Annotated in this window: 80 protein-coding genes and 5 pseudogenes; 14 read left to right on the top strand and 71 right to left on the bottom strand. The window is 41.9% G+C overall.

Annotation, left to right across the window (positions count from 1 at the left end; translation table 11 throughout):
• The first annotated feature begins 261 nt into the window (after window positions 1-261).
• Together uraA and yaaA are read left to right on the top strand one after the other, a co-directional pair.
• On the top strand, window positions 262-1524 hold the full coding sequence (gene uraA, locus RUMTOR_RS09385; RefSeq protein WP_009320650.1) for a uracil permease: 1263 nt from the start codon (window positions 262-264) through the stop codon (window positions 1522-1524).
• 44 nt (window positions 1525-1568) lie between these two features.
• Window positions 1569-2309 carry a peroxide stress protein YaaA gene (yaaA, locus tag RUMTOR_RS09380; RefSeq protein ID WP_004847448.1) on the top strand — a complete coding sequence of 247 codons (741 nt, stop codon included), beginning with the start codon at window positions 1569-1571 and terminating at the stop codon, window positions 2307-2309.
• Between the two features lie 156 nt (window positions 2310-2465).
• Here the strand turns inward: yaaA and RUMTOR_RS09375 are convergent, their stop codons facing one another.
• From RUMTOR_RS09375 to RUMTOR_RS09360, 4 genes are all read right to left on the bottom strand, one after another.
• Window positions 2466-4355, bottom strand: coding sequence for a site-specific DNA-methyltransferase (locus RUMTOR_RS09375; protein WP_004847446.1), 1890 nt, complete (start codon window positions 4353-4355; stop codon window positions 2466-2468).
• A gap of 38 nt (window positions 4356-4393) precedes the next feature.
• Window positions 4394-5470: a hypothetical protein gene (locus RUMTOR_RS09370; RefSeq protein ID WP_004847444.1), complete on the bottom strand. Its 1077-nt coding sequence runs from the start codon at window positions 5468-5470 to the stop codon at window positions 4394-4396.
• A 151-nt stretch (window positions 5471-5621) separates the two neighbouring features.
• Window positions 5622-6479 carry a hypothetical protein gene (locus tag RUMTOR_RS09365; protein WP_009242419.1) on the bottom strand — a complete coding sequence of 286 codons (858 nt, stop codon included), beginning with the start codon at window positions 6477-6479 and terminating at the stop codon, window positions 5622-5624.
• 154 nt (window positions 6480-6633) lie between these two features.
• On the bottom strand, window positions 6634-7854 hold the full coding sequence (locus RUMTOR_RS09360; protein ID WP_004847439.1) for a DUF3825 domain-containing protein: 1221 nt from the start codon (window positions 7852-7854) through the stop codon (window positions 6634-6636).
• 240 nt (window positions 7855-8094) lie between these two features.
• Here RUMTOR_RS09360 and RUMTOR_RS12770 point away from each other — a divergent pair, with 240 nt between their 5' ends.
• Window positions 8095-10875, top strand: a complete 2781-nt coding sequence (locus RUMTOR_RS12770; protein ID WP_004847437.1) for a tetratricopeptide repeat protein — start codon at window positions 8095-8097, stop codon at window positions 10873-10875.
• An 866-nt stretch (window positions 10876-11741) separates the two neighbouring features.
• Here RUMTOR_RS12770 and RUMTOR_RS13930 read toward each other — a convergent pair.
• The 5 genes and pseudogenes from RUMTOR_RS13930 to RUMTOR_RS09335 all read right to left on the bottom strand — a co-directional run.
• A pseudogene (locus tag RUMTOR_RS13930) lies at window positions 11742-11807 on the bottom strand (zinc-ribbon domain-containing protein); the annotation flags it as partial.
• 29 nt (window positions 11808-11836) lie between these two features.
• Window positions 11837-12364 (bottom strand): zinc ribbon domain-containing protein, encoded by a 528-nt coding sequence (locus RUMTOR_RS09350; protein WP_004847434.1) that lies wholly within the window; start codon window positions 12362-12364, stop codon window positions 11837-11839.
• Between the two features lie 37 nt (window positions 12365-12401).
• The gene (locus RUMTOR_RS09345) at window positions 12402-12713 is read right to left on the bottom strand and encodes a DUF2085 domain-containing protein (protein ID WP_330360055.1); all 312 of its coding nucleotides are present in this window, start codon (window positions 12711-12713) and stop codon (window positions 12402-12404) included.
• 37 nt (window positions 12714-12750) lie between these two features.
• A complete protein-coding gene (locus RUMTOR_RS09340; RefSeq protein ID WP_004847431.1) occupies window positions 12751-13578 on the bottom strand; it encodes a zinc-ribbon domain-containing protein in 828 nt (275 codons plus the stop codon).
• A 12-nt stretch (window positions 13579-13590) separates the two neighbouring features.
• Window positions 13591-14265: a zinc ribbon domain-containing protein gene (locus tag RUMTOR_RS09335; protein ID WP_004847429.1), complete on the bottom strand. Its 675-nt coding sequence runs from the start codon at window positions 14263-14265 to the stop codon at window positions 13591-13593.
• 106 nt (window positions 14266-14371) lie between these two features.
• On the opposite strand from RUMTOR_RS09335, the gene RUMTOR_RS09330 reads away from it, so the two are divergent.
• Window positions 14372-14692, top strand: coding sequence for a helix-turn-helix domain-containing protein (locus RUMTOR_RS09330; RefSeq protein ID WP_004847428.1), 321 nt, complete (start codon window positions 14372-14374; stop codon window positions 14690-14692).
• Here the strand turns inward: RUMTOR_RS09330 and RUMTOR_RS09325 are convergent.
• On the bottom strand, window positions 14676-14978 hold the full coding sequence (locus tag RUMTOR_RS09325) for a hypothetical protein (RefSeq protein WP_227070165.1): 303 nt from the start codon (window positions 14976-14978) through the stop codon (window positions 14676-14678). The two genes, RUMTOR_RS09330 and RUMTOR_RS09325, sit on opposite strands and share 17 nt — an antisense overlap.
• 154 nt (window positions 14979-15132) lie before the next feature.
• Here RUMTOR_RS09325 and RUMTOR_RS09320 point away from each other — a divergent pair, with 154 nt between their 5' ends.
• Entirely contained in the window at window positions 15133-16653 is a 1521-nt protein-coding gene (locus tag RUMTOR_RS09320; protein ID WP_004847425.1) for a hypothetical protein, read from the top strand.
• A gap of 78 nt (window positions 16654-16731) precedes the next feature.
• On the opposite strand, the gene RUMTOR_RS09315 is transcribed toward RUMTOR_RS09320, so the two are convergent.
• The 12 genes from RUMTOR_RS09315 to cls all read right to left on the bottom strand — a co-directional run bounded on the left by RUMTOR_RS09315 (window position 16732) and on the right by cls (window position 33445).
• A complete protein-coding gene (locus RUMTOR_RS09315) occupies window positions 16732-17082 on the bottom strand; it encodes a HEPN domain-containing protein (RefSeq protein WP_004847421.1) in 351 nt (116 codons plus the stop codon).
• Between the two features lie 34 nt (window positions 17083-17116).
• Entirely contained in the window at window positions 17117-17458 is a 342-nt protein-coding gene (locus RUMTOR_RS09310; protein WP_009242425.1) for a nucleotidyltransferase domain-containing protein, read from the bottom strand.
• Window positions 17459-17650: 192 nt separating this feature from the next.
• Window positions 17651-18277, bottom strand: a complete 627-nt coding sequence (locus RUMTOR_RS13790; protein WP_004847416.1) for a hypothetical protein — start codon at window positions 18275-18277, stop codon at window positions 17651-17653.
• 58 nt (window positions 18278-18335) lie between these two features.
• The gene (locus RUMTOR_RS13785) at window positions 18336-18461 is read right to left on the bottom strand and encodes a hypothetical protein (protein ID WP_004847414.1); all 126 of its coding nucleotides are present in this window, start codon (window positions 18459-18461) and stop codon (window positions 18336-18338) included.
• Between the two features lie 173 nt (window positions 18462-18634).
• The gene (lysS, locus tag RUMTOR_RS09300; protein ID WP_044998184.1) at window positions 18635-20563 is read right to left on the bottom strand and encodes a lysine--tRNA ligase; all 1929 of its coding nucleotides are present in this window, start codon (window positions 20561-20563) and stop codon (window positions 18635-18637) included.
• Window positions 20564-20724: 161 nt separating this feature from the next.
• The gene (gene greA / locus RUMTOR_RS09295; RefSeq protein ID WP_004847410.1) at window positions 20725-21210 is read right to left on the bottom strand and encodes a transcription elongation factor GreA; all 486 of its coding nucleotides are present in this window, start codon (window positions 21208-21210) and stop codon (window positions 20725-20727) included.
• 371 nt (window positions 21211-21581) lie between these two features.
• On the bottom strand, window positions 21582-27647 hold the full coding sequence (locus RUMTOR_RS09290; RefSeq protein WP_004847408.1) for a discoidin domain-containing protein: 6066 nt from the start codon (window positions 27645-27647) through the stop codon (window positions 21582-21584).
• Window positions 27648-27896: 249 nt separating this feature from the next.
• On the bottom strand, window positions 27897-28856 hold the full coding sequence (gene dusB / locus RUMTOR_RS09285) for a tRNA dihydrouridine synthase DusB (protein WP_004847407.1): 960 nt from the start codon (window positions 28854-28856) through the stop codon (window positions 27897-27899).
• Window positions 28853-29629 (bottom strand): type III pantothenate kinase, encoded by a 777-nt coding sequence (locus RUMTOR_RS09280; protein ID WP_004847405.1) that lies wholly within the window; start codon window positions 29627-29629, stop codon window positions 28853-28855. Before RUMTOR_RS09280 ends, dusB begins: the two co-directional genes overlap by 4 nt.
• Before the next feature lie 91 nt (window positions 29630-29720).
• The gene (locus RUMTOR_RS09275; protein WP_004847403.1) at window positions 29721-30596 is read right to left on the bottom strand and encodes an aldose 1-epimerase family protein; all 876 of its coding nucleotides are present in this window, start codon (window positions 30594-30596) and stop codon (window positions 29721-29723) included.
• 209 nt (window positions 30597-30805) lie between these two features.
• Window positions 30806-31828, bottom strand: coding sequence for a trigger factor (gene tig, locus RUMTOR_RS09270; protein WP_004847399.1), 1023 nt, complete (start codon window positions 31826-31828; stop codon window positions 30806-30808).
• 141 nt (window positions 31829-31969) lie between these two features.
• The gene (gene cls, locus RUMTOR_RS09265; protein ID WP_004847397.1) at window positions 31970-33445 is read right to left on the bottom strand and encodes a cardiolipin synthase; all 1476 of its coding nucleotides are present in this window, start codon (window positions 33443-33445) and stop codon (window positions 31970-31972) included.
• A gap of 169 nt (window positions 33446-33614) precedes the next feature.
• Between cls and RUMTOR_RS09260 the strand changes: the two genes are divergently transcribed.
• Window positions 33615-34046: a hypothetical protein gene (locus RUMTOR_RS09260; protein ID WP_004847395.1), complete on the top strand. Its 432-nt coding sequence runs from the start codon at window positions 33615-33617 to the stop codon at window positions 34044-34046.
• Window positions 34047-34121: 75 nt separating this feature from the next.
• On the opposite strand, the gene RUMTOR_RS09255 is transcribed toward RUMTOR_RS09260, so the two are convergent.
• The 7 genes from RUMTOR_RS09255 to RUMTOR_RS09225 all read right to left on the bottom strand — a co-directional run bounded on the left by RUMTOR_RS09255 (window position 34122) and on the right by RUMTOR_RS09225 (window position 42978).
• Complete coding sequence (locus RUMTOR_RS09255) at window positions 34122-34607, bottom strand: YwiB family protein (protein ID WP_004847393.1); 486 nt, start codon at window positions 34605-34607, stop codon at window positions 34122-34124.
• A gap of 4 nt (window positions 34608-34611) precedes the next feature.
• A complete protein-coding gene (gene murI, locus RUMTOR_RS09250; RefSeq protein WP_009242435.1) occupies window positions 34612-35439 on the bottom strand; it encodes a glutamate racemase in 828 nt (275 codons plus the stop codon).
• Between the two features lie 74 nt (window positions 35440-35513).
• The gene (gene pfkA / locus RUMTOR_RS09245; protein ID WP_004847387.1) at window positions 35514-36524 is read right to left on the bottom strand and encodes a 6-phosphofructokinase; all 1011 of its coding nucleotides are present in this window, start codon (window positions 36522-36524) and stop codon (window positions 35514-35516) included.
• A 90-nt stretch (window positions 36525-36614) separates the two neighbouring features.
• Window positions 36615-40088 (bottom strand): DNA polymerase III subunit alpha, encoded by a 3474-nt coding sequence (locus RUMTOR_RS09240; RefSeq protein ID WP_004847385.1) that lies wholly within the window; start codon window positions 40086-40088, stop codon window positions 36615-36617.
• A gap of 31 nt (window positions 40089-40119) precedes the next feature.
• The gene (locus tag RUMTOR_RS09235) at window positions 40120-40959 is read right to left on the bottom strand and encodes a CvfB family protein (protein ID WP_004847381.1); all 840 of its coding nucleotides are present in this window, start codon (window positions 40957-40959) and stop codon (window positions 40120-40122) included.
• A 39-nt stretch (window positions 40960-40998) separates the two neighbouring features.
• Window positions 40999-42267 carry an endonuclease Q family protein gene (locus tag RUMTOR_RS09230; RefSeq protein ID WP_004847378.1) on the bottom strand — a complete coding sequence of 423 codons (1269 nt, stop codon included), beginning with the start codon at window positions 42265-42267 and terminating at the stop codon, window positions 40999-41001.
• A 165-nt stretch (window positions 42268-42432) separates the two neighbouring features.
• Window positions 42433-42978, bottom strand: a complete 546-nt coding sequence (locus tag RUMTOR_RS09225; RefSeq protein WP_009242437.1) for a GNAT family N-acetyltransferase — start codon at window positions 42976-42978, stop codon at window positions 42433-42435.
• A gap of 315 nt (window positions 42979-43293) precedes the next feature.
• Between RUMTOR_RS09225 and RUMTOR_RS09220 the strand changes: the two genes are divergently transcribed.
• Window positions 43294-44061 carry a GNAT family N-acetyltransferase gene (locus RUMTOR_RS09220; RefSeq protein WP_004847374.1) on the top strand — a complete coding sequence of 256 codons (768 nt, stop codon included), beginning with the start codon at window positions 43294-43296 and terminating at the stop codon, window positions 44059-44061.
• Between the two features lie 198 nt (window positions 44062-44259).
• Here RUMTOR_RS09220 and guaA (RUMTOR_RS09215) read toward each other — a convergent pair whose 3' ends face one another.
• The 4 genes and pseudogenes from guaA (RUMTOR_RS09215) to RUMTOR_RS09200 form a co-directional block, all read right to left on the bottom strand.
• On the bottom strand, window positions 44260-45552 hold the full coding sequence (gene guaA / locus RUMTOR_RS09215) for a glutamine-hydrolyzing GMP synthase (protein WP_004847372.1): 1293 nt from the start codon (window positions 45550-45552) through the stop codon (window positions 44260-44262).
• Window positions 45553-45645: 93 nt separating this feature from the next.
• Window positions 45646-46593, bottom strand: coding sequence for a P1 family peptidase (locus tag RUMTOR_RS09210; RefSeq protein WP_004847370.1), 948 nt, complete (start codon window positions 46591-46593; stop codon window positions 45646-45648).
• 37 nt (window positions 46594-46630) lie between these two features.
• Window positions 46631-46951, bottom strand: a pseudogene (locus tag RUMTOR_RS12940) (putative heavy metal-binding protein).
• 668 nt (window positions 46952-47619) lie between these two features.
• Window positions 47620-48267 (bottom strand): Crp/Fnr family transcriptional regulator, encoded by a 648-nt coding sequence (locus RUMTOR_RS09200; protein ID WP_004847365.1) that lies wholly within the window; start codon window positions 48265-48267, stop codon window positions 47620-47622.
• A 91-nt stretch (window positions 48268-48358) separates the two neighbouring features.
• On the opposite strand from RUMTOR_RS09200, the gene RUMTOR_RS09195 reads away from it, so the two are divergent.
• The 4 genes from RUMTOR_RS09195 (at window position 48359) to hcp (ending at window position 51360) form a co-directional block, all read left to right on the top strand.
• Complete coding sequence (locus RUMTOR_RS09195) at window positions 48359-49069, top strand: ATP-binding protein (protein WP_004847363.1); 711 nt, start codon at window positions 48359-48361, stop codon at window positions 49067-49069.
• 13 nt (window positions 49070-49082) lie between these two features.
• A complete protein-coding gene (locus RUMTOR_RS09190) occupies window positions 49083-49415 on the top strand; it encodes a cupin domain-containing protein (protein WP_009242442.1) in 333 nt (110 codons plus the stop codon).
• A 33-nt stretch (window positions 49416-49448) separates the two neighbouring features.
• Complete coding sequence (locus tag RUMTOR_RS09185) at window positions 49449-49640, top strand: ferredoxin (RefSeq protein WP_004847359.1); 192 nt, start codon at window positions 49449-49451, stop codon at window positions 49638-49640.
• A gap of 79 nt (window positions 49641-49719) precedes the next feature.
• Window positions 49720-51360 (top strand): hydroxylamine reductase, encoded by a 1641-nt coding sequence (gene hcp / locus RUMTOR_RS09180; RefSeq protein ID WP_004847357.1) that lies wholly within the window; start codon window positions 49720-49722, stop codon window positions 51358-51360.
• 245 nt (window positions 51361-51605) lie between these two features.
• On the opposite strand, the pseudogene RUMTOR_RS09175 reads toward hcp, so the two are convergent.
• The 7 genes and pseudogenes from RUMTOR_RS09175 to RUMTOR_RS09145 form a co-directional block, all read right to left on the bottom strand.
• A pseudogene (locus tag RUMTOR_RS09175) lies at window positions 51606-51990 on the bottom strand (TnpV protein).
• 17 nt (window positions 51991-52007) lie between these two features.
• On the bottom strand, window positions 52008-53438 hold the full coding sequence (locus RUMTOR_RS09170; RefSeq protein ID WP_004847354.1) for a MobA/MobL family protein: 1431 nt from the start codon (window positions 53436-53438) through the stop codon (window positions 52008-52010).
• 277 nt (window positions 53439-53715) lie between these two features.
• Entirely contained in the window at window positions 53716-53991 is a 276-nt protein-coding gene (locus RUMTOR_RS09165; RefSeq protein ID WP_004847351.1) for a hypothetical protein, read from the bottom strand.
• A 97-nt stretch (window positions 53992-54088) separates the two neighbouring features.
• A complete protein-coding gene (locus RUMTOR_RS09160) occupies window positions 54089-55231 on the bottom strand; it encodes a helicase RepA family protein (protein WP_004847349.1) in 1143 nt (380 codons plus the stop codon).
• Window positions 55221-55556, bottom strand: coding sequence for a plasmid mobilization protein (locus RUMTOR_RS09155; protein WP_004847346.1), 336 nt, complete (start codon window positions 55554-55556; stop codon window positions 55221-55223). The genes RUMTOR_RS09160 and RUMTOR_RS09155 overlap by 11 nt, the downstream gene beginning before the upstream one ends.
• Entirely contained in the window at window positions 55546-56637 is a 1092-nt protein-coding gene (locus RUMTOR_RS09150) for a site-specific integrase (RefSeq protein WP_004847345.1), read from the bottom strand. Before RUMTOR_RS09150 ends, RUMTOR_RS09155 begins: the two co-directional genes overlap by 11 nt.
• Complete coding sequence (locus tag RUMTOR_RS09145; RefSeq protein WP_004847343.1) at window positions 56637-56825, bottom strand: hypothetical protein; 189 nt, start codon at window positions 56823-56825, stop codon at window positions 56637-56639. Before RUMTOR_RS09145 ends, RUMTOR_RS09150 begins: the two co-directional genes overlap by 1 nt.
• Before the next feature lie 180 nt (window positions 56826-57005).
• Here RUMTOR_RS09145 and RUMTOR_RS09140 point away from each other — a divergent pair, with 180 nt between their 5' ends.
• Entirely contained in the window at window positions 57006-57539 is a 534-nt protein-coding gene (locus RUMTOR_RS09140; RefSeq protein WP_035125020.1) for a helix-turn-helix domain-containing protein, read from the top strand.
• Window positions 57540-57764: 225 nt separating this feature from the next.
• On the opposite strand, the gene guaA (RUMTOR_RS09135) is transcribed toward RUMTOR_RS09140, so the two are convergent.
• The 12 genes and pseudogenes from guaA (RUMTOR_RS09135) to RUMTOR_RS09090 all read right to left on the bottom strand — a co-directional run bounded on the left by guaA (RUMTOR_RS09135) (window position 57765) and on the right by RUMTOR_RS09090 (window position 68765).
• Window positions 57765-59312, bottom strand: coding sequence for a glutamine-hydrolyzing GMP synthase (guaA, locus tag RUMTOR_RS09135; RefSeq protein WP_009320664.1), 1548 nt, complete (start codon window positions 59310-59312; stop codon window positions 57765-57767).
• Window positions 59313-59576: 264 nt separating this feature from the next.
• On the bottom strand, window positions 59577-59804 hold the full coding sequence (locus RUMTOR_RS09130) for an HPr family phosphocarrier protein (RefSeq protein WP_004847338.1): 228 nt from the start codon (window positions 59802-59804) through the stop codon (window positions 59577-59579).
• 184 nt (window positions 59805-59988) lie between these two features.
• Window positions 59989-61539 (bottom strand): response regulator transcription factor, encoded by a 1551-nt coding sequence (locus RUMTOR_RS09125; protein WP_004847336.1) that lies wholly within the window; start codon window positions 61537-61539, stop codon window positions 59989-59991.
• 115 nt (window positions 61540-61654) lie between these two features.
• A pseudogene (locus RUMTOR_RS12745) lies at window positions 61655-61813 on the bottom strand (sporulation transcriptional regulator SpoIIID); the annotation flags it as partial.
• Window positions 61800-63383 (bottom strand): recombinase family protein, encoded by a 1584-nt coding sequence (locus RUMTOR_RS09120; RefSeq protein WP_004847334.1) that lies wholly within the window; start codon window positions 63381-63383, stop codon window positions 61800-61802. The gene RUMTOR_RS09120 and the pseudogene RUMTOR_RS12745, both read right to left, overlap by 14 nt.
• 129 nt (window positions 63384-63512) lie before the next feature.
• Complete coding sequence (locus tag RUMTOR_RS09115; protein WP_004847332.1) at window positions 63513-64595, bottom strand: RES family NAD+ phosphorylase; 1083 nt, start codon at window positions 64593-64595, stop codon at window positions 63513-63515.
• A gap of 2 nt (window positions 64596-64597) precedes the next feature.
• On the bottom strand, window positions 64598-65530 hold the full coding sequence (locus tag RUMTOR_RS09110) for a sce7725 family protein (protein WP_004847330.1): 933 nt from the start codon (window positions 65528-65530) through the stop codon (window positions 64598-64600).
• Between the two features lie 87 nt (window positions 65531-65617).
• Window positions 65618-66391, bottom strand: a complete 774-nt coding sequence (locus RUMTOR_RS09105) for a sce7726 family protein (RefSeq protein WP_242647703.1) — start codon at window positions 66389-66391, stop codon at window positions 65618-65620.
• A 111-nt stretch (window positions 66392-66502) separates the two neighbouring features.
• Window positions 66503-66679 (bottom strand): hypothetical protein, encoded by a 177-nt coding sequence (locus RUMTOR_RS13175; RefSeq protein WP_167528108.1) that lies wholly within the window; start codon window positions 66677-66679, stop codon window positions 66503-66505.
• Window positions 66680-66757: 78 nt separating this feature from the next.
• Window positions 66758-67045: a hypothetical protein gene (locus RUMTOR_RS13035; RefSeq protein ID WP_004847323.1), complete on the bottom strand. Its 288-nt coding sequence runs from the start codon at window positions 67043-67045 to the stop codon at window positions 66758-66760.
• Between the two features lie 98 nt (window positions 67046-67143).
• Entirely contained in the window at window positions 67144-68193 is a 1050-nt protein-coding gene (locus tag RUMTOR_RS09095; RefSeq protein ID WP_004847321.1) for an ABC transporter permease, read from the bottom strand.
• The gene (locus tag RUMTOR_RS09090) at window positions 68190-68765 is read right to left on the bottom strand and encodes a GNAT family N-acetyltransferase (protein WP_044998186.1); all 576 of its coding nucleotides are present in this window, start codon (window positions 68763-68765) and stop codon (window positions 68190-68192) included. Before RUMTOR_RS09090 ends, RUMTOR_RS09095 begins: the two co-directional genes overlap by 4 nt.
• Before the next feature lie 91 nt (window positions 68766-68856).
• On the opposite strand from RUMTOR_RS09090, the gene RUMTOR_RS09085 reads away from it, so the two are divergent.
• A complete protein-coding gene (locus RUMTOR_RS09085; RefSeq protein WP_009242467.1) occupies window positions 68857-69666 on the top strand; it encodes a MerR family transcriptional regulator in 810 nt (269 codons plus the stop codon).
• Here the strand turns inward: RUMTOR_RS09085 and RUMTOR_RS09080 are convergent.
• The 7 genes from RUMTOR_RS09080 to RUMTOR_RS09050 form a co-directional block, all read right to left on the bottom strand.
• On the bottom strand, window positions 69653-70696 hold the full coding sequence (locus tag RUMTOR_RS09080; RefSeq protein WP_004847312.1) for an alcohol dehydrogenase: 1044 nt from the start codon (window positions 70694-70696) through the stop codon (window positions 69653-69655). The two genes, RUMTOR_RS09085 and RUMTOR_RS09080, sit on opposite strands and share 14 nt — an antisense overlap.
• Before the next feature lie 42 nt (window positions 70697-70738).
• Entirely contained in the window at window positions 70739-71017 is a 279-nt protein-coding gene (locus RUMTOR_RS09075; protein WP_004847310.1) for a DUF4190 domain-containing protein, read from the bottom strand.
• Window positions 71018-71183: 166 nt separating this feature from the next.
• The gene (gene gnpA, locus RUMTOR_RS09070) at window positions 71184-73340 is read right to left on the bottom strand and encodes a 1,3-beta-galactosyl-N-acetylhexosamine phosphorylase (protein WP_004847306.1); all 2157 of its coding nucleotides are present in this window, start codon (window positions 73338-73340) and stop codon (window positions 71184-71186) included.
• Between the two features lie 71 nt (window positions 73341-73411).
• Window positions 73412-73591 carry a DUF6903 family protein gene (locus RUMTOR_RS09065; RefSeq protein ID WP_004847303.1) on the bottom strand — a complete coding sequence of 60 codons (180 nt, stop codon included), beginning with the start codon at window positions 73589-73591 and terminating at the stop codon, window positions 73412-73414.
• Between the two features lie 12 nt (window positions 73592-73603).
• Window positions 73604-74497, bottom strand: a complete 894-nt coding sequence (locus RUMTOR_RS09060) for a carbohydrate ABC transporter permease (protein WP_004847301.1) — start codon at window positions 74495-74497, stop codon at window positions 73604-73606.
• Between the two features lie 15 nt (window positions 74498-74512).
• Window positions 74513-75403, bottom strand: a complete 891-nt coding sequence (locus RUMTOR_RS09055) for a carbohydrate ABC transporter permease (protein ID WP_004847299.1) — start codon at window positions 75401-75403, stop codon at window positions 74513-74515.
• Window positions 75404-75519: 116 nt separating this feature from the next.
• A complete protein-coding gene (locus tag RUMTOR_RS09050; RefSeq protein ID WP_004847297.1) occupies window positions 75520-76941 on the bottom strand; it encodes a carbohydrate ABC transporter substrate-binding protein in 1422 nt (473 codons plus the stop codon).
• Between the two features lie 255 nt (window positions 76942-77196).
• Here RUMTOR_RS09050 and RUMTOR_RS09045 point away from each other — a divergent pair, with 255 nt between their 5' ends.
• Window positions 77197-78036 (top strand): AraC family transcriptional regulator, encoded by an 840-nt coding sequence (locus RUMTOR_RS09045; RefSeq protein ID WP_009242471.1) that lies wholly within the window; start codon window positions 77197-77199, stop codon window positions 78034-78036.
• Window positions 78037-78046: 10 nt separating this feature from the next.
• On the opposite strand, the gene RUMTOR_RS09040 is transcribed toward RUMTOR_RS09045, so the two are convergent.
• The 12 genes and pseudogenes from RUMTOR_RS09040 to RUMTOR_RS08985 all read right to left on the bottom strand — a co-directional run.
• Entirely contained in the window at window positions 78047-79399 is a 1353-nt protein-coding gene (locus RUMTOR_RS09040) for an MATE family efflux transporter (protein ID WP_004847291.1), read from the bottom strand.
• A 7-nt stretch (window positions 79400-79406) separates the two neighbouring features.
• Window positions 79407-80126, bottom strand: a complete 720-nt coding sequence (locus tag RUMTOR_RS09035) for an ABC transporter ATP-binding protein (RefSeq protein ID WP_330360054.1) — start codon at window positions 80124-80126, stop codon at window positions 79407-79409.
• Between the two features lie 83 nt (window positions 80127-80209).
• On the bottom strand, window positions 80210-81145 hold the full coding sequence (locus tag RUMTOR_RS09030) for a glycine betaine ABC transporter substrate-binding protein (RefSeq protein WP_004847286.1): 936 nt from the start codon (window positions 81143-81145) through the stop codon (window positions 80210-80212).
• Window positions 81146-81223: 78 nt separating this feature from the next.
• Window positions 81224-81895: an ABC transporter permease gene (locus tag RUMTOR_RS09025; RefSeq protein ID WP_044998179.1), complete on the bottom strand. Its 672-nt coding sequence runs from the start codon at window positions 81893-81895 to the stop codon at window positions 81224-81226.
• 3 nt (window positions 81896-81898) lie between these two features.
• A complete protein-coding gene (locus tag RUMTOR_RS09020; protein ID WP_004847283.1) occupies window positions 81899-82222 on the bottom strand; it encodes a DUF6145 family protein in 324 nt (107 codons plus the stop codon).
• A gap of 116 nt (window positions 82223-82338) precedes the next feature.
• Window positions 82339-83337 (bottom strand): biotin--[acetyl-CoA-carboxylase] ligase, encoded by a 999-nt coding sequence (locus RUMTOR_RS09015; protein ID WP_004847281.1) that lies wholly within the window; start codon window positions 83335-83337, stop codon window positions 82339-82341.
• Between the two features lie 182 nt (window positions 83338-83519).
• Window positions 83520-84506: an ornithine carbamoyltransferase gene (argF, locus tag RUMTOR_RS09010; RefSeq protein WP_009242474.1), complete on the bottom strand. Its 987-nt coding sequence runs from the start codon at window positions 84504-84506 to the stop codon at window positions 83520-83522.
• Between the two features lie 106 nt (window positions 84507-84612).
• On the bottom strand, window positions 84613-85398 hold the full coding sequence (locus RUMTOR_RS09005) for a TrmH family RNA methyltransferase (RefSeq protein ID WP_004847277.1): 786 nt from the start codon (window positions 85396-85398) through the stop codon (window positions 84613-84615).
• Between the two features lie 17 nt (window positions 85399-85415).
• Window positions 85416-86108 (bottom strand): annotated as a pseudogene (locus RUMTOR_RS13925) (potassium channel family protein); the annotation flags it as partial.
• A 111-nt stretch (window positions 86109-86219) separates the two neighbouring features.
• Window positions 86220-87668: a TrkH family potassium uptake protein gene (locus RUMTOR_RS08995; protein WP_004847273.1), complete on the bottom strand. Its 1449-nt coding sequence runs from the start codon at window positions 87666-87668 to the stop codon at window positions 86220-86222.
• 135 nt (window positions 87669-87803) lie between these two features.
• Complete coding sequence (locus RUMTOR_RS08990; protein ID WP_004847271.1) at window positions 87804-88496, bottom strand: response regulator transcription factor; 693 nt, start codon at window positions 88494-88496, stop codon at window positions 87804-87806.
• On the bottom strand, window positions 88489-89085 hold a 597-nt coding region (locus RUMTOR_RS08985), incomplete at its 5' end, for a sensor histidine kinase (protein WP_004847269.1). The genes RUMTOR_RS08990 and RUMTOR_RS08985, both read right to left, overlap by 8 nt.

Here is an 89085-nt window from a genome sequence, read left to right as displayed (position 1 = left end):
ATTTCTCATTTGATCAAGCAATTTCATCTAAATTAATCTTATATGCTTTTGTATGATTAAAAAGGAAAAAGTCCAAAGTTGCCCAAACCCCATCTACTGCTTACAATCTCATGATGTGCCTTTTGGCACTTCCGACGATTTATACTGTAAGCAGCTCTTTGAGGCTAAATTTATAATGACAGCCTTCCCTTTACTATGCTAAAATGTAAAAGATTATGAGAAAAACATATGAGAAATATGAAAATGAGGAGGATTTAAACTTTGGAAAACAAAAAAATTATCCAAGTAGAAGAAAAAGTACCTTTCAAGCTGCTCGTACCGCTAAGCATACAACATATGTTTGCAATGTTCGGTGCGTCCGTACTTGTTCCGTTCGTATTCGGACTGAATCCGGCCGTTGTTTTATTTATGAACGGAATCGGAACATTATTGTTCATCCTGATTACAAAAGGAAAAGCGCCTGCATACCTCGGCTCCAGTTTTGCATTTCTTGCACCGGCGGGAATTGTAATTGAAAAATGGGGTTACAGCTATGCACTCGGCGGATTTGTGGCAGTCGGATTCTTAGGATGTGTCCTTGCTTTGATCATCCGCAAATTCGGTTCCAAATGGATCGACGTTGTACTTCCCCCTGCCGCTATGGGACCGGTTGTCGCACTGATCGGACTTGAACTTGCCGGAACAGCCGCTTCCAATGCAGGTCTTACGGCATCTTCCATCGATCCGAAAAATGTGATCGTATTTCTTGTCACACTTTTAACCGCTGTCCTTGGATCTGTATTGTTCCGCAAATTTTTTGCCGTGATTCCGATCCTGATCGCTATCATTGCCGGATATATCGCGGCTCTTTTATGTGGAATCGTTGATTTCAGTAAAGTTGCTTCAGCATCATTTTTTGCGCTTCCGAACTTCTCCACGCCAAAATTCAAATGGGAAGCAATCGTGATCATTCTGCCTGTTATCCTTGTTATCGCCTCTGAACATATCGGACATCAGATCGTAACAAGCAAAATCGTCGGACGCGACCTTCTGAAAGATCCGGGTCTGCACCGTTCCCTCTTTGCAGATAATTTTTCCACGATGATCTCAGGATTTATCGGCTCCGTACCGACAACAACATACGGCGAAAACATCGGAGTTATGGCTATGACAAAAGTTTACAGCGTATACGTTATCGCAGGCGCCGCGGTACTGTCGATCATCTGTTCTTTCATTGGGAAAATGACGACTTTGATCAGCACTATCCCCGGCCCTGTTATCGGCGGAATTTCATTCCTTCTGTACGGAATGATCGGCACGTCAGGTATCCGCATCCTTGTCGATTCTCAAGTTGACTACGCAAGATCAAGAAATATGGCAATGACCTCTATTATTTTCGTAACCGGACTATCCGGTATCAAAGTACAGTTTGGAAGTATTCAGCTTACAGGTATGGTACTGGCATGTGTTGTCGGAATGATCATGGGATTGATGTTCTTCCTCTTCGATAAGCTAAAACTTACGAATGACAGAGAAAACTGCTAAAACACACTGAAAAAACAAAAAGAAAGAACAGAGGAATAATTACCATGCTGAAAATTGTCATTTCACCGGCAAAAAAGATGAATATCACAGATGAATTCCCCTGTAACGCCACTGTCCCGGTCTTTTCTGACCGGGCAGATGTGCTTCACGGGATTTTAAAAAATAAAAATATACAGGAACTGAAAACACTTTGGAAATGCAGTGATAAACTTGCCGAACAGAGTTATCAAAGACTTCATGCCTTTTCTCCCGATCAGGCGGTAACACCGGCGCTTCTTGCCTATGAAGGAATTCAATATCAACACATTGCGCCTTCCGTTTTTACAGATGCCCAGTGGCATTATGTAAATGTTCACCTTCGCATTTTATCCGGATTTTACGGAATCTTAAAACCGACAGACAAAGTTATTCCCTATCGTTTGGAAATGCAGGCAAAGTTAGAAACTGCTAAAAAGAACGACCTTTATGAATACTGGAGCGATACGCTGTACCAAAGTCTTCTCGCAGAAGGGATGACCGAACTTGTCAATCTCGCTTCCGCAGAATACAGTAAAGCAATCCTTCCCTACAAAAATATCCGCTGCATTACATGTATTTTCGGCGAAGAGGTAAACGGAAAAATAAAAGTCAAGGGCACTCAGGCTAAGATTGCCCGCGGCGAAATGGTACGCTGGATGGCAGATCAGAAAATCGAAAGCGTTTCGGACATCCGTGAATTCAAAGAACTGGGATATCGTTTTTCTCCCTCTCATTCCACGGAGGACACTTACACTTTTTCTCTTTGATCTAACTGCAGCTTTGTTTTGTATATGCGGACATATCACTCCCATTTGGGCCGCAAACGATAACTTGGGCTGCTGACTATAACTTTGACTACAGACTATAGTTTTTCCGCAGACTATGACTTTAGTTGCCGACTATAACTTTGCTCCAGGACTCTTTCATATTACTTTTATCTGTGTCTCCGGTGAGATCGTACGAAAAAGCTCGCTCATATTGATCTTCGCAGCACTGTCCGAAAAACTTGCGTCACAAAATACTGCCCGGCGCGGATGCTGTCCGGCAATCTTTCTGATCACAGTCTCGGATATATTTTCATTAAAGCAGGCGGCTAACTCTTTTCCGTCATAATAATGCACTGTATAACCACCGATTTTCTCCGAAGAGTACGGCTTTGACAATAAAAGTCCCCATTCCGTCAGACAGGCGAACAAAAGATCTAAGTCTGTACGATCAGGCTTAATATTTGTCTCAAGTCCGCAAAGCATTTCCTGCGTATACTCTTCAGGCATGTAATAAACATCCTCCATATTACTTTCATCAAGCCGCAGCACACGAAATCCAAAATCTCTGTTTTCGCATCCGTTTTCCCGTTTTATTTTTTCTGCTGCCCGGCGGATCCGTTCTTTTCCGATCTCACAGATTGTCTTATATCCTGCCTTATACGCTTCACTTTTTTTATCACATTCCTGCGGTATCTGAACTAAAATATAGTGCAGATCTATGTTTTTATCCGCCTCAGTCTGCATCACCGCATGAGCCGTTGTCGCCGATCCTGAAAAGAAATCCATTACGATATCGCCGTCTTTTGCCGCCATATTGATAAAATATTGTATGACGTTGACCGGCTTTACATTCTCAAACACTCTTTTTCCGTCAAACAGTTCCTGTACGCACTGCGTACCTGCATTGTATATGCTCACTGCCTCTTTCGGAATCAGAGTGGACGGAGCGCCCATCGCGTCTCCCAAATATTTTTTAATATAGATGTTCCAATGTGCCTGATCTCCGTTTTGATCGACAAGCGGACCTGTCTTCGTTCTTTTAAATGTCACAAGACCTTCTTCCTTTGCCTGCTCAAACCTTTCCCGCACGAACCGGTAAATATATCCGTCTTTCGGACGCACTCTCTCCCCGTCCGGACAGATGATCTCGTATTTTTGGTTTGCATTTGTCGATTTATTTTTAAACACAAAATCTTTATCTCTGTATAATCCCCGCTCGTCTTTTTCCCGATACATCTTGATCGCTTCCCCTGACAACGGCGCAAAAAACATATCCAGACAAGTTTTATTTTTTGCATAACACAATATATATTCATGTGTCTTACTCGCAAATTTCGGCCGGATACCGCCTGCCGTAGAGCAATTCCATATAAAGCAGTTGACAAAATTTCGTTCGCCGAAAACCTCGTCACATATTTTTTTTAAATTTGCCTGCTCGTTATCGTCTATACTGATAAAAATTACTCCGTCATCACAGAGAAGGTTTCTGGCGGCAAGAAGCCGTGCATAAATCATGCTGCACCAATCCGAATGATACCTTCCGCTGTAATCCAAATTCTGATACATCCGGTTTTTATCATCTTGAGAAGCTCCGCCTGCATTCACATATTCTCTCGCTCTGATCCGAAAATCATCCGCATAAATAAAATCATTTCCCGTATTATAAGGCGGATCGATATAGATTACTTTTACCGAATCCAAATAACTTTCCTGAAGAAGTTTCAGCACATCCAGATTATCGCCTTCTATATAGAGATTGCCTGTCGAATCCCACTCAACAGAGTCTTGCACTACGGGACGCAGCGTTTTTCTGATCGGTTTATAAACTTCTTTTACGGCTTCCCGCTTTCCGACCCATGAAAATTCGCATGTTTCGCTTTCCTTTTGATTGATTCCCAAAAGAAGCTGCAACGTATTGATATCGACTTTTCGGATTGTCTTCCCATCGTTATCTTTTTGTTCTTTTACGCATGACGGGAAAATATCCGCAAGCCTGCGGATATTTTCCTGAAAACCGTCAACAGATTCAAATCTCATCTTTTCCATCTATGTCTTTCCTCAACTATTTCCTGCTCTGCCATACTTCATCCGTCTTTTGAAAAACATTCTCTGCATCGGTTTATAAATCTTCCGTTTTGAATCGCCGCTTCTTCACTGTCAAAAATGAGCAGCTCCTCTTTCGGCACTCTTCTTATAAACTTGCAGTCATCTGTTTTATGATAAAAATTTGTCGGCGTATATGGGTTTGCATACACTCTTTGCTTCGGCTTTCCAAACGCCTGCGCCAAACAGTCAATACCTTTTGTCTCTCCTAAGTTCTTTGCAAAATACAAGGCAAGTTCTGATTTATTTTTCTGTCTCATACGCTTAAATTGAACCGTATCATCGAGCAATTCCTCTTTCTGCATCCATCCGATCACAAATCCTTTTTTTGCCGGACGATCCAGGTAAACTCTCACAAAGATATCACAGCACTGATTTTCGCACTCCCATGCGATCACTCTGCGCCGCAGGTTTTCGCCCTTACATCCGTCAAATTCCGAAAACCTTTCCTGAACTTCCCTGCAGTAATCATCCAGACAATATCCAGGATCACTTTCCCGCCGTTTCAACTTCGGATAACAGAATACATCATCTTTACGCCGGATCGTCTCCAACAGTTTTTGCACTGACTTCACATTATCATAATCCCCTGTGAAATCACTTTCTACTTTCAAATCGTTTCTTATATTCGTAGATTTTACTTCTACGATCTTCACGCCTAATGTCCTGCATAACCGCCTTGTAACATTGCTCAGTTTCACAAATTTATTAGGTGTTCTTGCAATATCCTGCCTGATTGCTTCTTCTATAAAAGCAATGTTGACCGTTCCGGTTTTCCAGAGCAGAAAATCAAACGGGGCATGTTTTTTAAAATCATCATTTCTGATCTCATCGTAAGTTTTCAAAGACAACTCCTGAGAATAATACTGACGAATAAATCGTTCGGTGATCTCCTCCGCGATCTTCCCCTGTTCTATATTACATTCCCGCTCTTTCTTCGGTCTGTCCGGCTGCCAAGTTTCCGCCGTATAGTTCATGATCTGTCCTACCACCCGGGCATCTAAATGCACCTGTCCATAATCCGCACATACAATATGATTTTGTAAAGTCAATCTCATCTTCTGCTTTGCACCTCCATGTGCACGACTTCAACTTTTGTATCGAGATTTCTTTTCCTTAAATACACAAATCGCTTCCGTACAAGATCTTTCTATATAGTGTACCTCATTATATCACAAACGGCAATGTGCATTTCAACCGAACTGTTACTTATAAGAAAAGACTTCCGAAAAAGTCACCGATGCCGTCTACAATACCTGACACAATATCGCCGACTCCGTCGCACACATCGCTGATAACATCCGATGCCACACTTCCCGCAAACATTCCCGCGCCGATCCCGATAACAACTTTTGCAGCTAACGGAATCGGTGCGGCCGCAAGAGCCGCCATCGTCGCCTCTGATGCGGCTGTTCCCGCCGCCCCGGAAACAGATCCTTTCAAAGCGCCGGACGCAACATTTCCTGTCGTCGTTGACAGATCGTCTCCGTTCACGATTGATTCCACCGCAGCCATTCCTCCTCCGAAAGCTCCTCCGAGTTTTGCCGACGATTTTGCCGCATTGGCAATCCCGGTTGATGACTGGACTCCGTTAAACTTATTGCTTACACGGGTTGTATCTTTCGTTGAGATTCCGCTGTCTTTCATTACTTTAGTCACACCTTGAGAAGGCGCCTTTGCATTAAATGCCGCCGCACTTTCAGACGTTCCTACTAACTGCGTTGTTCGATATTGACCGTTTTGCACCCGTTTGATCGTATCCATCGTTCCTTTTGCACTCGGAGTATCCTTGCACTGAATCCTCTCTATAATGCGATTTCCCTTCTTCGTAACCAAATCTACCTGACGGGCAGTTGACGAATTCGTAAGCGTTGTTGTCGTGTCCGGCTTCAGCAGATTAGAGAGATTCTTCTTATCAGAATACATCACCTCAAAAGCATTTCCTTTTCCGCCGGTCGGCGAATATGCCCCTGCCCTTCCTGACATTCTCACTGCTACAGAATAGTCATACCCTTCTACCACACTGTTTGCTAAATTTCCTGCTGTTTTTTCTTTGTTTTCATTCATTTTTTCTTCCTCCTCTGTTGTTTCTTTCCACATGCTTCATCTGATTCTTGTTTCATTTTGTCCCTTTACCAAAGCCGCCTCCTGCCTTGACATACTCCTTCTCACTGATCCAAACGTCATTCTAAAATTCATACACTTTCGGCATCCCTCCTTTTCACCAGAGTTTGCTGTATAAAGATAAAGCAGTAATGCGGTCTTTCAATTCATCGTCATAAGACAAAATTGTTTTTATCTCATAGAAGTCTCCCGATCTTCTTACTACCATGACAAGTTCCGGATCTTCACTTAACGGAGCATCTATATGCAGAGGCATGAACCATGAAATAGTTCCGCTTTTCCCTGAATAAGAAGCTTTTGCAAACGATCTGTCGCGGCGCTGCATTTTAATCCCCCGCTCAAGAGCATTCATGATCTGACCTGCGATCTTGCTGTCGCTCTGACTGCGTATGCTTTCCGGAAAACGTTCCCGCCTTTCCTGTATGATGTGGATCAGACAGTTTTGATTAATGTCGAAATCTTCCTTCTTCGGATTAAACACTTCTTCTTTTTCATCGAAAAAACTGATTGGCTCAATCTGCATCATTGACTGTTCTTTTGTAAATCCATAATTCAAATAATCCTGTTTACTCTCGATTACACGCTCCGCGATATACGTCTTGTACTTTTCATAATATCGATATAGAACTAAAAAATCATTTCCGAATAAATCCATCATTCCGGTATTTACGATTGCCGATTTCGTTTTATTCGCGACAAAATATTCTGTCCTTCCGGCATCGACAAGCTGCGTTATCCTTGCTCCTATGATTTTGATATATCTGTCAAGCCCTTTCATTGACTTCCAGTTCGGAAACAATAATCTGCCATAGATCGCTTCTGTAACATTAGAAAGTACTTCTTCATTTTTTATAAAAATCGTTTTTTCGCAATATCCCTCACTTCTGTCTTTTACTTCCGTCTCAACCTTACAAATACGCTCCGCATGTTCTTCCCTGTATCGATGACAAAATTTCAATAAATTTGATCGAAGTTTTTTTTCAGAATACAGAGTTTTCCTGCACATCCCATTTACTAAATAAGACGGCGTTCCGACATAATATCCTGAGAAATAATCAGATCGTTTTAAGAGCGAGATCATCAGCGGCTCATTTCCGTTCACCTTGATTCCTGTATCAATCCATGCCAGAATAACGTCTTTTTCATTTTCCGGTTTTTCCGATAAATCTTTATCAAAAAAATATATATTTGACTCTTCTGACGAAATATTCTCTATAATCTGATCTATTTCAATATCCAGTCCCGTCACTCTGTATATTTCGTCCGTCACTTTTTCTCCATCTGTTACAATAAACTTTTCCTTAATCATGTGATCCATAAGTTATCCTCCTCATTTTATGATATAATGTAACTATTCAGCCATAAGAAGCACGAGTGCGGTTTTACGGATGGTTCAAGCTGAACTGTTACACCTCTCTTGTTTGTAAGCTTATCGTATCACCCTTTCCCGTTATCATGAATAACTGCAAGTTGACATCTTTTTGACAAGATTATTCTTTGTCAAATGACAAAAAATTGACAACACAATGACAATTATCATTATTGATCGGAGGTAAATATGTTAAATTACGCTGTCATCATTCAATATTTAACTCAACAACTGAATATTCCCAACGTAAGGATCGCAGAATGGCTTAACCTTGATCCTTCTATTATCAGCAATATCAAAAACAATAAACGAAAAATGCAAAAAGACATTTCCTATGATGTTTTTTACAGAGACGTCTTTTGCCAAGCCGAAATCGGAACTGATTTTCAAAGTGTTCACAGCCTTTACACATACCTTCAGGACAAGGACTGCTCGAATGAAGTAATAGACATGGCATACTCACACTATAAAGAACACAGATCAGTTGAAAACGCTGAAACTTTTCTGCTCACTTTACTAAAAGAAGTCAAATATGAAAAAGATGCTGTGTCATCGAAATCTGCGTCAAAATCCACTCACCGTTCCCCTTCCGATGCCATTGCTTTTGAGCCGTTTCATAACCCGATACAAAACAATACTTTCTTCGGACGACAGGATATGTTTGAGAAAATACGCTCTGTTTTATGCAGTTTGGGAACTTGTATCATCTACGGTATCGGCGGTTTAGGGAAGTCCTACTGTTCGCTTAAATATGCCGTTGAATATGAAGATTCCTATACACAAATCCAGCAGATCATTTTTACAGGCGATATAAAAAACACAATTTTAAAAATAAAATTTACAGGATTGGATGAATCTCACTTTTCAGAAGACGAAAAATTTGAGAAACGACTTTCCATTCTCGCTTCTTACGGTGAAGATACTCTGCTTATCATCGATAATATGGATACTCACCCGGCTGATCGGGAAAATTATGTGCGGTTAAAAGAATTACCGATACATATTCTCTTCACTTCAAGAGAGACCGATCTCGATTCAGAAAAGTTTCTCTTGCCGATCCATCCGCTTTCCAAGCAAGAACAGCTTCAATTATTTATGCACTACGGACGGTTTACGATCCCCGAAGATGAATACGGCGACTATTTTAAAATATTCAATATGGTAGAAGGTCATACTCTTCTTTTAGAACTGATCGCAAAAACAATGACTGCCGAAACATTAACGCCTGAAGAAATGACAGATATTTTGTACAGTCCTGAATATGACGATATAAGCAAAGTGGTCATTGAAAAAGACAATACTTATCAGCAGGAAAAAATGAACAACTTTATATCTAAACTTTTTGACACAAGCAATCTTACCGATGTCCAAAAAGAAATATTGATGAACCTCTCTCTTACGTCGATAAGCGGCATAAGACAGCGCTTATTCAAACAATTTTTAGATTATAATAATTCAGATATCAACGCTTTGATCCGTCAAAGCTGGATCATACAAAACAGACCCAACGGTCCGGCCTCATCACAGATTCATCTGCATCCGGTCATTAAAGCTGCTGTAATAAATAATACGGAACCTTCCTTAGAAAAATGTTCAGTTTTTATCAACAAAATAATTGAATTTCTGAAAGCGGCTTCCGCAGATGTGATCGAAGACAGTATGTCGAATGATTTATGCGACGTTCTTGCAAACGCAGGTCTCATGTTCAAATATACTTCCGAACATCTCGGCTTAATGTACGACATCGCCTTAATCTTATGGCGCAGCCTTATGTATCATGAATCTTATTCATACTTAACAAAAGGGTTGGAACTATTAAACAAAGAATCATCTGACGATATCGAATTACAACTGTCTTACTACGAAACCGCAGGAAAAGTTGCCGTCAGACTTGCCGATTACGAAAAAGCAATTACTCACTATCAGTCGGCAATCACGACAATCGAAAATTCAGGACAAGATTTTTCCGAAAGGCTTGCCACGATATATGACAAACTAGGGGTAGTTATGCGAAAAGCGTCAAAATATGAACAGGCTTTGGATTATTTTACGAAAGCTCAAAATATTATTGATATCAACCATATAAAAAATCCGGAATTAACATCCGACATTTATAATGATATGGGCGTGATCTATATTAACCTTGATATCTTCGATAAAGCTTTGGCGAATTATCAAAAAGCCCGCGAGATCCGGGAGTCGGTTGAAAATCCCGATCTCGAACAGATCGCCTATTCTTATCACAATATCGGAACAGTATATCAGCGGCAGAAAAAGTACGCAGATGCAATCACATGGCATAAAAAAGCGTTAGAGATCCGTCAGGAAATATACCCTGATAACGAACCGATCATTGCCGCGTCATTAACGATGATCGGCAATGACTATACACAGGCGGCAAAAAACGATTCTTCTTATCACTTTAACGATGCCTTTGAATATTTCGCAAAAGGCTTGGAAATCCGAAAGCTCACGTTGGGAGAAACACATCCTGACACGGCATGGTCTTACCAAAGCATCGGATTATGGCATTTTTATCAAGGAGAATACGAAGAAGCGATTGAAAACTATTTGAAATGTCTCAGCATTCGGAAAACGATCCTTCAGCCTTCGCACGCCTACACTGCCGAAATCTCATACTTGTTAGGAGAAGCATATTTAAAGATCAACCAAATCCACTCTGCAAAAGAACACCTTCTGCTCTTCTTATATGTAATTGTCAACGTTTTATACGTCCTTTACTTCGATTTTAAAATACCGTCAAATCCACTTCCAGTCACTTTTACCTCTCCGTTTTCAAAAGTAGCAATTCCGTATATTTCTTTGGAAACGCTGTCTATAATCGAAAGCCCGCCGTCTCCCTGCGTATATAATCTTCCGTCTATAACCAGCCCGTTATTATACTCTACCCGGACTGCCGCGATATCAGATCCTGTCGGAACATACTTTGTACTTGCCTCTGCCATTTGATCGTACACGATCATCGTAGTAGTATCATTTTCATAAGTACCTTCAATCTCCAGATCCGGCGTATATGTACCGCTGATCCTGCGATAGTTTCCCCAGCCTTTGCCTGCACCTGAAGTTACGCTTAACAATCCGTTCTCATTTTTATAGAACGTATAATATTGCCCTTCTAAATAATCTCCGAATGCACCACATTCTGATTCTTTCTCAAAAATCTGCCCGCTCGACGTATAGATAACATAAGACCATTCATATCCGATTGATGCAATCACAAGCCTGTCTCCCGAATCATCGTCTTTATATGTACCTGCCCATCCCATTGTGACCGGGTCTGTCAATACAGCTTCCCTTTTACTGTTATCTTTTTCTTCCTTTTTTTCTTCTTGCCCGGAATCTTTTTTCATTTCCCCATCAGTTTCTTTTTTAGGTTTTACATTTTCCTTTTTCGCCGGCTTCGATTCTTTTTCAGCTGCATTCTCTTTAACCTCTTTATATGTCGAATCTTTTGCAGTTTCTTTCGCATCGGAACTTCCAAACATTTTCACTGCTGCAATAATTCCGATTATTATGACTGCTGCCATCGCGATAATTCCAATTACTACCGCTGTTTTTTTCTTTTTCGGCGCAGGATGAGACACACCCTTGTTTTTAACATCTGCACTTGAATTACCTGTTGTCTCTTTTTGTGTCAACCGCTGGTCTGACTGTGCCGACTGCTTTGGTTGTTCACTCTTCTGTTCCGGCTGTGCCGACTGCTTTGGCTGTTCATTTTTCTGTTCCGGCTGTGCCGACTGTTCTGGCTGTTCGCTCTTCTGTTCCGGCTGTGCCGACTGCTCTGGCTGTTCGCCATTCTGTTCAGGCTGTACAGACGCTCCGCAATACGGACAGAACTTATTCTCATCTTTTATTTCTTTTCCACAATTTTCACAAAACATTTTTTTACATCCTTTATCTTATTTTACCTTTAATATAACGATGCAGTTCCCTTATAACCGTCATATTCCAAAATCAACGTCGCTCCTTCTACATCACACTCTGCAAAACTCAAACCATAAAATTCAAGAACATTTCCTTCAAAATCTTCTATCGCAAAATCCCAGTCAAGATCCTCCTCTGTGATCACAAACTCTATATCTACCCTTTCACCATCATACACTATACCATACTCAAGCAAATCTTCTTCCCAGTTATCCACATCAGGTTCTGAAGCATAAAGAGCATAAATATCAAAACCGGTATTATTAATTACATGCACATTATATCTTAATATTTCATCCTTTGAACTGCATTTAAAAATACCGATCGCCACAATAATAACTAAAACAGCGATCGCGATAACCGCTCCTTTTTTCTTTTTTCCTGCGCCTTTGACGCTAAAATCCGGCGGTATATCATGACTCGGTTCTTCCTTATTTATTTCATTTTCCGCTCCGCAATACGGACAAAACTTATCCCCATCTTTTATTTCTTTTCCACACTTTTCGCAAAACATGGCAAATTCCTCCTACATTCTCTTTTAATGTTTTCAATCACATAAAATATCTTAAATATTTCATAATGATATTTCCGAACGCATATCCGCACAGAAGACCGGTTATTAATCTCCGTATATTATTTGATTCGTAATGAAATTTATATTGTACGAACCAATCTGCAAACATGATCAGAGAAAACACGACCGCAATTATATTGGAAATCTCGCCGACCTTGAATAAGAAGATTCCCAAAACTTCTCCTATAAACACCCCCGTACATCTTGCGCATACCGGAAATTGTTTTCCGCGAAAGGAAAAGCTTCGTTCCGGTAATTGATGACATCCCGTCGCTCTTCCTATCACCATAAGTTTCTTATATATTTTTCTTTTATCCATCATCATCTTACTCTGCAAAATGTACTAAGATCGGACAGACAAAAATCAGTGTACCGGCTAAAGAAAGCATTGAAAATTTTATACAACTCCAAATTTCCTGTTTCTTTTCTACTTCTAAAATATCCCAAATACTATACCCTAACTGTTTGTCTATATCCTCGCATAACTGATAGCAAAAATATAACGGCAAGGAAACTCCCACTATGACAGCGATCAAAACAACGATGACCGTTCTTAAAAATCCATGCACTAATTCATCCAGTATCGGGTAAAGCAAAAGAGAACCTAGCGCGCCATAGCAAAGACAATTTACTGTCATTTTATCCATCAACGAACTTAACGTTTCAACAGCGTCATGCTGCGCTAAATGTTGTCTTCCGCAATTTTTACATCCCCACCAGGTGATAGATCTGCTCTTTACTTTAGAGCCCGTGAAGAGCGCTCCGCACAATAATCCAAACGGACCGAGCAAACACATTCCACAGCACCCGCGCCCCATACTGTATCCTTTTGTTTTAATCTCTGTCTCGTTCTTAACAATCGGAAACGTATCCTCGCTGTTACAATACGGGCATATAGAATCTTTCGGTATATTCGGCGGCATCTGAATGATTTTGTCAATCGCATCGATAATATGAAGCCCCGCTTCTTTCATATATTCAATCAGCGCTTTAAAAAATTCGACAAGAGATTCCCAAAGCGATCCATCCGCGTTACTTTCCTGATATGAATTCTCATTTTTCCCTGATTGTTCCTCACTTACAGAAGCGCCGCAATTCGGACAATATTGAATATCTGAATTTAATTCTTTTCCACAATTTCTGCAATATTTCATCTCGCACGCTCCTTATTCTTTTCCGATCAATAACCGAAACTGTTCCACATCTTCAGTCATTCCATTTACAGGAATTTCAAAATTCAGTCCATTTTTCATTTTTAAATTTAAAACCTTTCCATAACCTGTATAAAGAAAGACTGCTATCAATAAAAGCCATGCTACATCTGTTATATTCATCAGAAACATTACCCCAAATAGCGCTGCATACAATGTATCCCAAAAATCCATTTTTGTTTTTAATTCCATTGAACCGATTTCTGATAATTTTATCTCCAAATGGTTTTCTTTTTCTTTCCTTAAAAATCTATGTATCTTTTGACTTATCTCCAAACGCTCTTCATTATTACTTACTTCTGTTCGGATAATTTTGTATCGTAATCTTCCGATCATTTTTACTTTTTCAAAATAAAATGTTCCTTTACTTTGTTCCGCTTTATCCTTTTCTTCATCTTTTAATGTACTTACATCCTCTTTTTGTTCCAATGTACTGCTCCCACATTTAGGGCAAAATTTTGACTCTTCTCTAAGTACATTCCCACAATTCACACACCTTTTCTCCGTTTTCGTCTCATGAACATTATGTTTACCGCTGTGATCTTCCTGCTGCTCCAATATATTGCTTCCACATTTTGAGCAAAATTTCGCCCCCTCCCTAACTTCATTTCCACAATTTTCGCACTTCATTCCTTTTTGCACTTCCTTTATAACTAATATTTTTATAGCTGTAGATAATTATACTATAACTAAGTAAATATTACAATTAAATCAATATTTTTTTGGAGGTTACTGCATGGACACTTTAAACTTTGAACAAATAGGCGAAAAATTAAAGAAAATCCGCCTTTCCAAAAACTTAACACAAGAATATATCGCTAATGCTGCTGATGTGAATACAAGTCATATCAGTAATATCGAAAATAACCGTGTCAAAGTTTCTCTTTCTGTTTTAGTGCAGATATGTAATGCGTTAGATACTACTGTTGACTATATTCTTTCCGATGAATATAACGACTCATCCTCTGCCATCGAACAGGAAATTCTCCATGAGTTACACTCCTGCAATAATGAAACAAAAGAGCAGATTTTGAAAATTGTCAAAGCTTTACAGTAATTTCTCTCATTAACATTACGGCATATCGAAAACCTTGTATGAATCCTTTTTCTTTTGCAGCCTCCGTTAATGCAAATAACTCATCGCGAACCTCTTCATACGTCTTTTTCTCCAAATTCACTCTATTTTCTTTCAACAGCCTCTCCGTCTCTTCGTCAATCTCTTTCCCAATTTCCTTCAAATAATCGGTTTCAGACAGTAAGAAGCGATAAATCTCTCTTATCTTTTCAGTCTTATCTGCCGAGCTGTTCTTTTTTGATTCTTCCGGCTTTTGAAACATACTCATTCTCCTATTTCTATTTCTTTCACTTTGCATTACAATATAAACAGATTATTTTATTGCCTGACACTATAATTAAACCATCTTTATCAAACAGCATGAAGCCGCAAAAAATTTCCGATTTTTTTTGCAGCCTTTTATACCGAAGGAGGATTCAAAAATGAAAGCAGCAAACAAAAACACAATTCCCATCACTTCAGAATCCGATATTTTATGCGCTTTCAGAAATCTGACTTCTTCTTATGACGAACGCACTTTACACAAATGGATTAATTTTTTCAAAAAATGTATGTATTACGCCTCTTCCGATTATTCTAATCCTATGTTTCTTTCTTTAACTTACAATGCAGTTAAAAAGAGCGAGCAATATCCTTATGAATTTTTATATATTCATAAGTTGATGTATCAGTTTCTCTGCCTGAGAACCCCCTGCTTTTTGCAGTTTCCTCCATATACCGATCTTGCATCCGAATACGATCGCACAGCGATCAAATGGAATGTTCCCGCTCCCATTACGCCTTTTTTAATCTGCTATATCAAAGCTGCCAGTAAATTCAAAAAAAATGCCCCTGTCACTTCGTTTTTCCATGAACTTGACGAGACATTTACAGAGACAGAAAAATTTCAAAACGATCTTACCCAAACAGAATATCGGATTTTAACTGATGAAATTCTTTGCCGTAAATATTTTTGTACTACGGAAGAAATTTATAATACTTTCTCAAAAAACGATTTCCAAAAAGAGGCGCTCCGGCATTGTATTTTTCATTTAACCGAAACATTAACCGCAATTTTGCAAAACAGCCGCCTCAAAAATTATTCCGCTGCTCCGGTTGTTTCAAACGCATATATTCTGTTAAATACTTTCAGGGAAAAATTATATGAACAGACCTGTTCAGAAAATAAAAAACTAGATTTAACGACCTTATATCCACACAAAAAGCCGTGGACTATTATAGGTGAAAACGAACTGATGCAGAGCATAAAACATTCTCTGTCTTCCTTTTCTGCAAAAATATTTTCTCTTGCAGAAGAAACTTTAGATGACCATTCCATTCACCATATCTCGGCGAAAGACTACGAAACCTTTTCCAACGGATGCACTAAGATCATAAACGACATAGAACAGCAGATTGAGAAAGAAAAAGAAAAAATCACAACATTCTATCTCAATATAACAAACGCCCCCGCTGTCAGTCACGCTCTCTCTAACGGACAATTAGAACTTGATCAAGAAAACTTGAATTACAGATGTTGTCTGCTTACAGATGCCCTTACAACATTTGCCAATTCTTTTTCACAAACGATCCTGACTTTCAAAAACAACGTCAGGAAGGCTTCTCACGCCTTCCCTGAGCAATATACATCTTTAAAAACCGACAGAGACTACTTTTCGGAATTCAAGCACTCTGTCAAAACAATCGAAAAGAGGCTCTACGGGGAAATCTTTATGACAGCTTTTGAACATTCCAAGCCGTTTCTGTTTTATAACGACAGAGGATTCATAAATACTCTCACATATCCCGCTGTCCTCTTTCCGGCAGAATGTTTAAGAATAACTCATGAATTGATAGGAAAATATTTTTTATCTGAAGATTATATCCTTCAGTATTTTCATGATAAAGGGATTCGTTTTCCGATATCACTTGCTGAATTTTTATCGAGAGTTGATATTAAGTAACACACAAAAACCTTTGCACTCCTTCATAAGTTTCTTTGAAATTGATGTAAATTTAGTGTAGTGCTAATGTAGGAATCTCTATTCCATTTTCAAGAACTCTTCAATCACTTTTACAAATTCTTCAGCTCTATCATACTGTTCCTTTGCATCTTGCAGAGACACAAGAAAAAAATCCGCATAATCGGTATTGTTTCGAATTTGAAATGCCTGACTGATATATTTTGAATATTTCTTGTCAAACTTTCCTGTCTTCACATATTCTTTCTGAAAATATGCAATAACTCCGGCATGCTTTGAAAAGTCTTGTCCTTCTACCGCCAGCAATGCACGCACCGCTGTAAACATTGCATAATAGGAACGACCTATAGAATCTTTATAACTTCCAGCCTCTAATAGTATTTTCGAGGAATGCAGTCGCTCTTTTGCCATTTCCAAGCGATATACTTTTAATTCTTCTCTATTATCAGGCAACGATTTCTACCCCCTCACTTTCGATATTTCTATAATAAGGTAAATCATTTTTATACTTCTCATATTCAGCAAAAGGAATAACCGTTGGAGACACTATCGTACCATACTCTAATTCCAAGTCTGAAGAAATATCCCACACACTTTTCAAGCCTTGTTGAAGTTTTTCTCTATCTCCCTGTACAATAGCGACTATATCTATATCTGAATCCTTTTGATAATCGCCTCTAGCATAAGAACCATACAAAATAATTTTCACAACATTTGCTCCATATACCGCTTGATACGCCTGAGTCATCGCCTGCAATATTAAGTTCAATTCATTTCGTGTACACATTTCTTTCATACTCCTCTGATTATAACATATAACAGATTGTTTCGATTTTATTATAACGTAATTCCTCTAAAAACAAAAGGTACTCTCTATACATCTTTTATAACCCATCTTTTATAACTGTATGTAATCAAATTTTATCTTATTGACAAAAATTGAGGTATCGCAATTTGCTAACACCTCGCAGTCTATTTATCAAAACAAATTTCCATCCTTAATGTTAAATTTTGTTCTAAAGAACGTTCTGTTTTGACAATATCTTAGAATTATTTCCCTAACATAACTTCTCGTACAATAGCTATCTTCGATTAATGTAGTGCCATCATCACCCTTTATCTGTTTTTTGAATATTTTCTTCTGTTCCCACTCGCTCTTGATTCCCTCAACTAAATCTTCACTCATTTCAAGATGCGAGAGAATTACTGAATTTAGTTCTTTGTCTCTAATTTCTTTAATTTGAGAGAATGTGCTTAACTGTTGCAATTCTTTTTTTACTGCACTTGTGTAATTGTCTGAACTGATACATTTGCTATTTGAGCCAGTCCTTCTTATGTATAACCTCAGCAAGTTTCTCAAGAATACCTCCAAATACTCGGTTGTTTCGTGGATACCCTTTTGCAGGTTCGTATAATTTGCCGGGACAAGTGCATTTCTAAAATACCAAGCATTTTTCGCAAAAATATCATTTGTGGCAGAAAATCCGAGCGTTCTCAAATACTTGATTAAAAATACTGCCGTCGCTCTTGTATTTTCCTCACCAAAGATATGGATTTGCCATAATCTTGAAACAAAGACTGCAAGATGATGAATGATTTCCTCCATCGAAAACCCTTTGTAAATAAAGTTTTTTCCTGCAAAAAATCATATTCAAGAGTTGCTCTTAGTTCCGGGCGCTTCCGTAGAGAACAGTTGCTCCGTCAAGTACCCACTCTTTTTCGTAATTTTCAAAATATAATCCTGTTTTTCTTCCACTCATAATAATAATCATGGTTCGATAATCTTTCATCTACTGTCATCTGCCTTTACATAACACAAACAGGCTCATAGAAAATACATTCCATGAGCCTATCTCTTTATATCTCTTTATATCTCTTTATATCTCTTTATAACGTTTTAAATCTGTTTTCATTATGGTACAAAATTGATATAAAAATCATTTTTTATTTTATTTCACATTAATTAGTACAATTTTGCGCCTGCCGGAATATGCTCATCAACCATCAGAAGATGAAGTTTTTCTTTCCCTTCTTCATTATGAACCGCTGAAATCAACATACCACAGGAGTCAATTCCCATCATCTTTCTCGGCGGCAGATTTGTAATAGCGATACATGTCTTGCCAACCAATTCTTCCGGCTCATAATATTCATGGATTCCGCTCAGGATCGTACGATCCTCTCCTGTTCCGTCATCCAATGTGAACTGCAGAAGTTTCTTAGATTTCGGCACTGCCGTACACTCTTTTACTTTTACCGCTCTGAAATCTGATTTAGAAAATGTCTCAAAATCTACATCGTCTTTAAATAACGGCTCGATCTCAACTTTGGAAAAATCAATTTTTTCTGCCGATTTTTCCTCTGTTTTTACCTGTACTGAATTGTTTGCTTCATTCTTAGCTCCGCCCTGTGTTTTCATTGTCGGGAAAAGCAGTACGTCTCTGATCGCGGCGCTGTTTGTTAAAAGCATACACATTCTGTCGATACCGAATCCGATACCTCCTGTCGGCGGCATACCGATCTCAAGTGCATTCAGGAAATCTTCATCTGTTGTATTTGCCTCTTCGTCACCTTGTGCCAAAAGTTCTTCCTGAGCTTTGAAACGTTCTCTCTGATCGATCGGGTCATTCAGCTCTGAATATGCATTCGCCATTTCCCAGCCGTTCATAAAGAACTCGAAACGCTCTGTATATTCCGGATTCTCCGGTTTCTTTTTCGTAAGCGGTGAAATCTCGATCGGATGATCCATTACGAACGTCGGCTGAATCAAATGTTCTTCTGCAAACTCTTCAAAGAACAATGACAAGATATCACCTTTCTTATGATGCTCTTCATATTCTACATGATGCTCGTCTGCAAGCTTGCGAGCCTCTTCCAAAGTCTTAACTTCATTCCAGTCAACGCCTGCATATTTCTTCACGGCATCTACCATTGTAATACGTTCAAACGGTTTTCCGAGATCCATCTCAACGCCATTGTAAACGATCTTCGTTGTGCCGAGAACTTCCTGTGCCACATGGCGGTAAAGATTTTCTGTAAGATCCATCATTCCGTTATAATCTGTATATGCCTGATAAAGCTCCATCAATGTAAATTCCGGATTATGTCTCGTATCAAGTCCTTCGTTTCTGAATACACGACCGATCTCGTACACTCTTTCAAGACCTCCGACGATCAGACGTTTCAGATAAAGTTCAAGAGAAATTCTCAGTTTCAAGTCTTCATTTAAAGCATTGAAATGTGTCTCAAACGGTCTTGCCGCAGCTCCCCCGGCATTTGCAACAAGCATCGGAGTCTCCACTTCCATAAATCCTTCGCCGTCCAAATATCTGCGGATCGCACTGATGATCTTAGAACGTTTGATAAATGTATCTTTCGCTTCCGGATTCATGATAAGATCCACATATCTCTGACGATAACGCATATCTGTATTCGTCAGTCCATGGAACTTCTCCGGAAGAATCTGAAGACTCTTGGAAAGAAGTGTTACATGAGATGCATGAATGGAAATCTCTCCTGTTTTTGTCTTGAATACCTCTCCTTCGATTCCGATCACATCACCGACATCAAGTTTCTTAAATTCTTTATAATTTTCCTCACCGATGCTGTCTCTTGCTACATAAGACTGAATATTTCCTTTTAAATCCTGAACATTACAAAAAGATGCTTTTCCCATTACTCGCTTTGACATCATACGTCCTGCGATGGAAACCTGCTTTCCTTCAAGCTCCTCGTAATTTTCTTTTACTTCTACACTGTGATGTGTCTGATCATATTTTGTAATCACGAACGGATCTTTTCCGCTTCCCTGCAGCTCTGCAAGTTTCTCACGGCGTACCTTTCTCAACTGATTCAGATCCTGTTCCTGTACATTCTTCTGCTCCTGTGCCACTTTCTTATCTCCTTTCCCGGATAACTTTTCTCTGTTTTGCTTTATCTCTTATTATTCCGTTACGCTTTTTTTCTCTTTATCTGCCTTTTTCGCCTCTTTAAAACATTCCCATACATGCGAATTCAGACCTCTTAAAAAGAGGTCTGTTTATAATCATCTGTTTACATTGAACGGCTGATTTCAAGCACTTTGTACTTGATTTCTCCCGCCTGTGTTTCTACGCTTACCGTATCTCCCACTTTTTTTCCGATCAATGCCTGACCAACCGGAGACTCGTTTGAAATCTTTCCTACCAAGCTGTTTGCCTCTGTTGATCCCACAATTTTAAATTCCATCTCTTCATCGAATGTTATGTCAAATACCTTTACCGTACATCCGACATTGATCTTATCAAAGTCAACTTCATCTTCAACAACCACTTCTGCGTTTTTCAGGATGCCTTCAAGTTCTTCGATACGCGCTTCGATATCTCTTTGTTCATCTTTTGCCGCATCATACTCTGCATTCTCGGAAAGATCTCCCTGCTCTCTTGCCTCTTTGATCTTAGCTGCAACTTCTTTCCGTTTGACAACTTTAAGAGTTTCAAGTTCATCTTCAAGTGCCTTTAATCCGGCATAAGTAAGTAATCTTTTCTTTGCCTCCGCCATTGATAACGCTCCTTTTCTGTCATTCTTTTTCACTGTTTTTTGTCTATTCCCGACAGGAAAACTTGTCCCTGCACGCTGTCTCTTTTAGTTTATTTCACAATTTCAATATTATAACCATCAACCCCATTAATGTCAAGGTTTTTGGCGTAAACAAGACAGCTTTTACATGATATTGCGCAGAAAATATAGCGCTTATTAACAATACAGCGTTATGCCGGAATTACCGTAAGTTCCCAAAGACACATTCCGGGATTACAGGCGGCTTTCCAAGGTCTTGATCCTTCTGTCTTTCGTTCATTGCCGCTCCAATGCAAACAGGGCCGCCACTAAGTGGCAGCCCTGCATTTTTCCGTACTATTTACGGATAAGGCTTATTTTCTTTTGTTTCTTTTGAAGATTGTCAGAGCCGCTCCGCCTGCAACCGCACCTGCAAGAACTACAAGTCCGATCAGCAGCGTTACGTTAAAGTTATCTCCTGTCTGAACCGCTCCGCCTTTGTCCGGTTTCTCTGTATTCGGTTTCTTATCCTCTGACGGATCTGCTTTCACCGATACAGCTACGTCTGCCGACTGTCCGCCGTATGTTACTGTTACTTTCTTCGTATCCGCTGTCAGTTTTGTATTAAGACTCGGATTAAAGGAGAAATCTTTTGCCGTCTCCGGTCCGTATGCAACAACTTTTGTTGTTCCGTCTGACATCGTTACTGTAAGACTCATTCCCGTCGGATCGAATGTCTCTCCTGCTTTGTATTCTGTCTTAGCCGGATTTGCTTTAATTTCAACTTTTTCTACCGTTGGTTTTTCCGGCTCTACCGGTGTGTCAGCTTTCACTTCAATACCGATGTCTACCGTCTTGCCGGCATATGTTACATCAACTTTGTTCATACCTTCTGTAAGTGCTGTATCAAGTGTCGGGTTAAATACAAAATCTTTTGCTGTTTCGTTTCCGTATGCAACTTCTTTTGTTGTCTTGTCTGACATCGTTACTGTAAGAACAAGTCCGCTCGGATCGAATGTCTCTCCTGCTTTGTAAGTTGTCTTAGCTGGCACTTTCTTAACGGCAATTTTGTCTACCGTCGGTTTTTCCGGCTCTACCGGTGTGTCAGCTTTCACTTCAATACCGATTTCTGCCGTCTTGCCTGCATATGTTACTGTTACTTTCTCATCACTTGTTTTCAGTGCTGTGTCAAGGCTTGGGATGAATGTGAAGTCTGCTTTTGTTGCATCGCCGTAAGCTACTTCTTTATCTTCGCCTTTGTCATATTTCACTGTAAGCACAAGTCCTGTCGGATCGAATTTATCGCCTTCTTTATACTCTGTCTTAGCCGGATTTGCTTTAATCTCAACTTTTTCTACCGTCGGGTTCTCCGGTACTACCGGTGTCTTTTTGTTTACTTTAATTTTGATATCTGCCGTCTTCTCAGCATATGTTACAGTCACTTTTTCATCGCTTGTTTTCAGTGCTGTATCAAGCGTCGGGTTAAATGTAAACTGATCCGCATTTGCTGTTCCGTATGCAACTTCATCACCATAAGAACCGTCACTGTATTTTATTTTTACAGAAAGTCCTGCCGGATTGAACATTTCGCCTTCTTCATACTCTGTTTTTGCCGGTGCGCTTACAACTTCAAGAGCTTCCGGTATAACTGGTTCTGATTCAGATACTGTGATGTTAACATCTAATTTCAAACCTGCATATCCAACTTCTACTTTTGTATAATCTTTTGTCAAAGCTGTACTAAGTGTCGGATTAAATGTAAATTCTCCTGCGTTATCCTGTCCATAAGCGACCTCTTTTTCTGTTCCATCAGAATATTTCACGCCAATAACAAGTCCTGCCGGATCAAATTTCTCGCCGACTGCATACGCCGTCTTTGTAGGCTGTGCTTTCAATGAAAGTTCTGTTGCTGTCGGTGGCACTACTTCTTCTTTTGTTACTTTCACTCTGATTTCAGCAGCACTCATCCACTTGTTTCCGCCTTGGTCATCATGTGTCTCTACACCACTGAAGCGGATATATTTTGCCTGAACCGGAGTTTCGAATTTTGCCATCTTCCATGTGTTGTCAACTGCCCACACTTTTGTTCCTTCTGTAACGGCTACCTCTTTCCATTCGTCTCCCTCTGCGGCTTTCACTTCAATCTTATATGTTTTAACGATACCGTTTTGTCCGCCATTCTGTCTCGGAAGATATCTTAAACCGATTACATTCTGAACATCCTCAAGTTCCATCTCGATCCATCTTTCTGCCGGATTTGTATTATTCCACTGGGTATGCCACAATGTATTCGTATCGCCGTCAAACGCTTTCTCCTTTTCATTTCCGGATTGTGCGCTTCCAACCGTTGAAGTAATCTTTGCTTTATCGTAATCTTTTGAATCATCTGTTGCGTCAGCGTCCAAATTTACAACGAACGTATTTGTTGTCTTATGGTCTTCTGACTCGATAATAATGCGTACTGCATTTTCGTATGTCGGAAGAACTGTAACTGCCGCATTGTCTGCTCCAACCGCTTCTACGGTTTTTGCTTCAACTTCTTTCGTTCCCCAACTTCCTGCACCTGCTGCAAGTACTTCTGCCGGAGCAGATGTTTCGTTGATCTTCAGACTCTCAAGTTTTGCTGTTGTGTTTGTTGTAAAGTCAGCCTGATTTGCAAGATACAGTTCTGCTTCTACAATTCCCGTACATGTAAATCCGCCGCCTTTTCCGCTTGCATCCGGATTATTTACAACATGGATTTTTACAAATACAGCCTTTGTCGGAACAAAATCATATGTATATTCCACGACGCCAATCGCAGGGAGTTCCTCTGGATGTGACTCTGTTGCTGTTACTTCTGTCCAAGTTCCCTCTTCTCCTGTTTCGGAAACATATATTTTTGTCGTATTATCTGCTGGATAAGATGCTGCATGGCTGTCAGATCTGAAGAAAATCTTAATCTGATTAAATATCTGCTGTGTCGCATACTGGAATGTAATATCAGCATCATTGTCTTTGGCATCTTTGCTGTTTTTATAGTTACTCCACATTGTAGAGTTTGTATTACCGCCCTGATTTCCGTCTACTGTTCTGTTTCCATCACGGATTGCTTCCAGATCATCAGACTGCATCTCCTGTGGGATATCCTGCGACAATGTCATCGCTTCTTTTGCAACGTTATTACCTACTGTATATTCTGCTTCCTGAACGCGAACTGTAGCTGTAACCGGCATAGATTCACCAAACACATCTGCCGTTCCTGTTACGTTCACGATTCCTTCTGCATCATATCCTTTTTCAGGAGCTTCCCATTTTACCGGGAATGCGGCTGTAAGAACAGTTCCGTCTTCCATTACTGCCGGTCTTGATGTCGGAAGACTCGGCGCTACTCCGACTGATGTTGTTGTCGAGTAATTCAAAAGCGCTGCTACTGTATCAATCATATTGACATTAACTGACACCGTCTCTGCTTTTTCAACACCTTCCACAGAAACAGTTCCCGTTAAGCTGAACGTACCTGCCTGACCGATCTGCTCTGCTGTCGCTTTCTCCCATGTCACTGTGCCTGTCGTTTTTGTCTTGTCTGTCAGTACAACTTCTACCTGTCCCGGAAGCTGCGGCTGATTGCCGACTTTAACATAATAACTCTTCGACATTTTTACGCTGCTGATCGCCTTTTTGCTCTCTGAACTGTCAGAAGACGGTGTTGTTGTAATCGTTACCGTCTGATCTTCCATTCCTTCTGCTTTCACTTTCACAGTGATTGTTCCGGCAGATTTTGTAGACTGAACGATTCCTACAAGCTGACCGCTGAATGCTTTTCTGTTATCGTCTCTGTAAGACTGATGATCTACAGGTCTTCCGTTATCCACGCCTGCAAGCACACCATCACCGCTGACTTCAAACGTCACCTTATTATCCGCATTCGGTACAAGATTTCCTTTATCATCAGTAACACTTACTGTCAAATAAGAAAGATCTTCTCCATTTGCTGTAATTTTTGTTCGATCAACATCAACTTTTAATTTTTTAGCTTCACCTGCTGTAGTTACTGATGTTCGTCCCTGAAGATTCTCTGTAATTTCTTTACCGTCTTTATCCCACGCTTTTGCGGTAATTGTTCCGGCTTCATATGGAACCATCCATGTCATGTACAGATTCTCATGTTCTGTATTGCTCTTTCCAGTTCCTTCATACATCTGATATGTGTATCCTGCCGTCGTCTTCTTTTCTGTAAATTCTTTTGCACCGAGCGATCTCTGTTCACCGCCGCTTGCCGGAGTAAAGAACAGTTCTACTTTTTTTGCATCGCTGTATACAACTACCGGAACATCATTTCCACTCTTCTTATATACAACTTCTTCATTCCAAGCCGGAAGAATATGAAGTGTATTCACGCTGTCATTCCACTGACTCTGATAGAAGTAATAGCTGTCTTTCGGAAGTCCGGCAGTATCAACGATTCCAAAATAGGAGCTCTTCGGTGCAGGCCATCTCGACGCATTACCCGGTTTGCCTTGTCCTGTTCCATTCCACGGCGTCGGTTCTCCGATATAGTCAAATCCTGTCCATACATATTCTCCCGCAATAAAATCACGCTTGATTACTTCATACCATGCGCTGCTTGCCGTAGCGCCCCAACCAACTGCCGATGTATCATAGGATGTCAGATCATAATCGCCATAATCTGTTTGACTACCCATTCCTTTATAAATGCCTCGGCTATTAACTGCCGATGCAGTCTCAGAGCCATACATACACCATTCAGGATAAGCTTCATGAATCATATCGTAATGAGTCTTTCCTGCATGATTTTTCCACTCCTGAGAGTAGTTCATACCATGTATTCCACCGGCTTTCTGTAATTCCTGACCAAGGGTAATAGCACCTGTCTCATTACTTTTCAGCTTATTATCTCCGGTTGTAACAGGGCGTGTAGTGTCTGCCGCCTTTGCCCATTTCACAAGGTTGTCCTGAGCAGTCTTATAATCATCACTGTATCCGCCTGTTCCTTCCCACATCTCGTTGCCAAGCGACCACATAATAATCGCCGGATCGTTCTGACCACGCTCGATCATTGCTGTAAGATCAAACTGCGCCCATGTCATGTTCTCTGCAGCGCCCATGATCTCGTTGCCGTCTTCAATCTTTTTATTAAACCACTTAGAATAATCGTTCGAGTTACTGTTTTTCGGAGCTACCCATCCGTCAAACGCCTCGTCGATCACTAAGATTCCGTGTTTATTACATGCATCGATCAATTCGTCTGACGCCGGATTATGTGTCACACGGATAGAGTTACATCCCATCATTTTCAATATCTCTACCTGACGCTCTGTAGAGCGGTCATTTGCAACCGAACCAAGCGCGCCCTGATCATGATGCATACATACTCCCTGAAGTTTCATCTTCTGACCATTCAAAGAGAATCCTGTATTATTATTGAAATCAAAATAACGGAATCCATAATCTGTCTCGTATGTATCAACTGTAGTACCGTCCATAAGGACTTCTGTTTTCACAGTATAGAGATTTGGAGTTGTCGTACTCCAAAGCTTTACGCCTGATACAGTAAAATCTGCCTGTACATCTTTTGATTTACCTTTGTCCACAGTCGCAACTTCCGTCTCAAATGTCCCAACCGCCTGCTCTGCCGTTCCGTTTTTCGGATAGATCGTATGTTTTACTTTTACAGATGCATTGTTCTCGGATTCATTTACAACAGTTGTTTTTACTTTTACCGCAACATTGTTTCCATCTGCATGATCTTTCAGATCCGGTGTCTCAATCTTTGTTCCGTTCTTATCTACATGAACTGTATCGGTTACAACAAAGTCTACGTCTCTGTAAATACCGCTTCCTGAGTAAAAACGGCTTGACGGTGTCTGGTGATCTACTTTAACGGCAATCACGTTTTCTTTTCCGAACTTCACATTATCTGTAATATCGAAAGAGAATGGTGTGTATCCGTTCGGATGTGTACCAAGCTTTTTACCGTTTACATAAATAGTTGCATTCATGTAAACGCCGCCGAAGTCGATACTGATTCTCTTACCTTTCAGGCTCTCGTCTACAGTAAAGTTTTTTCTGTACCATCCTGTACCGCCCGGAAGATATCCGCTTTCCGCCTCCATCTTCTGTGAATATTTCTGGTCGATACTGTAATCATGCGGCAGGTTCACCTGATCCCATGAGGAGTCGTCAAATGCCGGAGTCTGCGCTCCGCTTGCGTCTCCTAAATAGAACTTCCAGTTATCGTTGAAGTTCTGCGTTCTGACCGTTCCGCTGTATTTGTTAAGGAACACCTGCTCCGGCGCTGTGTTTGTCTGCGTCGAAGTTCCCCCTTCCAGTTGAACGATCTCACCCTGTGCGTAGGCTGTTGCCGGCAACACCATGCTTCCTGCCAAAGCTGTAGCAAGAACTGCCGAACCTGCTTTCTTCCACTTGAGATTTTTCATAAACTTTTTCGCCCCTATAGTTCCGGAGCACTCCTTCGTTCTGAATTTTCACGCATATTCCATGAAACGAAATAAAGAAAAACGACCTTTTTCTCCATGTTACTATGCGTAATATATAAATTATACAAAACTTTGTTTATTTTGTATAGATTACCGTAACATTTTTGTAAGGTCGTTTTTGCTTTTTGGCATTTTTACTATTTTTATCTTGCCGCTTCACATATTAAAGGATATTTTTTGTGCAGATTTTCATAGTTCTTCCAATAACATCATCAGTTCATCTAATGTCTCTGTCTCATTTACTCTGCGCCGGAGATCTGCCGCTCCTGTCAGTCCTTTCGTGTACCAGGCTACATGTTTGCGCATCTCCCGCATTCCCGCAAATTCTCCGCGATACTGAATCTGAAGCTTTGAATGCCTGAGGATCATATTCCGTATTGCCTCTTTATCAGGTCTGGGCGGAGTTACTCCGTTTTTTTCCTTGCCGATCATTTCCGAAAAGATCCACGGGTTTCCCTGTGCGCCTCTTGCGATCATAATTCCGTCGCATCCTGTCGTTTGAACAAGTTCTTCTGCTTTTTCCGGTGTAGTGACATCGCCGTTTCCGATTACAGGAATGGAAACCGCCTCTTTCACCTGCCTGATAATGTCCCAGTCCGCCTCTCCGCTATAATACTGCTCTCTCGTCCTTCCGTGAACCGCAACCGCCGACGCTCCCGCTTCTTCCGCCGCTCTTGCGACTTCGACTGCATTTACATGCGCATCGTCGAACCCTTTTCGGATTTTTACCGTAACGGGCTTCTCTATTGCTTTAACGATCGCGTTTACAATCTCATAAACAAGAGAGGGGTTTTTCATCAAAGCAGACCCCTCCCCGTTTTTTACAACTTTCGGTACCGGACACCCCATATTGATATCGAGAATCGCAAAAGGACGTTCTTCAATTCTTTTCGCCATCTCGCTCATAATCTTCGGATCAGAACCAAACAACTGCAAAGATACCGGCTGCTCTTCTGGATGTATTTCCATGAGTTTCTCTGTATTTTTATTTTGATACAAAATTGCTTTTGCACTAACCATTTCCATCCCTAAAAGACCCGCTCCCTGTTCCTTGCACAGCAAACGAAAAGGCAGGTCTGTCACCCCTGCCATAGGTCCTAATAGGTATCGGTTTTCCAATTCTACATTTCCTATTTTCAGCTTCTTCATCTTTTTTTCTGCACTTTCTCATGAATCATTCGCAAGCCGTTCAGTGTAAGCTGTGGATCATACAGATCTATGCATTCTGTTTCATCGGCGATAATTTTACCCAGCCCGCCTGTGGCAATCACATAGGCATTTTTATATCCCGACTCTTCTTTCATTTTTTTTACTATATATTCCGTCTGTCCGATCGCTCCGTATACAAGTCCTGCCTGCATTCCGCTAATCGTCTCCGATGCAAGCACGGATTCCGGTCTTCGGATCTGAATCGCCGGAAGCATCGCCGCTCCGTCCCACAGAGAACGTCCTGCCGTTTCAATGCCCGGGGCGATCACACATGCTTCAAGCGTACATTCAGGACCTATCAAATCATACGTCGTAGCCGTTCCGAAATCAACCACGATCGCAGGTCCTCCTGCAATAGCATACCCCGCTGCCGCATTGACGATTCTGTCCGGTCCTGTCCGCGTCGGATTTTCAGTCACAACACGAACTCCTGTATCTGTCTGAGAAGATACGATCATCGGTTCCGTTCCTAAATATTTGATAATACCGCTTGTAAAAGAGTGCATAATGTCGGGGACAACCGACGCAACGATCACCGAATCGATCTGCTTTGAGTCGATTCCTCTGTGCTCCAGTATTCCGCATATGGTGAATCCGTATTCGTCTGATGTCCTCGCCCGTTTTGTCGTCATACGGAACATACCGAGCAGGAACTCTTCCTCGAACACACCCATTGTAATATTTGTATTTCCTATATCAATCGTAAGAAGCATTGTCTTCTTCCTCCCGCTGTACCGAATCTTTTCATCGGTATTTTCCAAAAATATATTCAATATATATTTTCGATTTTATCTGATCGGCCGATCAACATTCTGCCGTCAATATTTCATAACTTTGTTCAAAGCTCTCTCCCGGCTTCACTTTATTGATATATGGTTTTTCCGAAAGTTCTTTGTCAAAGCCGACATCGTCGCACCGTCCCATCCACGGTTCAAGACAGACGAAAGGAGCGTCTTTCACAGACCAAATGCCGAAATTCGGAAATCCTTTACATTTCATGCCTACATATGGTTCTCCACCTTTGTGACAGAGCCATACTTCGTCAAACTGACCGCCGTCAAAAATCAGTGCGTCGTGTTCAAACATTTCCTCATTCAAAGCGCAGAATCCATCTTCCAGCTCCAGCTTGTACACTGTGCCGGGATCGGCTACACATTCGGAGAGATCTACCAGAATATATTCAAGTGCCTTTTTATCCGGAAATCTCAACTTATAATCCGTCTTTTTCTCATCCGCTTTTTGAAAACGGAAAGCCGGATGCCCACCGATCGTAAAATACATATCGTCGTCTCCGGTATTGTGCACTTCCCATTTCACGATCAGGCTGTTTTCTTTGAGAATATATGTAACGATCAGTTCAAAATCAAAGGGATATACTTCTTTTGTTTCTTCCCCTGATGAGAACAAAAACGCTGCCTTATCGGGCTTTGTACAGATGCATTTAAAATCGTTATCCCTTGCGAATCCGTGTCCTGACGTCGGATAAGATATTCCGTTAATCTTTACTTTATTTTTATAGGTTTTTCCTACGTTCGGGAAAAGGATCGGGGAATGTCTTTTCCAATACGTGGGATTTCCCTCCCACAGAAGTTCCGTCTCTTTCTTTTTATCATATATACGGGTAACCTCAGCCCCATGCTCTGAAATCTCAATACAGAGCCGTTCGTTTTCCATTTTCATTGCCTCTGTCTCCTTTTCCCTGAATACTTTCTTTTGCTTTTACACTGCCCGATCCACATCCGGTTCAGGCAGCGCATGTCCTGCCTTCACATATCTCATTTACCGGCATCCGGCACAGATCTTATTTACTGCTGTCTTCCTTGTTATTTGAATTACTGTCGGCATCACTGTCTGAATTTTCTACCTGAACACAATTATCCACAAGGTAATCAAGCACAGCGTCTCTTAAAATCGCAGCTTTCAGCACATCTTCTCCAACCTGTTCTACATAAGCATCCACATCGGCTCCCGCCTGCTCTGCATATTCTTTGAATTTTTCTTTTGTATTCTTTTTCTGACGGCTCAAGTTTCTGCTTTTCCGCGATCAGTTTAATTGCCTCGTCAAACGCCGCTGTCTGCTGTGCGCTTTCTTTTACTTTTGAATTAAACTCATCTTCTGTCATCTGCAGATATGTCGTGATGAACTCAGACAATTCAATTCCGTATAATCCTGCCATCTGTGTATAGTAATCTGTCATCTGCTTTTTCTGTTCTTCCACAGCGTCTTTCGGATATTTTTTCACATCGATCTCTTCGAGAAGCGCTTCCTGGATCTCTGATTTTAATGTTGTCTCATTTGCTGTCTCCGCGCTGCTTTCAATCTGTTTACGGACTTCTTTGCGGTATTCGTCCGCTGTTTTTGCCGTCTTGCTGTTGCTTGCCACCCACTCGTCTGTCAATTCCGGAATGTTTTGTTTGTAAATTTCATTCAATACGATGTGGAAACGTGCAACTTTTCCTGCCACATCTGTTCCCGGATAAGAATCCGAAAACTTCACTTCTATATCGAATTCTTCTCCTGTACTGTGTCCGATGATCTGATCTTCAAATCCGGCATAACCGCCCTCTGCTCCGATAAAGCTTCCGCTTCCGAGCTCCAGATCGGATCCCGTCGCTGTTCCCCCTTCAAATGCCACATCATCGATATATCCTGTATAGTCAATGTTTACCCAATCGCCTTTTTCCGCCGCACGATCTTTGATCGGCTCTTTTTCTGCCGCCGCATTTAAGTTTGCCTGAACAGACTGCTCAACCTGCTCATCTGTCACTTCAACCTTTTCTACCTGTGCAACTTCAAGACCTTTATACTGCTTTACCGTTACATAGTCGTTTGACAATGTTTTACTTCCGCATCCTACAACGGAAAGAGCCACCATTGCCGCAAGCATCATTGATACAATTCTTTTTTTCATAATAATCTCCTTTTTTGTCCGCGTTTTATACGCGTCTTTTATTTATATTTATTTTTACTGCATGCATATTTGCCGTACGTTTTTTTGATTTTCACGTACGAGTTCCATCTATATACGCCTGATCTTTCCTTTATCATCCTTTTACAAAAGCGGGGAAAGCAAGCGCGAAAACTGTTCTTTCGCTTTTATGACAAGTCCTCTTTCATCATATACTTTCCTTGTCACCTGCGTACACAGCGTCATATCGTTTTCAAACGCACGTTCCAATCTTTGTACTGTACGCTCGCTGTAAATCACTGCGTTCACCTCAAAATTCAACCCAAAACTCCGAAAGTCCATATTTGCCGTTCCGACACATGCGACCATGCCGTCGATACTCAATGTCTTAGCGTGAAGAAATCCGTTGTTGTACACATAGCATTTTGCTCCGGCGGCAACCATCTCTCCGATATAAGAGTAAGTCGCCCAGTAAACAAACGGATGATCCGGCTTGCACGGTATCATGATCCGCACATCAACGCCTGATTTTGCGGCGATTTTCAAAGCGTCCAAGATCGAATCGTCCGGTATAAAGTACGGCGTCTGGATATAGACATGATCCTGTGCCCTATGAATAAGTCGTAAGTAATTGTCGTGGATCATCTTCGTTTTCGAGTCCGGTCCGCTTGATATGATCTGCACCGGATCTCTTCCGTTTCTCGTATATTGCGGAATTTCAAACAATGAATCTTCTAAAAACAAGTTTTCTTTCGCCGCATAATTCCAATCGAGAACAAACCGGACTGCCAGCGACGTTACCGCCGCGCCTTCGATACACAGATGGGTATCCCGCCAATAACCGAATTTCTTATCCCGTCCGAGATACTCTCTTCCGACGTTAAATCCTCCTACAAAACCGACTCTTCCGTCAATAACAACGATTTTTCTGTGATTCCGGTAATTCACACGAAGCTGCAGCTGCCCAAGCAGCGCCGGGAAGAATTCCGCAACTTGAATTCCTTCTTTTTCGAGGCGCTCCCAGTCACGGTTTTTCATCGTTCTGCATCCCATACTGTCAAAAAGGACACGAACTTCCACGCCTTCTCTCGCTTTTTGAATAAGTACCTTCTCTACTTCCTGCCACAATTCATCGTTGCGGATAATGTAATACTGCATGTGGATATATCTCTTCGCCTGCTTCATCTCTTCTATAAGCGCACGGAACTTCTCTTTTCCGTCCGTATAAACGCGAATATCGTTATTATCTGTCAGAACCGCTTCCCCGGCTTCCAGATTATAAAGAATCAGATCTTTAAACCTTGACATCTCCGGATTCGCCATGCGAAGCCGTTTATAATAAATCGTCTCCTCCTGCCGCCGGACTGCATATTTTAGTTCACCTTCGATCTCTTTTGCTTTAAACATCCTGCTCTTGTGGAAATCCTGTCCGATGATCAAATACATAACAAATCCGAGGATCGGTATAAAATAAAGCAAAAGCAGCCATGTCCAAACAGTCTGCGGGGATCTGCGCTGAAAAAAGACGATGACCAGCGCAAGGAAAATATTGATCAGAACAATATTATCCATAATAAAATTATAGACACTCACCGCTGCGTTCCAAATCATTTCTGCCATAAATAATATAACTCCTTTTTATGTACTTTCATGTACTATAACAGTATACTCGTTCACCTACTCAAAAGTAAACCCCTTTTTACTTGCACTACACAAAAAACAATGTTACAATGATATTTGCGTAAATGCGGAAAATAACATTATACAGTAGGATTTAGGAGGAGTTGTCATGAGTACATTCACCATTGTGATGATCGTCATTCTCGTGATATTGATCGGGGTGCTCGTCGGTCTTTACATTTTCGGAAAGAAGGCCGAGAAAAAACAGGCGGAACAGCAGGAGCAGATGGCAGCGGCGGCACAAGTTGTCAGCATGCTCATCATCGATAAAAAGAAACTAAGATTAAAAGAAGCGGGACTTCCGCAGATGGTCGTAGACAATACGCCGAAGTATCTTCGCCGTACAAAAGTTCCGGTCGTAAAAGCAAAGATCGGCGCAAAGATCATGACTCTTATGTGCGAGAACAAAGTGTTTGAAGTTCTTCCGGTGAAAAAAGAAGTCAAAGCGGTTGTAAGCGGACTCTACATAACAGAGATCAAAAGCGTACGCGGCGGTTCTATCGAACAGCCTGAAAAGAAAAAAGGATTTTTCAAAAAATAATTAAAAAGCAAAAAAACAGACGTCACGAAGGAATATTCCTTTTCTGCTGCGTCTGTTTTTTGTTATTTTTCTTTCCTACCGGATATCCAGCTGCATGGAGACCCCTTTACTGTTTCGCGGCACAATGCTCATATTAATGCGACAGTCTGCCATAGGTTCGTGATTTACATCTAATTCATAAGCGACTTTAACGCCGATCTGATCTTCGTCTACGCTGATCTCCATATTTTTTGTATTTACGCCTACCAGCATCTGACCATAAGGTGTCTTATAATATGTCAGATTTTTTTTATTTTTTTCAAATACCATATGAGAGGAAGTAACTCCGCTTTTCATAATTTCAAGACAGTCCGTTCCCGTGATCTTGATCTTATTTTTAATCGTGCCTGCCATTCCTTCAAGAACTTCATCATAGAGAATATAATGTTTTCCATTCCGGCAGTAATAATTTGCCGGAGTCACAACTTCAATCCCATCTTCTCCGACTTCATATCCCCTTGCAGGATCGTCCATAATATCGATATGTTTCCCCGAAATGCTGACTAATACATCTTTTGTCATCAATCTAATACTCCTCAATATTCACTACATTCGTTGTCGGCACGTCAAACGGCATTACTGTATTTGCGAATCTGCGGAATTTTTCCGCCGCATCACTTACATAAAAGGAGTATACACTGTGCTGTGCATCTGTCCCGTCATTTGCCATTTCTTTTTCATACAAAAGCTTTTTCAGATCCATAGCCGTTTCATATGCCGGATTCACAATCTTGATCTCCTCTCCGAGATAATCGCGGATCTTAGATCTAAGAAGAGGGTAGTGGGTGCACCCCAAAATCATAGCGTCAATCTGTGTGTGCCGCATTGACTCCAAATAATATTCGATCACTTCTTCTGTAACAACATGTTCCTTAAACCCTTCTTCCACCAGCGGAACAAACAGCGGACATGCCTTTTCGATCACTTCAATATCCGGAGCCATGCTTTGGATGACTTTCGTGTACATTCCGCTCTGTACAGTCGCATCCGTTCCTATAACTCCGACTTTCTGATTCCGGGTTGTCTCTACAGCCGCTCTTGCGCCCGGGATCACAACACCCATGATAGGGATATCAAATTCATCTCTCACGGCATCCAGCGCCAAAGCGCTCGCCGTATTACAGGCAATAACGATCGCTTTTACCTGCTTTGTTTTCAAAAAGCGTATAATCTGCTCTGAAAAACGGATGATTGTATTCTGCGACTTACTTCCGTACGGAACTCTTGCCGTGTCTCCAAAGTATACGATATTTTCATTCGGAAGCTGCCGGGAAATCTCCCTCGCAACCGTAAGTCCGCCCACTCCGGAATCAAAAACTCCGACAGGCGCGGTCTTTTTGCAGTCCATTTGCATGATTCCCTCCATCGTGCAAACAGCCGGTATAAATTTATACCGGCATGTTTTTAGAAATATATGTCTGTTTTTTCTTACAGTGCAAGTGTTTTTGCCACTTCGTACTGATACTCGGATACTGTTTTTTTCATAGCCAGAGCTTCTTCGATATCATAGTCTACATACTCGCCGTTCTTATATCCTACTACACGGTTTGTTTTTCCCTGACAAAGAAGATCAACTGCCATAGATCCCATGATCGAAGCATATACTCTGTCTTTACATGTCGGGCTTCCTCCACGCTGCATATGTCCGAGAATAGTCGCTCTCGTCTCAATACCCGTCGCCGCCTCGATTCTCTTTGCCATGTTGATCGAATCGCCGATACCTTCCGCATTGATGATAATGTAATTTTTCTTACCGCGTTTTTTATTTTTCAAAATATCATCAATGATCTCCTGCTCGTCAAAGTCATGCTCTTCCGGCATAAGGATACGTTCTGCTCCATTGGCAATACCGCACCACAAAGCAAGATATCCCGCGTCACGCCCCATAACTTCGATGATGCTGCATCTTTCATGAGACGTCGAAGTATCACGTACTTTATCGATCGCTTCCATCGCCGTATTTACAGCAGTATCAAATCCGATCGTGTAATCTGTGCAGGCAATATCAAGATCGATCGTTCCCGGAATGCCGATCGTATTTACGCCGAGGTTCGCAAGTTTCTGAGCTCCGGCAAAAGAACCGTCTCCTCCGATAACTACAAGTCCGTCGATACCGTATTTTTTACAGATTGCAGCCGCTTTCTGCTGTCCTTCTTCCGTACGCATAGATTTACAACGCGCCGTCTGAAGGAACGTACCTCCGCGCTGGATCTTCTCAGACACATCGCGCGCTGAAAGATCAATGATCTCCTCCTTCAAAAGTCCGTGAAATCCTCTTCTGATACCACGCACTTTCAGTCCTCTTGAAAGCGCCGTTCTTACGACTGCACGAATAGCCGCGTTCATACCCGGCGCATCACCGCCGCTTGTAAGAACTCCGATTGTACGGATCTGATCTTCAATCTCCTCTAAGTACTTTTCTTTTTGATTCTCTGCCATGATTTTTCCACCTTTCTGCAAAGTGTCGCTATTAATAATATTTATTCATTGTAATTTTTTTAACAATAGTCGAAAATTATTCTACATTATTTAGAAGTGGTTTTCAATAGCTTTTTCAACCACTTTTACCCGACTTTCACCGAAATGGTTCATTAACCTGCTTAAAACCTGCTCATTGATCTGAATATTCCGGTTTTTCGGCAGTCGTTTCACTGCCCGTTCTTTTGCGCAATATATAATAACCTCGTCTTCGCCTTCCGAATCTGCCAGGTATCCGTAAACGATCTGTTCTTCATCAAGAAACGTCTCTTTATCCGGAAATTGAATCCACAATTCTCGTTTTGTCCTCTCAAAGGGGATCACTTTCTCACAGATCAGCTTACTTGCCTTCTCGTCTTCTTCCGAAACCCTTCCGCTGATAAACACTTTCTCGTTTATTTCAAGCCATTGACGATTTTTCTCGTAATCTCTCGGAAAAATAACAACTTCCACAGTGCCGAGCAAATCTTCCAGCGTAAGGAACGCCATCACCTGATTCGTCTTTGTGTACTTGACCGTCTTGTCAACGATCATCCCTCCGACAACCGACTTTTCTCCGTCATGCACCTTCGTTCTATTCAGCTCCTCGTCAAACTGAAAATCTGCCGTTGTAGCCGAAATCATCCGCCGCCATCTCTCCTCGTGCTCCTCAAGCGGATGACCGCTTATATAAACGCCGAGCACCTCTTTTTCAAACGCAAGCTTATTTTCTTTTGAATACTCGCCTACATCAGGCATTCTGATCTGAAAATCCGCCTTTTCTTCTTCTCCCACAAGATCAAACAAACTCATTTGACCGGACATGGAATATTTTTTCTCCTGATTCACATGATCCATGATCTGAATATAAATACTCATGAATTGTTTTCGGGTTCCGCCTAAAGTATCCAACGCCCCTGCTTTGATCAGATTTTCAATAGTTCTCTTGTTCAGTCCTTCTTTCGATGAAACACGGGTAATAAAATCTTCAAGATTTTTATATGGACCAAATGTCCTGCGTTCTTCGAGCATCGCCCTAACAACCGGTCTCCCGACACTTTTGATCGCAGACAGCCCGTATCTTATATTCCCTTCGTCAACCGAAAAATCCGCTTCTCCGTTATTAATGTCAGGAGGAAGGATCTGAATGCCCATCTGCCGGCTTGCATAAATATATTCAGCTACTTTCGACGGATTGTCTATCACCGATGTCATAAGAGCCGCCATATATTCAACAGGATAATAATATTTCAGCCACGCAGTCTGATATGCCACAACCGCATATGCGGCCGCATGCGACTTATTAAACGCATAGTTTGCAAAGTCAAGCATCTCATCATAAATCTTATTCGCAACCTGCTCGTCAATTCCGTTTTTTACACATCCCGGAATACCGGAAGCCTCGTCACCGTACAGGAAAATCTGCCGTTCCCGTTTCATCTCTTCGCCTTTTTTCTTTGACATGGCGCGCCTCAAAAGATCGCTTCTTCCGAGGGAATATCCCGCAAGGTCGCGAACGATCTGCATGACCTGTTCCTGATAAACGATACAGCCGTATGTCGAATTCAGGATCGGCTCTAACTGCGGGCAGTCATATGAAATTGAAGAGGCGTCGTTTTTCCCTTTGATGTACTGCGGAATAAAATCCATCGGACCGGGGCGATATAGAGAGATTCCGGCGATCATATCTTCCAGACTGTTCGGTTTCAGCTCTTTCATAAAGCTTTTCATTCCCGCGCTTTCCAACTGGAAGATGCCGTCTGTTTTTCCGGTCCCGATATATTCAAGCACTTTTTTATCATCATAATCCAGCGTGTCCATATTTACCGAAGGATCTTTTTTTCTCGCCATAAGAACCGCATTTTGTATAACCGTCAACGTACGAAGTCCCAGAAAATCCATTTTCAAAAGTCCGAGCTGTTCCAGTGTCGTCATCGTAAACTGGGTCGTCACCGAGCCGTCCGCCGCTCTCGACAACGGCACATATTCGTCAACAGACTTCTGACTGATCACGACTCCGGCCGCATGCATAGAACTATGTCTCGGAAGTCCTTCCAGTCTTTTCGCCATCTCGATAAGATATTTTACTTCCTCATCATCTTCACACATCTTGCGCAGTTCAGGATTTACCTTCAACGCTTTTTCAATCGTCATCTTCGGCTCCTGCGGTATCATCTTCGCAATCGAATCGACAAAAGCATACGGCATATCCATCACACGCCCCACATCTCGAATCACACCTCTTGCCGCCAGCGTTCCGAATGTCACGATCTGAACCACTCTGTCTTTTCCGTATTTTCCCACAACATAATCGATCACTTCCTGTCTGCGTTCATAACAAAAGTCAACGTCGATATCGGGCATAGAAACACGTTCGGGATTTAAAAAACGCTCGAACAAAAGCTGATATCTGATCGGGTCGATCGTCGTAATTCCCAGGCAGTAGGAAACAATACTTCCCGCTGCAGACCCCCGGCCCGGTCCGACTGCGATCCCATGATCTTTCGCATATTTTATAAAATCCCACACGATCAGGAAATAGTCTACATACCCCATATTTTTGATCGTGCCCAATTCATAATCAAGCCGTTCCCGAAGTTCATCCGCCCGTTCTGCATAGCGTTTCTCAAGTCCTTCGTAACACAGTTTCCGTAAGTATTCCCACGATGTATATCCGTCCGGGACGTCATATTTGGGAAGCTTTGTTACCCCGAACTCAATCTCCACTAAACAGCGGTCCGCAATCTTCTGCGTATTTTCAAGCGCCTGAAGCGCATACGGAAAAAGACTTTTCATCTCTTCTTCAGACTTGATGTAATACTGTCCGCCTTCATATCTCATCCTGTTCTCATCCGCCAGCCTTTTCCCTGTCTGGATACACAAAAGGATATCATGCGCTTTTTCGTCTTTCGCATAAGTATAATGCACATCATTCGTCGCCACAAGTTCGATCCCAGTTTCCCGGGACATTTTCAAAAGCTGTTGATTTACAAGACCCTGATCAGGCAGACCGTGATCCTGCAGTTCTAAATAAAAATGATCTTTTCCAAAGATATCTCTGTACTCCAACGCAGCTTTCTTCGCTTCGTCATATAAGCCTTTCATCAGATATCTCGACACCTCGCCTGCCAGGCAGGCGCTCAGCGCGATAATGCCGCTGTGATATTTTCTGAGAAGTTCTTTATCTACACGGGGTTTGTAATAGTATCCCTCGACAAAGCCTTTTGATACGATTTTCATAAGATTGGCATAACCTTCGTTATTTTCCGCAAGAAGTACAAGGTGATAATACCTGTCTTCTCCTCCGGTCACTTCTCTGTCAAAACGGGAATTCGGCGCGACATAAACTTCACACCCCAAGATCGGATTAATTCCCTGACTTTTCGCCTCTCTGTAAAAATCAATCACTCCGTACATTACTCCGTGATCGGTGATCGCCGCACTGTTCATCCCAAGCTCTTTCACTCTTGCAACATATTCTTTTATCTTGTTAGAACCATCCAGAAGACTGTATTCTGTATGGACATGCAAATGTGCAAAACTCATCTTTCACCTCGTAAGCCGACCCGCAAAAGGTCTATCTGTTCTTGTTTACCGCAAAAATCTTTCCCACCTCGTTGTCGATCTGTATCTTTCCTTGTTTCAGAAGTCTTCCGACCGCACGTTTAAACGCCGCTTTACTCATCCCCATCTCCGACTTAATCCTCTCCGGATCCGCCTTATCTGTAAACGGAAGCATGCCGCCATTCTTTTCAATACGTCCAAACACCTTATCCGCATCCGCATCCATCTGTTCCGGTATCTTCCCGCGTATGCTCAGATCAAGCTTTCCGTCCGGCTTCACAGCCGTCACCCTCGCTTCAATGCGCTGACCGATATACATCTTCCCGTAAACTTCCCGCTTCGGGATCATCGCCGAATACTGATCGTCCACAGCGACAAACACGCCGAAATCCCGACTTAATTCATACACTGTTCCGCTGACCATATCGTCTTTTTTGTACGGTGAATCAGTACGAAGAAGCTGATACACTTTCATCGTCGCACACAGTCTGCCGCTCTTATCTATATAAAGACTAACGAGACATCGATCGCCTTTTTCTACTCTTTCCGTCTGTTCTTTGAACGGAAGCAGAAGTTCTTTTTCCAATCCCCAATCCAAAAATGCTCCGATCCTTCCAACATCCGTCACTTCAAGCACAGCCGTCTTTCCGATCGTAAGCTTCGGTTCATTCGTAGTTGCTATCATACGATCTGATGAATCTTTATATAAAAACACCTCTATCGGATCTCCGACTTCTATCCCTTGCGGCACCTGCTTTTTAGGCAGAAGCACCCTCTCTTCGTCGTTGCCCAGATATACGCCGAAATCAACGATCTTCACAACAGTCAGAACTTGTTTTTCTCCCAGTTTCATACATTTTCTCCTTTATTGTTCTGAAACAAAACTTTCTATTTATTGTATCACACCCGGATCGATTGTTCCATACTCTCCGTCAAATCCGGAGTTCCATTTTATCTTCCCTTTCCGAAGTTTGTCAACCAGACATCCCGTCTGTTCCCCTGCCGTCCGGCTGATCTGTTCTACAGGTATCTTTCGCAGCACTTCAAATTCAGGACCAAGCTGCACAAGAAGCCGCATATACTCTCGTTCTGTACGTTTCCCTTTCACAGCAAATCCATTTGCCATGGCAATCACTTCCTTAAGCGGGATCAGACTCTCAAACGGTTCTTTCCCCGCCGCAGACTTCGCCTCCTCTTCCGATCTGTCTGCCATCTCCTCGATTCTGTGAGCCACTCCTACCGTCACCGCGCGCCCGCATACAGGACATACTCCTCCATGTGCTTTCGTCTCCGCAGGAGTAAAACAAACTCCGCATTTTCGATGTCCATCCAAATGATACTTTCCTTCCTGAGGGAAAAATTCAATCGTTCCGCACAAACCGTTTCCCGTCCGAATCGCCTCTGCAATGCCTCTGTAAGAAAGTTCCACATCAAAAAGAGTCGCTTCCCGACCTAAATTTCCCGGAGAATGAGCGTCCGAATTAGAAATAAGCCGATAATCATCCAATACAGATACTCTTCGGTTCATCAACGGATCTGACGAAAGTCCCGTCTCCATAGCATATACATAGGAAGTCATATCGCCGAAACACTCATCGGGCGTTTCAAATCCCGAAAACTCTCCGAATACCGAAAAATGCGGCGTCCATATATGAGCCGGAATATAAATCGAATTCCCACACTCGTCAAGCGCCAGTTCAAGAAGGTCCCGACAGTCAAGCCGAAGTGTCGGCCGACCGTCCGAACAGATATTTCCAATCTGTGAAAGACGATCCGCGATCCGCTCTGCCGCCTCAAAATCCGGAAGGAGAAGTAGACTGTGCACCTTCCGGGAACGTCCTTCTTTTTTATACACCGAACTGATTTCCCCACTTATAATAAAACGCGGAATCATCTCTTTTTGTCCACGCCCGTATGCGTCGATTTTTTTCCCGTCCGCTTCATCATAAAGTCTGTATTCTTCTTTCAATATATATAATCCATCTTCCGCAGGAGCCAGCTTTTCTTTTAACTCCGCCCGCCATGCCGGATGTGTAAAATCACCTGTCCCAACAATATGAATTCCTTTTCTCCTTGCCCATAAATCAAGATATTCCAGCGTACATGTCTTGCTCGTCGCATAAGAATAGCGGGAATGGATATGAAAATCTGCAATATACATTTTATCTCCCCGATCTGATTTTGCGGTATTTTCCGCATTTTAGGTAAATAGTTCAGCCATACAGCGTCCGTCTATGAGTAAAACAGTGGCATCAGCCATGATAAGCACACAGTGCGGTTTTACGAATAGCGCGGGCTGAACTGTTACCATTTTAATTCATTTATTTTATAATCCCTTCCGCATTTGATGCCATTGTTCTCCGCCCCAAGATGAATCCGATATCCCTTCATCTTCAAAGCCCATCTTTTTGTACATCTCGACTTTTGCGTCAAGACATGTCAGGATCAACGCACATCTCCCCTGCTGCCTTTGTATCCCGGAATACCGCCGCATCAGTTCTGATGCCACTCCGATTCCCCGGTACTTCGGCAAAACTGCAAGACCGAGTATCATCACGTTATCACCTGTCGGATCATGCAAGTCTGCATTCCTGAAAAATTCATCTTTCAAACAATCCCCGTCCGTTGCCAGACCATTCAAAAAACCTGCCACTTCACCGCTTTTTCTGTCAACCGCCACAAAAAACAATTCCCGAATCTTAAGAGCCCGCTGCTTCATCATCTCTTCGGTACACGCCTCGTTAGGAGGGAAACATACTCTTTCGACAGACGCAGCCTGCACAGCTTCCTCAGAGAATATAGTTCGGAACTCGAATCTTTCTTCAAGCTTTATTTTTTCATTTATTATAATACTTTGCTCAAAATCTCTCATGTCATACACTCCTGCACTCTCTGCCGTCATATAACACAGCAGCAGATCTTCTTTTTAAATTGTAGTATACTGTCTGAGGAAATTCAAGGAAAAGAACTCTCTTCCTCCGTTCCTGTTTGCTTATTTACACCAAACATATTAAACTATACTCAAACCTGCCACTACATAATTACCGGAAGCACTAAACGACACATTTCAGTATTGTGAAAAGCCACCGTTCCAGCAAACAGCTCCTAATACCACTGTTCCACCTGACAGTCTGCCCACACCTTATAATGATCCGCTCCTTATAATAATGAGAAACAAGAGGAAACAATGATATACGAAATAAAAGACACAAACAAAATTTCACCTTTATTTGGACACTGGGAAGAAACCCTTATCTGGTCATGCCTGCAGGGAATCATGGGGAAAATATATGCAAACGACCTCACCGCCCCTACTGCGGCTATGGCCGTGATCGGGGATTTCACCTTTTTCGCAGGCGAACCATGCCCGGAACTGATCGCTTATAGACCGCCCCACTGTACTCAAAACTTTATGATCGCCGTTCCTCAAAATAAACTTTGGGAAAACATGCTCACTCAATTTTACGGTAAAAAAGCAAAAATAATTTCTCGCTACGCAACAAAAAAGGAACCTCCTATTTTCAATAAACATCATTTAGAAAAAATCGTCGCTTCCCTGCCAAAACAATATACACTTTCCATGATCGACTCGCACTTTTACAAATTATGCAAATCAGAAGCATGGAGCAAAGATCTCGTATCACAATTTTCAACTTACGAAAAATACCGCCGTCTCGGAATAGGCGTTGTAATATCCAAAGACGGGCTGATCATATCCGGTGCTTCATCCTACTCCAGATATCAAAACGGCATCGAAATCGAAATTGACACACGAAAAGAATACCGGAGAAACGGCTTTGCCTGCATATGCGCCGCAAAACTGATCTTAGAATGCTTAAAGCGGAACTTATATCCCAGTTGGGATGCACATAACAAAGCATCCGCCGCACTGGCAGAAAAATTAGGGTATCATTACAGTCACGCTTATACGGCGTTGGAAATATGGGATTATTAAGATTATTGTAGATTCGGTTTCTAATCCTGCCGGCGACGTGGAGAAAAGAGCAATGGATAATATCTAAAATTCCTGTTTGAACATCGTTCAAATGAACGTATGTCGGATGAAGAATTTCAAAATTATTGTCATTTGATTGTCACTAGACATAGAGAGCCAAGAAAGCCCGCAAAATAGGCATTTCTTGGCTCTAATATATTATTCGAATTCAATCGTCGCCGGGGGCTTCGGGCTCATATCATAGCACACGCGGTTTACGTTCTCGACCTCTGCCAGGATTCTGTTAGTGATTCTGTCGAGAATCTCCCAGTCTACGTGCTCGATGCTGGCTGTCATCGCGTCGATGGTATTGATTGCACGGATGATTACCATGTACTCAAAGCATCTTGCATGATTCTTCATTCCCACAGACTTGAAATCGGGTACTACCGTAAAATACTGCCATACTTTCTTGTCCAGTCCTGCCTTTGCGAACTCCTCGCGCAGGATAGCATCTGACTCACGGACAGCTTCCAGGCGATCTCTTGTGATAGCGCCGAGGCAGCGAACACCAAGTCCCGGACCCGGGAACGGCTGACGGTAAACCATTTCAGCAGGCAGGCCAAGCTCAATACCGCAGGCACGAACTTCGTCCTTGAAGAGCTGCTTTAACGGCTCTACCAATTCAAACTGCAAATCTTCCGGAAGTCCTCCCACATTGTGGTGAGATTTTACCATCTTTGCAGTCTTGGTTCCGCTCTCGATAATGTCCGGATAAATCGTTCCCTGTCCAAGGAAATCGATTCCTTCCAGTTTTCTCGCTTCTTCCTCGAAAACACGGATAAATTCTCCGCCGATAATCTTTCTCTTCTCTTCCGGATCAGATACATTTTCCAGCTTTCCAAGGAAACGCTCTGTAGCGTCTACATAAATCAGATTTGCATGAAGCTGGTTGCGGAATACCTCTACAACGCTTTCAGATTCATTTTTCCGCATCAGACCATGATTTACATGTACGCAGACGAGCTGCTGTCCTATCGCCTTAATCAGCATCGCTGCAACTACGGAAGAATCTACGCCGCCTGACAGCGCCAAAAGAACCTTTCTGTCTCCTACCTGTCTGCGGATCAGCTCTACCTGATCTTCAATAAAGTTCTTCATGTTCCAGTTTGCTTCTGCCTTACATTCATCAAATACGAACTTTTTCAACGTCTCCTGATCCGGCAGGCTGTCAAAACGAACGTCGCATCTGGATGCAGGATAGTCTACGGAAATTACCGGATAGCCCCATGTATAAAGCTCTGGTCTTACTTCCACTTCTTTTCCATCTACCACACGGTTTTCTCCGCCATTTAAAATAATTCCTTTTACATTGTCAAGAGCCTTTATTTCTTCCTCTGTAATATCATGAGGATGAATCTCGCTGTATACGCCAAGTTCACGAATCTCCCGGGCGAGTACCGTATTCTCTGTACTTCCCAGATCCAAAATAACAATCATATCCTGCTTCATTTGTCTCTCCTTTTAACTGGTCAGATTATTTCCAACATTTTTATTTTACTGATTTTCCTTTAGTTTCGCAAGCAATATTTCAAATATTCTCTATCATCCACTGCGGACGCTGTCACAGCTCTTTTTTATCGCCTGCTGCATCGCCCTTGCCGCCAGTGTTCCGGCTACATTTACATCGCTTTCTACCTCTCCCACACTGCAGGCATAGATGCTGTCTCCGTCAGCCATAGTTCCAACCGGATTGATGCATCTCGCATACGCATTTCTTGCCATAGAAGCAATTTTATTCAGCTTTGCCTTATCAAAACGTGCATTGCACACGATGCAGCCGATCGTCGTATTTGTATGAAATAAATCCTGAGGCGTCGTCATCATTTCTACAAACGCCTCTTCCAAATCCACAAATTTCGTTCTTTCCGCATCCATAAGGCCTGCTATCTTTTGTCCGTTCTCCGGATCAAAAACATCTCCGAATGCATTAACGACTACGACAGCCGCTATTTTCAGCTCCCCTGCCTGAAGCGCATAGATACCCAGACCGGACTTTGTCGCCCGTTCCATTCCAAACAGCTTTCCTACGCTGGCTCCCGTTCCTGCTCCGACATTTCCCATCGATACATCGCAGCCTTCCATCGCCTTTCTACAGGCCTCATATCCCATATCCGCATCCGGACGGATATCGCTTCTTCCGTATCCCAAGTCAAAAATGCAGGACTGACATACAAGAGGTATTTTGGAAAATCCCGTGTCGTATCCAATCCCCTGCTCCTCCAGACAGCGCATCACACCGTCCGAAGCCGCCAGACCATATGCGCTTCCTCCTGACAACACGACAGCGTTCAGCGGATTATCTGCCGTCATGCTGTCTGTAAGCGGCGTTTCTCTCGACGCCGGACCTCCCCCGCTGATGTCGCAGCCTGCCTGTGCGCCCCGTTTAAAGTACAATACGCTTGCGCCTGTCTTTGCTTCATTATCCTGCGCATGTCCTATGGATACGCCATCTATCTCTGTAATTGCGATTTCCCTTATAAATCTGTCCATCAAATTTCCCTCTCACCCTTTCTGTTCACACCCGAAGCTATTCGGCAACCACTGCCGTTCCGCTTGCCGTTACCATAAGCATTCCGTTACCTGCACCGAGCACCTCATAATCGATATCAACGCCTACAACCGCATTGGCCCCCAAATCTGCCGCACGCTGTTCCATCTCCTTCAGGGCGTTCTGTCTCGCCTAAACAAGCTCTTCCTCATAGCTTCCTGATCTTCCGCCGAAAAAGTTGCTGAAAGAAGCCGCAACATCGCGCACGAAATTTACGCCAGATATGACTTCTCCAAATACAATTCCCTTATATTCCGTAATTCTTCTTCCTTCTACAGACACTGTCGTTGTCACTATCATTCCCATTCCTCCGTTTCTTCCTTTTATAGGGTACTGTGAAAGTAGAAGCTTTCTGTTGATTGTTGCAAAATGCGTTACAAATTTATTATTTATATCATAGCAAAAATCATTTTAAGATACAATCGTTTCCTGGCAGGAAATCCTGCCTGGTTACTAAAATTAAATTCCCCCAAATTTTTACGAAATAGAGGGGTGTCTATCTTTCAATTTCTTGTGTGATACTTTACCGCACATGAACATTGGCAGAGGGAATGAAACAAAAAGACATTGCATTTCAGTTAGGTATCTCTGAAGCCTATGTTACTCAACTCAAAAAAGTTATAGCATTTTTTCTTACTAGAATTAGAGCCATTTTAGGGCCAAAAACCATAAAACAACCCCGGAAATGCCCATTTTATCAGCATTTCCGGGGTTCTGTCCGTTATTCAAACTCGACAATTACTAATCAATTTTGTTTAGAGATTATTCTCTGTCGTGTTTACAGTTCTTTTGATTATTTGATTTATCCATATTATCCTGCCTATACAGGCTAATGTTATCATTTTGTTATCGGTGTTGATAACACTTGCTCTGTAACTGTGGATAATAGCACTATATTCTATTTCAGATCATAAGCGATTTTGCTTAAAAAATCAATCCCTATTCAAATTCATACCATTCCTTAAATCTCAGTCTTTGAGCAAAATACGATTTTTTTTGTATTCAATCATGCCATCTTTCTGCATTTTAGAAAGCTCGTTGCACATAGTACTGCGGTCAACATTCAAGTAATCTGCTAACTGCTGACGGTTATATGGAATCAGAAAAGAATTACTTCCGGCATGTTTTGCGCATTCTGAAAAATAAGACATCAATCGTCCTCGTATGGATTTGGAACTGGTGTGCAAAATCCTTTGTGAAAGTTGCAGACTTTTATGAGCACAGACAGTCAGTAGATTTCGTGCAAGGTTTGTATGAAAAGGGCAGGCGTTTGTGCAGGTAGTCAGAACACGTCCCACATTCATAAACAACACAGAGGTATCTTCCACGGCAGACACTGTAACCAGCATCGGCTGTCCCGGAATACAGGCATATACCTCAGCAAATACAGAACCAGGCGCAACACTTCCTAAAATGCCGGTATTCCCCCAAATATCGTTACAAGATATCATTGCCATGCCTGACAGCACAATGCCGATATTCTCTATAATACTCCCTTCTGAAAGAATTACTTCTCCTTTTTTATAATTGCGTTTTACACTATTCAAACAGCTTAAAAGCGAGGAGATGTCATCTTCTTCTAACCCACGGAATAGCTGCATATCGGATAATTTCATATTTTTTGCCCTTTCGTTGTTATAACAACAGATTTTTATTTTTAATTATAATATACTATGCCCAGAAAGACAAGAGAAAGGATGGTATAAAATGATTCGAAGAATTATCCAAATAGATGAAGAAAAATGTAACGGATGTGGTGCGTGTGCCGAAGCTTGTCACGAGGGTGCAATCGGCATGGTAAACGGCAAAGCAACGCTTCTGCGAGATGATTATTGTGATGGTTTGGGAGATTGTCTGCCAACCTGCCCGACAGGTGCAATTTCCTTTGTGGAGAGAGAAGCTGCCGCCTATGATGAAAAAGCTGTGCAGGAAAATATGAGGAAAAAAGCGAAAAGCAATCATGCCGCTGTTCCCCATACAGGCTGCCCCGGCAGTCGAATGCAGCGTATTCAACATTCACAAGAAACAACTCCTTCTGCCCGGGTACAGACAGAATCACAGTTGGGACAATGGCCATGCCAAATCAAACTGGTACCGACTAATGCACTATATTTTGACGGCGCAAAATTGTTAATTGCAGCGGATTGCAGTGCATACGCCTATGCCAGAATGCACGAGGATTTCATGCGTGGGAAAATTACGATTATCGGCTGTCCAAAGCTTGACAGCATAGACTACAGCGAAAAGCTGACGCAGATCATTCAAAACAACAACATTCAAAGTGTGACGGTTGTACGCATGGAAGTTCCCTGCTGCGGCGGACTGGAATTAGCTGCCAAAAAAGCGTTGCAGGCAAGCGGAAAATTCATTCCTTGGCAGATTGTTACGATTTCGTTGGATGGTAAAATTTGGGAATAAAAGGAGAGATACTATGAGTAAAAAAATGAAAAACATTGCTCAATCAGAAGTACTGACGCTGAGAGAACAAATTTCTTATCAGGAGGGGCAGGTTGTCAGCAAAACTTTGACACAAAACCAGGCAGTAAGTATTACCCTGTTCTCATTCGCAAAGGGCGAAGAGATCAGCACCCATGAATCGGGTGGGGACGCCTTCGTCACCTGCTTGGATGGTATCGGAAAAATCACGATTGATGGCGTTGAATATCTGCTGCACGAAGGAGAATCTATTGTCATGCCAGCAGGCCATCCCCATGCGGTATATGGGCAGGAAGCGTTCAAGATGCTTTTAGTAGTTGTATTTTAATCAAACGCAAAATTGACAAAGGAAGGTGATTTTATGAAAGCAACAAAAGTAGATAAGGATCTCTGCATTGGCTGTGGGCTTTGCTGTGGGATCTGCGACGAAGTTTTCCGTATGAACGAGCAGGGAAAGGCGGAAGCGTATCAACCAGCAAACGCTGAAAATCAAGGTGCTGTACAGGAGGCCATCGACTCGTGTCCTGTGTCTGCAATCGCCTGGGAAGATTAATTCAAACGCGTCTATATGCTTTTTTGATTGAGAAGAAACCACATTATTTCAAATTTTAATAGTTTTTAGGAGGTATATTATGGAACAAAAAATGTTTTGCTATCAGTGTCAGGAAACCGCCGGGTGCAAGGGCTGCACCATGTCCGGCGTATGCGGAAAGAAACCTGATGTAGCGGCCATGCAGGATCTGTTGGTCTATGTCACAAAAGGAATTTCGGCTATTACGACTGCATTGCGTCAGGAAGGTAAGCAGGTATCTGCCAAAATCAATCACTTGATTACTCTGAATCTGTTCACTACCATTACCAACGCAAATTTTGATAAAGAGAGCATTGAATCAAGAATCCGTGCTACACTGACCGAAAAGGAAGTTCTGCTAAAGCAAGTTACCAATCTGACTGTTCTGCCTGAAGCCGCAAAATGGAACGGATCTGAAAACTGGGAAGAAAAAGCCAGAACTGTCGGTGTTCTTTCTACCGAAAACGAGGATATTCGCTCTCTGCGCGAGTTAATCACCTACGGTTTGAAGGGACTTTCCGCTTACTCGAAGCACGCAAATGTGCTGTTGAAGGACAACGATGAAGTTGACGCATTTCTTCAGAAAGCACTGGCTGCCACGCTGAATGACAACCTTAGTGTAGAAGATCTGATTGCTCTAACAATGGAAACAGGAAAATACGGAGTATCCGGTATGGCAATGCTGGATAAGGCTAACACAGACAGCTATGGAAACCCCGAAATTACAAAGGTAAATATCGGTGTCAGAAAGAACCCCGGCATTCTGGTATCCGGCCACGACCTGCGCGATTTGGAAATGCTGTTAGAACAGACACAGGGAACTGGAGTGGATGTGTATACGCATTCCGAGATGTTGCCAGCTCATTATTATCCCGCTTTCAAAAAATATCCTAACTTTGTTGGTAATTATGGGAATGCTTGGTGGAAACAAAAAGAAGAATTTGAATCCTTTAACGGTCCTATTCTAATGACAACCAACTGCATTGTTCCTCCTAAGGATAGTTACAAAAACAGACTTTACACTACCGGCGCTGCGGGATATCCGGGATGTACACATATTCCGGGAGAAATTGGCGAACAAAAAAATTTTTCTGCGATTATTGAGCATGCAAAAAAATGTGTCGCTCCGAGTGAAATCGAAACCGGTGAAATCATCGGCGGATTTGCCCATGCGCAGGTTCTGGCTTTGGCAGATAAAGTTGTAGAAGCTGTAAAAAGCGGTGCAATCAAAAAGTTTGTGGTTATGGCGGGCTGTGATGGTCGAGCAAAGAGCCGCGACTACTATACAGAATTTGCTAAGGCTCTGCCGAAGGACGCTGTCATCCTTACTGCCGGTTGTGCAAAATATAAATATAACAAGTTGTCTTTAGGCGATATCAATGGCATCCCGCGTATTCTGGATGCAGGTCAATGCAATGATTCCTATTCCCTTGCTGTAATCGCCTTGAAACTCAAAGAGGTCTTTGGGCTTGACGATATTAACGATCTGCCAATTATCTATAATATCGCATGGTACGAGCAAAAAGCTGTTATCGTTCTTCTGGCTCTTTTATATCTTGGTGTGAAGAATATCCACCTTGGCCCTACACTTCCGGCATTTCTCAGCCCGAATGTTGCAAAGGTCTTGGTCGAGAACTTCGGCATTGCAGGAATTGGCACCGTGGAAGAGGATATGGAGAAGTTTTTCGGTATTAACGCATAAATAATACTCCGTCAAAAAAATAGATCCAACAGGCATAAAGAAACCTCGGAAACCCTTGTAAAATGGGCATCCGAGGTTTTCTGTCTGTTATTCGAATCTGACAACGCCTAATCAATTTTGTTTATATATTATTCGTTATCGTGTTTATAGTTCTTTTGATTATTTGATTTATCCATATTATCCTGCCTATACGAGCTAATATTATCATTTTGTTTTCAGACTTGCTTTCCACCATACACCTTTTCTTATTGATAAATCATCTCATTATCCACAATCTCCCTCGCACACGTTTGTATATTACTCATTCTCCCTATCCATTTTAAGGTATCATCTGCCTTTAACTATTCTGTAATCCCCTGCCCCCTGCGCCTGTTTCATCTGCTCTACAATCCTTTCAAAGCGTTCTTGTGCCTGTTCTTCTATATCTGCAAGATAACTATTCAGCCTGCCACTTGTAAGCAGAGTAATATAAGCCGCTCTCTTATGTTCTTTCAAATAGCGTTTATGCCTTTGTCCCCATACACCGATAAATCTCTGTTCTTCTTCCTCCGGCAAGGTAAGACAGGGGATAAGATAATCCCCGTGTCTGATATAAATGCCGCCCATTTCTTCAAATATTGTTTTCTTCATAATCGTTTCCACCTTTCTTATCGTTCTCTATCCATAGATTTTTTCTTAACTGACCGTTTCGGTTGCTGCCTGCCTTCCTGCTGATAGCGGTGCAATTTTTCCAGTACACTCGCTTTTTGGGGCTGTTCTAACGGATTCTCTTTCTTCGGTTTCGTCTGATTTTTCCACGCTCTCAGTTCTTCATTGTATTCCATAATCAGTTCTTCTGCCTTGTTATAAACCTTCTGAAAGGATTGCACATTGGGATAACCTTCCCGTTTTACGATCCGCCCCATACTCCTGTGCAAACGCTTTTCCAAATCCTCTAACAGCTCAATTTTCCCTTCCAGAGATTTTCGTTCTTTGCCTTTAAATAGTCCTCGTAACTCTGACAGTTGCTTTTTCAAAGAAGAAATATCCTGTTGTGTGCGTTTTATCTCCCTTGACTGTCCCTGTAATTCATACATGAGCTTCTGCATATCCTTCCATTCCTGCAAGTCAATCTTTGGCACAGTTCTTGGCGGCAGCTTAAATTTGAAAATCACCTCCTGTAAAAAGTCTTTTGCTCCTCGGATAATCTGACGGAACATATCCGGCAGCCAACCGTGTGTCCTGATAGATTGCAGCGTTTCGTCTGTGATTTTTTCCTGCTTAATCTTCAAAATATCTTCTTCAGGAACACCCTCAACCAATGCCACATCAACTGTCCGATTCCATTCCTGCCTTGCCGCATTGTCTGCCTTTATCTCCTCCGCTTTCGGATTGTTCTTTCCGATTTTCTTCATTGCCAGATAAACACCGCCCTGTTGGAATACAGAAAGTTTTTCTGATTCTTCTTTTACATAACAGTTAATCGTATCGGTAAACAGTTCTTTAACTTCTTTGGTAAAGGCTTTGTTCTTAAACCATTCCTCTTTTTTTGTGAAGATATGACTTTCATATACTTCCCCTTTAGGGATAATACTGCACCCAGCTCGGATATTTCCCTGCACGTCTAAAATCTCTTTTTTCGTGCGTCTATGCTTTCCCTGCTCATCATAAAACATATTTCGGGTGGCAATCTTCACTTCGGGCTGCTCCAACATTTTCCGTTCACTGAATACCAGATGAATATGATAATTCGTCTTTGTCTTGTTGTGATGAAGGGCTGCGCTGCACTCCACGCCATATCTTTTATGGAAAGTTTCCGTAAAAAGTCTTACCACATCATCTGCCCTATACTGAACAAAACTTTCGGGAAGTGCAATAATAAACTCACGCCCTTCGATACATTTCCCTGCCGTTCCTCTCGCCTTAAAATCCAACTGATTTTCTCTTGCAAGATTTTTCCAAAACTCAGGTGTTGCCCCTTCCGTCTGATAGGTAGCATAGAGATGTTCCTGCCTTTTGGGATTGGAAATATAATCAATACGCCCTGCCACATCGGACAGCTTACTTTGTCTGATAAATGAATGTCTGCCTATAAGCATCCTCCTTTCTCGGCTTGCGCCGGCTTTACTGTGAGTAGGTGCATAGGCACCTGTTTACGAACTTATCCGCCTATCGGCGGCTTGCCCCCTGCAAGGGCGAAATACGCCGAGCATAAACGAAGTTTGTGCGATGGGTGTATTTCGCTCTCAAACGCCGAGGGCTTGTTTTTGTTTAACAAAATCCGATTACTTCTCGGACTCATGCTTAGATTTATGGGCGTATCCGCCCTTTTTCTCTGCCCGTATCCGGGCTGCTTTTTCTATGACTGACAGCAGATTATCTACGGTACTTTCTTCCCATCCGGCAAGCCAGATCAGAGTTTTTTCCTCTGCTTTTGTCAGTTCCACGTCTGTCCAGATATTCTTTTCTTGCCCGTTCCCGTTCTTCCTTTGTCGGTGCAGTTTTTGATTTTCCAAACAGGTCACGCATGACCATCTTGTCCAATTTTTTCTCCAACTCCTTCTTAATTTCTTTCTCGCAACTCTCATCTTCAATCAAATGAAAGCGGAGCAGCTGCATAAATAATTCCTGTGATATTTGCACATTTCTCATCGTATCCCATCCTCTCTGTGACGGTATGTGACAGTTGTGACGGTTATTTTAATACTGCCCCCGTTGTCAAAAATACCGTCACAACTGTCACCAACTGTCACGCTGTTTCCGTATCGTCTTTCCAAAACCGTATTTTTCTTCCATCATGGGTACGGTTGTTCTTATAATAAATGCCATGTTCTGCATACAATCTCCCTGAAAGAATGTTCAGTTTTCTTGTAATAACGTGGGGCTGAATTTCTACCTTTATCAGAGAAACCAGTTCCGTTGCTGAACCTTCCCAAGAAGAAATGTCCTTCATAACAAGTTCGGCAATCTCATCCAGTAAAGGTTCAGGCGGCTCTTTCCACAATTCGGTTTCTGCCCTTTGCAGCTCCCACAACAAAGTTTCCGTATTACGGACAAGGTATAGTTTTTGGTCTTGCTGATCCCTGCCTGATACTTCCAAAGTTGCTGCATTGCCTGTCCGTTTTTCTTTCTGAAGGAGAAACGCTCCGTCTGCCGCACCAAGCAGTCCACTTGTCCCCGAAATCATATCAAACTTATCATCCGCCGTCTGTTTCCTTGTGTGGTGTACAAGCAGGATACAAAGACCGTGGGCGTCTGCAAAACTTTTCAATCTTGCCATAATCTGATAATCGTTTGCATAACTATAATTATCTCCGCCAACTTCACGCACTTTCTGAAGGGTATCAATGATAATCAATTTCGTGTCCGTATGCTCTGCCACAAACCTTGCAAGCTGTTCATCCAATCCTTTTCCCAGCTGACCAGCCGAAACAGAGAAGAAAAGGTTGTCTGCACTCTCTGTTCCAAACATCCGGTACAAACGTTCCTGCAAGCGACGGTAATCATCTTCAAGGGCAAGATACAATACCGTTCCTTTTCGGGTGGTATAATTCCAAAGTGGTGTGCCTGTGCTGACATGGTAGGCAAGCTGTGCCATCAGAAAACTCTTTCCCAATTTAGGAGAACCTGCAAAAATATAAGTGCCGGGGTAGAGCAGACCGTCAATTAACGGCGGCTTGCTCTGATACTGGGTGTCAAACAGTTCATTCATGGAAACTGCTTTGAGATAAGAGGGGTCTAAACTCAACTGCATTTCTCTTTGCATTTCCTCAAAACTCTTGATATTTTCTTCATACTCGTATATACTATTTTCAGCGATTTTTTGAATCGGCTGCTCCGTATCTGCGCCAACAGATACATTCGGGGCAGTCATTTCTTTTTTATTTTCCATTCTCATCCTCTCCTTTCAGACCGCCAAGAATAATGGAAATCAGTTCAATTACATTCATCAGTTCCTCATCCACGCTGTTTCCCGCTTCAATCCTTTTTAACTCTGTAAGGACAGAATCAAGTTCTAGTTTGAGTGCCTTATACACTCTCGGATTGCCCTGTACCACCACATCCTGATTCAAACAGCGGCGGTAACAGTATTCCTGTTTTGGCAATCCCGATAAGGCAACCGCCTTGTTAATAAGTTCATTTTCTTCGGGAGATACCCGAAACCCTACCGTAATGTTTCTCCAACGATTTTTGTTATCCCTGTTCTTAGCTGACATTTTCAACCTCTCCTTTCCCTAAATCATCTAATCTATCTGCCATTTCCGTCTGTTTTGACGGGAACAGATGAGCGTACTGGTAAGTGATGTCAATGCTTTCATGCCCCACACGGTCTGCAATCGCCACCGCTGAAAAGCCCATATCAATGAGCAAACTTATATGACTGTGACGGAGATCGTGAATGCGGATACGCTTTACCCCTGCGGCATTTGCCCCTCTGTCCATCTCGTGATGGAGATAACTTTTTGTGACTGTAAAGATACGGTCTTTCTTCTTTAATCCGTAAAGCATACTCAGATATTCCTGCATTTCCTCACAAAGAAACTTCGGCATTTTGATCATGCGGTTGCTTTTCTTTGTTTTCGGTGTGGTAATCACATCTTCTCCGTGTAGCCGCTGATAAGATTTATTGATTCTGACGGTTTCTTTCTCAAAATCGAAATCGGCTGCGGTCAGTGCAAGAAGTTCTCCTTCTCGGATACCGCACCAATAGAGCATTTCAAAAGCGTAAAAGGAAACTGGTTTGTCCATCATTTCAAAAGAGAATTTCTTGTATTCTTCTTTTGTCCAAAACAGCATTTCCTTGTGTTCCTCACTTCCCATATTTCCTACTTTTGCGGCAGGATTGGAACGCAGCTCATAGTAACGTACCGCATGATTAAATATGGCTGACAGTTGATTGTGCAGCGTTTTTAGATAGGTCTGTGAGTATGGCTTTTTCTTCTCATCCCGATAGGCAAGCAGTTCATTCTGCCATGTGATAATCTCTTTTGTGGAAATCTCGCTAATCCTTAACTTTCCGAAATACGGAAGTATCTTCGTGCGGATGATATGCTCCTTTGTCAGCCATGTGTTCTCCTTCAGACGTGTTTTCACATCCCGGATATACAATTCGGTAAAGGCTTCAAAACTCATATCAAGGTCAGAAGCATTCTGTAACTGGAACATCCGCTCCCATTCCTGTGCTTCTTTCTTGGTAGCAAAACCACGTTTACATTTCTGCCTACGCTCGCCTTTCCAGTTCACATACCTTGCCATCACATACCATGTTCCATTGTCCTCATTCTTAAATACCGGCATTATTTTTCCTCCTTTCCTGCTCCGTAGAGCCTTTCATAGAAATACTGGCGGTTCACACGCCCCGCAATCGTAATAAAGCCCTTTTCTTTCAATTCCTCATTCAACTGTCGAATTAACTTATAGGCATAAGGCTTTGATACGCTTAGTTCCTGTGCCACTTCTCCGGCACGAATAAATTTGTTATCCATAGATTGCCCTCCTTCTTTTCTAAACTTATTTGCTTAATTTCGAATTCATTATACTAAGCATATTTGCTTGTGTCAAGCGGTTTTTTGAAAAATATTAAACTTTTTTGTTTTGTATTATCTTGACTTCTCCTAAACATATCTGCTATACTGATTACACTACATATACAAGGAGCGATGATGATGGCTATTGGAGAAAGAATACATTTTTTCCGCATTCTGCGTGGAATGACACAAAAATATCTTGGTACGATTGTCGGTTTTCCTGAACGAAGTGCTGATGTACGTTTAGCTCAATATGAAACAGGAACAAGAAAACCGAAGGCGGAACTTACTGCTGCATTGGCACAGGCACTTGATGTTTCCCCTCATGCCCTCGATGTACCTGACATTGACAGCTATATCGGACTGATGCACACTTTGTTTACCCTTGAAGATCTGTATGGTCTGACTGTCAGCGAAGCAGACGGAGAAATCTGTCTGAAAGTCAACAAGGAAAAAGGAAAAAACGCCCACGAACTACTAAAAATGCTCTATGCTTGGAAAGAGCAGGCGGACAAGTTATCTTCCGAAGAAATCAGCAGGGAAGAATACGATAACTGGCGTTACCACTATCCGAAGTTCGATACCACACAGAGATGGGCAAAAGTACCCTCACAGGAACTTAGTGACGCTTTGGTTGAAATGTTCAAAGACCAACTCAAACCAGATAAATAAAGACGACAAAAAACCCTTAGCCATGAGTTTCATACCCACAGCTAAGGGCTTAGTTTATAATATGGATTTATTTGTTGCACAACCACCTGTCAATCATTCTTTAACCGCAAAACCATTGGATTACAAGAATAATGGCTCTTATGCAACTGTTATCAATTTGTTATCAAAAGACTTCTTGAAGTGCCGCAACCCCGCATAAATACTGGGTTTCTTTGATACTCCAACTTATTCGAACTCAATCGTTCCCGGCGGCTTACTTGTCAGATCATACATAACTCTATTCACGCCTCTAACTTCATTGATAATTCTGCTCATTACCTTATTAAGCACTTCATACGGAATCTCTGCTGCTTCCGCAGTCATAAAATCAACTGTATTCACCGCTCTGAGTGCAATAGCATAATCATAAGTTCTCTCATCGCCCATAACACCGACGCTTCTCATGTTTGTAAGCCCCGCGAAATACTGGCCGATACTTCTATCTAATCCTGCATTTGCGATTTCCTCACGGTAGATGGCATCCGCATCCTGCACGATTTTCACTTTTTCAGCGTTCACTTCTCCGATGATGCGGATACCAAGTCCCGGACCGGGGAATGGCTGACGGAACACAAGATATTCCGGAATTCCTAATTCTAATCCGGCTTTTCTCACTTCATCTTTGAAAAGATCTCGCAACGGTTCTATAATTTCTTTAAAATCAACATAATCCGGCAAGCCGCCTACATTATGATGCGACTTAATAACCGCAGACTCGCCTCCAAGACCGCTTTCTACTACATCCGGATAGATTGTTCCTTGCACAAGAAAATCAACTGCACCTATCTTCTTTGCTTCTTCTTCAAATACACGTATAAATTCTTCACCGATAATTTTACGTTTTTCTTCCGGCTCTTCCACACCTTTTAATTTTGCATAAAATCTTTCCTGAGCATTGACACGAATAAAATTGAGGTCATACGGTCCTTCCGGTCCGAAAACGGCTTCAACTTCATCGCCTTCATCTTTTCTCAGCAAACCATGATCGACAAATACGCAAGTAAGCTGCTTTCCGATTGCTTTTGACAACATAACTGCAGCAACAGAAGAATCTACGCCTCCCGAAAGAGCGCACAGCACTTTTCCGTCTCCGACTTTTGCGCGGATTGCTTCAATCGTGCTTTCTACAAACGCATCCATCTTCCAATCTCCGGTACAGCCGCACACATTTTTCACGAAATTATTGATCATCTTCGTTCCTTCTACCGTATGAAGCACTTCCGGATGAAACTGAATTGCATAAAGCTTCTCTTCTGCATTTTCTGCGGCAGCTACAGGACAGTCTGCCGTGTGTGCGGATATTTCAAATCCCGGAGCAATTCGGGAAATGTAATCGAAATGACTCATCCAGCAAATTGTAGATGGTGAAACATTATCAAAAATCTTTGAAGAAGTTTTATCAATCAAAACCTCTGTTTTTCCATATTCTCTCACATCTGCTTTCTTCACTTCCCCGCCAAGAACATGCATCATAAGCTGTGCACCGTAGCACAAGCCAAGTACCGGAATGCCCAGTTTAAATAATTCCTCTGTATAGGTAGGTGAATCCGGCAGATAGCAGCTATTCGGTCCTCCTGTCAGGATGATTCCCTTCGGATTCATTGCTTTGATCTTTTCAATATCTGTTTTGTAAGAATAGATCTCGCAGTATACATTACATTCTCTTACGCGCCTGGCAACAAGCTGGTTATACTGTCCGCCGAAATCAAGCACGATCACAAGTTCATTCTTCAAGATTGTCCTCCTGTTTAACACGGCATGATAACCGCTTTTTATGTACTCATTATAGTTGGGCGTTTCCGTTTTTACAAGTGCAACAAAAATTCCCAACGTATTTTATTATACGTCAGGAATTTATTATTCTCAACTATTTTGTAGTTTCCATCGTTTCGGTTTTAATTCGGTTTTAATTCAAGTTCTATTCATGTTTTATTTGCAAGATTGTAATTTCAAGATTCGGACAACCTTTCATACACATCTCTTTAAACATAAAATTTCTTATGCTGCATATTTTGCAATTTCTCTGCAAAGTTCTTCACAGTCATCTGTGTACATCTGCAAAGCAATTTCATTATTAATACCAAGATGCATAATTCCAAGTAATGACTTTGCATCTACGACTACATGTCCTTTTTTCATATCCATGTCAAATTCATACTTGGAGACCGTGTTTACAAAATCAAGAATCTCATCAGGATGCTTGAATGTAATCTTCATTTCACTCATTTTTCACCTCTCCTTTGAATATTTATGCGAAATTTAATTGTTTTTATATTTTTAGAATATTTTCTTTCTATTTTTCCCTAAAAACAATCATCTGTAATTTCCAGACCTCATATTATCATATTTTTCCAAAGTTAAAAGGGTGAATTTCTTTATAAAAGAGTACTTTTTTAATGCATTTATCGTATCAGCAATGCGCCGATTTACGGAATTCACTTGGCAGTACGCCCACTTCATCTTTGAATACTCTGCTCATGTATTTTGCATCTGAATATCCTGCCAATTCCGCAATCTGATTCAATTTCAGTTTCGTGTTGGTAAGCAGTTCTTTGATTCGTTCTATTTGTAATGTACGAACCATTTCTTTAAAGCCTACCCCGATTTCTTTTTTAAACTGACTGCTCAAATATTCTTCTGATACAAATAATTTATCTGCCATTTCTTCCAAGGTAATCCCCTGATCGTATTCCTTTTTTACCATCTGCAGCGCTTTTTGAATCAGCGGACTTAAATCGGCATTTTCGTTTTCTTCCTCTGCCTGAAAATTCAGTGTCCTGAAAAATAATTCTACCGCGGCGCGAATTTCTCCCCAACTCATCGCCTTCGCAATATCCTGCATGCTTTTTTGCACCTGCAGTTCCGAATGAATTTCTCTTTTCAGCTTATATGCGTTCAAAACAGCCATGTTAAAACGAATCAAAACTTCTTTTATCTGACTCGGACTATGCGGGTCGCGTTTACACAGATCATACAACGTATAATAACACTTTATGATTTCTTTTCGATTGGAAATAACTGCCGACCGGCGCAGCCTGTTCTCCAGTTCTGCCGGATATTTAAGAGGAACGATTTCCATAGATTCTACATCCTCGCGTCTGATCAGATCTCCTCTGTCAAAGAAAAGATTCCACTCCCGTATCATCCGTAGATTTTTAAGTGATACATTCAACATTTCTAAATGCTGCACATCCTCCCACAAACAGACCAGTTCCCCTCGGATCATTCCGCTTAATCGTGACACTACCTCATTTTTGAAAAAAGGATACCGTATTGTTTTTTTCTCCGGTCCATATATGATCACAGTAAAAAGATGCCATTCATCAATAGGAAGCACACAAACCGAAAATTCTTGATTCTGTCCAAGTTTTTCTAATATTTTTTGCGTCATCTCCCTCTGCTCCATATAGCCGTTTCCAAGCCATACCACAAACAGGTTTCCGCGATCGGCAAGCGTAAATCCATACTTTTCGTGTGTAATTCCGTCAACAATCTCATCTCTGTGGATCTGTCCGTTTAAACATGCCATAAAAATATTTTCTACGGAAAGAGCTGTTTCTATCACAAGTTCTCCCGCCAACTTGTCCTCAATCATCTGCAGCGCTTTTGCAATTTGCACTTTTTTCACCGGTTTCAGCAAATATTCGTCCACTCCAAAACTAATTGCCTGTCTTGTCCTGTCAAAATCATTATCTTTTGTAATTACAAGCACTCTGCTGTGAATTTGCTCAGACCGTATCTTTTTCAAAAGTGGCAAACCGTTTTTCCCCGGCAGTTCAAGATCCATGATAATAAGATCCGGGCGTTCTTTCACGATTATCTCACACCCTTTCCGTCCGTCTGCCGCTTCCCCGACAATTTTGCACCCTGATTTTATTTTATGTGTCTCAACCACTGTGTTTATAGCTTGTTTAATGACTTCTCTGGATGTCTCTTCGCTGTCAACTATTACGATCCTCATTCGTCACCTCCGCCTAAATATAAACCTTCGCGTTTATCTCTTACTGCTAATTCGTACCTTACTGTATCTTTCTAGTATATTCGGCTCTGACTCGATTTGTAAAGAACTTTCACTTCTATTCAGATAACATTTTGTGCAAATATTTTTCCCGCGTAGCCATCCCTCCCCGAATATGACGTTCTGACTTATTCGTATCCAATACCTTTCGCGCCTCTTTTGCTAAAGCCGGGTTGATCTGTATGAGTCGTTCGGTTACATCTTTATGTGCGGTTGTTACAATTTGGAACTGTTATATTATTACTGTCGTTGCATTCAGAAGCATCTGGTATCAGGATAGTCTCATCCAGCCCCAAATCCCCCAGCAGACGCAGATAAATGTCTACATTTCCACCTTTATCCACTTCTATCTTCTGAATCAGTTTTTTCAACTGCACATTTGTCATCTGGCGTACATCTGTGATATCTTCAATTGTTTTAAATGTGTTATTTAAAATTGCTTCCAGTTGCTCACCCTTCGTCAAATGATATGATACCATCTTCAATTCGTTTTCCAATCGTTCAATCTCTTTACGCATCCCACCAATTTTCTCATTCAATTCCTCACGAGAAATTAAATCATCCGTATACATATCCATATACTTCTCACGAGATTTTTTTAGTTTATTAAGCTGACTGGTCAGTTCTTTTTCATATTCTAGATTTTCATCTTTTGCTTTGTAGACACGCTGAAATTCATTTACCACGTGATTGATTACTTTTTTCTTCTGTTTCAATACATTTGCAAAATACTCCTGAAGAACTTCAATTAGTTCTTCTTCATCAACTGTTGTTTTGTTTGGGCAACTGTCGGCACCTTGTCCATTACGCCCTGAGCATACCCAGCGTACATAGGTATTCTTATAAGTGCGTACTGTTCTTCGGAAAGACCAACCACACTCTTTACATTTAATTAATGTAGAGAATAAATGTTTATTGCTTTGACGTTCATGAGTTATATTAAATGTGTCATGTCTGCTGTGCAAAATTTCCTGTGCCAGTTCAAAAGTTTCATCCTCGATGATTCGAATTTCAGGACGTTCCACTACAAACCATTCTGTTTCGTCTTTGTCTTTTCTCTGTCCCGTCAGGAAATCACTCACTTCCTGCTTTCCATTGATAATCTTTCCTGTATAAATCTCATTTGTTAAAATACGGCAGATTGCATTCTGACTCCACTTGCAGTTACGTTTTGTTTTAAAACCTTTTTCATTCAACATATTTGCAATCTTTAACGCACCATACCCCTCTTCGGTGTACCATTTGTAAATCTGTTTTACAACTTCTGCTTCACCCTGATTGATTTCAAGATTAAAATAATCTCCAATCGTTTTGTCGTAACCATACACGATATTCGGAACTCGTCCTTTTTCAGCGTTCATCTTCTTACCGAACTTCACACGCTTAGAAGTATTGGCACTTTCTTCTTGGGCAAGAGCCCCAAAAATAGTAAGGACAAATTCGCTGTTACCCATACTTGTCATGTTAGCTGTAAGGAACTGCGTTTCGATGCCAAGTGCCTTTAATTTGCGGATATTCTGCAGTAAATCTACAGTATTTCTGGCAAAACGGGAAATATCTTTTACCACAAGCATATCAAACATGCCTTTTTCCGCATCTGCCATCATACGAAGAAATTCCTTACGATTTTTAATTTTAGTTCCAGAAATACCCTCGTCTGCATATAATCTTACTAAGGTATCACCAGTTTGTTTTGTATATTCAGAGAAAAACTCTTTTTGAGCTTCAAGACTGTTAAGCTGATCGGCTGTGTCGGTAGAAACACGACAATATGCTGCAATGTTCATATATATCAACCTTTCTGTTATATAGATATCGTTCCGTTACAACTTTATTATATCACGTAACATCTAATTGTAAACATAGAAAATCGAGGTACTTGTATGATTCCTTATCAAAACAAGTCCTCGATTTTTCTATAATGAACTCCAATCATAATGTATACTGCCAATTTGTGCAACCTTTACTCCAACACATTCAAATTTCTTTTCATTGAAAATAGCATAATTAGTACCACCTTTAACCAGCGTACTTTTATATTTTATCCCATCATATCCTAAATGTTTGATGTAATCGCAAATATACTGTGTCGGAACATAATCCAACGCACGATCAAATCTTCTCATCGGCTTTGCGACTTCATTTCCAATTTTTCTTATAATCTCAATATTAATTGCAAACCACGTCATATCAAAATCCGGAACAGAGAATGGTCCTATTCTATCAAACAAACTCAAATCCACAATCTTCAAATCCTTTACTTGATGGAATTCGCCAACTGACACATGGTCATTATCTCTTGCCCTTACTTCGTGAAAAGTCGTTTCTTCATCTCCAGCTAAGTATAAGCATTGAACACCTTCTGAATTGGTTCGACCAGCTGTTGTTAAGTTTATAGGCGGTACACCCATTTTCTTGTTTGTGTATCCTGTAAGATAATTATCTTCATCGCAAATTCTTGAACGGAATAATTTCAAAGTACCTTTCGGAATATCTACAACCATATTTTCCAACAAATTTCTCAATTGTTTAAAATTGACCTGCTGAGAATGAAATCTATTAACATGTTTAATATTGTAACAAAAGTCATCCCAACTGTATGTTTTCAATATACATTGTCGCTCCATTTCATCCGCTGAAAAAAATTCTCTTATAGTTACTTTTTCATCAAATAACTCTGGTTCATCCTGATACCTTTCACTACAAATAGCTTTGATTATTCGTTGAAGACTATCCTCATCAACAGAAAAAACATTCCATCTTGCCAAAAAATTCTTTATGTAATCTGCTCTAATGTCAGATTCATCTACTCGCAAATGTTTTGCGACAGTAAATGCATCCATTATTTCTTCTAAATATTCTTCCAAGTAATGGTCTTCTTCCGTGTCATATATGATACAATTTGTTTTCTGTTGGATTTCGCAATCTCCATAACGGGCTTCGCTTGCAATCATTGAACTGAGTTGCTCATCCATAAAGCATTCTAATCCAATTTGCATTATTACTTTCCTCCCAAGAAATTACTAATCAATTCAATATGGTGCATGATTGAATATTTCTTCACAGTTCCCAAGCCTGGATATTTTCCAGAGTTATAACAATCATAAAATCCTTGCAAGCCTAATGTATTCTGTATGTTATTTTCATCACACCAATATACAAGCTTTTCTAAAGCTTCACCAAATTTTCCACCTGGGTCTTCGATTCCTTCATTAGAATCAGAGACAAAGTGGTGTATTCTTAATTCTTGCTTTTTATCAAAATAAACGATATGAATAGCTACTGCAACCGGTGCAAATCCAGACTCGTTAAATTCTTCTCCCACCACAGAATAATCCGCAAATCCTGTATAATTTTCATTTTGATAATACAAATGACTATCTGAAAAAAATTCATCCAAATTATCTAAATAATCAATGTTCCTTGACTGTTTATTAAAATTGTCTTCAAAAAGAACTTTAGAATCAGGAATAACTCTTCTAAAAGCACGATCGTCAGGAATCAATGTATACCGTGGCAATGAGTCTTCATATGCTTTCAAAAAACCATCTAAACAATCTCGATTTAAATTAATTATTAATTTTTCACTTTTAGCCTCATCATTTCTGAGTTCATCTGCGATTTTAGAATTCATAATATATGATTTAATGATTTTATCATTATTGGTTAACAACTCATATAATTCATTGGCAATTTTAGAATCTCCATTTCGCATTTCCTTTAATTTTATCCAAAAATCACCAACTGCCGGATTAAATACGACAGCAATTTCTCTATTTTTGTTGGCATAACTTTCTAATGTCTTCAATAATGTTGAAGATGGTTTTACAGGTTCTATGATTGGTATTACATTTTCTCCAATTCTTTCACCTTCTAATAATTCTCGCAAAGCAATCAATTCAAATTGCCTACCGCGCAAATATGGAAAGTACATTCTATACACCTCCGTATGATTCACTTAAAAAACTCATAATCTTTTTATAGTCTTCAGATTTAAGATCCATAAAATAAGCCAAAAACTTTAATTCATAAGGTATTTTTTATAATCCTCTTTAACAATTTTTGCTCTTTTCTTTAATAACTTCAAAACTGATAAGTATGCTTCTTCTAATGGTATTTCTAAGAACATTTTTTTACACTCTGAATAATATTCAAAAGCTGATACCACAGGTAAATAACCGTATTTTTTCAAAACTATCTCTTCATATTCTTGCTTTCTTAAAATTTTGAACAAAATACTGGTATCCAACGAATCCCTATATATCTCCGGTTTCTGTATCGTTTTTATAGTTCCTCGTTTCTGTAAAACATATATCCCTACTGGCTTTCCTATTACTTCTATCTTCTTTTGTAACACTGGTACATTTTCTATACAAGTAACAACTGCTACATGGTCAAAAGCTTTATAATAATCACTAATTTGGCTTTCCAGTCTATCAAAATTGTCTAATTCTGTTTTAATTTCATATACAACCGCTTTACCATTAATCAAAACGAAATCCGCTTTTGATTTTGCAATTGGAATTTCTGTCAATGCTGTTGTCGTATTTATGCTATGTACACCTAACAATAATTTGTTCAACAATGTATTTTTATAATAATATTCATTTCTATATTCATCTTTTAAAACATTATAAACTTCACTTACCAATTCTAAATTAGTTTTTCCAACTCCATTGTCAACATAGCGTCTAATTACTTGCCCGTATACCTTATCGTATCCATCTTCATAACAATGGCGAAAAGTATTTCGTGAGAAAAACTTATTTAAAATATTCAGCTTATTCTTTTCCATACTTCTCACCTCCATCTTAGTTATTAAAATATTATATCAAATTAAGTTCTCTATAGCCATTCTTTTCTTACAAAAATTAAAAAATCAAAATTAGGACACCCAACGTATCTTCTACGCCGAGTGCCCCACATCACATTCCTCCTCATCAGAAAGCTGCCCTGCAGCTTCCCGAATCGCCTTCTCAACTTTATCCGCATTAGCTTCAATCATGACCTTAAGTAGAATATCGGCGGTTACTTCCGCCGTATTTGGATTATGAAACCGATAATTTAACTTACGTTTTTTCACAGCGGAGCATCCACCTCCTTCTTCTCTTTTTGCCTTTGTCCAATCCTATGAAAATCTTCTTTGAAATAGTCCTATAAATTAAAATCCTCCCTCAACTTCAAGTAGGAGCCGGTCAAAGGGAAATCCCTTGTAAACGACCTCTGTAAACAAGCTCCTATTAATTTCATTTGTTACAATATTTTCAGTTTTCTTATCTAATACAAAATCACTTCTATTTATCTGTTTATGGTTTACAAACCTTGAAAAGTATTGATAAAAAAGCCTTGATTCTGCAAACAAAACGTCAACTACTGTAAACCTGCCAGACCGTTTTAGCCAAATGGAAGTTCCATCTGCTTTGCTTCTTCCTCGCTGATTGTCTGCCATTCAGTTTCATCTTTTGAGTTTTTATCGTCTCGTTTACAACGGTTGTTTACACAGACCCACGAACGCTGTGTGCCATAATCCTTAAACCTGGCAGTCGGTCATGGCTCCCATCCCTGGATCAACGTATTCATGATCTCACAGATACGATCTGTATCACTTTTCTTCGGCTTCACATAAGGATTATCCAACGCTTCCTTAAAGATCATCAAAGAGCATACTTTCTGATCCTCATGATCATTCAACCATGCATAACTTGTAGGAAACATCATAATGACAAGAGACAGCATCATCACAGATGTAAGTACCATACTGATATACTGGCTGTTTGCCACTAAAGAACCTACTTCCATAGCGCCTGTACTTACATAATATGCGCCCATGCCCAATACAGCCGCCGTCGTCACTCCGAAGATCACACTGATAGCGGGTATCAGAAGGCTTGTGATCCGCCCTGCTGCCATTGCCGTCATCGCATAATCTTCATTTGCCTCTTCAAAACGTGCATTTTCTGTCTTCTGCTTATTAAACGCGCGGATCACGCGTACTCCTTCCAACGATTCCAAAAACAATCTGTTGATCTGATCGAGCTTTTTTCTCAGACGGATCGAATACTTCGATGCCAGTACCATGATGATCGTCAATACAGTCAGAAGAACCGGTATCGCGACAAGAAGAACCGAACTGACTTCTCCTCCCGTAGCTGCGGAAAACACTAGTCCTGCCGCAGCCATCATAGGCGCAAGCAATCCGACTCTAAGCAGCAATGTCAAAAAGTTCTGTACATTCGTAATATCCGAAGTGCTTCTTGTGACAAGACTCGCTGTTCCGAACCGATCCATCTCTGCCGCCGAGAACTCCTGCACTTTAGAAAAGACCTGAGTTCTAAGCTGTGCCGCAAAATCTGTAGAAATATAAGATGCAATCTTAACAGAGAGAAAACTGATCACGCAGGAAAACAATGTTACTCCCGCCATGATCACGGCATACATCCAGACAATACGGTTTTCTCCTTCCGCCACGCCATGGCTGATCATCTGTGCCAAAAACGACGGTAAAAGCATCTGCCCTACTGCCGACAGCAATACAAGCAAAAACAACTGAACGATCTGACCCGGCCTTAACTTTACTTTTGAAAATATTGTTTTCATCCCTGGTCAGCCTCCTCTCTTTTCTTATGCGGCGTTTTCTCTGCCACTTTGATCTTGGACAATCTGAACATCACCGTTCCAAGCGCATATTTCTGCAGATCTATATACGCTTCTTCCGAAACCTTTTCTCCGAAATTCATAATCTCCATTTCCCCGCTTGCTCCCGTTATAAAAATATCAGACGACGTAAATCTGTTTTTCAAATAAAATTTTCTGCGGGCAATCCTCTGTTCTTTGTTCTCTGCCTTATCATCAAGGCGCTCGATCAGAAGAACAATTTTTTTATCTTTGTACTGCCTGCACACATTCTGCATAATATAACTTCCGGTTCCTCTGCTGCGAACTTTAGATGACACTGCCAGATAATCTGCCATTACCATATCTTTATATGGAATAAGGACGATAAATCCCAACACCTGTTCACCTTCGGTTGCTGCCATAACAACCGCTTTTTTCGTTTTTACGGAATGCCGCAGTGCAAAATATGGTTTTCTCTCCCGCTTCGGAAATGCTTCCATATAAATTGTTTTTATCTCTTTCCACTGTTTCTCCTCGGCACATATAAACTCCATCCCGATCTCCTTTCTGCGCTTTATCATTGATTTTCTTCTTTTCATCATGTATCATATAATGTACAGTAACTGTACAGTCAAGGAGTTTTTTATGAATCGAAAAAATTATTTATATTCTTCCGGGGAATTTGCAAAACTGACCGGAGTCAACAAACGCACGCTGCACTATTACAATGAAATCGGGCTGTTCCGCCCCGAAATTATCGGAGAGAACGGATACCACTACTATACATGCTTTCAATTTACAGAGTTAGAACTGATCCTTACATTGCGCAAGATCGGTCTGTCCATAGACGAGATCAAAGATTACTCATCCCGCCCTTCCGACGAATCTTTTACAGAGATGATGACAAAAAAGAAAAAGCTGATCGACGAGTCCATCGAACAGCTTTTATCTGCACAGGCTTTTTTAGAACAAAAAGCAGAGAGATTAAAAATAGGAATGTATTCGCAGCACGGAACGATCGAACGCTGTACGCTGCCCGAGAGAAAGATCATCTTCTCATCCCCTATTTCGGGAGAATACGACGAAGACGATTTTTCCATCGCCGCGGAGTTCTCTCTCCGCCTGAAAAAATTATTTCATCTTTATGACAATTTCGGAAGCTGTATTTCCATAGAAGATATCCAAAAAAACAGTTTTAACAGCTATCACTCCTTCTTTGCATACTGCCCGCAAACTTCTGACGTATATGATGAAATCCTGCCTGCCGGAACATATCTGCGCGCTTTTTGCATCGGTGACTGGGGAAAACTTCCCGAAATCTACCGCTCGATCCTTTATTATGCCCGCAAACACAATCTGACGCTTACAGGGTATGCATACGAAGAAGGACTAAATGAAATGTCTATCAAAGACCGAAGTGATTACATTACGATGATCACAATTAAATGTGACTGACTGCGATCTTGATCACATTATCTTTTCTATTTTCAAAAATATCATATGCCTGTTCTATTTCTTCCAGCGGAAATGTATGTGTGATAAGCGGCGTTGTGTCGATACATCCCTGCTCGATCAGTTTCAATATCTCATCGCAGTCACATCCGTCTACGCCTCCTGTTTTGAAAATAAGATTTTTCCCGTACATTTGCGGAAGCGGAAGCGTCTGGTTTTCTTCATAGAGCGCCACGACTGTGACAATCGCATTCGGGCGCGCGACCTTCCATGCAAGTTCAAATGTATCCGAGCTTCCCGCCACTTCCAAAACTCGATCCGCCCCGTTATGCCTGCTGTTTTCTTTCACGAATCGTTCTGCATCCGTCTCTTTCGGATTCACGACAAGTACGTCCGGATAATGTTCCTTTACAAATGCGATCCTCTCCGGATCTACTTCACATAAAATAATCTTTGCGGGATTCTTAAGCATCACGCACAAAAGCGTACAAATTCCCGTAGGTCCTCCTCCGATAATGACGACCGTATCCTCTTCTCCGATCTCTGAAATCCGCGCCGCCCAAAACCCGGTTGCGAGGACGTCTCCTACAAAAAGAGCGGCTTCATCCGTCACCGAATCCGGAATCTTATTTAACCCCTGCTCGGCATAAGGAACACGGACATATTCCGCCTGCCCGCCGTCGATCCGGCATCCGAGCGCCCAGCCGCCGTTTTGATCCGTACAATTATTCACAAACCCATTTTTACAGAAAAAACATTCCCCGCAAAATGTTTCGACGTTTACAGTGACACGATCTTCGGGTTTTACCTTTGTCACACGCCTTCCTGTCTCTTCCACGATCCCGACCATCTCATGACCGACCGTTATCCCCGGAACTGCTCTCGGAACGGCGCCGTGTTTGATATGGAGATCGCTGGAACAAATACTTGCCAAAGTCACACGTACGATCGCGTCGTCCTCACTTTGCAGCGTTGGTTTTTCTTTCTCTTTCAAAACAAACTTTCCGTTTTCTTCATATGTGTATGCTAACATTTCTCCTGTCTGCTCCTCTTTCCTATGCTATTCTTATCATGCTTATGCTAACGTCATAAATGTAAGGACGATTGCCAGAATCCAGTTTACAACGGCTATACATATTCCCGCGATACTTAAGACTTTTCCTGCCTTTGCCATGGCTGTTCCTGACAGATCATTTCTTTTCCGCACTCTTACAAGCGATACAGTCCCCAGAACGATCCCGACGATCGGAATCCAAAGTGCGAAAATAACGCTCACAATACCGAGCACAAGCAACGAGATGCCTGTGTCGTTTCCCGTTTTATCCGATGCCGGATTTTTCTCACGTTTCGCCATTGCTTTCCTCCAATATCATATTACGGCTCATATATACATATGAACCGTAATATTTTTTCATTCATTCTATTTTCTTTTTCACAAACTTTTCTGCCGTCGTCTGTTCCCCAACAAAACGACCGCAAATGAATCGGCAGAACACTGCCTGCACGATACGATCCAGACATTACGCGATCTCATACCAGATGATCTGGTTCGGCTCAAGAGCAAGCTCAAAGCTGCTTCCGTCTCCGCGGTAGATCGTTGTCTGCTGCGGCTCATCCGTATTATTTACAACACAGTATTTGTTGTTCTTCGGATAAGCATGTACATCTACATTATAATTTGTACTGAACCATCTGTTCAGTTCATCTTCGCTGTGTGTGCTCCAAAGCACTGCACGGTAAAGTACACGGCTGTTCTCGAAGCTGTACGGAAGTCCGCTGATATAAACAGCGCGTCCTTTTCCGAATTCGTTTACTGCCATCTGTACTTCTTTTTCTTTCTGCACAAGGATCGTTGCACTCGGAAGAGCATAAATATTCTTCTTGCCTTCTCCGAAATCTACTTCTTCAGAATCTTCCAAAATGAAGTGTTCATGCTCATCCCAGTTGTATTTGTCGTATCCGAGTGTGAAGCCCGTTTCTTCCTCTACACCGAATACGTTAGCAAGCTGGAAGAAATGTCCCTGATACTGATGACCGGAAGGTTCGCCGACACCGATAATTCCTCCGCCGTTGTAAACGAATCCGCGGATCGCTTCGATGATCTTCGGGTTTTCCCACCATTCTCCTCCTGTATGCGCCGTATCTGCATCCCCGACATTGATGATCACATCGATATCGTCAAGGATCGCCGGATTATCCAGAATATCCTGGAAGTTGATAAATACAACGTCAAACGGCGCTCCTGACAGCGACTCGATGATTCCTGCATATGAATAGTTCTGTTTCTGATACAGTGCATGATGTACCATATGGCATCCCCATGCTCTCATCTTGCCCCAGCAGTTAAGCACTGCGACTTTCTTCACGCAGTACGGTGTCGTTCCTTTTACATTTGCATAAAGCGTACGGAACTCGTTGCATACCTGCTCTACATAATCAAGGAATTCCGGGAACTGAAGCGCAAGTTTAAGATAACCGCCGTATCCGATACGATCGATCGGTTTTCTAAGGATTGCTCTTCTTGCTGTCACCCAGTTATATTTTGCTTCTTTGACCGGATCTCCGTTCTCGTTGAACACATCCGGGAAGAAGTACGGCAACAGACGTCCTTCTGTATATTTCACTCCTTCGATATCACTGATCAGACGAAGCGTCGAACCGTTTCCTACGCTTCCTACAACAGCGTCAATACCAAGTGTTTTAAACTCTTCCATAAACGGCTCTGTTCCGATCCAGTGATCTCCGAGGAACATCATTGCTTTTTTACCACATTCGTGCGTGATCTCTGTCATCTCTTTTACGATCTTGGCAACTTCTCTTCTCTGGAACGCCTGAAAATCCTGAAATTCTTTGCTCGGAACACGATACTGATTATTGTAATATCCCTGATCGATAATATATTCCGCGCGGAACGGATATCCCACTTCTTCTTCAAACTGTTTTAAGATATACGGACTTACCGACGCCGAATATCCGTACCAGTCTACATATTTCTCACGGGCAAGCTCGTCAAATACAAGTGTAAACTGATGGAAAAATGTTGTAAAACGAAGTACGTTTACATACGGATGATCCTCAATAAATTTTCTCAGACGTTTCAATGTATACTCATGTGTCTTCGGCTGACGGACATCAAAGGTGATCTGATGCTCTACATCTTTCCAGTCATTTGTTACGGCATTGTACATATGCACCGGATCCCACATGATATAGGCGAGGAAGCTCACAGTATACTCATGGAACGGAACTGCCTTGATCGTAACCTTTCCTTCCTCTTCATTATAATCCCACTCGTCTGTCGGAACGACTTTTCCTGTCGTGCGGTCTACAACCTCCCACCAACGCTTAATGTCATCCCGTGTATTCGGACTGAGCATGTCAGGATAAAGACCTTTCATGATCTCAATCGACAGACTCTCGGAATCAGCCGTATAAAACGGCGTCATAAGATACATCTGCTGTATCTCTTCCGGATTTGCCTTCGCCCACTCATTGTCTTTTCTTGTCGTATAATATGTAGAATAAATTTCCGCGTCTGCGTCTTTGAGCGCCTCCGGAAAATCTGTACCGTCACAGTCTCTGATCGCATCTGCTCCCCAGCGCTTCATCAGTTCCAAAGTCTCGGGAACAACGTCGAGATCTGTAGGGATGGTCACAAGTCCTTTTGAATTTTCCATGAATTATACCCTCTTTGTTCTTTCCTGTTTTCTTTTTCTGCTTTTCTTTTTCTATTTTCTGTTATATTTTGCTATTTATATTTATGATTATAAAAAGCAAGAAGTCCGATCAGACCCGCAAGTCCTGCAAGCATTGTCAGAAGCCCCTGCGGTCCGATATTTTTCTGACCGATAATGATAAGGGCTACAGACGCGATAAAAATAACAGCAACAATGATTCCTACTAAAACCTGTTTTGTTCTTTCATCCATGATATCAACCTCCTAACCCTTCAATCCGCCGAGTGTCATACCCTGTGTCAGTTTCTTCTGTACACAGATATACAAAATCAACGTCGGCAGCATAACAATAACAAGACCTGCATACATCTGACCGTATTGAACTGCAGATTTCTGCGCCGCCATCAAGTTCATAAGTCCTACCGGCAGAGTTTTCAGTTCCGGTTTTGTCAGAAGTGTCATTGAAATAATGTATTCATTCCAGAATGACAGGAAACTGAACAAGATTACCGTAACAATACTCGGTTTTGCCATCGGGAAAATAATCTTTACCATCGTTGTAAAGTAACTTGCTCCGTCTACATAAGCGGCTTCTTCAAAATCTTTTGCCAAAGATCTGAAATATCCGGACAAAAGATAGATCGTAAACGGAAGCGCCGTAGACGCATACACAAGAGCCAGCACAAACAGGTTGTTCAAAAAGAACGTACCTCCTGTGAGCTGACGAAGCGTTTTATCCCAGTTATTGAGCATAAGGAAGATCGGTACAACAATGTAACTTACGTTAATGAACAGGCCTGCCATAAAAAGTACGTTCCAGAATTTTGACGTTTTAAACTTGAATCTGGACAATACATATGCCGCCGGAAGAGAGATCACGATCAGCAAAAGCAATGCAAGCGCTGTTACGATCACTGAGTTGAGCATGTAAGTTCCCATGCTCGCCTTCTCCCACGCATCGATAAAGTTCTGGAAATAAATCTTCTCCGGAAGTACCCACGGACTTCCGTAAAACTCTGAATTCTGCTTAACAGATGCAACAAATACCCAGCCGACCGGAATGATAATTGTGATCGCAAGGAGAATTAATAAGATATATACTACCACTTTTGAAAGTGTCAATGGTTTTTTTGACTCTTTTACTTTTGTTTTTCCCATCTTGATCTCCTTCCCTTAAAATTCGATTTCCTGACGTTTTGTTGCCACATTCAGAATTCCCGCAAGTGCAAACGAGAAGAGGAATACCATAACACCGATCGCCATACCATATCCATAGGAAGAGTTCGTGTACGCTTCCTGATACATATAACTTAAGAATACATTTGACGCTCCGTCCGGTCCGCCGTTTGTCATTGCTTTTACAAGCAGGAAACTCATATTGATCGTACTGATAACGAAGAATGTAAGTGTTGTTCTGATGTTTGTCCAGATCAGCGGAATTGTGATCGTAAAGAACTGTCTGATCTTTCCCGCGCCTTCCAAAGCCGCCGACTCATAAAGGCTTTCCGGCACGTTTGCCATACTTGCCATATACATAACCATATAGTAACCGATTGCCTGCCATACAAGTGCAATCACAATACTGTAAATAACTATCTTCTGATCTCCAAGCCAAAGCGTCGGGTTTTCCGCTCCTTTGAACAGATTCAAAAAAGAGTTCAAAAGTCCAAGGTTCGGATCATAGATTGCCGAGAAAATAGCACTGATAACTACTACCGACAAAATGTTCGGAATGTAGAAAATAACACTGAAAAATGTTTTTCCTTTAATTTTTTCCCGTGACAAAATATAAGCAAATACAAGCGCAAATGTAAATGTTACAAGTGTAACAAGAACGATCAGCAAAATCGAGTTCTGGAACGCCTGATAAAATTTGTCACTCTTGAAAAGTATTTTAAAGTTGTCCAATCCTACAAATGTCTTATTATCTGTATATCCACCCCATTTAAACATAGACATACGGAAAATATCGATCGTAGGCAGGATCATAAATACGATAAACAATATCGCTGCCGGGGCAAGACAGCAAAATACAAACAGCCCTTTTCCTTTTCTTGCTTTCATTAATTCATCTCCTGTCAGGATAAAACGGGCGGTGAAAACAGATTCACCGCCCGCCTACACCTGTGATATTCTTCCGGTCATCAGAACCGGTAAATTTCCGGTGATTTATTTTTTATTTATTTCAGCGCTTCATGGAATTTAGCACTGTCAGCTTTGATCTGATCGATCCAATCCTGCTCTGTCTTGTCTCCAGTTACAAGAGAGTTAACCGGATCAAAGAATGTAGAACGTGTTGTAAGACCTTCGATCGGCTCTGTTGCTGCGAATGCATCCATAACTGCAACTGCGCCTGTGTCGTAGATTGAGTAATACAGTTTTGTATTATCATCTGTGATCATATCAGACATTCCTTCGATCGGCTGAACTGCTCCGCCTTTATCGAAGAAGATCTTAGCTGCTTCATCAGAGTACAGGTAAGCGATAAATTCTTTTCCGAGATCCTGCTCTTTTGCTTCTGCCGGCATCCAGATCTGCTCGAAGAATGTGTAAGAAGCTCTCTCTCCGCCTTCTTTAACAGCCGGAAGAGCTGTGAATCCCCACTCGAATCCGTCTGCTTTCGGAGCATCTTCCATCTCGCCGATTACCCAGTTTCCGTTCGGCATGAACAGCGCTTTGTTGTCAAGTACAAGCTGTTGGTTCTTACGGAAATCGTTGTCGTTTGCATTAGCCGGTGTTGTTTTTTCTGTATATGTAGCAAGTTTTGCAACAATGTCAAATGCCTGTTTAGCGCCTTCTGTATCCCAGATACCATCTTCATATGTCAGCGCTTTAGAGAAATCGTCTCCCATTGTCTCATGCATCAAAGCATAGAAGAATGCGTCAAAGTAACCTGTTGTCGGATATGTAAACAATGCGATTCCTTCTTCTTTCGCTTTGTCGCCAAGTGCCCACATCTCATCCCATGTAGTCGGAACATCCCAGCCTTTTTCCTCAAACAGTCCTGCATTGTAGAACAGTCCGCATGGGCCGTAGAACATCGGCATCAGATATGTTTTTCCGTCTCCGTACGGATTTGTAATTGTATTCTCAACGAATCCCGGAAGGATCTTGTCTCCTACAGTTACTTCTTCGCCCGGTACTGTCATATCAAGAACATCTGTCAGATCAACAAGGTTGTTGTCTTTTACGAATGTCTCTGTGATTCCCGATTCAGCTCCTACAGCTCTTAAGATCACGTCCGGATACTCGCCGGATTTCATCTGCGGGTTGATTACATCTTCGAGCTTTTTGTCGATTGTAAGTTCAACCTTAACGCCTTCGTGAGATTTCTCGAATGCTGAGCAAACTTCTTTCCACATGTCTGCGCCGTAAGCTGTTTCTACCGCTGCAACCTTCAGTGTTTTTTCGTCTCCACCTTTGTCAGCGTCTTTGTCGTCTCCGCCTGATGAACCACAAGCTGCAAGGCTGAATGCCATAGAAGCAACAAGTAACAGACTGATCAGTTTTTTCTTTTTCATAATCGTTGGTCCTCCTTTATTTAACGATTTGTTTCTCTTGGTCTTAGAATAAACGAAATCCGATAATTTTTCAATACCCATTCTTGTCCTTTTTTTTATAAATATTGCTTTTTTGTATTTCCCCCGACTTTTTTTGCGTTTTTCCGACAAAAACTTTTTTATATTTATTTTTTTTGTGCATTATATATAATTTCTTTTTTCGCCGCTTCTACAATACATCCATTTTCCCTTGATTTTTTTTTAAGAATTCACTATAATAAACACATTAATTTTTTACTTTTTTAGTTAAAAACAAAATTTCTAAACTATTCCAGATAAACAACGGAGGCTGTATTTATGGGAAATATACGACATTCATTCAACACTTCTAATCAGGAAACAACATTTTCGCAAATGCCGTACCGCCTGCTCTACTCCAGTTATTCAAAGTACGAACAAGACTGGGAAAGCTACCCGCACACCCATTATTTTTCCGAGCTTTTTTACGTACTGAACGGATGCGGAAGCTTCATTGTAGAAGAAGAATCATTTCCGATCCGAAAACAGAATCTGATCATCATCAACCCGAGCATCCGCCACACGGAAGTTTCAGACAAAAATTCTCCCTTGGAATACATTGTCCTCGGCGTGGAGGGACTAAACTTTCTTATTTATAACGACAAAGAATATTTAAATATACAGTGCGAAGATTTCTCCGAAAATCTCGACTTCTACTTTCATACGATCCTCCGGGAGATGGACGAACAAAAAGAAAGCTACGAGACGATCTGTCAAAATCTTCTCGAAGCTCTCATCATTCAACTTTCACGACATACCGGATCGCCCGTAGAAATGCTTCCTTCCTCAAAAAAGATTACCCGCGAATGCAGTTACGCAAAGCGCTTCATCGATTCTAACTTCAGAGAAAACATCACTCTTGACACACTTGCGGAGCTGACCCATCTGAATAAATATTATTTTGCCCATACATTTACCGAAATTTACGGGATCGCGCCTATGAACTATCTTGCTCAGAAACGGATCTTCACAAGTCAGGAACTTCTTACTTCAACGGATCTGAACCAGGCAGCGATTGCAAAACAGTGCGGCTTCTCTTCTTCAAGCTATTTTTCCCAATGTTTCCGAAAAATATGCGGCATGACTCCTACCGCTTACAGAAAACAGTTTATACGTTGACAGACGACAATTACATAATTTCATTCATCCTGTTAGTACGCTCGCCGCGTCTTAACAGGATGATTCCTGCCGCATCCGCCATCGCCCAGCCGATCGGTATCGCCGTCCAGATCGCTCCAACGCCGAACAACGGCGCACATGCATAGGCAAGGACAACCCGTGTTCCAAGTGAGAGGATCGTAAGAAGAAGAGAAACTTTCGGTCTTTCCACTGCCCGGAAATATCCGTAGAGCAAAAACAGGATTCCGATCCCGCAATAACACGCTCCCTCTGTTTTCAAATACCCTGTTCCGATCTGAATGATCTGTGTTTTCTGCGGATCAATAAAAATCCCCATCAAAAACTCTGCTCCGAAAAAGACTGCCGCAGATGCCGCCGCGCAAAACATTATGACAGTCACGGCAGCGCTTTTTGTTCCTTTTCTGATCCGTTCTTTTTTATCCGCCCCATAATTCTGCGAGATAAATATCGAATATGCATTCCCGAATTCCTGTGCCGGCATATATGCCAATGTATCAATCTTTACCCCTGCAGCGAACGCCGCCATAACCGATGTTCCGAAACTGTTCACAAGTCCCTGAACCATAAGTATCCCGAAATTCATCACAGACTGCTGGATTCCCGTCGATGCAGAATAAGAAAAGATCTCTTTCAAAAGATCTGCCCTTATACCGATCCCCTCTTCTTTCATTTTCTTCATGTTAAGTTCCGGTTCTTTCACAAGAGCGTATAATGCGATTCCAAGTCCTGCCGCTGCCTGAGCAAGAACCGTTGCCTCAGCCGCCCCTTTCACTCCGCGCCCGAGTTTTGCGACAAAGAAAAAATCCAGTCCGATATTAAGCGCAGTTCCGACGCCGAGAAAAATCAGAGGAATCACCGAATTTCCCGATGAACGGAGCAGAAACGCAAAATAATTATAGAGAAAAACAAAGATCAATCCGGCGAGGATCAGCCCCATATAAGAGCGCATCAGTCCGTAAATATCCGCCGGAATCTGCATCAGCGTGAGAATCGGATCAAGGCACACATATGAAACAATCGTCAAAATCACTGTCACTGAAAAAATAAGCACAAACGATGAAACAATATATTCTTTTAGTTTTCTTAACGCTCTTCGGCCATAACAGATTGAAAAAAGCGCTCCGCTCCCCATACACATGCCGATCAGGATCGAATTTAAAAACGTCATAAGCGTATATGCGCTTCCGACAGCCGCCAGCGCTTCCGCGCCGACAAACCTCCCGACAATCCATGTATCTGCCAGATTGTAACATTGCTGCATGATGTTTCCAAGGATCATCGGCACGGCAAACAGCAGCATTACAGCCGTCACATTTCCTTTTGTCAGATTACGTTTTTTCATAGTTTTTTCATCCGATCAGTTCTTTCACAAATTCATCCGCCGGATTTTTCTTTACATTTTCCGGCGTATCGCACTGCGCGATCTTTCCCTGCTCCATCACAAGAACCCGGTCTCCCAATTTCATCGCTTCCCTGATATCATGCGTAATAAACACGACTGTCATTCCTAATTTTTTCTGTAATGCCAGAAGTTCATTTTGCATAGCCCGCTTTGTAATTTCATCCAGCGCCCCGAATGGCTCGTCCATCAGAAGAAGTTTCGGGCGGGACGCAAGCGCCCTTGCGATCCCGACTCTTTGCTGCTGACCTCCGGAGAGTTCTTCGGGATAACGGTCAAGCATCTCACGCTCCAAACCGACCAGACCGATCAATTCTTCCGCCAGTTTCCGGTTTTGCCGTTTATCCTTCTGTCCGCTTATAACAGGAACGTAAATAATGTTTTTTTCAACAGTCATATGAGGAAAAAGCCCTTTATTTTGTATCACGTAGCCGATCTTTCTTCGAAGCCGGATCAAATCTGCCTCTCCTACGTCTTCCCCTGCCGCATATACTTTTCCCGAATCCGGCTTTTGCAATCCGTTTATCATCCGAAGCATCGTCGTCTTTCCACATCCCGATCTGCCGATCACCGTCAAAAATTCGCCTTCTTCCACAACAATGCTCACATCATCCAATGCTTTATATCTGCCAAAGCTTTTCGTCACATGTTCCAGACGTATCATTTCCATACGCATTCATTCCCCTGTACTTTTTTGTTTCTTCTCGAAAGTTTCTTCAAACGGTTCTGTTCTCACGGTTTTCGGAAAATATTTTACAGTAACCCGGACGTTTTTAAAAATTCTTCCGCCACTTCCGCTTCGTCACGTCCTTCTTCCTCAACCTGATAATTCAGTTCCGCCATTTTTTGATCTGTAAGAATTCCGTCCATCAGCTCTAACGTCTCTTTGAGCTTCGGATATTTTTCAAGCGCATCTTTGCGGACAACCGTTGAACAAAAATAATTTACCTGATAAGACTTATCGTCTTTTAACGCTCTCACATCATCCTGACTGATCTGAGCGTCTGTCGTATACCCGTTCGTCACATCAATATCACCGTTTCTAAGCGCCTGATATTTCAAACCGATATCAATATCTTTGATCTCTTTAAACTGAAATCCATACGCCGCAGACATCCCCGGAAGACCGTCCGCTCTCTCGATATAATCCGGGTTTCCTCCGAAAACAAGCTGATCCGAAACCGCCGCCAGATCCGAGCATGTCTCAAGATTGTATTTCTTTGCCGTATCTTCTCTTACGACAACGGCATACGTATTGTTCTGACCATACAGCCCTACCCACGTCATATCGAATTTTTCTTCGTATTCTTCCTGAAGTTTTGCAAGCATCTTATCATCGCTTACTTCACCTGCCTTATGTCCGAGCACAAGAATCCATCCGCTGGATGTATATTCCGGATAGAGATCAAACTCTCCCTTTTCCATTGCCGGCTGGATATTGCTCGTTCCTCCGCCGATACCTTTTGTAAGTTCTACTTCATAACCTGCCTTCTCCTCGATAAGCTTTTTCAACATTTCTCCGAGGATAAACTGCTCTGTCATCGGCTTTGTGGCGATCTTAACCGGTTCTTGAGCTTCGTTTCCCGCACTTCCTTCTTTCTTATCTTTGCTTCCGTTTCCCGCGCATCCGGCCATCGAAAGTATAAGCGCGCCGGTCAGAAAAAGCGCCGTGATCTTCTTTAATCTCATCTTTTGCCTCCTTATTCATAGTGTCCTTTTATGATTTTCTGTTTATATTTTTCTATTTATATTTTCTATTTATGTTTTTTATTTATGTTTTCCTGTTTTATCTGTTTTTATGCCTGTTTTCTTTTTCACTTTCCGTTCCAGCAATCCGAGCAAAAGATCGCTTACGATCGCCAGAAGCGCGATCAGAAAACTACCGCAAAACGTCATTGCCGAATCATAGATCGTAATACCTCTGTAAATCGCTACTCCAAGACCTCCCGCTCCTATAAACGACGCGATCGCCGACACAGAGATTGTCATAACGACCATATTTCTTACGCCTGCTATGATGACTCCCGCTGCCAGTGGAAGTTTGATTTTTGTCATGATCTGGAAGCGCGTGCTCCCCATTCCTTCCGCCGCCGCGACTACTTCTTCCCCGACGCCGGTAATTCCCGCATACGTATTTCGCACCATCGGCATGATGCCGTAAATCGTAAGAGCGGTTATCGCCGTCTTATCTCCGATCCCCAAAACCGGGATCAGCATTCCCAGAAGTGAGATCGCCGGAATCGTATAACCGATATTTGCGATCGTCAGAACGGGACCTGCCGCTTTTTTATGTTCCGAAATAAAAATCCCTAAAAGAAGTCCTATGATCCCCGCGCTCACAGCCGCCGTTAAAGCCAGCCCCACATGTGCCGCAAACAAATCCAGAAACCATTCTTTTCTCTCAGCATACAGTTGGATGACCTTTTGTAAAAATTCCACACCCTACTCCTCTCCGAGATAAAACACCCTGTAAAATGTTTCAAGCGATTCAAACAATTCTCTTTTCGTCTGCTGAAGCTGTTTGATCTTCAGCACACTTCCTATCTCATCAAAAGCAAAATCATTTTCTTCGTGCTCTACTTTTAACTCGAGATTTCCTTCTTCATCATATACGACAAGGAGAATGCCTCCCACATCTTCCGTATACAATACGCACATGATCTGCAGTTCCTGACGCACTGCTTCCGGCAGCGACTCAAACTGAGGATTCAAATAAAATTTCTGTTCATATGCGCTTGCCGCACAAAGCACAACCTCTTCTTCCATACATTACCTCTCTTTTTCCTGTTTTTTCCGAACTTAAAATCTGCATTTAGTTCGTCTATACTCATCCATATCTCTCAGCTTATCCTATGCATGCATTTCTTATCCCGCACATGCATTTATACATAACCGTACACACCTCTGACCGAGACTTCTCCGGCATAGACATGTTCCGAAGTTCCGTCTTCCCTTCTCACGATCAACTCTCCGTTTTTATCGATCCCCAGTGCCTTTGCCTTATATGTTCCGCTTGGATCAAGTACAAGAACGTCCCGATCCCGGTTGACAAGCATCGACATATACGTTTCCATCAGTCCGGATAAATCTTCCGTCTCAAGAAACAGGCGGTAATCTTCCTCAAAACATTTCATGATCGACGCAATGACAGACGCTCGTTTCACCATATGTCCGCATTCAAGATACAGCGATGTTGCATGATCTTTTAATTCTTCCGGGAACTTTTTTGTGTTTGCATTAATTCCGATCCCGACGGTCACATAATTGATATAATCGATCTGCGTACTCATCTCCGTGAGAATACCTGCCAGTTTTTTCCCGTTGACAACGAGATCGTTCGGCCACTTAATCTGAATATCCGGACAGGAAGCTCCCTCATTTTCAAAATATTTTTTTATTCCTTTCGCCGTACTGCACGCCGTCACGATCGTCAGCATAGACGCTTTATCCGGCGTGATCTTCGGTCTTAAAAGAACCGACATAAAGATCCCCGCTCCGGCAGGTGATTCCCACGAACGTCCTCTGCGCCCTCTTCCCGCCGTCTGCTCTTCCGCCACAGCCAGCGTTCCGGCTAAAGCGCCTTCATCTCCCATCTGCTTGATGCGCAGATTCGTTGAATCCGTCACTTTATAACATACGACATTTCTTCCCGCCCATTCCGTATGCATACAGCTTTCCACTTCTTCTTTTGTCAAAATGTCGGGACTTTCCACCATGCGATACCCTTTGTTTCGCACAGCTTCCACCTCGTAGCCGTCTTCCTGAAGCCGGCGGATCACCTTCCAGACCGCAGTGCGCGACACATTGAACTTCTCACAGATTTCCTGCCCCGAAATGTACCCGTCTGCTTCCCGCAGCATTTTCAAAATCTCTGCTTTCATAATTTTATCTGCTTTTCGCCTTCTCTGATTTTACTTTCTTGGCTTTTTGCCTTCTCAAGTTTTCGTCTTTTTATTCTCTCGACTTTTTATCTTTTTTACGTTCTCAGCTTTTCGTTGTCTTTATCTTTCTTGCTTTTTGCCTTTGTATCTTCTCTGTTTTTATCTTCTTTTCTACTTATTTTTTACTTCAATGTAGCATCCATAACCGCTTTAATCGTATGCATCCGGTTTTCCGCCTCATCGAACACTTTCGACTGTTCAGACTCAAATACCTCGTCCGTCACTTCCATATCTGTGATTCCGAAACGCTCGCCGATCTCTCTTCCGACTTTCGTTCCAAGATCATGAAACGCCGGAAGGCAGTGAAGAAAGATTGCTTCCGGTTTTGCATTTTCCATCACTTCTTTTGTTACTTTGTACGGAGTCAGCTCTCTGATCCGTTTCTCCCACACTTCGTCAGGTTCTCCCATAGATACCCATACGTCTGTATAGATGACGTCAGCGCCTTTTGTTCCTTCTTTCACATCGCTTGTCAATGTAATTTCAGAACCTGATTCTTTTGCATATACGCGGCACTCCTCTACAAGCTCCTCATTCGGGAAATAGTCTTCTGTCGTACACGCCACAAAATCAAGTCCGAGTTTTGCACAGGCGATCATGAGCGAATTGCCCATATTATAACGGGCATCTCCCATATATACAAGTTTCAGACCTTTCAGTTTCCCGAAATGTTCACGGATCGTCAGCATATCTGCCAGCATCTGTGTCGGATGATACTCGTTTGTCAATCCGTTCCATACAGGTACTCCCGCATACTGAGCCAGCTCTTCGACAATCTCCTGTCCGAATCCTCTGTACTCGATTCCTTCATACATTCTTCCAAGTACTCTTGCCGTATCTTTGATGCTCTCTTTCTTCCCGAACTGAGATCCCATCGTTCCGATATAAGTCGTCCCCATTCCGAGATCATGTGCCGCTATCTCAAAAGAACTGCGTGTACGCGTACTGTCTTTTTCAAAGATCAGCGCCACATTTTTCCCTCTGTGATGATCGACAAGTATCCCTTTTTTCTTCTTTTCTTTTAATTCTGCGGCAAGGTCCAAAAGATAAATGATCTCTTCCGGTGTAAAATCTTTCAGTGTCAAAAAATGTCTTCCTTTTAAATCCATTGTCTTATCCTCTCTTTTCATTTATTTTTTATCTGTATTTATTTACTTTCAATTATTCACATTTGTTTTCATTTACTTTGATCATCATTTACAGACTCGCGCCGCCTTATTTTCTCTTGTTCCGCCTTTGTCTGCCCGCTTCAAACATAAGTACTGCCGAAGCCACCGCTGCATTCAGCGACTCTGCGCCGCCTTCCATCGGGATCAGTATTTTCCGATCCGCACATGCCGCAGTTTCTTCTGTCAGACCGTTTCCTTCATTTCCGATAAGAAATGCGCATGCCGTCTTGTAATCTTCCATATCATAGGAGTTTTCCCCTTTAAGATGCGCCGCATAAACCGTGATTCCTTCCCGTTTCAGTTCGTCGATCGTTCCTTTCAGATCATCCGTATAAATAAACGGAATCCGAAAAATCGCTCCCATCGTAGAACGGATCACTTTCGGATTATACAGATCTACACAGTCTTTGCTCAAAACAATGCCTGTAGCCCCCGCCGCCTCTGCAGTCCTGAAAATCGTTCCGAGATTGCCCGGATCCTGAATATTTTCAAGAACGAGCACATGCGGAGTCTCCCCTAAAATATCTTCCGCCGTATACTCCATCCGGCGTACGACGGCAAGGATTCCCTGCGGAGTCTTCGTGTCCGACACATGCGCAAATACCGTATCCGACATCACTTCCGCCTCTTGAATAAACCGATCGTTTTTTTCTTTGACGCATTTCGCCTGAAAACTTTCCGACACATACAGTTTTACAATGCGCTCCCGTGGGATCTCTTCCGCCATGCGCGGTCCTTCTACGATAAATACGCCCTCTTTCTCCCGCTCACGGCTTTTTTTCTGCAAACGAAGCAATTCTTTTACTTGTATATTCGATGTACTTGTAATCATTTTCTCACCTGCATTTTCTATCTGTTTTTCATGTCAAATTTCTCAAGAATATCGTTAGAACCGATCACGATCAATATTTCTTTTTCCCGAAGCGGCTCCTGCGGATTGATCGCGACTTCGATCTTTCCGTTCTTGATAATACCGACGACATTGATTCCCAGACGCTCTCTGACTCCGAGATCGACAAGACTCTTTCCTACCCAGTTTTGCGGCACGACGATCTCTACCATACTGTAATCATTTGAAAGAGAGATCCAGTCCACAAATTCTTTCGACACGAGGCTTTTTGCCACGCGGCTTCCCATCTCGATCTCAGGATACACGATACGATCCGCTCCGACTCTTTGCAGGATCGCGCCCTGAAGTTTGTCTTTCGCCTTTGCAACGACGAGAGGAATTCCCATTTCTTTGCAAAGCATCGTCGCCATAATACTTGCCTCTAAACTTTCCGAAATGGCAACTACCACTCCGTCAAGATTACGTCCTCCGAGAGCCTGCAGCGCGTCAGGCTCTGACACGTCCGCTTTGACCGCGTAAGAAACTTTGTCGGATATTTCCTGTACTTTCTCGTAAGACTCGTCTACGACGAGCACATCGCATCCCATATTTTCCAATGTAAGCGCAACGCTTGACCCGAAACTTCCAAGTCCCAACACCGCAAATTGTTTATCCATAATATGTTCCCTCCTTTTAAATGCTTCTGTCTTTACATTTCCGGTTTTGTATTTCTACTTTTTTATTTCTCTGTCCATATTCTCATCTTCATGCTCTGCATTGCATTTTCTTTCCCAATTATCCAAGCATTACGTTGTCTCTCCCACTTAGCCGAGCATCACATTTTCTTCCGGAAGTTCTCTGAACTTAGAAATCTTATCGCTTCTTCCCGATAATGCAAGCGCCATAGTAAGCGGTCCTATCCTTCCGACATACATAAGGATCATAAGGATCACATGACTTCCCCTGCTCAGGATCGGAGTAAGGTCTGCCGTCAGTCCGACCGTTCCCATTGCGGACGCCGCTTCATAAGTAAGATCAAGGAAATCAATTCCGGGTTCAAAGATTGTCAGTGCGGTAATTCCCGACATCAGGAAGATCAAAGTGATCATTGTGATCGTAATTCCCGATCTGACGATATTATTATCAATCTTTCTTGCAAAACACTCTGTATCTCTTTTGTTTTTCAGTACACAGAGAACCGTCAGCAAAAGCATCGCGATCGTCGTTGTCTTAACGCCGCCTGCCGTACCCGCCGGAGATCCTCCGATGAACATAAGCATACAGCCCAAAAGCTTCGAACTTTCTCTTAAGTCTCCTTGCGGAACTGTCGCAAATCCCGCCGTTCTTGTCGTCACCGACTGAAATAAAGATGCCGTCATCTTCTCAAGAAGATTCATATCTCCCATTGTTTCGGGGTTGTTAAACTCCAGCAGGAAAAATCCGACGGCGCCGCACAGGATTAGAAGTCCCGTCATCGTAAGAACGATCTTACTTTGCAGACAAAGTCTTGTAAACAGCCATTTTAAAGGTCTTTTCTTGATTTCCGTCATCTTTTTTATATTGATCGCAATGTCATGCCATACCGGAAAACCAAGTCCGCCCATAACGATCAGAAACATTGTCGTAAAATTAATAAGCCACGACCCTGAATACTGTATAAAGCTCGTACTTCCAAGTATATCGATACCCGCGTTGCAAAATGCCGAAACAGAATGAAAGATTGCGTAACCGACGCCTTTTATAAACCCAAACTCAGGAATAAACCGGAGCGAAAAAAGTACCGCGCCGATCCCCTCTACCAAAAACGTTCCTTTTAAAATACGGATCACGAACTTTACAAGACCTGAAAGCGTATCCAGTCCATATGCCTGTTGGATCGTGATTCTTCCTTTCATATTGATCTTTTTTCCCAATAAAAGGAAAAACGCAGACATGCAGGCGATCACTCCAAGTCCGCCGACCTGTATCAAAAGCAGTAAAATAATTTTCCCTAGCAATGTAAACTGTTCCGCCGGAACAATCGTCACAAGGCCGGTAACGCATACGCTGCTGACAGACGTAAAAAGCGCGTCTATAAACTCGATCGGCTTCTGATTACAGATCGGAAGGCTCAAAAGTATTCCGCCCCCGAGTATCACCCCGAAAAATCCGATAACAACCGTCTGCACCGTATTGAACTTCAGTCTCCTCGGACTCTTTTTTTTCTTTTCCATTTCTAAAAACCACCCTATGATCTTAATCTGTTTTCCCCATACACGGCATATATATTCCATATTATGCCGCTTCCCTTTTGACTTCTATATGATACACGCATTTATTCTCATTTACAATAGAAAAGGAGTTCCGAAAAACGAAACCCCTTTTCTCTCATGACAAATATAAAATCAAACTGTGTTTTCGTCATGCCATTACACTTTAAAGCGATATCCCACTCCCCATATCGTCTCGATATACTGTGGATGAGACGTGTCATATTCGATTTTCTCCCGAATCTTCTTAATATGCACTGTCACAGTCGCGATATCTCCTATCGACTCCATATCCCAGATCTCGCGAAACAGCTCTTCTTTCGTATACACATGATTCGGATGACTCGCCAAAAATGTAAGAAGATCGAACTCTTTCGTCGTAAATGACCGCTCTTCTCCTCCGACCCATACGCGTCTCGCCGTCGTATCGATCTTCAATCCGCGGATCTCGATCACTTCATTTTCCTCCGCATTGCTGTTGATCAGCCGTTCATATCTGGCAAGATGCGCTTTCACGCGGGCCACAAGCTCACTCGGGCTAAACGGCTTCGTCATATAATCATCCGCTCCAAGGCCCAGACCTCTGATTTTATCAATATCGTCTTTTTTGGCAGAAACCATAATAATCGGCGTATTCTTCTGATCTCTGATCTGACGGCATATTTCAAAACCGTCAACTCCCGGGAGCATCAGATCAAGAATAATCAGGTCAAAATCTCCGCCCAGTCCTTTTTGCAGACCTGTATCTCCGTCATTCGCCACTTCCACCTCAAAGTTGCTCAGTTCAAGATAATCTTTCTCAAGATCCGCAATACTCTCTTCATCCTCTACGATCAAAATACGCTTACTCATCAATAGATACCTCCTGATATTTTCTGATTACAAAATACATTGTTGTTCCGGCGCCCTCTTCACTGGTCGCCCATATATTTCCTCCATGTTCTTCCACGATCTTCTTCACGATCGACAAACCGATTCCGCTTCCGCCTTTCGATGAATTGCGGGAAGCATCCGTCCTGTAAAAGCGATCGAAAATGTACGGCAGGTCTTTTGCGGCGATCCCTTTGCCGTTGTCGCCTAATTCAACCTGTATAAAATCGCCGACATCTTTTACTTCCATCGTGACTTTTCCGTTCGGCTTGTCCATATATTTCAACGAATTCGATACGATATTATTGATCACCCTTCTAAGCTGCTCGGGATCAACGATCACCTTGCAGTCTTCTTCCATCGTATTGCAATAAGTAAATTCGATTCCTTTCGACTCAAGCTCCATATGCAGATCTTCCCCGCAGTCTCCAAAATACCCTTTCGCCGATATCGTCGTAAAATTATACGGAATACGATTCGTGTCGATCTTGGAATAAAGCGTCAGTTCGTTGATTAAAAGATCCATCTCATTTGCTTTATTATATATTGTCTTAATGTATCTGTCCATTCC

This window comes from [Ruminococcus] torques ATCC 27756, from assembly GCF_000153925.1.
GTDB classification, from domain to species: domain Bacteria; phylum Bacillota; class Clostridia; order Lachnospirales; family Lachnospiraceae; genus Mediterraneibacter; species Mediterraneibacter torques.
Note: the sequence above shows the minus strand (reverse complement) of the source record. Positions and strands in the feature narration are given on the sequence as shown.

Excerpts from the sequence above, each read along its gene's own strand:
- yaaA (WP_004847448.1), top strand. The coding sequence starts at position 1,569 with ATGCTGAAAATTGTCATTTCACCGGCAAAAAAGATGAATATCACAGAT.
- RUMTOR_RS09375 (WP_004847446.1), bottom strand. The coding sequence starts at position 4,355 with ATGGAAAAGATGAGATTTGAATCTGTTGACGGTTTTCAGGAAAATATC.
- RUMTOR_RS09370 (WP_004847444.1), bottom strand. The coding sequence starts at position 5,470 with ATGAGATTGACTTTACAAAATCATATTGTATGTGCGGATTATGGACAG.
- RUMTOR_RS09365 (WP_009242419.1), bottom strand. The coding sequence starts at position 6,479 with ATGAATGAAAACAAAGAAAAAACAGCAGGAAATTTAGCAAACAGTGTG.
- RUMTOR_RS09360 (WP_004847439.1), bottom strand. The coding sequence starts at position 7,854 with ATGGATCACATGATTAAGGAAAAGTTTATTGTAACAGATGGAGAAAAA.
- RUMTOR_RS12770 (WP_004847437.1), top strand. The coding sequence starts at position 8,095 with ATGTTAAATTACGCTGTCATCATTCAATATTTAACTCAACAACTGAAT.
- RUMTOR_RS09350 (WP_004847434.1), bottom strand. The coding sequence starts at position 12,364 with ATGTTTTGCGAAAAGTGTGGAAAAGAAATAAAAGATGGGGATAAGTTT.
- RUMTOR_RS09345 (WP_330360055.1), bottom strand. The coding sequence starts at position 12,713 with ATGGTGATAGGAAGAGCGACGGGATGTCATCAATTACCGGAACGAAGC.
- RUMTOR_RS09340 (WP_004847431.1), bottom strand. The coding sequence starts at position 13,578 with ATGAAATATTGCAGAAATTGTGGAAAAGAATTAAATTCAGATATTCAA.
- RUMTOR_RS09335 (WP_004847429.1), bottom strand. The coding sequence starts at position 14,265 with ATGAAGTGCGAAAATTGTGGAAATGAAGTTAGGGAGGGGGCGAAATTT.
- RUMTOR_RS09330 (WP_004847428.1), top strand. The coding sequence starts at position 14,372 with ATGGACACTTTAAACTTTGAACAAATAGGCGAAAAATTAAAGAAAATC.
- RUMTOR_RS09325 (WP_227070165.1), bottom strand. The coding sequence starts at position 14,978 with ATGAGTATGTTTCAAAAGCCGGAAGAATCAAAAAAGAACAGCTCGGCA.
- RUMTOR_RS09320 (WP_004847425.1), top strand. The coding sequence starts at position 15,133 with ATGAAAGCAGCAAACAAAAACACAATTCCCATCACTTCAGAATCCGAT.
- RUMTOR_RS09315 (WP_004847421.1), bottom strand. The coding sequence starts at position 17,082 with ATGGCAAAAGAGCGACTGCATTCCTCGAAAATACTATTAGAGGCTGGA.
- RUMTOR_RS09310 (WP_009242425.1), bottom strand. The coding sequence starts at position 17,458 with ATGTGTACACGAAATGAATTGAACTTAATATTGCAGGCGATGACTCAG.
- RUMTOR_RS13790 (WP_004847416.1), bottom strand. The coding sequence starts at position 18,277 with ATGGAGGAAATCATTCATCATCTTGCAGTCTTTGTTTCAAGATTATGG.
- RUMTOR_RS13785 (WP_004847414.1), bottom strand. The coding sequence starts at position 18,461 with ATGAAAGATTATCGAACCATGATTATTATTATGAGTGGAAGAAAAACA.
- greA (WP_004847410.1), bottom strand. The coding sequence starts at position 21,210 with ATGGCGGAGGCAAAGAAAAGATTACTTACTTATGCCGGATTAAAGGCA.
- RUMTOR_RS09290 (WP_004847408.1), bottom strand. The coding sequence starts at position 27,647 with ATGAAAAATCTCAAGTGGAAGAAAGCAGGTTCGGCAGTTCTTGCTACA.
- dusB (WP_004847407.1), bottom strand. The coding sequence starts at position 28,856 with ATGAAGAAGCTGAAAATAGGAAATGTAGAATTGGAAAACCGATACCTA.
- RUMTOR_RS09280 (WP_004847405.1), bottom strand. The coding sequence starts at position 29,629 with ATGCTTCTTACGATTGATATAGGAAATACAAATATTACAATGGGTGTG.
- RUMTOR_RS09275 (WP_004847403.1), bottom strand. The coding sequence starts at position 30,596 with ATGAAAATGGAAAACGAACGGCTCTGTATTGAGATTTCAGAGCATGGG.
- tig (WP_004847399.1), bottom strand. The coding sequence starts at position 31,828 with ATGAAAAAAAGAATTGTATCAATGATGCTTGCGGCAATGGTGGCTCTT.
- cls (WP_004847397.1), bottom strand. The coding sequence starts at position 33,445 with ATGGCAGAAATGATTTGGAACGCAGCGGTGAGTGTCTATAATTTTATT.
- RUMTOR_RS09260 (WP_004847395.1), top strand. The coding sequence starts at position 33,615 with ATGAGTACATTCACCATTGTGATGATCGTCATTCTCGTGATATTGATC.
- RUMTOR_RS09255 (WP_004847393.1), bottom strand. The coding sequence starts at position 34,607 with ATGACAAAAGATGTATTAGTCAGCATTTCGGGGAAACATATCGATATT.
- murI (WP_009242435.1), bottom strand. The coding sequence starts at position 35,439 with ATGCAAATGGACTGCAAAAAGACCGCGCCTGTCGGAGTTTTTGATTCC.
- pfkA (WP_004847387.1), bottom strand. The coding sequence starts at position 36,524 with ATGGCAGAGAATCAAAAAGAAAAGTACTTAGAGGAGATTGAAGATCAG.
- RUMTOR_RS09240 (WP_004847385.1), bottom strand. The coding sequence starts at position 40,088 with ATGAGTTTTGCACATTTGCATGTCCATACAGAATACAGTCTTCTGGAT.
- RUMTOR_RS09235 (WP_004847381.1), bottom strand. The coding sequence starts at position 40,959 with ATGAAACTGGGAGAAAAACAAGTTCTGACTGTTGTGAAGATCGTTGAT.
- RUMTOR_RS09230 (WP_004847378.1), bottom strand. The coding sequence starts at position 42,267 with ATGTATATTGCAGATTTTCATATCCATTCCCGCTATTCTTATGCGACG.
- RUMTOR_RS09225 (WP_009242437.1), bottom strand. The coding sequence starts at position 42,978 with ATGAGAGATTTTGAGCAAAGTATTATAATAAATGAAAAAATAAAGCTT.
- RUMTOR_RS09220 (WP_004847374.1), top strand. The coding sequence starts at position 43,294 with ATGATATACGAAATAAAAGACACAAACAAAATTTCACCTTTATTTGGA.
- guaA (WP_004847372.1), bottom strand. The coding sequence starts at position 45,552 with ATGAAGCAGGATATGATTGTTATTTTGGATCTGGGAAGTACAGAGAAT.
- RUMTOR_RS09210 (WP_004847370.1), bottom strand. The coding sequence starts at position 46,593 with ATGGACAGATTTATAAGGGAAATCGCAATTACAGAGATAGATGGCGTA.
- RUMTOR_RS09200 (WP_004847365.1), bottom strand. The coding sequence starts at position 48,267 with ATGAAATTATCCGATATGCAGCTATTCCGTGGGTTAGAAGAAGATGAC.
- RUMTOR_RS09195 (WP_004847363.1), top strand. The coding sequence starts at position 48,359 with ATGATTCGAAGAATTATCCAAATAGATGAAGAAAAATGTAACGGATGT.
- RUMTOR_RS09190 (WP_009242442.1), top strand. The coding sequence starts at position 49,083 with ATGAGTAAAAAAATGAAAAACATTGCTCAATCAGAAGTACTGACGCTG.
- RUMTOR_RS09185 (WP_004847359.1), top strand. The coding sequence starts at position 49,449 with ATGAAAGCAACAAAAGTAGATAAGGATCTCTGCATTGGCTGTGGGCTT.
- hcp (WP_004847357.1), top strand. The coding sequence starts at position 49,720 with ATGGAACAAAAAATGTTTTGCTATCAGTGTCAGGAAACCGCCGGGTGC.
- RUMTOR_RS09170 (WP_004847354.1), bottom strand. The coding sequence starts at position 53,438 with ATGCTTATAGGCAGACATTCATTTATCAGACAAAGTAAGCTGTCCGAT.
- RUMTOR_RS09165 (WP_004847351.1), bottom strand. The coding sequence starts at position 53,991 with ATGAGAAATGTGCAAATATCACAGGAATTATTTATGCAGCTGCTCCGC.
- RUMTOR_RS09160 (WP_004847349.1), bottom strand. The coding sequence starts at position 55,231 with ATGGAAAATAAAAAAGAAATGACTGCCCCGAATGTATCTGTTGGCGCA.
- RUMTOR_RS09155 (WP_004847346.1), bottom strand. The coding sequence starts at position 55,556 with ATGTCAGCTAAGAACAGGGATAACAAAAATCGTTGGAGAAACATTACG.
- RUMTOR_RS09150 (WP_004847345.1), bottom strand. The coding sequence starts at position 56,637 with ATGCCGGTATTTAAGAATGAGGACAATGGAACATGGTATGTGATGGCA.
- RUMTOR_RS09145 (WP_004847343.1), bottom strand. The coding sequence starts at position 56,825 with ATGGATAACAAATTTATTCGTGCCGGAGAAGTGGCACAGGAACTAAGC.
- RUMTOR_RS09140 (WP_035125020.1), top strand. The coding sequence starts at position 57,006 with ATGGCTATTGGAGAAAGAATACATTTTTTCCGCATTCTGCGTGGAATG.
- RUMTOR_RS09130 (WP_004847338.1), bottom strand. The coding sequence starts at position 59,804 with ATGAGTGAAATGAAGATTACATTCAAGCATCCTGATGAGATTCTTGAT.
- RUMTOR_RS09125 (WP_004847336.1), bottom strand. The coding sequence starts at position 61,539 with ATGAGGATCGTAATAGTTGACAGCGAAGAGACATCCAGAGAAGTCATT.
- RUMTOR_RS09120 (WP_004847334.1), bottom strand. The coding sequence starts at position 63,383 with ATGAACATTGCAGCATATTGTCGTGTTTCTACCGACACAGCCGATCAG.
- RUMTOR_RS09115 (WP_004847332.1), bottom strand. The coding sequence starts at position 64,595 with ATGCAAATTGGATTAGAATGCTTTATGGATGAGCAACTCAGTTCAATG.
- RUMTOR_RS09110 (WP_004847330.1), bottom strand. The coding sequence starts at position 65,530 with ATGTACTTTCCATATTTGCGCGGTAGGCAATTTGAATTGATTGCTTTG.
- RUMTOR_RS09105 (WP_242647703.1), bottom strand. The coding sequence starts at position 66,391 with ATGGAAAAGAATAAGCTGAATATTTTAAATAAGTTTTTCTCACGAAAT.
- RUMTOR_RS13035 (WP_004847323.1), bottom strand. The coding sequence starts at position 67,045 with ATGGCAGACAATCAGCGAGGAAGAAGCAAAGCAGATGGAACTTCCATT.
- RUMTOR_RS09095 (WP_004847321.1), bottom strand. The coding sequence starts at position 68,193 with ATGAAAACAATATTTTCAAAAGTAAAGTTAAGGCCGGGTCAGATCGTT.
- RUMTOR_RS09090 (WP_044998186.1), bottom strand. The coding sequence starts at position 68,765 with ATGGAGTTTATATGTGCCGAGGAGAAACAGTGGAAAGAGATAAAAACA.
- RUMTOR_RS09085 (WP_009242467.1), top strand. The coding sequence starts at position 68,857 with ATGAATCGAAAAAATTATTTATATTCTTCCGGGGAATTTGCAAAACTG.
- RUMTOR_RS09080 (WP_004847312.1), bottom strand. The coding sequence starts at position 70,696 with ATGTTAGCATACACATATGAAGAAAACGGAAAGTTTGTTTTGAAAGAG.
- RUMTOR_RS09075 (WP_004847310.1), bottom strand. The coding sequence starts at position 71,017 with ATGGCGAAACGTGAGAAAAATCCGGCATCGGATAAAACGGGAAACGAC.
- gnpA (WP_004847306.1), bottom strand. The coding sequence starts at position 73,340 with ATGGAAAATTCAAAAGGACTTGTGACCATCCCTACAGATCTCGACGTT.
- RUMTOR_RS09065 (WP_004847303.1), bottom strand. The coding sequence starts at position 73,591 with ATGGATGAAAGAACAAAACAGGTTTTAGTAGGAATCATTGTTGCTGTT.
- RUMTOR_RS09060 (WP_004847301.1), bottom strand. The coding sequence starts at position 74,497 with ATGGGAAAAACAAAAGTAAAAGAGTCAAAAAAACCATTGACACTTTCA.
- RUMTOR_RS09055 (WP_004847299.1), bottom strand. The coding sequence starts at position 75,403 with ATGAAAGCAAGAAAAGGAAAAGGGCTGTTTGTATTTTGCTGTCTTGCC.
- RUMTOR_RS09050 (WP_004847297.1), bottom strand. The coding sequence starts at position 76,941 with ATGGGTATTGAAAAATTATCGGATTTCGTTTATTCTAAGACCAAGAGA.
- RUMTOR_RS09045 (WP_009242471.1), top strand. The coding sequence starts at position 77,197 with ATGGGAAATATACGACATTCATTCAACACTTCTAATCAGGAAACAACA.
- RUMTOR_RS09040 (WP_004847291.1), bottom strand. The coding sequence starts at position 79,399 with ATGAAAAAACGTAATCTGACAAAAGGAAATGTGACGGCTGTAATGCTG.
- RUMTOR_RS09035 (WP_330360054.1), bottom strand. The coding sequence starts at position 80,126 with ATGGAAATGATACGTCTGGAACATGTGACGAAAAGCTTTGGCAGATAT.
- RUMTOR_RS09030 (WP_004847286.1), bottom strand. The coding sequence starts at position 81,145 with ATGAGATTAAAGAAGATCACGGCGCTTTTTCTGACCGGCGCGCTTATA.
- RUMTOR_RS09020 (WP_004847283.1), bottom strand. The coding sequence starts at position 82,222 with ATGGAAGAAGAGGTTGTGCTTTGTGCGGCAAGCGCATATGAACAGAAA.
- RUMTOR_RS09015 (WP_004847281.1), bottom strand. The coding sequence starts at position 83,337 with ATGAAAGCAGAGATTTTGAAAATGCTGCGGGAAGCAGACGGGTACATT.
- argF (WP_009242474.1), bottom strand. The coding sequence starts at position 84,506 with ATGGATTTAAAAGGAAGACATTTTTTGACACTGAAAGATTTTACACCG.
- RUMTOR_RS09005 (WP_004847277.1), bottom strand. The coding sequence starts at position 85,398 with ATGATTACAAGTACATCGAATATACAAGTAAAAGAATTGCTTCGTTTG.
- RUMTOR_RS08995 (WP_004847273.1), bottom strand. The coding sequence starts at position 87,668 with ATGGAATATATATGCCGTGTATGGGGAAAACAGATTAAGATCATAGGG.
- RUMTOR_RS08990 (WP_004847271.1), bottom strand. The coding sequence starts at position 88,496 with ATGAGTAAGCGTATTTTGATCGTAGAGGATGAAGAGAGTATTGCGGAT.